Here is a 97,617-nt window from a genome sequence, read left to right on the forward strand (position 1 = left end):
AGAAATACGCGAAACGGGGTTGTTCTATCTTTAAATTTAATTACGCAACAAAGCCCATTGCGAGTACAGTTTTTACGTCCGCCATCTTGCCAGCACTGACGCTGGTGGCCAAATTGCCAAGCTGGAACTACGTGTTCCCACTCAATACGGGAAGCGCGTTTTTGCTGTTTTCTGACTTGATAACCACAGCCGTCGAGGTCGGGGATACCTTTCTTTTTGTCTTTCCAAGTGATGTCACAACCACAATAAAATGAAGTCGGGTGATCGAGATAAATCTTCACAGCTTCTTTTTTTGCTTTGGAGAAGGAACTTGGTGGAGCGGCGAAAACGCTTTGGGTTACCAGTAGGCCAAATACTATTGATAGGTAAAAGGAAACCGATAGGCCAAATACTTTTGGAGTGTTTTTTTGCATAGAGAAAGACTGATGAAAGTATGATAAACAACAGTCTAGCACTCAAATGTTAGTTCTCTCTATTACATTTATTCGCGTTACCTTGTGAGCTTAAGACTTAGCTCAATTGAAGGCCGGTAAAAGCTAAGGTTTGCTGGCATTGTTGGCAACGATACGTTGATTGGTTGCGGATGACTTTGTTGTGTCGTCTTATCGATAGGGGATAAGTGGTGCAATCACAGCGATACTCAAAAGTTTTGCCCTGCACTGAGGTGATTTCCAAGCTGTGGGTCGTTTTGGCTGGTACATTGAATACCTTTTCCATCACGTATTTCCACTCATTGCCGTGAGGCCTAACTCGTCCGAAGACCTGATGTGTGATCAGATGCGCGAGTTCATGAGGCACGACTTCGTTAATAAAGGCGTCTTCATTTTCGCTGAATAGCACTTGGTTGAGTTTTATCTCGTTTAACTGGAGGTAGGCTTTTCCCGCTGCCTTTCCTCTTAACTTGTAAGTGACGGTTGGGCATGGAAATTCACGAGAAAAATGTTGATTAGCAATAGCTAGGCATTCGCCCAGTTTTTTATTTACTCGATGTTGTTGCGGGGTGTAAGACAAGCGTTGTTAACTCCAAAAAAAAAGCCTCAGCGTTTAAGCTAAGGCCTCATCATAACATTGCTCATCGATCGTGAAACGATTTAAACGTGATGTTTCTTTTTGATGACTTCGTGGTAAGCATGCCATGTTCCGTAACCAAGTAATGGCATCGTTACAATCATACCCACACCGTAGGTCGCGAAGCCGACTAAGATACCAGTACCAATGATACCCGCCCAAACGACCATCGCAGGGATGTTTGATTTAACAGCGTTGAAGCTAGTAAAAATCGCACTCATTACATCTACACGTCTTTCCATCATCAATGGAATCGAAAATGCTGAGATACTAAATATCAGGCTAGCGATAACAAAACCAATCACAGACCCTGTAATTAAGAAGGGAGCAAATTCGGTCAATGGTGCCCCTTGCACTGAAGGGTAAAGTGCGTGCAATAATGCAGCGATACGCATCCAGAATATCATCGCAACCATTATTACAATCGCAAACGCCCATTGGTGGGTTGAGTTGCGTGTGATGGCTTTCATCGAGTGCAGTAGGCTAGCGTTGTGCCCCTTTTCTCTTTCCCAGGCTGCGTCATATAAGCCTAGGGCAAGAAACGGCCCTATTAGCATGTACACAATCAAGCTTGGCATAACGACTAAATGTGTTCCTTGCCATTGGACAAGTTGAACAATGGCGATGGCCGCACCCATAAAGCACAAACCGTAAAATGCGCTGATTAATGGCATTCTCACTAAGTCGTGCAGAGCAAGCGACAACCAATGAAAAGGCGCTGAAATGCTCACCTGATTACATGGTATTGTACGAGCGTATTCTGAGTCTTTGATTTCTTTTTGTTTATCGTCGAAGTCTTGTGTATTCAATGTACGAGGCATAGATCCTCCTTGATCGGTTTTCTACCTGCGCTGCAGTTAAATTGCAGCGAACGAAACTCGATGCCCGACTTGGCGACGTCTTTGATGTAAGCGCGCATCAGCTAAATAGTTCACGAAACAAAGTCTGATCTTGATTTGTTCGTTAACATTATTTTAACTATTGACCGTGAAGCGGCAAATATCAACTTTTGACAAACGGTTCTTAGTGAAAGCGTTCAAGGTGCGTTTTTTCAGCCATGCTTAATTAAGCGCTCCTTTAAATATTTTCACTACTAAATCAGGGTTATACGGGAAGTACCAATGTGCATAAGAAGCTATGGTGCTTTGTTTTATCCAAACAGGATCGGTTGGCCTACCATATTGAGATTCAGGTTGAGTTAGCACGGTTTCTTTACTGTCTGTTTTTGAATAATGGAAAGTATGCCCACGCAGCATTTGACCATTGAAATTAGCTTCTAGGATCCCCAGCGCGGCTAGCTTTTTCTGCATAGTCGCTTTGGCATTTAACGCGCCAACCATGTTTTCTGTTTGGCTTTCTGTATCAGTCAATGCTTTGTTGAGGTATAGCATGCCACCACATTCGGCTAGGCAAGGTTTTCCTTGTTCAATGTGTGTGATGATTTGCTGCTTCAACACATGATTGAGCGCTAGCTTATCCTTATGTAATTCAGGATAACCTCCTGGTAAATACAAAGCGTCACACACTGGTAAATCATCATGTGCAAGCGGTGAGAAAAATGACAGTTTTGCCCCCAACTCGATCAACAAATCAAGGTTAGCCTGATACAAGAAAGCAAAGCTATTATCACGAGCTACTGCAATTGTATGACCAGTTAATGATTCATGTCTGGCTGGTAGTGTTTGCTTTGGTTTTTCAAATGCTTGTGCTGTTGGTAATGGGATCTCACCATGTTTTAGTAGTAGCTTGGCTGCGTGATTAAGTCGCTCTTCTATGTCATCTAACTCTTGTGCTTGTACTAAACCTAAGTGGCGTTCTGGCAGTGACAAATCCATGTCTTTTGGTAACCAACCACAAAACTCGGTTTCAGGTTTTAGGCTTTCTTTTAGCATTTCAGCGTGACGTTCAGAACCGACGCGGTTTGCAACTACACCAAATACATCCACGTCATCACGGAATGTCGATAAGCCATTTACAATGGCTCCAAAGGTTTGTGCCATTGCGCCAGCATCGACAACAGCTAACATCGGAAGGTTAAATTTAGCGGCAATATCAGCACTTGAGCATTTGCCATCAAACATACCCATTACGCCTTCAATTAGAATCACATCCGCTTCTAGGGCTGCTTGATAAATTAAGTGTTGGCATTCCGCTTCACCACACATCCACAAATCCAATTGGTAAGTGGGTGTATCTGATGCAATAGATAGAAATTGTGGATCAATAAAATCAGGCCCAGTTTTGAATACTCGAACTTTCTTTCCTTGTTGAACCAAAGCTCTTGCTAGAGCGGCGACCACGGTTGTTTTTCCGCTTCCAGAAGAAGGTGCGCCTACCACTAGGGCAGAACAGTAAGCTGTAGACATAATTATTCCTTGAGTTGTTCGAGTGCGCGAGTGAGCGCTTGCCATTGTGATTCATTGGCGGGTAACCCGAAACGAAGTGCATCGTTTTCATCACAATGACGAGTAAAAATCCCCAACCTGGCTAGTTGATGGTGCCATGATGCCGTATCCGACATTTCAACTCGGTGAAAGAGTATCTGTGACGTTATTTTTACTGAGTCCGCCGTTTGGCCAAAATGTTGTTGTAAGAGTTGGTTCATACGCTGAGCCTCTTCATGTAGGCGTTGGCGGTTTTCTTTTTGCCAGTGAGAATTGAGCAAGGCATGTGTGGTGACATAGCGAGTTGGGCCACTGAGTGTCCAAGGTCCAAGGCGTTGTTTAAGAATATTTAAACGCAATGGCGAGGCAAAACAAAAGCCTGCGCGAATCCCTGCCAGTCCAAAAAATTTACCCACTGATCGCAGGACTATTAGATTGTCAGGTACTCCTGTTGGGAAACTTGGTAACACTGAAAGCTCAGGAGTACAGTCTACAAACGCTTCATCAATCACGAGCGTTGAATGATCTTGGATATGATCTAGCCAAGTCAGTACTTCACTTGGTGGCACATTCAGTGCGGTTGGATTATTGGGATTAATCACTACGACCACGTCTGCCGTTTTCAGCTGTTCGATTGTCGGTTTGTGTAGGTAAAAGTCGAATATGACGGCTTGTATGCTTTGTCCTGCGTACTGCTGCCACGCATGTTGATGTTCTTTGTAACCCGTATGAGGCAATAGGATGTACGTCAATGTTGGCTGTGTCTTTGCAATCATATGAGGTAGCGATTGAATGGCTGCCTGACTGCCAGCTACGGGTAACAAGGCATCACTTTGATAGTAGGTTTGCGCGGCTGTGATTAAGCCATCATCGTCTTCTGGTAGCCGATTCCATACCGATGCAGGGATTTCAGGTATAGGGTAGTGGTGCGGGCTTACTCCAGTTGAAAGGTCGACCCATTGTTCGATTGGCCTTTGATAGCGCAATGAAAACTCGATTAACTTACCACCGTGATGCGGAAGTTCGTTTGAGGTTGAGTGTTGTTTAATCGTCATTAGCGTACTTAAAGTAAAGAGTTAAAATAGACATGAAATCAAAATAAACAAAGAGTTAAAAGAGAAAGCAGTAGCATTACGATGGCCCAAAGCACACTGGTTTTTTGGACCAAAGATATGGCTCGTGGAATATCTTCTAAAGTCGCAATATTACCTTTTCCCATCGGACGTTTTTTCACAAGTTTTCCGTGGTAATAAGTATCGCCACCTATGATGATTTGTAGTGCGCCGGCACCTGATGTCATTACGGGGCCACCGTTTGGACTCGAGCAATGTTTAGCTTGTTCTTTCCAGCATTTCAGAGCCAACTTAGTGTTGCCTAAAAGGCTGTAGCTAAGTGCGGTTAAGCGCGCAGGTGCCCAGCCCATCACATCATCTACTTTTGCTGCCACATAGCCAAATTCTAGCCAGCGTTCATTTTTGTAGCCCCACATCGCATCAAGTGTGTTCACTAATCGGAACAGTAATGCCCCTGGAGCCCCAAGCAGTGCAAACCAAAATAGAGTGCCGAAGATCGCATCGTTACCATTCTCTAATACCGACTCAATCGTCGATGACGTGATCTGGCGTTGATCCATGGTTTCAGTATTACGGCTAACGATCCAACCAACTTTCTCTCGCGCTAAATCAAGATCACCTTGGCTCAGCGGCTGGTGGATCCACTGGGCGTGCTCAAGCAGGCTACGTTGACCTATCGCGATATACAGAACCACGATATTAAATAGCCAAAAGCCTAATGTGTTCCCCATGCTTAGTAGCGTATGTTGTAGCCAAAAGCTGAGTAAGCACAATGGAACAGTCGCAGCTATCCATGCGATCAAACCTGAGAATTTAGTGGCTCGGTTTAACAGCTTCTCGATTTTCTCAACCGCATAACCAAAACCGATCAAAGGGTGAAATCGTTTAGGCTCACCTAGTAAGTGATCAAGTATCAAAGCTGCGATCATCATTAGCGCGATCGCTAAACTTGAATAACCAAAATTTAAATCAAAAAAGATCATCATATCTGCCAAATAATGCTGCTGACTGGATAGTGAAAATGAATAAACGCATAAACCAATCAACAGCTAATGAGCGAGGTTAGTCTGCGCTCTTATCGTCTTCCAATGTTCCACTTTCAGCTACACCCTCTTCAACGACACGTGCTTTTCGGCAAGCGTGTGAGAAGGTCGGATCGTAGAGTTTAGAGTCAACAAAATCATTGTCGCCTAGCACTTTACTGACGATGATCATCGCGGTGGAGCGAATCCCTTCATCATGCATAACTTGGGCGATCGCACCCAATGTAGCACGGAATATTCGCTGTTCAGGGTGGCTGGCTTTTTCAACGACAGCCACTGGCCAATCTTGCGGGTAAACATCTGATAATTCACGAACCACTTTACGAATTAATGTTGCGCTAAGAAATAAACACAGTGTTGCTTCGTGAGAGGCAAGGGCGCGTAGATTCTCTTTTTCAGGAACAGGCGTTCGACCTGATGCTCGGCTAAGAATAATGGTCTGGCACTTTTCAGGTAGCGTCAGTTCTTGGCCAAGAGCTGCGGCACTCGCTTGGAAAGAGGAGACGCCCGGAACCACTTTCCAATCAATGCCAAGTTCGTTCAAGCGACGTGTTTGTTCTGCAAGCGACGAGTAAATTGAAAGATCGCCAGTTTGAACGCGTGCAACGTTTTGACCTTTTTCGTGTGCGGTTAGGTACACATTGGTTAGATCATCTAGATCCATATCAGCGGAGTTATAGACCAGTGCATCTGGGTGAGCGCGATCGATGACGGCTTTAGGGACTAAACTGCCCGCGTAAACGATCACAGGGCACTCTTCAACTAAGCGTGCGCCTTTCACTGTGATTAAATCTGGGTCACCCGGCCCTGCGCCGATAAAAAATACCGTCATACTAGTTTGCCTCTTCCGTCACTGATTCTGTTTTAGGTTCAACTTGTAATGAATGGCCACGTTTTTGACCTTCTAGTACCTTGCCGTCTTTCAGTTGATATTTATTGGTGTAGCCACGCGGTGTTACGATCCAATCACCAAATCGGTAGCTGTTGCTGTTACCTATCACGACCGCGGCGTTCATACCAAATTCCACTTTGGTAAATTCAGCCAGTGTTGTCAGTGTGACTTTTTGCTCATCACGATACGCAGCATTCACGATAGCAACGGGAGTATTTGGGTCACGATGTTCCAAAAGGATTTCACGTGCAGTTTCAATGTGCTGAGTTCGCTTTTTAGAGCGAGGGTTGTAGAAGGTAATCGCAAAATCAGCCATTGCCGCGGCTTCAATCCGCTTGGTAATCACTTCCCAAGGCGTTAATAAGTCAGACAGCGAAATGGTACAACTATCGTGGCCAAGAGGTGCACCAACTAAAGAAGCACAGGCGTTAGCCGCGGTGATGCCCGGAATAATATCCAGTTCAACTTGTGTGTTTAATTCTGCGTTTTGCTCCAATAATTCAAGCACTAAAGGCGCCATCGCGTACATGCCAGAATCCCCAGAACATACCAATACGACTTCTCGACCTTTTGCTGCTTCTTCTACTGCGGCTTGAGCGCGGTCCCATTCGCGAGTCATACCACTTTGAATGACTTCTTGAGTGTCGATTAGTGTGCTGATTGATTCTACATACGGCTTGTAGCCTGCAACGACATCTGCATTCTTTACGGCTTGTTGCGCTGCGGGGGTTACTAGATCAATAGCGCCAGGCCCTAAGCCTACCAGTGTTAGTTTTGCCATGATTATTTCTCTTCCTCTGGTGCACTTAAACGAATTAAGCCTTCTTTAATTTGCTTATCGATAATCTGTAACAGTTCTGGCATATCGAGCATGCAGAACTTGTCACCTTGGATTGGCTCTGCCACTTGAACGTCAGCGTCTTCTGCCAGCATCTCTTTAATTTCTTTAAGATCGTTGATGAAGTGGTTACCCGATACAAGCAGTAGTGGAACTAGATTAAGAAGCGGTCGGCCTTGGCCTGTATGTTGCTCTTTAATGCGGCGAACCATTTCATCTTTCACTAACTTAAATGGCCATGCTCCTTCTAGTGAACAAGTGAAGTTACGCTGCGATAGTTTGCCTAGTAGATCATCGCAGTAATGGATCGACTGGTGGCCCGGGTTATCTAACATAGGCGCACCGTGGTGAACGAACACGTTGAAATGATCTTGTGGAGCAAAACGGTCGTGTAGGGCTGAAAGCAAATTAGTCGTAAGTTGGCTGTGATGCATGATCGCCGGAGTTTGTTCGATGCGCGCAAATGAGAACTGCTTGAAGCCATCGACAATGGATGTCATGTAGCGATGCTCATCGGTAGGGAACAGGTACACCGAAACAATCAAAATACGCTCGTAACCTTGAGTGTCTAGATCCGCTAGTACCTGAGGTAGGCTAAAACATGGCGTGTCTTTACGAGCCAATTTCTTGATCACCATTTTGGAGCTGGTGGCAATGCGCACTGGCACATCTGGGTAACTTTGACGTACGCGCTCTGCGAGAGTTTCATAACGTTGTTGTTCTACAACGCTACCAAAGCAGCTCAGTACAATGGCTGTGCCTTGGTTATAATGACGAAGTCGTTTCATAATTGTCGCTGTCCTTATCAAATCTATATCACAAGATAAACGGGTTATCTCATGTTGGTAATGAGGTTAAAGTGAGCTTTGAAATATCATGTTCATAGCTTGCAAAGTATTTGGCCTACTATGTTCCTAAAGCTCAGTGATACCTAAAGTTCAGTGGTTCTTAAAACTAAGCGGTTTCTAAAGCTCAGTAGTGCCGTCTGCATTTTCAATTGGTGCGATAAACTTAGGATCTAAATAAGCTTTTAATGATTTCCGCTCGACTAGATTTGTGAACAAATCTTTCCAGTCTTGCTCGGTAAATTCTTCGATACCTCGAATCCAAAGCCCGTTGTTAACAGGTGTTTCATGTTCTAGTAAACGTTCGTAAATCACCATTGCAGCGCGGTTTCTGCAGGTGCCCGCACAGTGTGTACGGCTTATCTTGATGCGCTGTTCACCGTCGGAAAAATTGAGCGCTTTAAGTACCTGTCTAAGATCGTGTGCAAGGTTTTTACTGCCTTCTTTCGCGCAGCGGCCACCTTCACATAGCAATACGTGATGGCGGTGGTAGAGCATCGGGCGGTTTAAATCGACATGCTTAGGCTTACACTGAAAACCATCTACCACTTCATTACCGTGAAGGTTGATTTTGACGTTTTCATCTAGCCAGTTTTTCCACTTCTTCTTGGCGAGGGGGTCATCGTATTCGATGCGAGTACAAGATAAAGTCATGTTGAAACCGTCTTGTTTGAACTTCCACTTAGGTACCAATAGTTGATCTCGCTGACCGTGCTTTAGCGCGGCCGCTTCAGAAACCGATGATACGCCCGTAATTTTTTTCACGTATTCTGATGGGTTTTCAATCCCTTCAACGCCGCCGAGTTGCTCGGCTGAATAAGTGTGGAAAGGAATTTGGCTTTCAGACGAGAGTTCTAAAATACCTTTTTCATCCGCTTTTAAAGCGATACTGGCGAAAGCTGAAACACTGGCTTTTGCTAGGTTATATTCAGTCAGGAAAACATCGATACCTGCTTTCAATACATGCAAAGGAGTATTGCGGTCACAGCCTATTCCAAGCACAAGCGATTTTGGTCGCCACAGTACGGTTTTATTTTTTAAGTCGGCGTAACCTTTTGGTTGTGCTTCATCTGAAATCAGAACTAAACCATCCCAATCATCAGTACTGATTTGAGAAAGGTCTGTATCGCTTAGTGCTGGGTGGGTCATGATGTGTCTTGGCATGGAACGTTTGTTCTGCCACCAGTTCTGTTCGCCAGCGTGCTGCACTATTAGAATGCGTTTTTCATTTACAACTGCTGCGCTGGTGGCGGTGATCGCGGGTTCGCATTGTGGATCAAGTGTCCAACCAAATGGCGATCCGAGCATATCAACCGACAAACTGCCGGCAGCGTCAGAAGCGGTGGTGATTACAGGAGTCGCGTTGAGTGCTTGTGAGACTTGTAACGCGATCCCATTTGCGCCACCGCGATGACCAGATAGCATAGGGATCACGAATTGGCCGTGATCGTCAATGCAGATCACGCCGGGGTCGGTGCGTTTGTCTTCTAGCAAAGGGCCGATCATTCGGCTGACAATACCCGCAGCAAAAAAGCAGATATGGTGATCATATTGCTTAAATTGAGGAGGAAGAAAACCAGAAAGCGGCAGGGTTAACTCATCGGCTTCTGGGTATTCTTCTTGTCCAACTGGTGCAATAAAGACATCAGCAAACGGAAACATTTTAGCTAAGCGTTTGGCTTGCCTTGCTCCGTGTAGCGTGATGGCATAAATGGCTATTTTCATTACGCTTTACCGCCATTAGTTTTATCGATGTCATCTTTACCACTATCAGCTTTACCACCATCAAGAACGGCACATTTCTTTGATTCATTGGTGCCACGTAATACGCCACGACGAGCGCGAACAGAAAGCTGAACCATAGAGAAGTAACGGTTTTCATTCGGTACATCACGTAGGTCAGAGTAAAGCTCTTGTTTCTCTGTGGTGGCATGCGACACGTAGGTTGCACAATCCAACATATTCATCGACTCAAGTTGAGTGATCAGCTTAGGGATAACGCGACCTGCTTTGATTAACATGATGCTGTCAAAATCTTCGACTAGCTTTTCTAAACACTCGATACCCCATGTCGCAGGTACAACACAAAAACGCTCCTGACCGTCAGCAAGTGGAATTTTAGTTTGTGATGGAATAGCGGTAACTGAAGTGATACCCGGAATGATCACCGGATCAAGTTCAGGAAGTAGCTCTGTCAGTTCTTCTTGGATGTATGCCCATGTGCTGTAAACCGATGGATCACCTTCGGTTGCAAATGCCACGTCTTTACCTTGCTTTAATAGTTCAACAATTGTGACGGCGGCTTTACGCCATGCAGGAACGTTGATGCTTGGGTCACGCGTCATTGGGAAATGCAAAAATAGGTATTCGCCTTTCATGCTTTCAGGGCTAACAGAACCCGCGGCAATTTGTTGAGCAAAAGAGTGGTTACTGCCCGCGTCCTTTTCTGGAAACGCGACAATGTCGACGGTGCTGAGTAGTCGGTGAGCTTTAAGTGTTAATAATTCTGGGTCTCCAGTGCCGACACCAATTGCGTACATAGTTCCTAATTTCATCTGTGCTTTCTCTAATTATGTTTTTATTTAATATGTTGAGTGGCGCTTAATTAAAAAATTAAGCGCTTATTTCTGAATAAACGGCTTGGTAAAAATAAATAAGTGAATCGGATTTTCTGATTGATAACGGGTGTAGTGAGCGAGTGGTACGCCTGTTGATATAGAGACCAGTTGAACCTGTGTCGGAGCATCGCTGTCTTTACTCCATTGATGAAGTTCGCAAACTGAATCGACAGTCACTGCAGAACCGATCACGACGCCTCCCGGTTTTATTGCTGACCAACAGAAATCTAAAATGGTGTGCATGTTGCCGCGGCTTCCACCAATAAAAATACTGTCTGGCTGAGGCAAGGTGTCGAGCTGCATTGGGGCTTTATCTCGAATCAGTTGTACGTTGTCGGTACCGTGCGCTCTAAAGTTAGCCTCGACCGACTCATAGCATTCTTGGTTTGATTCAATGGTGAAGACTTGTCCTTGATAGCACTGTTTAGCGGCTTCTATCGCAATAGAACCTGAGCCTGTGCCTATATCCCACACCACAGATCTTGGTTGAATACCCATACTTGCTAACGCTAAGTGACGAACGGGCTGTTTGGTAATTAAGCCGCGCTTAGGCATGCGCTTCATGAAGTCATTATCGTTGGCGTATTGGCCCAATTCACCCCACGCATGAGGTAGCGTTCGGTGCAGTACAATTACATTGAGCGTAGAGAAGTCGTCGGAACTTTTTAGTGCGAGGTCTTCGAGAGTCCACTGGCTTATCTTTTCGTTGGTGCCACCTAAGTTCTCACATACCCAAGCCGTCCAACCTTGTTGATTAAAGTCGACTAAGTGTTTCGCAATACGAGCTGGGTTGTTTTGAACATCGGTTAGCAAGCAGTAGCTAGTTCCCCATTGCATTTGGCTTGCGATACCTTTAATGCCATCGTAATGCTGCTTTCTTCCATGTAGTGAAATTGCTTTGGTTTCTTGCCATGCAATGCCGACTCGGCTGCAAGCGAGTTGCATTGAACAAGGGGAGGGAATAAAGCGTACTTCATCATTAGGCAGTTTTTTTAACAACGATTCGCCGATGCCAAAGAACAATGGGTCGCCAGAAGCTAATACGACGACGCCGCCTTCCTCGCATTCATCAAGCAACTTAGCGAACCAAGATTGATAGCCTTCTTGCATCGATAAGCGTTGACCTTTGAATTGGGGGAACCAATCCAATAGTCGGTCGTTACCTGCAACAACGCGTGCAGATTCAACTGCATTAACAGCTCGACTGGTTAGGCTTAAACACCCATCTTCGGGTACTCCGACTACCGTGATAGCCGATTGATAGCAATCGATAAGCTGAGAGTGAGTACTTACATTATTCATTTTACTGACTCAGCAAGTAGGGCGTGAATAGTCGATACCACTAACGGGCTGCCACCTTTACGGCCTAGGCTGGCAATGTAAGGCACGGTGTTTTGTTCGGTTAATGCTTGCTTCGATTCATCTGCTTTTACGAAACCAACAGGAATGCCAATGATCAATGCAGGTTTTGTTTCGCCTGCTTCTATCATGCGCAATAGCTCAAGTAATGCGGTAGGCGCATTGCCTACACCTATGATAGAGCCGTCGAGTAGGCCGTTATCGCGGGCATAACGCATTGAGTGAATAGCACGTGTTTCGCCTGTCTCTTTGGCCGTACTAATGACGTCTGGATGACTAATGAAGCACTGTGCTTTATTGCCGTAAGCGTTGAGGCGAGTTTGATTTAAACCTGTCACGATCATGCTGACATCGGTAATGATGTTGGCACCGTTTTTTAAAGCGGTAATGGCAGACTCAATCGCGTTGTCGCTGAATTGATATAATTTAGCGTATTCAAAATCACCCGTAGTATGAATGGCACGACGAACCACATTCCATTCACCTTGATTGAAGTTATGTCCCCCATGGAGAGTTTCTATTTCTTCATCGATGATAGAGAAGGAGTCACTTTCAATTTGACGGCCTTGCTTGGTCATTTGACGCATATCGTTAGTCATGGAGTTTTCCTTGTTCATGCTTATTCATCATGAAAGTGAGTGTTGGTATCACTTCCTTTTGAGCTGAGATGTTCTGCTAATAGATCGCCGTTAAAATCGATCAATTTGAATTCAATGCTGACGTGATGTTTGACATACACAGCAGCGTGCTCTGCAGCTTGTTTGCAGAGCAAGGTAAGAAAGTCGTAATTGGGAATCTCTTGGCCCGATTGGGCTTCTTTCCATGTGTCGAGTACGTGGCGGCCTGTGTTGGCTTGGCTAACAGCTTCGGCAAATTCACTCGATGCACCTGATTGAATGGCGAGGTCGGCCAGTAATGAAAAGTCGATAGCTTTACCGGATACGTGAGTCATCATGTGCCCAGCGACCATCTTGCCGAGTTTGCCTATCATGGCGACGACGGTGATTTTGCTCACTTGATAACGTTTTGCTGCGCGCAGTCCGACCCCAACAAAATCACCCGCTTGGATAAAACACATCGAGTCATAACTTGGTAGCATGGCCATCGCTGACTTTTCGGTTCGAGATCCTGTCGTGAGAACCAAGTGGTTTTGGCCATTTTGTTTCGCTATTTGTACCGATTGACGCACTGATGCTGAAAACGCTGAAGTGGAGTAGGGTTTTACCGTTCCGCGTGTCCCGAGAATGGAAATACCACCGATTAAACCGAGTCTTGGCCCAATGGTTTCCTTGGCTCGCTCTTCTCCATCTGGGACGCAAATTTCCAGTGATATACCGACGTGTTTTTTCTGTTGACTGGTCGCTTGGTTCCATTCCAAAGTCACCATATCGAGAATGTTTTTTCGAGGAACGGGATTAATCGCCGCCTGACCGACGGGAAGTTCTAATCCGGGTAGAGTCACACGAGCTACGCCAACACCCCCATCGATGTGAAAACCGGGCTCTGAATGCCAGCGGGCAATACTCTGAATATGGGCTTCGTGGGTACAATCAGGATCGTCCCCTGCATCTTTAACAATGCTGGCGGTCACCGCATCGTTGGATGTTTGGATAAACGCAACCTTAAACGTAGCGGGCTCACCATTAGGTAGAGTGATGGAGATATAGTCAGGCTTTTGTCCGGTTAATAGTGTTTGAACTGCCGCTCTGCTTGCTGCAGCTGCGCACGCTCCGGTGGTAAACCCACTGCGGAGATCGGACTTATTTTTGGATCGTTTAACTTTTGTGACCACAGTATTCTTCATCTACGTTTTAGGTATTGACGAATACAGAGCGTTCCCTTGTTAGACAAGGTATGGATGGTGTTGAGTTTTCCCGCTCGATATTCATGTGTGTCCAGGTATTCTGACTTACGATGTTGAGGTTCTCATTGCGCTTTACTCCTTCCCAAGTCGTGTGACTCAGTGGCTTGTAAAGGGCTCATCGCTTACAGCTGCGGGTACAGTTCAGGAGTTACACCTGATTCCCTGATGTGACGTTATACTTCGATATCTATCCTGAGGATTTCTCCGTTGTTTGGTGTTTCTATTATTTGCTTTGGTGTCCCTAAACTGGCTAATGTTTTTATCCAGTCGCCATGTCCGAGCAGCAAAATAGGGTTCTCATTGTTGTGGTGACGAGAAACTCGTTGGATCCACTGAATCGCCATTGTTCTTCGTTGCTGTTCTGAATCGAACTCACTGAGCTCCATTTGAGAAATGACGGGCACTTTCAGGTAGCGTGCGATGGTTTTAGCACTGGAAATCGCACGGCCTAATTGACTGGTGTAAATAGCATTGAGGGTCAATGATTTTTGAGTTGCAAGATAACGACCGACGTTATGCATCTGTCGTTTGCCTTTCATTGTCAGAGGGCTATCCAGTTGATTCTGTGCTTTGCCTATTCGATTCCATTCGGTTTCGCCATGACGAATCGCAATGATGGTGAAGCGTTCAGCTTTCATTACTTTTCTCCATCAAAATGGAAACAATGAATAGTGCGCCAAATGCGGTGGTGACAACACCAAGAGGCAGTTCTTGAGGAGCAACTAAGGTTCTCGCCAAAATATCACTTAATAGCATAAGCAAAGCCCCAATCAGCCCTGAAGTGATGAGTAATTTTTTGTGTAATGGGCCGATGATTTTCTTCGCGATATGAGGAACCATCAAGCCAATAAATCCGACAACTCCGATGATAGAAACAAAACATGCCGTTGCAAAAGCGCAGACAATAAAGACACCGCTTTGCAGGCGTTTTGTGTCTACGCCCATGGTTTGTGCTACGTCGTCTCCTGCAAGTAAACAATCTAACTGGCGATGTTTTAATATACCTAGGGCTATCAAGGCGATAAGTCCAGCAAGCACAATTAGCACATTGTCCCAGCGTGCGTTTCCTAGGCCTCCTAGCGACCAAAATAGAATCGAATGGGCAGCGCGTTGATCACCATGGAAGACCAAGAAGTTAGTCAAGGCTGTAAATAAAAATGAAATAGCCAACCCGGCTAAAACAATTTGAGAAGACGCTTGCCCATCCACTTTTCTGACTAGAAATAGCACTGCCGAAGCCGAGATTATTCCACCGATAAAAGCGGCGAGTGGAAGTGTCCAAATGCCGATAGCGCTGCCGATGACTGTAATCACAAAGACTGCTCCAGTTGCGGCACCGGATGACAATCCAAAAATGAAAGGGTCGGCAAGATCGTTTTTTGTCACGGTTTGTAATAACGCCCCAACAATACCTAACCCAGCACCGCAAATAATAGCGATGATTGTTCTAGGTAAGCGCAGGTGCAGTACCACTTGATCTATCGGTGAGTCGATCTGTTGACTCATCGCCGCTGAAAAAATCGTAGCGACTTGTGCAAAAGATAGCTGAACGCTGCCTAAACTCAGAGAAAACATCGCTAAGAGGGCAAAAACAGAACTGAATACGCAGGTGTTCAGTGCGGTTCGGTTCAGGTTAGTACTAAGACTTGTCATGGATTTCTTGGATGCGCTGTGCCAATTTTTCAATTGCAGCTATGTTTGCTGGCCCGGGAGTAATTTCCTCATAACGCAGAGGAAGATATTGGGTGGTCTTTACCGCTGTGGTCTGCTTCATCGCTGGGTGCTGTTCCAAAAAGGCTTGCATGCCTTTAGCGCCTGTCCCATTTTGATAATCGAGAAGAATAATGACATCAGGGTTATGCATCGCAACTGACTCCCATGATGTGGTTCCCCAGCTGATATCCAGATCTTTCATTACATTGGCGCCACCTGCCGCTTCTATCATGGCGCTCACTGTCGCGTACTTTCCTGCTGTGAATGGTTTCTCTTCCCCTGAATCATACAGAAAGACTTTAAGAGGGGTTTGATTCTGGGTTTGCTGTTGAATCAATATTAATTGCTCTCTCCAAGTGGAGATAAGAGTTTGAGCTCTGTCTTGCTGACCGAATAAAGTCGCAAGGCGTGTCACGTCATCAAACATCTGTTCCATGTTAGCTGGCTGCTTATCTTTACGGATATGGCTGCAACTCTCATTAAGAATCAGAGTATTGATACCAAACTCTTTCAGAGAATCAGGCGTGACTGAGCCGCCCAACCGCATACCGTAATTCCATCCTGCAAAGAAAACATCAGGGTTGGCATTAACTAACACCTCTAAAGAAGGATATTTCGGTGCGAGCTCCGGAATGCTGCCCTGGAGGCGATTAAATTCAAGGGTCGTTTTGTAGTACCCGCTAATACCGGTCACTCCGATCATATTCTCTTCAAGCCCGAGAGAAAATGCCATCTCAGACATATTGATATCGTGAGTGATTAAGGTTTTCGGCGCTTTATCTAAGGTAAGTGTAGAGTCGCAGTTTTCTACCGTAATTTGGGCTTGTGCGGACACGGTAAGTAATAAAGTTAATGCTGATAGTTTTTTCATGAAAGCTCCTGTCCTTGGTCGAGTTCAATGTCGAAAAATTTGCTTGTTTTCTGTGTGCGCTTATTGGTCGTGCTGATTAAATCGACTTCAAAGATCGGCTTAAGTTGATTGTGAGTCAGTAGTTCTTCTACCTTTCCTTTCGCGACTACCTGGCCGTGTTCCAAAATCGCAATGTGCGTCGCGAACTTGGCCGCAAGGGAAATATCATGCAGTGAGCAAATCAGTGTTTTACCTTGCTCTTTCAATAGTGATAAAACTTCCCCTTGAGCACATGGATCTAGATGATTTAGAGGCTCATCCAATACTAGGAACTCGGTGTTCTGACATAAAGATCGTGCAATATGCGCTCGCTGCTTCTGGCCGCCTGAGAGCTGTCCCATTCTTCGTTCGAGGAAAGTATCGATCTTTAGTGCTTTACTCGTTTGGTCAAGTGAAAAGCTAGAAGTGGCTTGATTGGAAGCGGTTAGTTGAATGTACTCTCTTAGTGTTAAACGACCATCCACTTGACTGTGTTGTGGAAGGTAACTGATTTGCTTTGCTCTTTGCTGGCAAGTTAACTTACGTAGCGGCAATTGGTTTATGACGACTTCGCCTTTGAAGGGAAGCAAATTAACCAGTGCTTTTAATAACGTGGTTTTTCCGGAACCATTGCGTCCAATGACTACCCAGCGCTCACCTTGATTAATTTTCAGATCGAGTGGGTGCAGTCGTTGAGTGTTTTGTTGTTGAACTGAAAGTTTGTGACAAAGAAGCATGAGTTACTGAGAATGGTTTGTTTTTAACAAGTGCTATTACATTAAAATTTAAACGTTTGCGTAACATTGATCTCAGCACGTAAAATCCCCACTATTATCAAAATAATCTATAAGTTAACGCTTGTGCTACGTGAAAGGGTTAGGGTTTATTAGTGAAAGAATAGAAGAATAGAAGAATAGAAGAATAGAAGAATAGAAGAATAGAAGAATAGAAGAATAGAAAGAAAAAAGCCTCTGAGAACAGAGGCTTTTAAAATTACGTTTCAGCTAAGCGTGTTGCGTAATGCTTACAGGCCTGCGAAGTCCGCAAGGATAGCTGCTTTGTCAGTTGCTTCCCAAGGGAACTCTTCGCGACCGAAGTGGCCGTATGCAGCAGTCTGCTTGTAGATAGGTTGAAGAAGGTTCAGCATCTCTTGAAGACCGTATGGACGTAGGTCGAAGTTTTGACGAACTGCTTCAATGATGATTTCGTGCGCTACTTTCTCAGTACCAAACGTTTCAACCATGATAGATGTTGGATCTGCAACACCGATAGCGTAAGACAGTTGAATCTCACAACGGTCAGCCATACCAGCAGCAACGATGTTTTTCGCAACGTAACGAGCTGCGTAAGCTGCAGAACGGTCAACTTTTGATGGATCTTTACCAGAGAATGCACCACCACCGTGACGAGCTGCGCCGCCGTAGGTATCAACGATGATCTTACGACCTGTTAGACCACAGTCACCCATTGGGCCACCGATTACGAAACGGCCTGTTGGGTTGATGAAGAAGTTAGTGTCTTTGTTGATCCACTCAGCAGGAAGTACTGGCTTGATGATCTCTTCCATTACCGCTTCACGTAGGTCAGGTGTTGTTACTGAATCACAGTGTTGAGTTGAAAGAACAACAGCGTCGATACCAACGATCTTACCTTGGTCGTATTGGAACGTTACTTGAGATTTCGCATCTGGGCGAAGGAAGTCAAGCTTGCCGCTCTTACGTACTTCAGCTTGCTTCTTAACAAGAAGGTGAGAGTAAGTAATTGGAGCTGGCATTAGGATTGGTGTTTCGTTAGTCGCGTAACCAAACATGATACCTTGGTCGCCTGCGCCTTGATCTTTAGGATCGGCTTTATCAACACCTTGGTTGATGTCTGGAGACTGCTTACCAATTGTGTTTAGTACTGCACAAGAGTCAGCGTCAAAGCCCATATCAGAATGAACGTAACCAATTTCACGAACTGTTTCACGAGTGATTTCTTCGATATCAACCCATGCAGACGTGGTTACTTCACCGCCAACCATAACCATGCCGGTTTTTACGTAAGTCTCACAAGCAACACGTGCTTTTGGATCTTGTTCAATGATGGCATCAAGAACAGCATCTGAGATTTGGTCTGCAATTTTATCTGGATGGCCTTCTGAAACAGATTCAGAAGTGAATAGGTGCTTAGCCATGAGAGCTCCACTTTTAGTTTAGTTTTTAGTTGCAAATAGTTAAATGCAAATAATTTATGCCGTCGCAATCGAGGAAGCGCCGCCATTCAATACAGTATATTTTGTAGGTGTTTCTACATCTAGACGGCTATTTTAAATTCCAACGGTCGAATTACAAGCTCTTTTTTAGGATATGTCATAACTAAACGTTTGCGTGTTGGTAGGGGGAAGCCATTGTTAAGTGGTGTAAATGATCGAAAATTGCGGAAAATGACCGTTAAAGTACCAGTAAAACGTTTGCAGTCGCTATAGTCGTTTGAGAGAATACCCGCGCTAATAAAAATGAAAACTTTAGCATCTATCTCTTTTTTAAATCGCTTATGTATCCAGGAGCAGACATGCCTTCTCGTAAAGATCTAGCCAATGCAATCCGCGCACTTAGCATGGACGGTGTTCAACAAGCAAATTCAGGCCACCCAGGCGCACCTATGGGTATGGCTGACATCGCTGAAGTTCTTTGGCGTGGTCACTTGAACCATAACCCATCAAACCCAGAGTGGGCTGACCGTGACCGTTTTATCCTGTCTAACGGTCATGGTTCTATGCTGATTTACTCTCTGCTTCACTTAGCAGGTTACGAGCTTTCAATTGAAGACCTAAAAAACTTCCGTCAACTGCACTCTAAGACTCCAGGTCACCCAGAGTACGGTTACGCTCCTGGTATCGAGACAACGACTGGTCCTCTGGGTCAAGGCATCACCAACGCTGTTGGTATGGCGATGGCTGAAAAATCATTGGCTGCACAGTTCAACAAAGAAGGCCACGACATCGTCGATCACTTCACTTATGCGTTCATGGGTGATGGTTGTTTGATGGAAGGTATTTCTCACGAAGCATGTTCTCTAGCGGGTACGCTAGGTCTTGGTAAGCTGGTTGCTTTCTGGGATGACAACGGCATCTCTATCGATGGCGAAGTTGAAGGTTGGTTCTCTGACGATACACCTAAGCGTTTTGAAGCTTACGGCTGGCACGTAATCCCAGCAGTTGATGGTCACGATGCTGACGCAATCAATGCGGCTATCGAAGCGGCTAAAGCGGATCCTCGTCCAACACTTATCTGTACTAAGACTATTATCGGTTTTGGTTCACCAAATAAAGCGGGTACGCACGACTGTCACGGTGCTCCACTAGGTGCTGATGAAATCACAGCAACTAAAGCGGCACTTGGTTGGGAACACGGTCCTTTCGAAATTCCAGCTGATATCGCAGCTGAGTGGAATGCGAAAGAAGCAGGCGCAGCGAAAGAAGCAGCGTGGAATGCTAAGTTTGACGCATACGCAGCGGCTCACCCTGAGCTAGCAGCTGAATTCAAACGTCGTACTAATGGCGATCTTCCAGCTGAGTGGGAAGAGAAAGCAAACGCAATCATTGCTGATCTTCAAGCTAACCCAGCAAACATCGCATCACGTAAAGCATCTCAAAATGCTCTAGAAGCATTCGGTGCTATGCTGCCTGAATTCATGGGCGGCTCTGCTGACCTTGCGCCTTCTAACCTGACTATGTGGTCTGGTTCTAAGTCGCTTGAAGCGAACGACTTCTCAGGTAACTACATCCACTACGGTGTACGTGAATTCGGTATGACTGCAATCATGAACGGTATCGCTCTGCACGGTGGTTTCGTACCATACGGCGCAACGTTCCTAATGTTCATGGAATACGCACGTAACGCAATGCGTATGGCTGCTCTGATGAAAGTTCAGAACATTCAAGTTTACACGCATGACTCTATCGGTCTTGGCGAAGATGGTCCTACTCACCAACCGGTTGAGCAGATCGCTTCTCTACGTCTGACTCCAAACATGAGCACATGGCGCCCATGTGACCAAGTTGAGTCTGCTGTTGCTTGGAAACTAGCAATCGAACGCAAAGATGGTCCTTCTGCACTTATCTTCTCTCGTCAAAACCTTGCACAGCAAGATCGTGACGCTGAGCAAGTAGCAAACATCGCTAAGGGTGGTTACATTCTGAAAGATTGTGAAGGCAAACCAGAGCTTATCCTTATCGCTACAGGTTCTGAAGTTGAGCTAGCGGTTAGCGCTGCTGCTGAACTAACAGCTGAAGGCAAGAAAGTACGCGTAGTATCTATGCCTGCTACTGACGCGTTCGATAAGCAAGACGCCGAGTACCGTGAGTCTGTACTTCCATCTGACGTTACAGCACGTATCGCAGTAGAAGCTGGTATCGCTGACTTCTGGTACAAATACGTTGGTTTCGGTGGCAAGATCATCGGCATGACAACGTTCGGCGAATCTGCACCAGCAGGCGAGCTATTCAAGATGTTCGGTTTCACTACTGAAAACGTAGTAAACACTGCAAAAGAGCTTCTTGCTTAATCATTCGTTGTAACGCGAATAGAAAAAAACCGAGCCACTGGCTCGGTTTTTTATTTGGCTTTCAGAAACATGAGTTACTCGAATTCATTTCCCCAATTATCAAGTTCTCTAGTCCCACAGACCTTACATTCAACGTAACGATCCATGTTGTAGTAATGACCACCATTGATAATTGAATTAGCAAACAGCTTTATTCTTCCTAACAAAGTTTTGTCGGTATCATAGCTGCTTGTTTGGCGAACAAGAACTTCACTATGTGGCGTTTCTTTATTGCACGTTTTACAAAAATGAGTCGCTGGAAATCCAGACATAACCTTTTCCTTTGGTTGAGAAAACTAGGTTAGAAATAGCCGTAGAATTAGGTCAGACTCATTTAGATATCATTGCATAATAGCTATTACATTCGCTAGATTTATAAATTCATTTTGTCGAGGTATGTCGCTTAATTGATTTAGTGAGGAAATGTTACCTACTCCTGCACTCAGTACTTGTTTAGGTATTTAGCAATAGAGTTAACTGTGCACAAAGTCATTTGTAACGAACCGCTTACATTGCGGAGTTTGAGCGCATTTCGTTATTAATATTCTTGAAAGATATAACGAAGTAAGAGAATGTTGGCGCGTTGTTTTCATATGAAAGGTCTAGCATGACAAACAAAGTAATCTTGGTGGTCGATGATAGTCAGGACATTCTTGATGCTCTTAGTGAATATCTGGAACGTTCAAGCTTTACGGTTATCACAGCTCTTGAAGGCAATGAGATGTGGAAGAAGCTTGAAACTGTCACTCCAGATCTCATTATTTTAGACATCATGCTACCTGGAGATGATGGTTTGACCTTGTGCCAGAAACTACGTCTTCAATCTCAAGTTCCCATTATTATGCTCACCGCAGTAACCGACGATGCTGATCGAATCGCAGGATTAGAAATTGGAGCCGATGACTATATTACTAAGTCATTTAACCCGCGAGAGCTATTAGCCAGAATTAAAGCTTTATTGAGGCGTTCCACGTTTAGCCATAGCCAAGGTGAACGGACTCTGAAATTCATGGATTGGACTTTTGACACTCTTAAACGACAACTGAAACATGAAGATGGAGAGGTGGTATCTCTTTCTAGTGCTGACTATAACTTGCTTACGCTCATGTTGGATTCCCCCAACCAATTATTAAGCAGAAATGATATTGCTCAAGCTCTTTGGGGGAGGGATGCGGAACCACTAGAAAGAGGCATTGATGTACAAATTAGCCGGTTAAGGAAGCAATTAAGAGACGATGACCGTAACACGATTATGACGGTAAGGCATCGCGGCTATATGTTAGTGATCGATTCACATATCAATCGTATTAAATTTTGAAAAAAAACATACACCAGTCAATGGTTGCGCGTATCACCCTGTCTACGTTCACGGTTATTCTCATGGCTGAAATACTGGCAGGTGCGGTATGGTTTACGGCAACATCAGCATCAAAAAAAGAGTCAGCTAGCCACGCCATGACAGCTATATCATCAGCTGCAGCAGATACTATTAATTACTTCTCTGGCTTACCCATTAATTACCGTCACTTGGTGTTGGAACAGCTACGAAATATAGGAGGAACAAGGTTTTTCATATCCATAAATAACCATAAACTTCCTATCACTTCTTTATCTGATTACTCATTGGTTCCTCAGATGGAAGTACAAGCGTCTGAACTTCTGAATCAGCAACTTAGAGACTCCCGCAAAGTGCATGTCACTTTGACTAAGCGAGAAGATTTACGGGTGTTTAACTCTGGTATAAAGCTTCATGAACTTCCTGCATTGTGGAAAGACTACAGTTTAGTATTAGGAAAACTGGATCTCCCAATTGCTGTTATTCAGGTGGAGTTTTCAGATAATGAATGGCTCTATTTAGCCACCGTTCTACCGCTGTCTTTTGATAGTCTGACCGATAATTTCATTGATAGCAGACAAGTCATATTTCTCCTTATTGTTACCTTCATGCTTATGGGGGTTTCTTATGTTGTCTTACAGAAGGAAATTCGTCCTTTTCGTTCTTTAGCACGCTCTGCCACTCTTATGGGGTCGCAAATGCAGATTGAAGAAATCAAAGAAGAAGGCAGCTCAGAAACCAGAGCTGCTATTCATGCTTTCAACAAAATGAACCGTCGAATCAAATCGTATTTGCGGGATAGAGATATGTTTTTTAATGCGATATCCCATGATATTAAAACACCATTAGCCTGTTTAAAGTTACGAACTGAAATGATGGATGATGAGCAAACAAAGTTAAGGTTTGAAAAGCTATTGAACGAAGTCGATATGATGTTGAACGGGGCTTTGCAATATATGCGAGAGAATGACATCCACGAAGAGTTAGAGTGGATTGATATTAACGATATCCTTGAACAATGCGCGGCTGTTCATAACAAAAATGGAGTATGCGTAAGCCTGATAGATCTGCCAAGGATTGAGCTTTATGGCAAGCCACTAGCAATCAAACGTTGTTTATTCAACTTAGTTGATAATGGCGTTAAATATGGAAATACGGTCGACATCAGTATGTTTTCTCACTCTGATTCTATTCAAATCGTGCTGCGTGATGCAGGAAAAGGAATCAAAGAAGATATGTTAGAAAAAGTCTTTGAACCTTACTTTAGAGACAATGATACAGGCATTGAAGGTTCAGGTTTGGGACTAGCAATTGCTCGTAGTATCGCAAGGGCACACGGTGGGGACGTTCAGTTATCTAATTCACCAGAAGGTGGGCTTGAGGTGGACATTATTTTGGTGAATGCCCTATGAAAAAATGGTTACTGTTAAGTCTTTTGTTATCGACGAACCCCGCGTTTTCTTCCCCCTCTGTTGAAATGCTGCATTGGTGGACGGCTGCTGGAGAAGAAAAAGCGTGGTCGGTCATCGAGAAGCAATTTGAATCTCTGCCTTATACATTAAAAAGTGAACCAATCAGTGGCGGTGGTGGTGCACCTGCCAAAGCGATTCTTCAAGCCAGAGCTATTGCCGGGTATTCCCCTGATATTGCTCTTATGGAAGGTCCGGCTATTCAGTCATGGGCGGCGTTAGGTTTTTTAAATGATGTCAATGAAGTCGCAGAATCGCAGAGGTGGGATCAGTCGCTGTATCCTGATATTAAAGCCATTCACCAATATGACGGGAACTTTGTCGCCATACCTTTGAATATCCATCGATTAAATTGGATGTGGATAAATAAAAAGGTACTAAATCAGCATCAACTTTCATCACCTCAGACGTGGGACTCGTTACTGTTAGCATTAACTACGCTGAAAAGTAAGGGGGTTAATCCTTTGGCTTTGGGAGAAGACTCTTGGCAAATTGTGCAAGTTTTTGAAAATATTGCATTCGGAGTAGGTGGGGCAAATTATTATCGACAGGCATTTGTGGATTTAGACCCTGACGCATTAAATAGCGATAAAACACTTGAGGCGCTTAAGCGCTTCCGCTCTCTGGCTAATATTGTCGGTAGTGATTTACCGAGTATTAGTTGGGATCAGGGGACAAAATCTTTGCTTGAAGGGGAGTTTGCCTTTCAATTTACAGGTGATTGGGCTCTGGGAGAGATGTTTATTAGTGCAGAAGGTGAAATTCCAGATTACATAGAATGTCGAGCGTTCCCTTCTACGGAAAAAGGTTTTATCTACAATGTTGATAGCTTGGCATTTTTTACAAAAGTAACGGGTGAAGATCATAATATGGTATCGGTAATGACCTCGTTATCTTCTCCCCAATTTCTTTTAGACTTCAGTAAAAAGAAAGGTTCAATACCTGCTCAAGCAAATATACCTGTGAATGAATTATCACGATGCCAACAGCAATCTTATCAAGATTACATTCATGCGAGTTCTGAAGGTACAGCTATGCCAAGCTTGACCGATTCAATGGCTGTTAACCCTGTTCTTCAGAATGCGGTATCCAACGAGTTATATCGCTACTTTATGGACTCCTCCATTTCAGCGGAAACACTTATTGGACACCTACATGCTATTAATAATGAGGTGTTTCGTTAGCTTCTTGTTCTTCTTTTGACTTTAAATGTCTAGCTAGAAATTACTATGTACCTTCGACATTTTCCAGCCTAGGTCTATTGTAAAAAACGAGTTACAAACTACTTGCTATTTGTAACCTTGAGATTCAATTAGCTTGATAAAGTTCGTTGGTATTCTAACGATATTAAAGGACTTTATTATGCTAGATAGTTTTAAAAGCGGCTTATCTAAGCTTTCCTTAATTGGTAAAGCATTGATGTTGCCCATATCTATATTACCCGCAGCGGGGTTATTACTTGCCTTCGGTGCTAAGCTCGACATCCCCCTAATGATGCGTGCTGGTGGCGTTATATTTGATAACTTAGCCTTACTGTTTGCGGTAGGAGCCGCGGTTGGTTTGACTAAGGAGTCAGGGATTGCCGCTTTAGCCGCGATTGTCGCCATGGTCGTGATGAATGCGACAATGGGGGTGGCGCTCGGCATTACACCTGAGATGGCGATGGGAGGTGGCCGTTATGCAATGGTGATGGGTATTCCTTCATTGCAAACAGGTGTCTTTGGCGGACTCATTGCAGGTATCCTCGCAGCCGTTATGTATCAACGTTTCTATGATACTAAGCTGCCTGATTTCCTTGGTTTCTTTGCCGGTAAACGCTTTGTACCGATTGTGACTGCGTTTTCTGCATTCCTAATTGGTTTAGTTTTACCCCATATTTGGTCATATATTCAATCAGGTATTGATGCGCTATCGCATATGGCGAATGGCGGAAACATGTACGTATCAACTTTCATCTACGGATTTATGGAGCGCGCTTTAATTCCAGTTGGTCTCCATCATATTTTTTATAGCCCTTATTGGTTTTCTTTCGGTGAGTACACAACTGCCGCGGGGACCATTGTAAATGGCGATCATACCATTTGGTTTAAAATGCTTGAAGATGGAGTAAAAACGTTCTCAACCAGTGAATACCAAGAAGCAGGAAAATTCCTATCGGGTAATTTTGCTATCTACATGTTTGCTTTCCCTGCTGCATGTTTAGCTATGTATCATGAAGCGAATGATAAAAATAAAAAAATTGCAGCAGGTATTTTAGGCTCTGCTGCTCTTACTTCGTTTGTTACAGGTATAACAGAACCCGTTGAATTTGCTTTTATCTTTGTCGCACCTTTACTTTATGTTTTTTCTGCAATCATGGCAGGGGTGTCTTACGCGGTGACTTATGCGTTGGATGTTCATATTGGTAAAACCTTCTCAGCCGGCATTATTGATTTCGTGTCTTTTGGTGTTCTTCCCGCGATGGATGGGTTCAAAACTAACTGGATCAATGTGATTCTTTGGGGGCTAACTATGGCCGCTATTTATTACACGGTTTTCCGTTTTGCTATTCGAAAGTTCAATTTGAAAACAGTAGGACGTGAGGATACTCAAAGTAAGGCGATCATTTTGGACAATGAAGATTTAGCTAGTGAAATCACAATCTTGATTGGTGGTGCCGCTAACATTACTTCGATAGGAGCATGTATTACGAGATTGCGTTTACAGATTAAAGATCAGGCTCATGTGAATGAGCAAGGAATCAAAGACCTAGGTGCTATGGGGGTCATAAAAGTAGGTTCAAGTGGCCTGCAAATTATTTTGGGCTCAAGAGCTCAATTTGTGGCTGATCTTATGAGTGAAAGAACTGGTGAGTCACCAAGTGCACTATCAACTAACCCAAGTTAAAAGCACGGGCTACTTCCGATAACGCTGATGGCAACAAGCTTGTTGTCTCTTATACATAAATAGTAACGCTATCAACGTTATAGTTGGTGGCGTCTTTTTATATTTAAAGTTTTGAAGTTATGACAGCTTTAGTATTCAACTAATGCGCTTTGAGTAGGATTCAGTTATCATCTGTTGCACGAAATTTTGGTTAGATGTACGGAACTATGCTAAAAGTCGCGATAAACGGATTTGGACGAATAGGGCGTAATGTATTGCGCGCTGTCTATGAAAGTGGCAAAAGCCAACAAATCAAAGTAGTAGCGGTCAATGAGCTTGCTCAGCCTGACGCTATGGCTCACCTATTGCAGTATGACACCAGTCACGGCCGCTTCGGCAAGAAAATCTCTAATGATCAAGAGCACATTTATGTTCATCATGGCATTGGTGCTGAAGATAAAGGCGAGTTTGATACCATTCGTATCTTACACCTGGCTGATATTGAACTGTTGCCTTGGCGTGATCTTGAAGTCGATATTGTTCTCGATTGTACCGGTGTTTACGGTTGCCGAGATGATGGCCTAGCGCACATCGCTGCTGGAGCTAAAAAGGTACTGTTTTCACACCCTGGTGCTAACGACCTTGATAACACCATTATCTATGGTGTAAATCACGATACTATCGAAGCTGACCACCGAATCGTTTCCAATGGTTCATGCACCACTAACTGTATTGTCCCTATCATTAAAGTACTTGATGATGCCTTTGGTATTGAGTCAGGTACCATTACGACCATTCACTCTTCAATGAATGATCAGCAAGTTATTGATGCATACCATAGCGACTTGCGTCGTACTCGAGCAGCAAGCCAATCTATCATTCCTGTCGACACTAAATTGCATAAAGGTATTGAAAGAATCTTCCCGAAATTTTCTAACAAGTTCGAAGCGATATCTGTGCGTGTGCCGACGGTAAACGTCACTGCGATGGATTTAAGTGTCACAATTAATACAAATGTGAAAGTTAATGACGTAAATCAAACCATTGTTAATGCTTCCCAGTGTACATTACACAATATAGTTGACTATACTGAAGCGCCGCTCGTTTCCATCGACTTTAATCACGATCCCCATAGCGCAATCGTTGATGGTTCACAAACTCGAGTGAGCAATGGCACCTTAGTGAAAATGCTGGTGTGGTGTGACAATGAATGGGGCTTTGCGAACCGAATGCTGGATACGGTTCTTGCAATGCAAGCTTCAGAAGGCAAGAAGTAAGACCTAGAAGCAAATGTGTGGATTATTTATTTTTTAGCTTGAAATAAATACTAAGTGTCCACATATTATTAGCAGTTAAAGCATTACCAGTTGAATAATTTATAGGCTTAGCAGGGTTGCTGAGTTTCCAAAACTTTATTTTTATTTAAATTTGAGAGGACAAATCATGTCTGTGATCAAGATGACTGACCTGGAACTTGCAGGTAAACGCGTATTCATCCGTGCTGACCTAAACGTACCAGTAAAAGACGGTAAAGTAACTTCAGATGCACGTATCCTAGCATCTCTACCAACTATCAAACTTTGCCTAGAAGCTGGCGCAAAAGTTATGGTTACTTCTCACCTTGGTCGTCCTACTGAAGGCGAGTACAACGAAGAGTTCTCTCTAGCTCCTGTAGTTAACTACCTAAACGACGCACTAGACTGTGACGTTAAACTAGCGAAAGATTACGTAAATGGTCTTGAGCTAAACGCTGGTGAACTAACTGTTCTTGAAAACGTTCGCTTTAACAAAGGCGAGAAGAAGAACGAAGAAGCTCTTTCTAAGCAATACGCTGCACTATGTGACATCTTCGTAATGGATGCATTCGGTACAGCTCACCGTGCTCAAGCGTCTACACACGGTGTGGGTACTTACGCTCCTGTAGCATGTGCTGGTCCTCTTCTAGCTGCTGAGCTTGAAGCGCTTGGTAAAGCAATGGACAACCCAGCTCGCCCACTAGTGGCTATCGTTGGTGGTTCTAAAGTTTCTACTAAACTAACCGTTCTAGAATCTCTTTCTAAAATCGCTGACCAACTTGTTGTTGGTGGTGGTATCGCGAACACGTTCATCGCTGCTGAAGGCCACAACGTAGGTAAGTCTCTATACGAAGCTGACCTAGTTGAAACGGCTCAGAAACTAATGAAAGAGTGTGCTATCCCTGTAGCGACTGACGTTGCATGTGCTAAAGCATTCGACGAAAACGCAGAAGCTGAAATTAAGCACGTTTCTGAAGTTCAAGACGACGACATGATCTTCGACCTTGGCCCTGATTCAACTGCAGCTCTAGCTGAAATCATCGGCAACGCGAAAACTATTCTTTGGAACGGCCCTGTAGGCGTATTCGAATTCAAAAACTTCGAAGCGGGTACTGCTGGTATCTCTAAAGCAATCGCTGACTCTGAAGGTTTCTCAGTAGCAGGCGGTGGTGACACGCTAGCGGCTATCGACAAGTTCGGTATCAAAGCAGATGTTTCTTACATCTCTACTGGTGGCGGTGCTTTCCTTGAGTTTGTTGAAGGTAAAGTACTTCCTGCAGTAGCAATGCTTGAAGAGCGTGCTAAAGCGTAATTGATTTAGAAAGGCGAGATACGAATCTCGCCTTTTAACGTTTGCTGCATATCACACTTATTTGCTAGAATAGCGGAAGTTGTGAGCAAACGATTGCAAATTTTTAAACTTAAGTTTTTTATCTTAAAACGAATAGAATAAATAGGACTATTTCCATGTCTAAGATCTTCGATTTTGTAAAACCTGGTGTAATTTCTGGCGATGACGTACAGAAAGTATTTGAAGTAGCAAAAGAAAACAAATTTGCTCTTCCTGCAGTAAACGTTGTTGGTACTGACTCTATTAACGCAGTACTAGAAGCGGCTGCTAAAGTTAAGTCTCCAGTTGTTGTTCAGTTCTCTAACGGCGGCGCTGCATTCTTCGCAGGTAAAGGCGTTAAACTTGAAGGTCAAGGCGCACAAGTTCTTGGTGCTGTAGCTGGTGCAAAATACGTACACGCTGTCGCTGAGTCTTACGGTGTTCCAGTTATCCTGCATACTGACCACGCTGCTAAGAAACTTCTACCATGGATCGACGGTCTACTAGACGCTGGTGAAGAGTTCTTCGCACAAACTGGTAAGCCTCTATTCTCTTCTCACATGCTAGACCTTTCTGAAGAGTCTCTAGAAGAGAACATCGAAACATGTGCTACTTACCTAGCTCGCATGGCTAAAATGGACATGACAATCGAGATCGAACTTGGTTGTACTGGTGGTGAAGAAGACGGCGTTGATAACTCTGATATGGACGCATCTGAGCTTTACACTTCTCCAGAAGACGTAGCATACGCATACGAGAAGCTAATGGCTGTTAGCCCACGTTTCACTATCGCTGCATCTTTCGGTAACGTACACGGTGTTTACCAAGCTGGTAACGTTGTACTTACTCCAACTATCCTACGTGACTCTCAAGCATACTGTGCAGAGAAGTTCGGTATTGCACCTAACGCTCTAAACTTCGTATTCCACGGTGGTTCTGGTTCTTCTGAAGCAGAAATCCAAGAGTCTATCGGCTACGGTGTTATCAAAATGAACATCGATACTGATACACAGTGGGCAACTTGGGATGGTATCCGTCAGTACTCTGCTGATAACTTCGATTTCCTACAAGGTCAAATCGGTAACCCAACTGGCGAAGCTGCGCCAAACAAGAAGTACTACGATCCACGCGTATGGCTACGTGCTGCTCAGTCTTCAATGGTTACTCGTCTTGAGAAAGCATTCGCTGACCTTAACGCTGTAGACGTACTATAATTCTTTGAATTAAGTACTCTTTAAGTTTTAAAAACCCGCTCATTGAGCGGGTTTTTTTATGTCTGATAAAAACTTGTATTAAATATGTGAAAAACCTAGCCTACGGTGAATAAATTTCGTAGTCTTTTAGTTATCGGTATTTGCGTTTATTGGTAAGTTTTATTAATTCAAAAGCTTACATAAATATGACTTTGCAATCGGTCAAAGATAGGATATCGTGCCGAAAAACTGGACCTGGTTCAGTTTATAAAAAGGACTTGGCTTTAATTTACTTTTAACACAGTGACTTAACAGGAGTTAAACTGTTTATTATTGTAAAAGTAAGTTTGGCTTAAGACAGTTTAGCTCATAGCATATTATATAGAGGATGCACATTATGGCTGATAGTTCGACAGCGCTTGAGACTCCAATTGTGGATGGTTTATCTCAGGCCGAGCAGTGGTTAACAAATAATTCAGATCTATTTATCCAATACGGTGTAAACATTATCTCTGCACTGATAATTCTATTTATTGGTAACTTGATTGTTAAAGCAGTCGCGAATAGCGTATCTAAGGTTCTTGAGAAGAAGAAGATGGACCGAGCTGTTGTGGAATTTATCCACGGTTTAGTTCGTTACTTATTGTTTGTTATTGTTCTTATCGCTGCACTTGGTCGTTTAGGCGTTCAAACTGCATCTGTAGTTGCTGTTATTGGTGCGGCTGGTTTAGCCGTTGGTCTTGCGCTGCAAGGCTCACTATCTAACTTTGCAGCGGGTGTACTTATCGTTGCATTCCGTCCATTCAAGTCTGGTGACTACGTGGAAATTGGTGGTGTAGCGGGTTCAGTTGATTCAATTCAGATCTTCCAAACTGTTTTAACAACACCAGACAACAAAATGGTTGTAGTACCTAACGGAAGCGTTATCGGTAGCCCAATCACTAACTATTCTCGTCATGCGACGCGCCGTATTGATCTAATGATTGGTGTTTCTTACAACGCTGATCTTCAGAAGACAAAAGCGCTACTGACTAAGATCTGTGAATCTGATGAGCGCGTATTGAAAGATCCAGGTGTTCAAGTAGGTGTTCACACGCTAGCTGATTCTTCAGTTAATTTTGTTGTTCGTCCATGGGTTAGTACTGCTGACTACTGGAATGTTTATTTCGACCTTATGCAAGCTATCAAAGAAGGCTTGGATAACGAAGGTATCGAAATCCCATTCCCGCAAATGGATGTACACATGAATAAAGTTGAAGCTTAATTTCTAGTTAGTTTTTATAGCTATAAGCTTTTATAAGGAAAGGCGGATAACTTAGGTTATTCGCCTTTTTTGTTGGATGAGTAAAGTTTGTTTGATGACTAAAGAAGAATAGGTTTACCCGTATTGCTCAATGAGTCCATTGGCGAGCACAAGGGCAATAGCGAACATCATGGTTGCTACCGCGATATCGATGCCTTTCTTAACTTTGGGTTTCGATAGCGTTGGGCCTAGCTTTGCAGCGCCTAATGACAAAGAGTAAAACCACACGAATGAAGCTAAGATAGTCCCCATAGCAAAAGCTATTCTATCGTTGCCTTCAAACTGCCCGCCTATGGATCCAAGAATCACTACAGTATCTAAATAAAGATGCGGGTTTAATACGGTTACTGCCAATGCACCTAAAACAACGGTGCGCTTGCCACGAGCCAATATCTCTCCCTTTGATTCGTCACTGGTGCCCGTTCTGAACGCACTGCGCAGTGACAATAAACCATAAACGGTTAGGAATGCGATACCACCCAATGTCACAGAGGTAAGCAGCAATTCATTTTTAGACAGAATTGCTCCGCCACCAAAAATACCCAATGAGATAAACAGGGTATCGAGCAGGCTACAAATCGTTGCAGTCGTTAAATGATGATTGCGTTTTATGCCTTGATTTAGGACGTACGCATTTTGTGCGCCTATCGGGATTATCATACTTGCCCCTAGACCAAAACCTTGTAATAAAACCCAAAAACTCATTTTAACCTCCACTTAATTAACGATATTTACGTGCTATGTGGCGAAGATACTCCGACCCTTTAAATAAGTATAATTAATGATTTTAATCTATTATTAGAGTTGCTAATGTGGTGTTGGGTTAGCTTAAAAAGGAAGCAAATTGATGCGTGGATTGGATTATAAATGGATTGAAGCACTGGATGCCGTTGTGAAACAACGTAGCTTTGAGAGAGCCGCTGAGCAGTTATACATCTCCCAATCAGCGGTGTCCCAACGTATCAAGCAGCTAGAAAAGTGGTTAGCCCAGCCTGCGCTGGTGAGAGAAAACCCACCAAGACCTACACCAGCAGGAAAAAAGCTGTTGGGTTTGTATCGTCGTGTTCGCTTGTTAGAGCACGAGCTTGTGCCTGAGTTAATGAATGAAGAGGGTACTCAACCACTATCGATATCCATAGCCACCAACGCTGATAGTTTGGCGACATGGTTGTTACCTGCACTGTCGGATGTGATGAAGTCTCGTCAAGTCGAGTTGAACCTCGCGATTCATGGTGAGTCTAGAACCATTGAAAAAATTAAAAGCGGTGAGGTTGCCGGTGCGATCAGTTTGGAACCTCAAGCGATTCCTGGGTGCAGTGCAGACTACCTCGGTAGGATGGATTATGTGTGTGTGGCGAGCCCTGATTTTCATCAGCGTTACTTTTCAGAGGGCGTAAACTACGCCACCTTAAGCAAAGCGCCTGCGGTTTCTTATGATCAATACGATGATCTGCATAAGAAGTTTCTGCATGACCATTTTAACGTACCGAGAGACAGTGTGATCAATCATACGGTCGGCAGTTCAGAAGCATTTGTGCGCTTGGCATTATCGGGTGTTGCCTATTGCTTGATTCCTCGATTGCAGATTATCGAGGAACTAGAGTCTGGTGCTCTGATTGATATTACCCCTGGCTTTCTGCTGTCTTATCGCATCTATTGGCACCATTGGCAGCTTGAGAGCGGGGTGCTAAAAGAGGTATCCCAAGCGATATTAAGTTTTGCTCACAATCATTTACCTCAGTAAGTTGTCGGTTTTTTCAGCGTCAAAGTTCTGTTAGATGTGCACAATCAGGATTGGCTAAACGACAAATTACTCTATGATGGAAGGACATTTGTTTAGCATAGGTCTACCTAATGAAGTTTGTACCAAAGATGTTAGCAACGTCTCTTACTCTTACTCTTACTCTTACTGCTGCGTTGAGTGCTGTGAGCTTTCCATCACTGGCTGACTCTCCATCCTTTCCGCATATTTCAACAACAGGTTATGGTGAAGTCATCGCGACACCAGATATGGCGACATTCTCAGTGAGAGTGGTAGAGTCAACGATGACGGCTGAACAGGCTAAAAGTACTGTTGATAAAGTGGTAACGGGCTTTCTAAATAAGCTGCACCAAGCCGGCGTAGATGAGGCGAGCGTACACAGCTCTAATCTGTACCTATCTCCTCAGTACCATTATCCAAAAGATGGCAAACCAGAATTGGTTGGCTACCGCGCTTCACGCAATGTGAGCGTTCAAGTGAATGAGCTCGCTAATCTCAATGAGTACATGGATATTGCAATAGGACAGGGTATTAACCAAATCGATAATATCCAGCTGCAAGTTCGTGACCAAGCTAAGTATCAAGAGCAAGCACGCTTAGAAGCGATCAAAGATGCGACATCAAAAGCTAAATCATTAGCGAGTGGTTTTGAGCGTGAGCTAGGTGATGTTTGGCGTGTTGATTACAACGCACAATCTTCTCAGCCAGTGCTAATGCGTTCAATGGCGATGGATGCAAGAACAGAATCGAACTCTTATGAAGACTCAACGATCACCATTCGTGATCGTGTCAATGTGATCTATCAGATCGAAGAATAAGATAGCGCTATAGAGGCTTTTGGATCATGGTGATCTAATTACCTACGATAGGCCAAATACTAGAAAGGCTCTCATGATGAGAGCCTTTTTTATGCATTTTTAGTGCGATGATTAGTGAAGAAGACGAGCACGGATTGTGCCTTCGATCTCTTTCAGTTTAAGCAGTGCTTCTTCAGAGCGATCGGCTTCTACATCGATCACAACATAACCCATATCTGCTGCAGTCTGTAGGTACTGACCCGCGATGTTGATCCCTTCTTCTGCGAAGATGGTGTTGATCTGAGTTAGGATACCTGGGCGGTTTTCGTGAATGTGTAGCAAGCGAGATGTGCCCGTATGCAATGGCAGTGATACCTCTGGGAAGTTAACACTTGATAGCGTAGAGCCGTTATCAGAGTATTTCGCTAGTTTGCCAGCAACTTCAACTCCGATGTTCTCTTGTGCTTCTTGAGTTGAACCACCCACATGAGGCGTTAGAATCACGTTATCGAACTGCATTAATGGAGACTCAAACGGGTCTGCATTGGTTTTTGGTTCTGTTGGGAAAACATCAATAGCCGCACCAGACAGGTGACCAGAATCCAGAGCGCCACACAGAGCAGGGATGTCAACTACCGTGCCACGAGCTGCATTGATAAAGATAGAGCCAGGCTTCATACGCTCGAACTCTTCTTTACCCATCATGTCTTTAGTTTCATTGGTTTCAGGTACGTGTAAAGAGATCACGTCACACTTGTTCAGCAACTCGGTCATAGTATGAACTTGAGTGGCATTACCTAGAGACAGCTTGTTTTCGATATCGTAAAAGTAAACACGCATACCAAGGTTTTCAGCAATAATACCCAGCTGAGTGCCGATGTGACCGTAGCCAATAATACCTAAACGCTTACCACGAGCTTCGTAAGAGTTGTCTGCACTCTTTTTCCAGATACCACGGTGAGCAAGAGCATTCTTCTCTGGGATACCGCGAAGCAGTAATAGAACCTGACCTAGAACGAGTTCAGCAACACTTCGAGTGTTTGAGAACGGTGCATTGAAAACAGGGATACCGCGCTTTGCTGCTGCTTGAAGGTTGACTTGGTTAGTACCAATACAGAAACAACCGACTGCAACCAGCTTTTCAGCCGCATCAATAACTTCTTGGGAGATGTTGGTGCGAGAACGGATACCAATGAAGTGAGCATCTTTAACTGCTTCAAGAAGTTCATCTTCAGGTAGTGAGCCTTTGTGGTACTCAATATTTGTGTAACCAGCGGCTTGCAGTACTTCTACAGAAGAAGGGTGAAGACCTTCTAGAAGTAGAATTTTTATTTTTTCTTTTTCCAGTGAAACTTTGGCCATTGTTCTCGTCCTTAAAATGGAAAGGTTGGGCAAATGCGGCGCACGTGCTACAAAATGGCTGAAAGGGGAACAAATTCACCACTTTGTTAGGAGACAAACGTTTTCCCTGTGCGTCTTCTGAACAATAAAGTAACAAAAAAAAAATGTTTTGGGTAAGAAAATTACGGAATAAGACATAATTTTACAGCAATAAAGCAAAAAAAACGGCGCCCTAGGGCACCGTCTGTAATGAAGTAACAGAAAAACTCAATCTTCTATTATTTATTCTTCGATTTTTGCACCTTCAGGCGTGCCAGTGATAACTACATCAGCACCACGGTGAGCGAACAGACCAACCGTTACCACGCCAGCGATACCATTGATGATATCTTCTAGCTGTTTTGGGTTTTCGATCGCCATGCCGTACACATCTAGGATCACGTTGCCGTTATCGGTTGTGCAGCCTTCGCGGTAAACTGGGTCACCACCAAGTTTTACGAGTTCACGTGCTACGTATGAACGCGCCATTGGGATAACTTCAACAGGCAGTGGGAATTTACCCAACACATCAACTGCTTTGGTACCATCAACGATACAAATAAACTTATCAGAGATAGCTGCTACGATTTTTTCACGAGTCAAAGCAGCGCCGCCGCCTTTGATCATATCGCGAGAACCGTTAATCTCGTCAGCGCCATCAACATAGATGTCTAGCTTGAATACGTCGTTGCATTCGAATACTTTGATTTCTAGCGCTTCTAGTTTTTCAGTAGAGGCTACAGAGCTTGAAACCGCACCCTTGATTTTGTCTTTCATTGTGCCAAGTGCGTCGATGAAGTGATTTACTGTTGAGCCAGTACCTACACCTACAATGCTGCCTTCTTCAACATATTGAAGTGCTGCCCAGCCCGCTGCTTTTTTCATTTCATCTTGAGTCATGCCATTCTCCTGAATAAGGTCTTGCGCTTTGAATTAATCGTTTGCGTAATGATGAAGTTAACGTTTAGATATTGAGGTAACTTTTGGATATCGAGGTTAACGTTTGCGGCGCGATTATAGCGCTTTAATGGTTGTTTTCCCATTGCCAAGTTTTACTCGGAGTCACGATTTTAGGTAACGGAATGTCCCAACCTTCAATTGGTAAACGATCGACATGTTGGCAATCGTGAGCAAGGCCAATAGGTGTTGCGCCATTGCCCGTCTCGAACCATCGAGTCAAGGTGCGATCGTAATATCCACCACCCATGCCTAAGCGATGCCCCTGAGAGTCAAAGCCCACCAATGGTGTGAGAATAAGGTCGAGTTGTTGGCATGGTTTGACGAGCAATTGATTGAGCTGAGGTTCAACGATTCCGTACTTATTCAAAGCCGTCGGTGTGCTTGGCGAGTAGTGCAGAAACAGCAGATGTCCGGCAGAGAAGGGGTGCAATACTGGTAAATAAGTTTGCTTACCTTGCGCCCATAACCATTCAATTAAAGGCTGGGTATCGAGTTCGCCATCGATGGATATATAGAGTGCAATATGCTGAGCAGATTGAACTTCATCAAGCTGAGCACACTGCTGGACTAAATCTAAACCGGATTGAGTTTGTTGGTCGCCAGATAAGGCATTGCGCTTGATACGGATCTGTTTGCGAAATTCGCTGCGTGTGAGCGTCTTCATAAGAAGGGATACCCCAAAGTGCCGTTGAGAATAGATGGCCCTTGAACCAGCGAGTTCAAGGCGGATCAGCAATGATTACCGTAGGCTTCTCGGCGGACCGAGCATGCTCAATAGCACTCAAGTACTAACCCTTAGGGATTGCTTATCGGCTCGGGGACGTGAATCCTCTGACAAACACTCCAGGGTAAATTTTGTGTACGCTATTGCTGTCCGTGCTTAACTTTACTGAGGACATCTGAAAGTGATGTCGTGAGCTGTTCCATTCGCTCGGTCAGTGCGTTTTGTTCGTCGTTTGCTTCAAACTTCTTGGTTTGTAGCTCATAACAAATATTCAGAGCTGCGATTGTTAGCAGCTTCACTTCATTGGTTACCTTAGTACGTTCAGCCATCTCTTTCAATCGATTATCAAGATCGGCCGCCGCTGCAATCAATGACTCTTCTTGCCCTGGGGGACAATTCACTCGAGTCAGTTTTCCTAATATTTCAACGTCTACCGCTTGATTACTCATGATGGATGAACTCTTTAACGCACTATTTAAGGCTGTTGCTCTTTATCATTTTTTGAGAAAGAAAAAGTGCAAGTACCGATGAGGAAGCAATCTCCTCTGAGGGAGAAACTATAGGTAAACCGCTATTAAGATTCAAGCTTTTCAGAGTGACTGTTTGTAAATGAGAGCTTGAGCACACAGTAATTCAGCAAATTGAACAATTGGTAGTCAGTCGTCCTTCAATTGCTCAGGATCGACGCTTACCAGAATTGGGGTGAAGTGGTACGATTATACTATCGATATAAAGAATAACTGAGCGAGCTATCTGATGAGCGAAACTACTTTACCTGACTACCTAACGGTTGCGACTGAACTTCAATCGGCAAGCCTAGCCGTAAACCCTGCTGAGATGCATGGTTTATTAACGGGTATGTTGAGCGGAGGCTTAAACCTAGCAGATAAAAGCTGGCAACCACTTATCTTTGATTACACCAATGAAGGCATGGGGTGGCCAGATCGCGCATTAACGTTAGCGGAAGCTACATTAAAGGTGACGACCAGCGAAATCACAGGTTCAGGCATGGAACTGTCTATGTTGCTGCCTGATGAAGACGCAAGCGCAAGCTTGTTTGATTTGGCTGATGGTGTGTCAGATTGGATCAACCACTTTATTTCTGGTTTAGGCTTGGTTGGCGCTCAATTGAATAAAGCGTCTGACGGTACCAAAGAAGCATTAGCTGATCTTGAAGAGATGGCAAAGCTAGGCATTGACGAAGACGATGATATGGAAGAGCAAGCGCAGCTTCTAGAGCACGTTATTGAACACGTAAAAGCGTGTGCACTAACGATTCATGCTGAATTCGGTGCTCGCCCATCTGAAGATGCGGCTCCAACCATTCATTAATCCGCTTGTCGGTTTGAGGTTATAATGGCTCAGTATGATGTTGTAATTGCTGGTGGCGCAATGGCGGGGGCGACCTTAGCCCTTGCTCTGAATCACCTCAGTCAAGGTTCTCTATCGATTGCGGTAGTAGAGCCTTATCAGGTTGATCATCAAGCTCACCCAGGCTTTGATTCTCGTTCGATCGCTCTGTCTTATGGCACGGTGCAGATCCTCGATTCTTTGCGCCTTTGGCAATCTATCGCTCCGGTAGCGACCCCAATTAAAGATATCCATGTATCAGATCGAGGTCATGCTGGGATGACAGACATCTACAGTGAAGATCTTGCTGTTGATGCGCTCGGCTACGTGGTGGAGTTAGCGGATGTTGGGCGGATCTATCAGCAGAAATTAGAATCAGAAGCTGCAATTACGATGCTTTGCCCTGAGTCTGTTAGAACCGTTGAACGTGATGAATCGTTAACGACGATTGAGCTGACAAGTGGGCAAACCGTCACGACTAAGTTATTGGTTGCTGCTGACGGTGCAATCTCAACCTGTTGTCAGCAACTCAATATCTCATTGAGTGAGCATGACTTTGAACAAGTCGCTGTGATTGCCAATATCGTTGCTAGTGAGCCCCATCAAGGTCGAGCCTTTGAGCGTTTTACTCATCATGGGCCAGTTGCTCTGTTACCGATGAGCGACAACCGTTTATCGCTAGTTTGGTGTTTGTCACCGGAACAAGCACAAAAAGTGGTGGCCTTAAACGACAACGAATTTCTTGAGCAGTTACAGAATGACTTCGGTTGGCGACTTGGCCGACTAGAGAAAGTCGGCAAGCGTGCGAGCTACCCACTGATTCTTCGCCACCGACAGCAAAATATCTCTCATCGATTTGCCATTGTTGGCAATGCTGCTCAAACACTTCACCCTATTGCGGGGCAAGGTTTTAATCTTGGCATTCGTGATGTGGCTTCCTTGGCGGAAGAATTATGTACTCAATTGGATGATGTAGGTCGTTACACAGGTCTTGTTAACTTTAGAAAGCGCAGAGAACAAGACAGAGACACGACGATTACGTTGACTTCAAGCCTAGTTCATCTGTTCTCAAACGATTTTTTGACCGCTCGTATTGGGCGAAACCTTGGGTTAGCCGTAATTGATAACCTCCCACCACTTAAAGGTCCACTTTTGCGTCATACGCTTGGCCTAGTAGAAAGATAAGGTAATAAATAATGATGCAAAGTGTTGATATCGCGATTGTTGGCGGTGGCATGGTTGGCCTAGCGCTTGCGGCTGCACTGAAAGACAGCGATCTAAGAATTGCGGTCATTGAAGGCAGAGCGCCTAGCGAAGGGCTTAGCGAATTGCCTGATGTGCGTGTGTCGGCATTGAGCCGCTCGAGTGAAGTGATTCTTCGCAATCTAGGCGCATGGCAAGGTATCGAACAAAGACGTGCTGCGCCCTACCAAGCGATGGAAGTGTGGGAACAAGACAGCTTTGCTCGCATTGAGTTTGACTCAACACGCTTAGCACAGCCTAACCTAGGCCATATTGTAGAAAACCGCGTAATCCAATTAGCGCTGCTTGATCAGGTTAAGAAGCAAGATAATGTCAGCCTATACATGCCTGCAACGTGTAAAACGATGGCGATTGGTGAGAGCGAAGCATGGCTAACGTTAGACAACGGCCAAGCGCTGACAGCAAAGTTAGTTGTTGGAGCTGACGGTGCAAACTCTTGGGTTCGCAAGCAACAAGATATCCCATTAACTCATTGGGATTACGGCCACAGTGCGATTGTCGCGAACATCAAAACCTCAGAGCAGCACCATAGCGTTGCTCGTCAAATATTTACACCTCAAGGCCCATTGGCGTTCCTGCCAATGCAACCAACGAATATGAGCTCGATAGTTTGGTCTACGGAGCCTAATCGTGCCGAGAAGCTTGTATCAATGTCGGATGCTGATTTTAATAAGCAGCTAACGGCAGAGTTCGACTCAAAGCTTGGATTATGCGAAGTGGTTGGTGAGCGTTTTGCCTTCCCTCTGCGTATGCGATATGCGCGAGATTTCGCGGTAGAGCGTGTAGCTTTGGTGGGGGATGCTGCTCATACTATTCACCCATTAGCAGGGCAAGGCGTGAACCTTGGTCTATTAGACGCTGCAAGCTTAGCGCAAGAGCTGTTAACGCTATGGGCTTCTGGTGAGGATATTGGCACCAAGCGCAACCTTCGTGGCTATGAGCGCTGGAGAAAAGCTGAGGCGGCGAAAATGATTGCTTCAATGCAGGGCTTTAAAGATCTGTTTGAAGGCGATAATCCGGCTAAGAAGCTGATTCGTGGTATCGGTATGAAGCTTGCTGGTCAATTACCGGGTGCGAAAGATGAGATAATGAAGCGAGCGCTGGGGTTGTCGGGCAATCTTCCGGATTTAGCTAAGCGCCCCGTAGCACACCGATAGTCGCGTGAGATGGATTGCTGTTGATGGTCAGTAGCTAAAGTTGATAGCAATTGACGACATCACGGACACGAAAAAAGGGTTGGCATAATGCCAACCCTTTTTGTTTTTAATTCTTTAGACTATCAGATCATGCGTACGCGCAGCGCAGTTTCATGATTTCACTATTTATTTCTTTCACGGTTTGGAAGTGACGCTTCTCTGCTCGGTCTGGTAGTACGAGTTTACCGTTATCAAACTCAAATTTACCTACGCCGTAAATGTAGATTCGTCCTTTGAAAAGTCGACTTACATGTTTAGCAATCATACTCGGTGTATAGCGCTTAAACAGTCTCATTTTTAATTATCCTTATATTTACCTAGCCTGCATATTATAGAAAAACTCCGAGATAATTATTGTGATAAGCATGGAGTAATATGCAGTAGAGTTGACGTTAATTAGATATTTGTGCTGTTCTAAGCACTTTCTTCAGTAAATATCTATTTTTACGTGAGCTCCTCCCCAAAATAGTACTGAGTAGTGAACTGCTACGAACTTTCCTGTCCGGTATTAAGCAGTGCTAATGTTACAAGTATAAGAATAGGCGGTATTTTTTTGTTTGTGTAATCAAATTGTAAATTTTGAACAAAAAAAAGCCCGTCTAAAACGGGCGAATAGTCACAGATGCATTACACAAAAGTGGATACTGATGTTACTCAGTGGATTCACTTGTACTGATTTGCTTAAAGGCTAGTCAGTAAAATCACAATAACGCAAATTCAACCTTGTGACTACTTATGCTTTTATTTTGAGTAACTATTTAAGGTGAGTATGTTTTTCTTATGACGAAGTTCACACTAAAAATGTACTCAATGAAATATTAAAATGAAGTTTGCGAAGCATGATCTGTTCGAAACGTTCATCGACTGATGTCAGCGACGATCGGTGCACATAGTGCTATGAGATCATTGGGATCCAACGCAACGCCAGCCATTCGATCTCCCGAGCTAATGGTAACGGTCGAGTTGCTCTGAATGGAAGGATCAAAAATGATCGGCATGTATCTCTTTAGAGCAATAGGCCCAACACATCCAGCTTTAAAGCCGGTGATGGCTTCAACATCAGCGAGTGATACGCAGGTCATTCGACGGCAATTCAGTACCGAGCGTACTTTCTTTGGATCGATAGAGCGATCGCCAGGAGTACAGGCCAACGCATACTGGTTTTCCATATCCTTAAGCAGGATGCACTTGACCATTTGAGAGGCATTAATACCTCGTTCTTGCGCTGTCTCTTCGATGCTGGTGGTTGGCTTGCTTTGCACCAACAGGCGATAGTCCACCTGCTGTTGATCTAACCATTGTGTAATCAGTGTTTCCACGTGGCTACTCTTCGTCAAGGCTGTAAGGCAGTGGCAGAATATTCCATATTTGCTCAGGTTGCGCAGTCAATCGAAGCTGAACATCGTCATCAAGGTTGTTTGGCAACACCATCAAACCAATCGCCTGATTATCAGAAAATTGATAGACGTTTAATAGTCGGCCTGCACCGCGCCAGTTCTCACCTACGCTGCGCTCTAGTTCAATCGTATTCTCTAGAGACAATACATCTGAACTCGTTCCTGAAACAATGCGCATCTCACGCTTGTTCATGCCACGGTACTTGGCACGAGCAACTGTTTCTTGACCTGTGTAACAGCCTTTTGAAAAGCTGATACCGCCAATCGCTTGCAGGTTGAGTGCTTGAGGGATGTGTTCGTTTTGCTCTGCTTTCGATAGGTTCGGCTGAGCATCAAGAATTTCATGATACTGCCAAAGCGCTTCTGATACTTTTTCTGCAGTGCTGCTTGATACCAAGGCTTCTGCTGCTTCTTGCGTAACAAGTAGAGCCCAGCGGTTGTCAGAGACTTGAACAGCGGTGCCACCAGAGATTACACGCACTTTACCTTGGCTTTCTGAAATTGAGTCAATGTATTGATCAGCTGACGCGCCCATGACACCGATAACAACGTCAGACGTTTGCTCGATATCAACCTTAGAGAATACGGCGTATTTTTTAATTTCAACTAACTCGATTTCAATCGCAGACTTAGGCTGCATAAGAGCGTAGCCACCATTGTGGTGGAACAAACGAAAGATACTCCAAACCTTTCCTTTCGCATCACAATGCGCGCCTAACGTGGATTCATCATTAGGAAGAGTGACGACATCGCACGTTACTTGACCTTGCAGGTACGACTTTTTGTCATCGCCTATCATGGTAATTGCGCTCCAATCTGACACGTGTGTCATCATCAGTTCTGGAAGCGATTCATTTTGCGTATGAGCGAGCGGCTGAAATGTGTTTTTCCAATCCATTTTATCTTTCCTAAGAATTTTATTTGGCTCTATGTTAATCCGGTTCTGTTTCTTTGTCAGCTTAGGTTTTTTTGTGAGCTTAGATAGGGACTGTGACTCACATAGTAGTTGCAGAGCGTATGACTTGTTACACTCCGAGAAAGAAAAATTATAGGTGAGGATAGCCAATGTACACTGCAGAGCAGAAAGCACGAATTAAATGGGGTTGCCGTCGTGGCATGTTGGAACTTGACGTAGTTATCATGCCATTTTTCGAAGAGTGTTTTGATTCATTGCAAGAGCAGGAGCAGCGTGAGTTTGTTTCTCTATTAGAGTGTGATGACCCAGACCTGTTTACTTGGGTAATGGGACACGGACGCAGTGAAAACCTAGGCCATGCTTCAATGGTTGATAAAATTGTCGCGCATAACCTCAGCAAGGTTCGTTAAGCTTCAGCTTAACCCTTCGTATTCCGCATTATTTGCAAAAGGCACTGTTTTTGGGTGCCTTTTGTTTTTCATCGTTTTCTCTTCTATTCCACTCGCTGTTGCCCTCTATTGTTTAGCTTTAGTGTTCAGTTTGTTTAAAGCCAATCATGTAATCTTGAATACAGCACATGGGTGCTTTGACTATAAAGAAGATGGCGAGATCCGACTCAATGAACAAGCCTACACACTTAAGTCCGTTGATAATATCTGGGCGCAGTTCTTCGTTAAATTGCAGTTTGAGTGCGGATATTCAGTCTTGTTGTGGCGAGATAGTTGCAATGAACGTGAATATCGACACTTCTTGGCGCATTTACAACGAGTCCGTTTGATAAACGAAAGCATTGGATAAACAAGAACCAAAGATAAAAGAAAGGGAGCGCTAGGCTCCCTGTCGTCTTTTTCCATGACCAAAAATTAAGACTGGTTTTTCTCTGGTGTCAGAATGGTTGGGCCGCTGTCTTCAGCAAGTTCTGGGTAATCCAGCGTGTAGTGTAGGCCGCGGCTCTCTTTACGTTGCATTGCACAGCGAACCATCAACTCAGCCACTTGTAGTAAGTTACGCAGTTCTAATAGGTTATTTGAAACCTTAAAGTAGCTGTAGTACTCATGAGTTTCCTGCTGCAACATCTGAATGCGGCGCATTGCACGTTCAAGGCGTTTGTCCGTTCGAACAATACCCATGTAATCCCACATGAACAGTCTTAGCTCGTGCCAGTTGTGTTGAATGATCACTTCTTCATCACTGTTGGTGACTTGGCTTTCATCCCATGCCGGAAGTTCAGCGCACAGTTGAGATTGGTCGATGTTTTCAACGATATCTTTTGCGGCTGCCCACGCGTATACCACACACTCAAGCAGTGAGTTTGAAGCCATACGGTTTGCACCGTGCAAGCCGGTATAACTCACTTCGCCAATTGCATATAGGTTAGTTAAGTCGGTTTGACCTTGCTTATTCACCATGACACCACCACAAGTGTAGTGAGCTGCCGGTACGATTGGAATCGGTTCTTTGGTCATATCAATCCCCAAATCCATCAAGCGAGTATGGATCATTGGGAAATGCGTAGTGATGAATTCTTCAGGCTTGTGGCTGATATCAACATACATGCAGTCAGCACCTAAGCGCTTCATTTCAAAGTCAATCGCACGAGCAACCACATCGCGTGGAGCCAATTCACCGCGCTCATCGAAGTCCTTCATAAAGCGAGAGCCATCTGGGCGACGTAAATAGGCACCTTCACCACGCAATGCTTCCGTTAGTAGGAAGTTACGCGCTTCTGGGTGGAATAAGCAAGTCGGGTGGAACTGGTTGAACTCAAGGTTTGCGACACGACAACCCGCACGCCAAGCGATAGCAATACCATCACCTGAAGAGACATCTGGGTTAGAGGTGTATTGGTAAACCTTTGAAGCGCCGCCTGTTGCTAATACAACAAATTTAGCGCGCACGGTTTCAACGTGCTCTTGGTTACGGTTCCAAATGTAGGCACCGATAACCTTGTCTTTCGAACCACCTATCTTATCTTCGGTGATTAAATCCAGCGCATTATGACGCTCGAAGATCTCGATATTTGGGTGATTTTTGACGTTATCTTGCAGTGAGGTTTGCATCGCCATGCCAGTTGCATCGGCAGCGTGCAGAATTCTGCGGTGACTGTGGCCGCCCTCACGAGTGAGGTGATATTTTGGTTGGCCTTCTGTGCTGTTCTCATCTTTATCAAATGGAACACCACCATCAATCAGCCATTGCACACACTCTTTAGCATTTTCAGCAATGAATTGAACTGTATCTTCTTCGCATAACCCAGCCCCAGCAATTTGAGTATCTTCTACATGAGACTCAATACTGTCCGATTCATCGAACACCGCCGCAATACCACCTTGTGCGTAATACGTCGATCCTTCGCTGCGTGGTCCTTTGCTTAATACAATTACTTTTGCATGTTCTGCTACGCGTAAGGCTAATGACAAGCCTGCCGCACCACTTCCTACCACTAATACATCACACTGATGTTCACGGTTTGCGTTCATAAAACTTATTAAATCCCGGGCTATAGTCGAGTTGTCCATGCTCAATTGACTTCGTCTTGTTTTAGGAGTTTGGGTAAGACTGTTATAATCTTTCCCTAGTCATCCTAAAACACGACACAAAATCAATATATAGACAGCTATCTAGAAATATTTAATTGCTCAATACCATTGCTTTTGCTCAAGTTTCCCCAAATTGATAGGGATAACTATTTTTATTACATCACATTGTGAAACAATAATGGCAAATAATTTTAGGAAAGTTGGAACTTTCGGTATTTGGCTTAGTCACAATAGTGCTCTTGTAGACGGTGGTGTCAATACTACATTTCGCATAATTAGTACCCATATCTGTGAAGGTAAGGGTTATAACAATAGGAGTACCCGCTCGAATGAACGAGCAGCTAACCGATCAAGTGTTGATTGAGCGAGTTCAGAGTGGAGATAAGCAGGCATTTAACTTATTAGTGGTTAAGTATCAAAACAAAGTTTGTAATCTTATCTCTCGATACGTGAATAATTCCGGTGATGTACCTGATGTAGCACAAGAAGCTTTTATTAAAGCTTACCGCGCGATACCTAACTTTCGTGGTGAGAGTGCTTTCTATACATGGTTGTACCGAATTGCCGTGAACACCGCTAAAAATCATATTGTTGCCCAGAGCCGCAGGCCGCCAGCAACAGATGTAGATGCAGAAGATGCAGAATATTACGAAACAGGCAGCGCGTTAAAAGAAATATCGAACCCTGAGAACTTAACGCTGTCAAACGAATTGAAACAAGTTGTTTTTGGAGCGATTGAAGCGCTACCCGAAGACTTAAAAACTGCAATGACGTTGCGTGAGCTCGAAGGTTTGAGCTACGAAGAGATTGCAGAAGTAATGGATTGCCCTGTAGGAACCGTACGTTCGCGTATTTTCCGAGCTCGTGAAGCGGTAGAAAAGAAAATTAAACCTCTTTTACAACGCTAGAACTTGTAATAATTATGGTGAAAATAATGGCTGATAAAGAAAAGCTTTCGGCACTCATGGATGGTGAAACGATCGATAAAGCTCTCATAGTAGATCTCGAATCTGATCAAGAAAGCATGGATACCTGGCAGAGTTACCATTTAATTGGTGATGTTATGCGTGGGGATGCGCCAGAAACTCCAGAGTGGAACATTGCTAACAGTGTAGCGGCAGCGCTTGATGATGAGCCTGCACATGGTTCAATGTCGAACCTGCACCAAGTGAATGTTGAACCTATTGTTGCTCCGATAGAAGAGCAGCCTAAACCTCAGCAAGCGAAGCGTCAGCTTCCTGCGTGGTTACAACAGTTTGGACAAGTTGCCGTGGCAGCGTGTGTTTCATTAGCAGTTGTATTAGGTGTTCAGCAATACGGCGGCAGCGATCCCGCAGCTCCAGAGCAGTTGCCTGTACTCCAGACGATTCCATTTGCAGGTTCTGCGGAACCAGTAAGCTTAACGCGTGACTCTGTTGAGAGACCTGCATCTGAAGCTAACATGCAAGAGCAACGCAAACGCGTTCATGCATTGTTAGAAGATTATGAGCTACAACTAAGATTAAACAGTGATGCATCGCCAATGGAAGATGCACACCTAGAATCGGATATTGAATGAAGAAAATCCTGGTCAGTGCACTGACACTGTTCAGCTTGATGTCTCCAACAGCCTTTGCAGAGGAAACCACTGCAAGGGCCTTGTTACATCAAATGAACGAGGCCAGTCAGCATCTAAATTACGAACTCTCCTACATATTGATAAAGAAGAGCAGTATTGAACCTCTGCTTTATCGTCATGCAGTTAATGACGACCAACAACTTGCACACCTTGTTTATCTAAGCGGCCCTGTTCGTGAGGTTATTCGACGTGGTAATGAAGTTAGCTACATCGAACCGGGTACAGAGCCATTTACTATTCAGTCTGGCAGCATGGTTGCACCTGTCATTCCGATGATTAATCGAGATATCGATTCTCTCAACCAATACTACGATTTTGTAAAAGTTGGGCGTTCTCGTGAGGCGGGCAGTACCACGCAAGTATTACGCGTCGTGCCGAAAGACGGCCTTCGATACTCTTATGTGGTTTGGGTCGACGAGAAAACCAACCTTCCTTTGCGTGCCGATCTTTTGGATCGTGATGGCGAAGTGCTTGAGCAGTACCGCACTATCTCTTATGTCGTGAACGATAAAATTGCAGAAGCAATGGGCGGCTTGAATCAAGCTAAATTGCCGAAGGTTTTGTCATTGCCAGAAGGCTTGGTGAGTGAGACCGACTGGCAAGCCTCGTGGGTGCCAGAAGGATTTAAATCGAAAGAACTCAGCCGTTACCAAATGGCTGCGACCGAGAAAATGGTTGAAAGCCAGCTTTTCAGTGATGGATTATTTAGCTTTTCGGTTTATATCGCCGATAAAGACGAACATTCATTGAAAGGACAGCTGGTACGCCAAGGGCGAAGAACCTTGCACAGCTTAGTGATTGGCGACAAAGAAATATCTGTGGTTGGTGATATTCCGCCAGCAACGGCCAAGCGTATCGCTCAATCCGTCACGTTCAATAAACCGGCACCAGCGCAATGATGACTGCGTTGGCAACCGTTAGCTCAGTCGAACAAAAAGGTAAGCAATATTTTGTTCAACTGAGCTGCGAACAACAAACTAGTTGCAGTAGCTGCTCATCTCAAAAAAGCTGCGGAACGGGTATTGTGACCAAGGCTGTTGGCAATAAATCCTTGTTTTGGCAGCTTAAAACCCAAAGCTTAGTTAAAGCAGGCCAGATCGTAGAAATTGGCTTTCCAGAAAAAAGCCTACTTCAGTCTGCGGCTATTGTTTATCTTATCCCGCTTTTCATGTTGATGGTTGGTGCTGGTTTTGGACAACTCTTGTTACAACCCTTACTTCAAGGGGGCGAGGGCATTGTTATCTTAACTGCAGCGCTGTTTACTGCTGGTGGTATTGGTTTGGCGAAGCGCTTAGCTAAACCAATGGAAGACAAATCCAAGCAAGAAGTTGTCTTGATTAGAATCCTAGGCAAGTCTCTCATCTAATTTATGATGCTTATTGCCCTTAAATTGGGTAGAATCTGCCAACTTGATTGAAATGCCGCCACCAATGCTGACTGTAGATTGGACGCGTTGCGGCTTTCTTATTATCCCTATTCAAAGAGTTTAGTCACACCAAGCCTATGAAGCACATTCGTAATTTTTCGATTATCGCCCACATCGACCACGGTAAGTCGACCCTTTCTGACCGCTTAATCCAAGTTTGTGGAGGGTTAAGTGAACGTGAGATGGCAGCTCAAGTCCTCGATTCTATGGATATAGAACGCGAGCGTGGTATTACAATTAAAGCGCAGAGTGTGACTTTAGATTACAAAGCTAAAGATGGTGAAACTTACCAACTTAACTTTATCGATACCCCTGGACACGTAGACTTCTCTTACGAAGTATCTCGCTCTCTAGCCGCTTGTGAAGGCGCGCTTCTTGTAGTGGATGCTGGCCAAGGTGTTGAAGCTCAAACTCTAGCAAACTGTTACACCGCGATCGAAATGGAACTGGAAGTAGTGCCAATCTTGAACAAGATTGACTTACCTGCTGCTGAACCTGAACGAGTTGCTGAAGAAATCGAAGAGATCGTTGGTATCGATGCGATGGAAGCGACGCGTTGTTCTGCAAAAACCGGTATCGGTGTTGATGACGTTCTTGAAAACATCGTAACGGCTATCCCGCCACCGGAAGGTGATCCAGAAGCGCCACTACAAGCTCTGATCATTGACTCTTGGTTCGATAACTACCTAGGCGTTGTTTCTTTGGTTCGTATCAAGAACGGTAAGCTGAAGAAGAACGACAAGATTAAAGTAATGTCGACAGACCAAGTTTGGGGTGTTGACCGTCTAGGTATCTTCACACCTAAGCAAATCGACACAACTGAGCTAAATACTGGCGAAGTTGGCTGGGTTGTTTGTGGTATTAAAGACATCCTTGGCGCACCTGTTGGTGATACGTTGACGCTTGCAAAAGGCGGCAGCACAGAACGTCTACCTGGTTTCCAAAAAGTAAAGCCTCAGGTATACGCAGGTCTATTCCCTGTATCGTCTGATGACTACGAAAACTTCCGTGACGCACTAGGCAAACTAAGCCTGAACGATGCATCACTGTTTTACGAACCAGAAAGTTCAGCAGCACTTGGCTTTGGTTTCCGTTGTGGCTTCTTAGGAATGCTTCACATGGAGATCATCCAAGAGCGTTTAGAGCGTGAGTACGACCTAGACCTCATCACAACGGCACCAACCGTAGTGTACGAAGTTGTAAAAACGGATGGCACAATTCTCTATGTTGATAGCCCGGCTAAACTGCCTGCTATTAATGACTTAGAAGAAATTCGTGAACCGATTGCTCGCTGTAATATTCTGGTACCTTCGGATTACCTAGGCAACGTGATCACACTGTGTGTTGAGAAGCGTGGCGTGCAAGTCGACATGGTTTATCACGGTAACCAAGTTGCTGTGACGTACGATCTTCCTATGGCTGAGGTGGTTCTAGACTTCTTCGACCGTCTGAAGTCAACATCTCGTGGCTATGCATCATTGGATTACAACTTCCAACGTTACGAAGCATCAAACATGGTACGTGTAGATGTATTGTTGAATGGTGAAACGGTTGATGCACTGGCGATCATTACACACAAAGATATTGCCCAGTCTCGTGGTCGTCTACTGGTTGAGAAGATGAAAGAATTCATCCCTCGCCAGATGTTTGATATCGCGATTCAAGCCGCGATTGGTAACCACATTATTGCTCGTTCTACAGTGAAACAACTGCGTAAGAACGTAATCGCAAAATGTTACGGTGGTGATATCAGTCGTAAGAAGAAACTTCTTAAGAAACAAAAAGAAGGTAAGAAGCGTATGAAGCAGATCGGTAACGTTGAACTGCCTCAAGAAGCATTCTTAGCAATTCTTCATGTTGGCAAAGACTAGGTATCAATCGCACTAACTATCTGCTGAACATTACTGGTTAAAATCGTTTATTTCTTTGTTGCAAAGATTGCAATTAGGCCCACTAGTCACTGCACTTTGCGCCTCGAACTAAACGATTTTTCCTGCGTAATCTCCCCCAGCATTTAGTCAGCATGATTGATACGGATTAGAAATATTAAGCAGAGTGAAAGGGTTATACTCTTTCACTTTCGTTATTTTGTAAAGAAATGAAATTTAAGGGATATCAATGGCTAATACATTTTCGCTTATCTTAGTGATCGTAACTCTAGTGACTGGCATTGTATGGGCGTTGGAAAAGTTTGTGTGGGCGAAGAAGCGCCAACAAAAACTGGCTGACGTTGAAGCACAGTCGAATGGCCTAGACGCTGCAACCAGCGCAAAAGTTACGGCTCAGCCTTGGTGGGTTGAGAACAGTGTGTCCATTTTCCCTGTAATTGCATTTGTTTTGGTTTTGCGTTCATTTATTTATGAACCGTTTCAAATTCCATCTGGCTCGATGATGCCAACACTATTGGTTGGTGATTTCATCTTGGTAGAAAAGTACGCTTATGGTCTAAAAGATCCTGTATGGCGCACTCAATTGGTAGAAACAGGCAAACCAGAACGTGGTGATTCAATCGTATTCAAATACCCACCTCAGCCGAATATCGACTATATCAAGCGTGTTATTGGTATGCCGGGTGATACCATTCGCTACAGCAGCAATAAAGAAATCTGCATTCAAGCGAAGGGTGGCAGTAGCTGTAAACCAGTGAAGTTGAGTAACGTTGAAGAAAGCCAATTTATTCAAGATGGTGTGCCTCTAATTCAGTTGAATGAACAACTGGGTGACGTGGAGCACCAAATCTTAGTTAACCCATTACGCCGTGATCGTGTGCAAGCATATCAACCTCGCAATGGTATTAACGAGTGGATCGTTCCAGAAGGCCAATACTTTGTTATGGGTGATAACCGTGACAACAGTGCTGACAGCCGTTACTGGGGCTTTGTCCCTGAAGCAAACCTTGTTGGTAAGGCCGTTGCTATTTGGATCAGCTTCGAATTCGAACGCGGTTCAGACAGTGTACTTCCAACATGGATTCCTACTGGTGTGCGTTTTAATCGCATCGGTGGGATTCACTAATCGATCACATAACACATCGAGAGAGCATGAATTCTCCAATTGATAAACTAGAGAGAAAGATTGGCTATCAGTTTAATGATGCCGATCTTATCCATTTGGCGCTGACTCACCGCAGTGCCGCAGGTAAACATAACGAACGTCTTGAGTTTCTGGGCGATTCAATTTTAAGTTTTGTTATCGCTGATGATCTTTACCACCGTTTCCCTAAGGTAAACGAAGGTGATATGAGCCGCATGCGCGCAACATTAGTACGTGGTCATACATTGGCAGAACTAGGTCGTGAATTCGAACTAGGAGATTACTTAAAATTAGGTCCAGGTGAGTTGAAGAGTGGCGGTTTCCGTCGTGATTCTATTCTAGCGGATGCAGTTGAAGCGATCATCGGCGCTGTCTATTTAGATAGTGATACCGAGGTTGTTCGCCGTATTATTTTAAGCTGGTACCAATCTCGCCTAGAGTCTATTCAGCCTGGTGTATCTCAAAAAGATCCAAAGACTCGCTTACAAGAGTTTTTACAAGGTCGAAGAAATCCCCTACCTGTCTACACAGTGACTAATATTAAAGGTGAAGCACACAACCAAGAGTTTACGGTTGAGTGTGAAGTGGCAGGTGTGGATAAACCTGTTATCGGTAAAGGCACTAGCCGCCGCAAGGCAGAACAAGCGGCTGCTGAAACAGCATTAGAGCAACTAAGCAATGTCTGATAACAATCAAGATTTCGATATCGATGCATTCTTTTCATCTGATAGCAAAAAAACGGGCCTACCGGAAAACCAACACTGTGGCTTCATCGCTATTGTGGGTCGACCAAACGTAGGTAAATCGACGCTTCTGAACCATATTTTGGGTCAGAAAATCTCGATCACATCACGTAAACCTCAGACAACACGCCACCGTATTATGGGTGTAGAAACTGAAGGTGATTACCAAGCGATCTACGTTGATACACCTGGACTTCACATCGAAGAAAAGCGTGCAATCAACCGTTTGATGAACCGTGCGGCGAACAGTTCATTGAGCGATGTGAACCTAGTATTCTTCCTTGTTGACGGTACTCACTGGACTGACGACGATGAAATGGTACTGAACAAGCTGAGAAAAACAGATTTCCCAGTTGTCCTTTGCATTAACAAAGTAGACAACGTTCAAGACCGTACCGACGTGATGCAACACATGATGGAAGTGTCTAAGAAGATGGACTTCCTTGATGTTGTGCCAATCTCGGCGAAGCAAGGTAAGAATATCGATGTACTGCGTAAGCACGTTCGTAATTCTTTACCAAAAGCGACGCACCACTTCCCTGAAGAGTACGTAACGGATCGCTCACAGCGCTTTATGGCCTCTGAAATCATCCGTGAAAAACTGATGCGATTCACAGGCGAAGAGCTACCTTACTCAGTAACGGTTGAGATCGAGCGTTTTGATTACAACCCAGATAACGATGGTTTCCACATCAATGCTTTGATTCTTGTTGAACGTACTGGTCAGAAGAAGATGGTAATTGGTAAAGCGGGCGAGAAGATCAAAACGATTGGTCGTGAAGCTCGTATCGACATGGAAGAACTGTTCGGTCGTAAGGTTTACCTAGAGACTTGGGTTAAAGTTAAGTCTGGTTGGGCTGACGATGAGCGTGCACTTCGCTCGTTAGGCTACATCGACGATCTATAATATATTGAACGTCACTTTCTGATATTAAGAAAGTTGAATTGAATATAAATACAAGAGAGAGTGCGAACTCTCTCTTTTTGTATCTGTAAGAAGGGTAAGTGATTGAGCGAAGGGTTACAGCGATGCTTTGTGTTGCACCGTCGACCATACAGTGAGTCGAGCCTGATTCTGGACGTCTTCAGCGAAGAGTACGGCCGGGTGACGTTGATGTCTAAAGGTGCGCGGAGTAAGCGTTCTAATTTGAAAGGTGCATTGCAACCTTTTACGCCGCTACTGCTTAAGTGGTCTGGCAATGGTTCAATGAAAACGTTGCGCCAAGCTGAACCGATCAGCTTGGGGCTTCCTCTTGCCGGCATTAATCTGTATTCAGCAATGTACGTTAATGAATTAGTTGGGCGAGTGTTGATGGCCGAAGTGGCCATGCCCGCATTTTTTCATGACTATCTTCATGCCTTAACAGAACTCGCTCATAATGAGAACCCTGAGCCAGCGCTACGTCGTTTTGAATTGGCTCTACTTTCCGCTATGGGGTATGGCGTCGACTTTTTACACTGCGCGGGCACTGGCGAAGCGATTGATCCGAGCATGACTTATCGCTATCGAGAGCAGAAAGGCTTCATCGCTTCGGTGCGTCGAGATAACCTGACTTTTATGGGCGATGAACTTATCGCAATCAGTGAGCGTAGGTTTATCACTAAAGAGCAGTTAAAAGCGGCAAAACGCTTTACACGCATAGCCTTAAAGCCGTATCTTGGCGGCAAACCATTAAAAAGTAGAGAGCTATTTATGCCAACAATAGCCCTCTCTAGAGCACGGAGTATTGGAAAATGAGCTCAATCCTTTTAGGCGTTAATATCGACCATATTGCAACTCTACGTAATGCACGTGGTACTAAATATCCAGACCCAGTACACGCAGCTGAAATTGCTGAACGTGCGGGTGCTGACGGCATTACGATTCACTTGCGTGAAGATCGCCGTCATATTGTTGATCGCGATGTACGAATTCTTGCTGAGACAATCCAGACTCGCATGAACTTAGAGATGGCCGTAACGGACGAGATGGTTCAAATTGCACTCGATACTAATCCTGAGTTCGTTTGCCTGGTTCCAGAAAAGCGTGAAGAGCTGACGACGGAAGGCGGCTTGGACGTGGTTGGTCAACTTGAAAAGATCAAAGCGGCGACCGAAAAATTGTCGGCTGCTGGTATCAAAGTATCTCTGTTTATCGATGCCGATCGTGAGCAAATCGATGCTGCGAAAGCGTGTGGCGCACCGTTCATTGAACTGCACACTGGCCACTATGCTGATGCTAAAACTGAAGAAGACCAACAAGACGAGCTTAAAAAGATTGCTGCAGGTGCAAGCTACGCAGACGACCTTGGTATTACCGTCAATGCGGGTCACGGTCTGACTTACCATAACGTAGCGCCGATTGCGGCACTTCCTGAGATTTACGAGTTGAACATCGGTCACTCGATCATGGGCCGCGCAGTCTTTGATGGTTTGAATAAAGCCGTTGCAGACATGAAAGCCGTGATGGAAACAGCGCGCAACAACGCTTAGTTCTTTAACTCGGCATTCGTTTAGTTGTAAGCGTTAAGCGGTTAATCAGTAGAATCGAAAAGTTAATAGATAGAAGTTGGTAGTAGGGTAAACATGGCTGTTGTTGGATTAGGTACAGATATCGCAGAAATTGAACGTGTTGAAAAGGCATTATCACGAAGTGGTGAGGCTTTCGCTCAGCGTATTTTGACCGATTCTGAATTTGAAGTATTCCAGCAACTTAAGCAAAAAGGGCGTTACCTTGCAAAGCGTTTTGCTGCAAAAGAGGCGGCGTCTAAGGCATTAGGCACAGGCATCGCTCTTGGTGTGACCTTCCACGACTTCGAGATTTCAAACGATGAGCATGGCAAGCCAGTTCTAAGCCTGCATAAAAAAGCGCGTGAAATCGCAGATGCGAGTGGTACAAAGTCGATTCACCTGACTATCTCTGATGAGCGCCATTATGCGGTGGCGACGGTACTACTCGAGTCGTAAATAGATTACCGTTACTTTATACCAATCGTAGTAAATAACTGTTCACCCTAGCTTGTTAAAAAACTCGATAACTTCGTTAGAATTTTTGATTGTAGAATAACTACTTATCGAAAAATCCTGCCTTGTTCTCAAGCTTTTTTCCTACGCTATTTTTGATCACTTACTTACTGTTATTGGTATTATATCTGGTGCTCTAGGCACTAAACAGAAAAAAGCAGAGCTCATGAGCTCTGCTTTTTTATTGGCTGGTAAACCGTTTAATGAATATTTGTGTGTAAGAAGTATTCGCTAGTTCTTGGCTGGTTTCAAATAATGAATCGCGGTTGCTTGAACCTTATCTAATTCATCCTGAAGTTCAAAAAGCTCCGGTTCAATGTCTTCAACAGAAGTGCCTGAACGAAGTTCTTTCTCTATCGTTGCACATACCGACTTCAGCCTTGGTACACCGCTGTATGAGCTGCTGCCATGCATCTTGTGGATGATGTGTGTCAGTGCTTCAACGGGGTAGTCACTGTCTTCTATCGCTTTCTCTGCAGCCTCATAAACTTCAGGAATAAAATCTACGAGCATTTGCAGCATATCGCGTGCGAGGTCTTCTTTGTTGGCGGCTTGCTTCATAGCTGCTTGCCAATCAATGATGATATTCTTGTGCTCGCTGGCTTCAACTTCTGAAACAGAGCTATGGTCGATTTCAGCAGAGACCGCCGGGTGATCTGGGTCTATTTTATCAATGTGCTCAACCTCAGAGGTAGGGCTCCAATGAATCAGAACCTGCTGTAACACGTGCTCTTCAATCGGTTTGGTTAGGTAGTCATCCATGCCAGCTTCAAGTAGACGGTCCCGTTCGCCAACCATCGCGTGTGCAGTAACAGCAATCACAGGCGTGTTTGCATTGTTCGCCAAAGCCTTAATTTTTTGGCAAGCGGTCACGCCGTCCATCTGCGGCATTTGAATATCCATGAAAATGACATCAAATGGAGTCTCTGTCGCTTTGTCGAGAGCTTTCTGACCACTAGTACAACTGATCACTGTCTCTACGCGCTCTTTTAGCAGCGCAGTAATCAGTTTAAGGTTGGCTGGGTTGTCGTCGACCGCCAAAACCGTAAGCGGTAGTTTCTCTTCTGAATGTGTTTCAATAGCGGGTGCAATTAAGGTTGGCGCTTGATTTGATACCAAAGTTTGCAGCAACTTCTTGCGAGAGAGAGGCTTAGTAATGCATTGAACATCGACCTCTTTCATCAATTGCTCACCCAACGCTAGCTCGGTACTTGGTGTACCAATAATCACGTTCTGAGCGATCTTCTTCGCGCCAATCGCCCAACCACTCACGGTATCAAATTGATACTCTTGGTTCGCGGCTAAGTTAAGTAGAACGTAGTCATACGAGGTAGATTCGTCAGGCATAACCGAACGGTACGTTACCACCAAGCCTTCTTGGGTTAGGATCTGCTGAGTAATTGATGCCGCTTGCATGTTTGGCTCGATAAGCAGCAGTTGCTTGTCTTGCAGGCACTGAGTCTCAATTAATTCTGTCATCGGCATATCGGTAGTCGATAGTCTCAGGGTGAACCAGAAGGTGGAGCCTTGGTGAAGACGACTGGTTAGGCTGATCTCTCCGCCCATTTGGCTGACCAGTTTTTGGGTGATTACCAGACCTAAGCCTGTACCACCATAACGACGAGAGATGCTCGCATCGGCTTGGCTGAAGGCTTGGAAAAGTTGTGCTTGTTGGCGCTCTGAGATACCAATGCCCGTATCTCGAACCATAAACTGCAGCTCAATGCTGTCTTCGCTTTGTGAACGAAGTTCAACGCTGATGTCAATGTTGCCACGCTCGGTAAACTTGATCGAGTTACCCACGAGGTTAGTCAGGATCTGTTGGATACGCAGTGGATCACCAACAACGCCTGGTGGTACTTTCGGGTCGATCTTAAGCGTAAGCTCAAGACCTTTTTCATGAGCATTAGTGGCTTGAAGGTTAACCACCTCTTCTAGGCTCGCTTGGAACTCAAATGGAATGTTTTCTAGAGCGAGTTTGCCGGCTTCAAGTTTTGAGAAGTCCAAGATATCGTTGATGATGCTGAGTAGGTTGTTGGCCGAACGCTCAATGGTCTGCAGGTAATCGGTTTGGCTGTTCGATAGGTGTGTCTTGAGCATCTGACGAGTAAAGCCAATCACACCGTTAAGCGGTGTTCTCAATTCGTGAGACATGTTAGCCAAGAACTCAGATTTAACACGTGCCGCTTCTTGAGCGCGTTTTTTCGCAATGTCTAACTCAACGTTTTGAATCTCTAATTGCTCTAGGGTTTCACGCAGATCAGATGTTGCTTGGTCGATGCTGTGTTGCATCTCGACGTGATATTCTGATAGCGAGACCGCCATCGCGTTGATACCGTTTTTCAGTGAATCAAGCTCGCCATGCATTTTGCCTTCGATACGCACATCTAAGTGGCCACGACGAATTCGGTCGACCATGTTTTTCATGTGTGTGATCGGTTGGGTTACATCGTGCATCAAGCGGAAGGCAAATACCCCAGAAAGCCCAAGACCGAGGATCAGCACCAAGAAGGCAGAGAACACTTCTTGATATTGCTGCAATCGAAGTGACGACAAGTCTAACTCTATCGCAATATAACCGATCGCTTGGTTCGCTTGAGACTGGCCATTAGCTGAGTTGATGTATTGTCCCTCAGCGATGATAGGTGTCCTAAGAATCAGCGTATTATCGAGCAGGTTCGATGAGCTTAAATGCGGAATCGGTTTATCTTTCGGATAGGTCAGGCTTTCAAAATCAGGATGGAAGTTTGACGTTACAAACAACTCATGACGTTCATCAAACACCGCAATACTGCGCACCAGCTTAGAATTTTTTCGATGCGCATAGCTAATCAGCTGACGAACAGACTCTCGACTTTCGAGCTTCATGCCAGACTCACTCGCAATCGCTAGTGGTTCAATGATGCTAGTACCAGTGTTAACCACTTGACCTTCAAGGTCTTGATAGCGGTTAAATGAGAAAAATGCACTCAATAGCAGCCCAATAATTAGGGTTGGAGCTAGAGTTAAGGTAATTACACGGGCTCTTAAGCCATATCTGGTCATGTTCTTTAATTACATCGAGGTCTGGATATGGGAAAATAACGCACACAATGGCGGTTAAGTGAACGGTAAGCTTAATCAAAGCCGTGACGTTCGACAATGATTCCAAGACAGAATAGTGAGTCCTGGATACCAATTACTTATTAAAAGATACATTAGGCACAAGCAATGGCACGTTTTTTCCAACCCAAAAAGAAAACTCAACTCGAGACCAAGCATCAATCGGTTTTGGTTGAACGAATGGATCATAATGGCGCTGGCATCGCTTATCAGAAGAACAAACCAGTTTTCATTGATGGCGCATTGCCCGGTGAGAAGGTGGTTATTCAACTTACTGAGAGCAAAAGTAAGTTTTCGCGAGCAAAACTTATCAAATTACTCCAACCGAGTGAGTTGCGTTTAAAGCCATTTTGTAAGCACTTTAATCAGTGTGGTGGCTGTCATCTTCAACATCTCGGTTACTCATCTCAGGTTGAGCATAAATCACAATCTTTGACGCACCTGATGAGCAAATACCAAACGGCTAACACCGAAGTCGCCCAGCCGATTGTCGGTGATGAAACCGGTTATCGTCGTCGCGCGCGTATCAGTCTATTTGTTGATAAGAAGACACAGCAGCTTCAGTTTGGTTTCCGTAAGAAACAAAGTAAACAGATTGAAAACATCACCGACTGCGCGGTGCTTGACCCTCGCCTTAATGTATTGCTGCCAAAACTGAAAAGTTTACTGAACACTTTCAGTAGCCTTACGTCTTTAGGACATGTTGAATTGGTGTTGGGTGATACTGGCCCTGTTATGGTGCTGCGTCACCTTAAACCTTTGGTTGAAAAAGATGAGCAAGCGTTGATGACGCTCGCGAAAGAAGAAGGTGCAACGCTGTACTCGATGCCTGAAACCGATAAGTTGGTTCGTTTGGTGGGTGATACGCCAAGCTATAGTGAAACCGGTGTAACCTTACCTTTTGAGCCAAACCACTTTATACAAGTTAACCAGAAAGTGAACCAACAGATGGTTGCTCAAGCGATTGAGTGGTTAGAGCCTCAAGCGGATGAGCGTGTGCTTGACCTGTTTTGTGGTTTAGGCAACTTCAGCCTGCCTATCGCACAACAATCGGCGTTTGTCGTTGGTGTGGAAGGCGTTGATGAAATGGTTCAACAGGCAACGGCTAATGCGGCGTTAAACCAGTTAAGCAATACGGAGTTTTACCAAGCGAACCTCGAAGAAGATTTATCTTCACAGCTTTGGGCAAAAGAGAAATTCGATAAAGTACTACTTGACCCTGCACGTGCTGGAGCGAGTGGGATCGTTGATCAAATTTCAGCGTTAGGAGCGAAGCGTGTGGTTTATGTTTCGTGTAATCCTGCTACTCTAGCGAGAGATTCTGAGAGTTTAGAAAAACAAGGCTATCAATTAGCCAAACTTGGTATGTTGGATATGTTTCCCCATACCAGTCATCTAGAATCGATGGCTCTCTTTATCAAGGCTTAGAAGCCCTTAAATAAGGCTTAAAAATGAATCACAAAGGCGCAGGGAAGCCTGCGCTGATATCAATATGAGTCGAACTAACTTGGAATCAGTTAGTCATATTGAATTGGGTATAAAACATAATAACTAGGAAGGCATGATGGTTGCGGTACGAAGCGCACATTTAAACCCAAGCGAACAGTTTGAGCTAGAAAGTTGGATTGCGTCACTGAATCAAGACGTAAAAACCTCGAATAAACTGACCAAAGTTTATCGTCACTGTGAAGAGCTATTAAAAGATCACGAGCAAGCGTCGCTCCTGCTTTGGCGTGGACGTGAGATGATCGAAATCTTGGTTACGTTGTCGATGGACCGTGCCACTTTAATTGCAGCGCAACTTTTCCCCGTTGTTTCAAGCGGCGTTTTTGGACGTGAAGCGTTTGAAGAAAGCTACGGTAAAGAGACCGTAAAGTTAATTGATGGCGTTGAAGAAATGGCAGCTTTGGGCCAGCTCAACGTTACCCTTGAAGGCAGTGCTGCCTCGGGACAAGTAGATAACGTTCGTCGAATGTTACTGGCCATGGTCGATGATTTCCGCTGCGTCGTCATCAAGCTAGCAGAACGAATTTGCAACCTCATCGAGGTAAAAAAGGCCCCTGATGCTGTTCGCCGTGCGGCAGCGAAAGAGTGTGCTAACATCTATGCGCCTCTTGCAAACCGTTTGGGCATTGGTCAGCTAAAGTGGGAAATTGAAGATTACGCTTTCCGCTATCAACAACCAGATACCTATAAGCAGATTGCCAAACAGCTGTCAGAGCGTCGTATCGTGCGCGAACAATACATCACTGACTTTGTTGATGACCTAACATCAGAAATGAACCGTTCAAGCATCAATGCTGAAGTCAGCGGTCGTCCCAAACACATCTACAGCATCTGGCGTAAAATGCAGAAAAAGGGCTTAGAGTTTGATGAGCTTTTTGACGTGCGTGCGGTACGTATTATTGCCGACCAACTGCAAGACTGTTATGCCGGTCTAGGTGTGGTTCACACCAAATATAAACATCTTCCAAGTGAATTTGATGACTATGTGGCGAATCCTAAGCCCAATGGTTACCAATCGATTCATACCGTAGTGCTTGGCCCTGAAGGCAAGACCATCGAAATTCAGATCCGTACCAAGCAAATGCACGAAGACTCTGAGTTAGGTGTGGCTGCGCACTGGAAGTACAAAGAAGGTGCTTCTAGCGGTGTACGCAGTGGCTACGATGAGAAAATCACGTGGTTGCGTAAGCTTATCGACTGGCAAGAAGAGATGTCGGATTCTGGCGAAATGCTGGATGAAGTACGTAGCCAAGTCTTTGATGACCGAGTCTATGCCTTTACACCACGCGGTGATGTGGTCGATTTACCAATGGGTGCAACGCCGTTGGATTTTGCTTACCACATTCACTCGATGGTTGGACACCGTTGTATCGGTGCCAAAGTCGCAGGTCGAATCGTTCCGTTTACTCATAAGTTGGCGATGGGCGATCAAGTTGAGATCATTACTCAAAAAGAACCGAATCCATCACGTGATTGGTTAAATCCGACCACAGGTTTTGTTCATTCAAGTCGAGCTCGAGCAAAAATTAACGCTTGGTTCCGCGCTCAGAGTCGTGAGAAAAATCTCGAAGCTGGACGAGACATCCTAGAAGTCGAGCTAGGCAGAGTCGGCGCAACACTGAAAGATGCTGAGCAATATGCGCTGAAACGATTCAACGTCAATACACCTGATGAATTGTATGCAGGTATTGGTAGCGGTGATTTGCGTATTAACCAAGTGGTTAATCACATCAATGCTCTGGTCAATAAGCCGACGGCTGAAGAAGAAGATAAGAAAGCACTCGAGAAGTTGCTTGAGTCTGACAATAAGCCAGCACATCAGAGCCGTCCGAAAAAGGATGCTGTCGTTGTTGAAGGTGTTGATAACCTAATGACCCACTTGGCTCGTTGTTGTCAGCCAATCCCGGGGGATGTGATCAAAGGTTACATTACTCAAGGGCGTGGTATCTCAGTACACCGCAGCGATTGTGAGCAGTTAAGTGAACTTAACCTACATGCCCCTGAACGTATCATCGATACGGTGTGGGGAGATGGTTTTGTAGGCTCGTATATCTTAACACTGCGTGTAGAGGCGCTAGAACGTACCGGCTTGTTGAAAGACATTACATCCCTGTTCTTGAACGAAAAAGTCAGTGTGACGACAATGAAGAGCCGTATTGACTATAAACGTCAGCTGTCGGTGATGGATTTCGATTTGGAAGTGACCAACATTGAAATTCTGAGTCGAGTGACGAGCCGAGTCGAACAAATCAAAGATGTCATGAGTGTTAAACGCTTGGGCTAGTTTTTACGTCGTACTTGGCTTTCTAACTTCGTTAGTTTCACTTATTTCACTCCATCACATAGGCAAGCTATGCTCAGGAGCCTCATAAGTTTACTGCCTTGTTACAAGAGCTAATTACTTAGTAAAAACCGAACAATGCATTGAGTGACACGTTGGCTTAACAAGAAGAATAGAAAGGTGAGTGGTTTTGGCTACTCACCTTTTTTAGTTTTAGAAGACGTTATAAATTTAAAAATCAAAGACAGTGAATAGGAAGAAAACGATGAATCACCCGATTGAACAACTTGAACAGATCATGACTAAGCTGCGCGATCCTGAAGGTGGCTGTCCTTGGGATTTGAAACAAAATTTTGAAACAATTGTGCCGCATACTATCGAAGAGACGTATGAGGTGGTGGACGCGATTCACAACAAAGATTGGCCGAATCTACAAGAAGAGTTGGGCGACCTGCTGTTTCAGGTGATCTTCTACAGCCAACTGGCGAAAGAGCAGGGCTTGTTTGAGTTCTCTGATGTGGTCGACGGTATCAATGAGAAGCTAACACGCCGCCATCCGCATGTGTTCTCTGATACAGAGTTTGCCAGTGATGAAGAAATTAATGCCAACTGGGAAGTTGAAAAAGCCAAAGAAAAAGCACAGGCAGGCAAAACTCAAGAAAGTATTCTAGACTCAATACCAAACTCTCTACCTGCACTTTCGCGTGCTACAAAGATTCAAAAGCAAGTCGCGAAATTTGGCTTTGATTGGGACTCTATTGGTCCAGTCGCTGATAAGGTTTTAGAGGAAGTTGATGAGGTGCTAGAAGAAGCACTTCAAGTAACGCCAAACGAAGATTTAGTTGAAGAAGAACTGGGTGATTTGTTGTTTGCTACCGTCAATTTAGTGCGACATTTGGGTAAAAATCCAGAAACGGCTCTCAATAAAGCCAATCTAAAATTTTCACGCCGCTTTAAAGGTGTGGAACAAAAAGTTCGTCAGCAAGATAAAATTTTGACCGACTTTTCTCTACAACAGCTTGATTCCATATGGGATGAAGTCAAAGTGGCGGAGAAAAGATCATCAAAGCTTTTATCATGAATTGATTTGAAGCAAAAAATAAAAAATAGCAGTGTGATAGATTTCACGTTGTGGCGATAAGGGGCTTCTGGTATATTTTCATCCCGTCCAGAAGTAATCCATTTCCCTCATTCAACCAATTTCAGGTTAAACATGACGACAAATTACATTTTTGTTACTGGCGGGGTTGTATCCTCTCTAGGTAAAGGTATTGCAGCAGCATCTCTTGCGGCTATTTTAGAAGCTCGTGGTCTTAAAGTGACTATGATGAAGCTTGACCCTTACATCAACGTTGATCCAGGCACAATGAGCCCGACTCAACACGGTGAAGTGTTCGTTACGGAAGATGGCGCTGAAACTGACCTTGACCTTGGTCACTACGAGCGATTCATTCGCACCAAGATGACTAAGCGTAACAACTTCACTGCAGGTCGTGTTTACTCAGACGTACTCGCTAAAGAGCGTCGCGGTGATTACCTAGGTGCAACTATTCAGGTTATCCCGCACATCACTAACTCTATCAAAGAACGTGTAATTTCTGGCGCAGCTGGCCACGATATCGCGCTTGTTGAAGTTGGTGGTACGGTTGGTGATATCGAATCTCTACCATTCATGGAAGCGATTCGTCAGCTAGCAGTAGAGCTAGGCCGTGAACGCGCAATGTTCATGCACCTTACTCTAGTGCCATACCTAGCAGCTGCGGGCGAAGTGAAAACTAAGCCAACGCAACACTCTGTAAAAGAGCTGCTGTCTATTGGTATTCAGCCAGACATTCTAGTTTGTCGTTCAGACCGCAACATTCCTTCGAACGAGCGTAAGAAAATTGCTCTGTTCTGTAATGTGCAAGAAAATGCAGTTATTTCTATGCGCGATGTTGACTCTATCTACAAGATCCCTCAGCTTATTAAAGCTCAAGGCACTGATGAACTTGTATGTAAGCGTTTCGGCATCACAGCTCCAGAAGCAGACCTGTCTGAATGGGAACAAGTAATTTACGAAGAAGCTAACCCAACGGGTGAAGTGACGATTGGTATGGTTGGTAAGTACATTGAACTACCAGACGCATACAAATCAGTAAATGAAGCGCTAAAACACGCGGGCTTGAAAAATCGCCTAAGCGTTAATATTAAATACGTAGATTCACAAGACGTTGAGTCTCGTGGCGTAGAAGTTTTAGAAGGCCTAGATGCAATCCTAGTTCCTGGTGGCTTTGGTGATCGTGGTGTTGAAGGTAAGATTCTTGCTGCTCAATACGCTCGTGAAAACAAAGTACCTTACTTAGGTATCTGTCTAGGTATGCAAGTAGCACTTATCGAGTACGCTCGTAACGTTGCGAAAATGGAAGGGGCACACTCTTCTGAATTCTGTACTGAAACTAAGTACCCAGTTGTTGGTCTTATCACTGAGTGGACTGACGGCGAAGGTAAAGTTGAAGAGCGTACAGAAACATCTGACCTTGGCGGCACAATGCGTCTTGGTTCACAGCTTTGTCACCTAGCGAAAGGGACAAAAGCTTACGAATTATACGGTAGCGCGACGATCCATGAACGTCATCGTCACCGTTACGAAGTGAACAACAATCTTCGTCCACAAATTGAAAAAGCGGGCCTAAAAGTATCGGGTCTATCTGCGGACAAGAAACTGGTTGAAGTTATCGAGAACCCGAATCATCCATGGTTCGTTGCTGCTCAATTCCACCCAGAGTTCACTTCAACACCTCGCGATGGTCACCCATTGTTTGCAGGTTTCGTTAAAGCAGCTGGCGAGTTCCAGCGCGGCGAATTAGAGAAGTAAAAAGGAATACAGGTAGCTGCGTAAGTTGTGCTGCTACCTTTAAATTTGACATTTATATATTCAACGAGAAGGAAACATTCAATGTCTAAGATCGTTAAAGTTCTAGGTCGTGAAATCATCGATTCACGTGGTAACCCAACTGTAGAAGCTGAAGTACACCTAGAAGGCGGTTTCGTAGGTATGGCTGCTGCTCCATCTGGCGCATCTACTGGTTCACGCGAAGCTCTTGAGCTACGTGACGGCGACAAATCACGTTTCCTAGGTAAAGGTGTTCTTAAAGCTATTGAAGCTGTAAACGGCCCAATCGCTGAAGCTCTAGTCGGTTCTGACGCTAAAGCACAAGCTGACGTTGACCAAATCATGCTTGACCTAGACGGTACTGAAAACAAGTCTAAGTTCGGTGCGAACGCTATCCTAGCTGTATCTCTAGCTAACGCAAAAGCGGCTGCTGCTGCGAAAGGCATGCCTCTTTACGAGCACATTGCTGAGCTAAACGGTACTGCTGGTCAATTCTCTATGCCTCTACCAATGATGAACATCATCAACGGTGGTGAGCACGCAGATAACAACGTTGACATCCAAGAGTTCATGATCCAACCAGTTGGCGCTAAGACTCTTAAAGAAGGTCTACGTATCGGCGCTGAAGTATTCCACAACCTAGCTAAAGTTCTTAAGTCTAAAGGCTACAGCACTGCAGTTGGTGATGAAGGTGGTTTCGCTCCTAACCTTAAGTCTAACGCTGAAGCTCTAGAAGTTATCGCAGAAGCTGTTGCAGCTGCTGGTTACGAACTAGGTAAAGACGTTACTCTTGCTATGGACTGTGCAGCATCTGAGTTCTTCGACAAAGAAGCTGGTATCTACAACATGAAGGGCGAAGGTAAAACTTTCACTTCTGTAGAGTTCAACCACTACCTAGCTGAGCTAGCGAACAACTTCCCAATCGTTTCTATCGAAGATGGTCTTGACGAGTCTGATTGGGATGGCTTCAAGCACCAAACTGAACTTCTAGGCGACAAGCTTCAAATCGTTGGTGACGATCTGTTCGTTACAAACACTAAGATTCTTGCTGAAGGTATCGAGAAAGGCGTAGCTAACTCTATCCTTATCAAGTTCAACCAAATCGGTTCTCTAACAGAGACTCTAGCTGCTATCAAGATGGCTAAAGACGCTGGCTACACTGCAGTAATCTCTCACCGTTCTGGCGAAACTGAAGATGCAACTATCGCTGATCTAGCGGTAGGTACAGCGGCAGGTCAAATCAAAACTGGTTCTATGAGCCGTTCTGACCGTGTTGCTAAGTACAACCAACTTATCCGTATCGAAGAAGCTCTAGGTTCTAAAGCTCCTTACAACGGTCTTAAAGAAGTTAAAGGTCAATAATTCCTAGCGAATTATTAATCTAAGCTTTTTAAATGCCTCGCTTATGCGGGGCATTTTTTTGTCTGTAGAAAATGACGGGAAGAAGCTCTAGATTGTAAAGCTCCTCCTCGTTACATCTAAAGTTCGTCATTCCCTAGACTGACGAAGGAAGGAGTAGGGAATTTCATTGTTACCATATCTATCCCGACAATAATTCTCCGACTTATTGATTCCCTAACACCACATATCTCGCACCAATAAGCTCATTATGGTATATATGTGCCTTATTCTAGTTCCTTCTTTTTCAACCGGCGAAAGGTGTTATGCGAATTTTTGCTTTAGTACTGCTCATAGTGTTTGGCTGGCTACAACACACACTGTGGCTCGGTAAAAATGGTATTTCTGATTACTACGGTGTGAACAACGAAATCCAAGTTCAACAGCAAGTAAACGAAAAGCTCCATCTTCGTAACGCAGAGATGTTTGCGGAAATCGATGATCTACGCCAAGGCTTAGACGCGATAGAAGAGCGCGCACGTCATGAGCTTGGAATGGTAAAAGAAGGCGAAACGTTTTTCCGCATCATTGGTGAGGAATCCCATTAATGTCGACTCAACTTCAAAGTGTGATTGCCGTTGTACCTGCAGCGGGCATCGGTAGCCGAATGAAAGCAGACCACCCTAAGCAATATCTTAAGATTAACGGCAAAACGATTTTAGAGCACACCATTGAGAAATTACTGTCTCATCCACAAGTATCTCAAATTGTCGTTGCGATCAGCGATGATGACCCCTATTACCCGGAGTTAGCACTCAACCAGAATCCAAAAGTGGTCAGAGTGTCTGGCGGAAGCGAACGAGCGGACTCGGTACTCTCTGCGCTAAACTGTATCGCTGAGCAGCAGCTTAGCGATTGGGTAATGGTTCACGATGCGGCAAGGCCTTGTGTTCAACTCAGTGATATCGACAAGCTAATTTCCGGCGCGATGAGCCATGATGTAGGGGCTATTTTAGCGGCGCCAGTTCGTGACACGATGAAGCGAGGTGCCCAAGGGCAGATCGAACATACCGTTGAGCGAACCGATCTATGGCATGCACTTACGCCGCAAATGTTTAGAGCAAAGCCTCTGTGGAATGCATTAAGCGAGGCGTTGCAACAAGGCGTTTCGATTACCGATGAAGCCTCAGCCTTTGAATGGAAAGGTTTATCGCCCGCTTTAGTGGCAGGGCGTTCAGATAATTTTAAGATTACTCAGCCTGAAGATTTAGCACTTGCTGAGTTCTATTTAAGTCAGAATAAGGAATAATGATGATTCGTATTGGCCATGGCTTTGATGTACATAAGTTTGGTGGTGAAGGTCCGGTAATTATAGGTGGCGTTAGAGTCCCTTATGAGCAGGGTCTTATCGCACACTCAGATGGTGATGTTGCCCTTCATGCGTTGTGTGACGCTTTATTAGGTGCGATTGCTGCCGGTGATATTGGTCGTCATTTCCCCGATACTGATGATGAGTGGAAAGGCGCGGATAGCCGTGAACTTCTAAAAGATGTTTATCGTCGAGTAAAAGAACAAGGCTACGTGATTGGTAATGCCGATATTACTATCATGGCGCAAGCTCCAAAGATGGCGCCTCATATAGACTCTATGTGCCACGCTATCGCACAAGATTTAGAAACCAGCATTAGCAATGTGAATGTAAAAGCGACGACCACTGAGCGTTTAGGTTTTACAGGTCGCAAAGAGGGCATCGCATGTGAAGCGGTGGTCCTAATTACTAAAAGTGCGTAAGCACCAACATGAAAAGAACAGCATGTCAGATATTTTATCTTCATTGGCTTATCTAAACGGTAAACCAACTGCGAAAGCAAAACTAAAAGCAAAAGCCGAACACTTTGTCGTTAATGAAGACTTAGGTTTTGAGTTCACTGGTGAAGGCGAACACCTTATGGTGCGCATTCGTAAAACGGGTGAGAACACGAGCTTTGTAGCAAACGAGCTGGCTAAAGCGTGTGGTGTTAAGTCGAAAGACGTGAGTTGGGCTGGTTTGAAAGACCGTCATGCTGTGACAGAACAGTGGTTGAGCGTGCATCTACCAAAAGGTGAACCTGACTTTTCTGCTTTTCTTGCACAATACCCAAGTATTGAGATATTGGCGACAGCACGCCACAACAAAAAGTTACGTCCAGGCGATTTAGTTGGCAACCAATTCGAGCTAACTTTGTCTGAAGTAACGGACTGCGATGATGTAGTCAAACGTTTGGAAAAAGTCGCTCAAGTGGGCGTGCCAAATTACTTTGGTGCTCAGAGGTTTGGCAATGAAGGTAACAACTTATCTGAAGCTCGTCGTTGGGGGCGTGAAAACGTTCGTACGCGTAATCAAAATAAGCGCAGCTTGTACCTCTCTGCAGCTCGTTCTTGGATCTACAACTTAATTCTTTCTGACCGTATTGAGCACGATGCGTTTGCTTCGGCATTGGTCGGCGATATTGTAGTTAAAAACGATGCTCAACTTGCTGTGACAGCCGCTAATATCGAAGCTGTAAACCAAGATATCGCCAATGGTTCTGCGTTTATTACCGTTGCTTTAGCTGGAGATAATGCGTTACCGACGACGGATGCGTCTCAAGCTCTAGAGCAGAAACACCTTGATGCTGAACCGGATCTAATGGCGCTTATTTGTGGCAACCGTATGCGCCATGATCGCCGTGAAGCCTCGTTGAAGCCGATGGGTTTAGTGTGGGAAGTAAACGAAGACAATGTCACTCTTAAATTCTCTCTGGACGCAGGCTGCTTCGCAACCGCTATCGTTCGTGAGTTAGTTGAAGAAGTACACGTAGAAAGAACCTACGAGCAATAATGATTCTGCTTGGGTCTAAGTCACTTTATATTGATATTTAAGTGACTTTATATCGGTATTTAAGTGACTTGGCATTGGTACAAAAGAAAGGATACAAGATGAAGATTTTACTCAGCAACGATGATGGTGTGCATGCTCAAGGTATTCATGAGCTGGCAAATGAATTACGTGATCTTGCTGAAGTTATCATTGTGGCACCTGACCGTAATCGCTCTGGTGCTTCAAATTCATTAACTTTGGAACAGCCTTTACGTGTTCAAGAGATTGCTAGAAATACCTATTCGGTACAAGGAACACCGACCGACTGTGTACATTTCGCATTGAACGAACTCCTAAAGAGTGACATGCCTGATCTGGTTTTAACGGGTATTAATCACGGAGCTAACCTTGGTGATGACGTGCTTTATTCAGGTACAGTCGCAGCAGCAATGGAAGGCCACTTTCTAGGTGTTCAATCGGTGGCATTTTCTCTGGTTGGAAAACAACATTTTAAGACAGCAGCAGCGGTTGCTCGCCGTATTGTCGAACAACATTTAGCAAACCCAATCCCGACCAATCGCCTGTTAAACGTGAATGTCCCTGATTTAGCATTAGATCAACTATCGGGTACTCAGGTGACACGTCTAGGTGCTCGTCACCATGCTGAAGATATGATTAAGCAGAAAGACCCACGTGGTCATGATATCTATTGGCTTGGCCCTCCTGGTAAGGAGCAAGATGCTGGTGAGGGTACCGATTTTTACGCCATTGAACATGGTTTTGTGTCGGTAACACCACTACAAGTTGATCTGACGGCACATGAGTCGTTGGGTGCGATGACTACATGGTTAGGGGATAAATAAGTGAGTAATCCACAAGCTGAGCGCTTAGTTACTTTTCTGATAGAAAATGGTATTCAGGATCAAAAGGTTCTTGATGCTATTTACTTACTACCGAGAGAGAGCTTTTTATCACAGGCTATGCATCACCAGGCCTATGATAATAATGCGCTGCCTATCGGGCAGGGGCAGACAATTTCTCAGCCTTACATTGTTGCTAAAATGACCGAACTGCTTGAGTTACAACAAGACAGCCGCGTTTTGGAGATCGGAACGGGTTCTGGTTATCAAACGGCGGTTTTGGCTCAGTTGGTTGATCACGTGTATTCGGTTGAAAGAATAAAGTCGCTACAATGGGATGCTAAGCGTAGGTTGAAGCAACTTGATTTCTACAACATCTCAACCAAGCACGGTGATGGTTGGCAAGGTTGGTCTTCTAAGGCGCCTTTTGATGCGATTATTGTCACCGCTGCTGCAGAGTCGATCCCTCAAGCGCTTTTGCAGCAGTTGAAAGATGGAGGCCGCTTATTAATTCCGGTCGGAGATGATGAACAACAACTGTTGAAGATTGTTCGCCACGGTGATGAGTTCTTATCGAGTGTTATCGAGATGGTGCGATTTGTACCTCTTGTACCTGGTGAGTTAGCTTAATAAAATTATTAATGGTGTAGGTGGATAGAAAGTCGATGCGTTCGAAGGTTTTTAAAGGAAGTTCTCTACTGCTTAGCTGTGCACTTGTTGGGTGTGCTGCGAATTCGCCTGCGCCAGTTTCAAGCTTAAACAAGAATTACTCATCGATTGATCGTGGTAGTTATCGTGGTAGTTACTATGAAGTGAAAAAAGGCGATACCCTTTATTTTATTGCTTACGTAACAAATAAAGATGTTAAAGAGCTGATTCGCTATAACAATCTGTCTGCACCTTATACCATCCATCCCGGACAGAGCCTTAAGTTATGGCGTCCTAGCTACAACGCTCCAGCGTATGGTAAATCAACGGTAGCGGTTGCAGCCGTCGCTGCGCCTGTTGCCGCATCCACAACTTTGTTGGCCTCAAGCAAACCTAAAACAACACCTCAAAAGAGTAAAAGCTCTAAACCTGCGCCCGCTCAAACAACCACCAAAGTGGCGAAAAAAGATCCACAAAAGAAGGTTGTACAATCCAAATCAAAGGAGTATGTTGGTTCTAAAGGTAAACAGAATGTTACACCGCCAACAAAACCAACGAGTAACAAAGTATCCAAATGGTTATGGCCAACGAAAGGGAGAGTAATTAAGAATTTCTCTGTAGGCGAACAAGGAAATAAAGGCATAGACATAGCAGGACAGCGAGGTCAGCCAATAGTATCTACTGCAGGGGGAACGGTTGTTTATTCGGGTAATGCATTACGAGGCTACGGCAATCTAGTGATTGTGAAGCACAATGATAATTACTTAAGTGCATACGCGCATAACGACCGACTATTAGTATCTGAAGGGCAAAGTGTGAAACCAGGGCAGAAGATTGCAACAATGGGAAGCTCTGGATCCAGCAGTGTCAGGCTGCACTTTGAGATTCGTTACCAAGGTAAATCAGTTAATCCAAAACGGTATTTACCTTAAATACAATATGCAAAAATTACGTATTGTATGGAGTGACATAGTCATTTAGCGACATATGAAGTTGTAATGTCATGCTAATTTCGCCAGGGGGAGGCGTTATGAGTATAAGCAATGCAGTAACCAAAGAAGAGTTCGATCTTAACCAAGCAACCACGGAACAGGAAGCTCTTGGAAAAGCAAAACGAACAGTCACTAAGAAAACCGAAGCGAAAGAAGAGACTGAAGTTACGTCTAAAAGCTTAGATGCGACTCAACTCTACTTAGGTGAAATCGGTTTCTCACCACTATTAACCGCTGAAGAAGAAGTGCTTTATGCACGTCGAGCTCTACGCGGTGATGAAGCAGCACGCAAACGCATGATCGAAAGTAACCTGCGTTTGGTGGTAAAAATTTCTCGTCGTTATAGCAACCGTGGTCTTGCACTTCTCGATCTTATTGAAGAAGGCAACCTAGGTTTGATTCGCGCCGTAGAGAAGTTTGATCCAGAGCGTGGCTTCCGCTTCTCAACTTACGCAACATGGTGGATTCGTCAAACCATTGAACGTGCGTTAATGAATCAGACTCGCACTATCCGTTTGCCAATCCATGTTGTGAAAGAGCTGAACATCTACCTACGTACCGCAAGAGAACTTTCACAAAAACTTGACCATGAACCAACGGCAGAAGAAATTGCTTCTAAGCTAGACAAACCTGTTGGTGATGTGAGTAAGATGCTTCGTCTAAACGAACGAGTGAGCTCTGTTGATACGCCAATTGGTGGTGATGGTGAGAAAGCGCTGTTGGATATTATTCCAGACATCAACAATTCAGATCCTGAGGTTTCAACTCAAGATAGCGATATCAAGAATTCGTTGATCTTCTGGCTTGATGAGCTGAATCCTAAGCAGAAAGAGGTGCTTGCGCGTCGCTTTGGATTGCTTGGCTACGAACCGTCAACATTAGAAGAAGTAGGCCGTGAAATCAGCCTGACTCGTGAACGTGTTCGTCAAATCCAAGTTGAAGGTCTTCGTCGTCTACGTGAGATTCTAATCAAGCAAGGCTTGAACATGGAAAATCTGTTCAACGTAGAAAACGACTAAATGAACTGATGATGTTTCTTTGAATAGAAGACAAATAAAAACGCTGACTCTAAGTCAGCGTTTTTTTGTTTGTGGTTTTTGCATTTTATGCTGCTGACTTAAGCGACAGTACAAAACGACAATAGCAAGCGACAATAACAAGCTACTTGGAAAGAGACTAAAGCAACTTCTTCAAACGATAGAGTTCTTCTAACGCTTGGCGAGGAGTTAAATCATCTGGGTCAACATTCGCTAGTGCTTGTTCTACTTCACTCGGTTCAGGTATCAAGCTCAGTTGGTTAGCGATATCAACGCCGCTTGGCTTTGATGTCGGAGAGTCGATACTCAATGCTTCTAGCTGAGTCAGCTTCGCACGTGCGTTTTTGATCACTGCTTTAGGTACGCCAGCCAATCCTGCAACCGCAAGGCCGTAAGATTTACTTGCTGCACCTTCTTGAACTGCGTGCATAAAGGCAATGCTGTCGCCATGTTCAACCGCATCTAAGTGTACGTTCGCTAAGGTTGGTATTTGGTTTGGTAGCTCAGTTAGCTCAAAGTAGTGCGTTGCAAATAGTGTCATCGCATTGATTTGATTAGCTAGCCATTCCGCACTTGCCCAAGCCAGAGACAGACCATCGTAAGTACTGGTACCACGACCGATTTCATCCATTAACACAAGGCTATTTGGTGTTGCATTGTGCAGGATATTCGCGGTCTCTGTCATCTCAACCATGAAGGTTGAACGACCCGAAGCCAAGTCATCGGATGCGCCAATACGCGTAAAGATACGGTCGATAGAACCAATCGTCGCGCTTTCTGCAGGAACATAACAACCGATATGAGCCATCAATGCGATGAGTGCCGTTTGGCGCATGTAGGTCGATTTACCCCCCATGTTTGGACCTGTGATGATCAGCATCTTACGTTGATCATTGAGGTCGATAGGGTTTGCGATGAAAGGTTCGTCCATCACTTGTTCAACAACGGGGTGACGACCGGCCTGAATTTGTACGCCAGCAGACTCTGTCATGGTTGGACGACAGTAATCAAGGGTGTCTGCACGTTCAGCTAAGTTTTGTAGAACATCCAGTTGAGACACTGAAGAAGCAATGTTTTGTAGTCGCTCTAGATAAGGCAGTAACAAATCAAACAACTCATCCCACAACTTCTTCTCGATAGCTAGGGCTTTCGATTTAGAGCTAAGCACTTTGTCTTCGTGCTCTTTTAGCTCAGGAATGATGTAACGCTCTGCATTTTTCAGCGTTTGACGGCGAACATAGTGTGGTGGCACAAGGTGGCTTTGTCCGCGGCTTACTTGAATGAAGAAACCGTGTACGTTGTTGTAGCCCACTTTAAGTGTATCGATACCATGACGTTCGCGCTCTTCTTGCTCAAGTTTATCAAGAAATTCGGTTGCGCCAGCTGCAAGGTCGCGCCATTCGTCTAACTCGGCATTGTAGCCTTCTGCAATTACACCACCGTCACGGATAACCACGGGAGGGTTTTCTTTGATCGCTCGCTCAAGTAGTTCAGAAACCTCATCCACAGGCGAGGCATATTGAGCAAGTTGAGTTAGGTATGGGTGCTTTAATTGCGTCAGTGTTTCTGCAAGTTCTGGCAAATATTCCATCGCTTGGCGAAGTCGTGCCATATCACGAGGACGAGCTGAGCGAAGTGCTAGTCGAGCAAGAATACGTTCGATATCCCCGATCTGTTTCAAGGTTGGCTGTAGCTCTGTAAAGAGAGCCAAATCTTTCATTTCACCAATAGCATCTAGGCGCTGATCGAGTGCAGAGATATTGCGCATTGGTTGATGTAACCAGCGCTTAAGCATACGGCTACCCATAGCCGTCGCGGTGTGATCTAGTACTTCGGCAAGGGTGTTATCAGTACCACCACCAAGATTTTGCGTGATCTCCAAATTACGACGAGTCGCTGCATCGAGGATCACCGAGTGATCTTGCTTATCCATCGTCAGTGAACGGATATGTGGAAGGGCAGTACGTTGGGTATCTTTCACGTATTGGATCAAACAACCAGCCGCACATAAGCCTAGTTTCGCGCCTTCTACGCCAAAGCCAACCAGATCGCGAGTACCAAACTGCTTATTCAATTGCTGCTTCGCGGTATCTAATTCAAATTCCCATACCGGGCGGCGGCGATTGCCATTACGGCTTGCCATTAGATTTACAGGTTCGAAATCTTCAGGGAACAGTAGCTCACGAGGTGAGGTTCTCTGCAGTTCTGCCGCCATTGCTTCTTCGGTTTCTGGTTCGCAAAGTTGGAATCTACCAGAGGTAATATCCAGTGTCGCGTAACCAAACTTACCGTTGTGATGGTAGATGGCTGCAATCAGGTTATCAATGCGCTCAGAAAGCAAAGCCTCATCGGTCACGGTTCCGGGTGTAACGATACGCACGACAGCACGCTCAACAGGGCCTTTTGAAGTTGCTGGATTACCAATCTGTTCACAAATTGCTACGGATTCACCAAGTTGCACTAACTTTGCAAGGTACCCTTCAACGGCATGGTAAGGAACACCTGCCATAGGAATCGGCTCACCATTTGAAGAGCCACGCTTGGTCAGTGAAATATCGAGGAGTTGAGAGGCTTTTTTAGCATCATCATAGAAAAGCTCGTAGAAATCGCCCATGCGGTAGAACAGCAGAATTTCTGGATTTTCTGCTTTTAGCTTTAGGTACTGCTGCATCATGGGAGTATGTTTTTGATCGGCTTTCACAGTTAACTTCTTTCGTTTATTTCTATTGCGGCTTAGGATACGTGAAAGCGTTTCGTGCGAAAAGCGACACATGCGAAAAGATGCGAATCCGAATGATATGACAGTAGATAAAGGGAAGTTGATGATGCAGATGACTCAAGATCTTAGTGAACAGCTTGGATACTTACTCGCTAAACATAAACACGTTTTAGTGACGGCTGAATCTTGTACTGGCGGTGGGGTTGCTAGCGCGGTGACGGATATCGCAGGGAGCTCTGGTTGGTTTGATCGTGCATTTGTTACTTATAGCAATGAAGCGAAGCAAGAGATGATCGGCGTACAGCTTAAAACCTTAGTTGAGTTCGGTGCGGTGAGTGAGCCTGTCGTAATAGAAATGGCGAGCGGGGCATTGCAACATTCAAATGGGACTATCTCTGTATCGATCAGTGGCATTGCTGGCCCAGGTGGCGCGACCGAAGATAAGCCTGTTGGAACGGTATGTTTCGCTTGGAAAGCACTAAACGGTTGGGATAAAGTAGAAACGCATGTATTTACAGGCGACAGATCACAAGTACGCCAACAAGCCACGCACCATGCCCTGCAAGTTATTTATGATTACCTATCAATGGAAGGTAAGTAACATTTGTACAAATTATTTTCATACAGGTATGGACACTGTATGAATCAACAGTATAATAAAAGCCAATTAGTCACCCCTATGTGGGTTAGAAATAGATTCTAGATCGCTTGTTAAGACAACCGATTATGTGGAGATAGTAATGGACGAGAATAAACAAAAAGCGTTAGCCGCAGCCCTTGGTCAGATTGAAAAGCAATTTGGTAAAGGTTCAATCATGCGTCTTGGTGATAACCGCACAATGGACGTAGAAACTATTTCTACAGGTTCTCTATCTCTAGATATCGCACTAGGTGCTGGTGGCCTACCGATGGGACGTATCGTAGAAGTTTACGGTCCAGAATCATCAGGTAAAACAACGCTAACGCTTGAGCTTATTGCTGCAGCACAGAAAGTGGGCAAAACGTGTGCATTCGTCGATGCCGAGCACGCACTAGACCCTATCTACGCTCAAAAGTTGGGTGTTGATATCGATGCGCTTCTTGTTTCTCAACCAGATACGGGTGAGCAAGCGCTTGAAATCTGTGATGCACTGGCTCGTTCAGGTGCTATCGACGTTCTTGTTATTGACTCAGTAGCTGCACTAACACCTAAAGCAGAAATCGAAGGCGAAATGGGCGACAGCCACATGGGGCTTCAGGCTCGTATGCTTTCTCAAGCGATGCGTAAGCTGACTGGTAACCTCAAGCAGTCTAACTGTATGGCCATCTTCATTAACCAAATTCGTATGAAAATTGGTGTGATGTTTGGTAACCCTGAAACAACAACAGGTGGTAACGCACTTAAGTTCTACGCATCTGTTCGTCTTGATATTCGCCGTACTGGCGCGATTAAAGATGGTGATGAAGTTGTTGGTAACGAAACTCGTATCAAGGTTGTTAAGAACAAGATTGCTGCACCATTCAAACAAGCTGAAACTCAAATCCTTTACGGCAAGGGCTTCAACCGCGAAGGTGAGCTTATCGACTTGGGTGTGAAGAATAAGCTAGTAGAAAAAGCTGGCGCTTGGTACAGCTACAAAGGCGACAAGATCGGCCAAGGTAAAGCAAACGCTGGTAAATATCTGCGTGAAAACCCAGAAGTTGCTCTAGAAATTGATACTAAACTTCGTGAGTTACTGCTAACTCCTGCTGTGCTTGAAGAGAAAGATGCAGAGAAGGAAGAAGAAAACGAAGAGCTATAAGCTAACGTTTTGTTAAGTCATCTTCATAAGAAAGCATGACTTTGAAAGATTTTAAAGCCTCGAATTTTCGAGGCTTTATTGTTTCAGTCGTAAAAATGTAAGGTATTTGATTGTTTAGAGGAAAGTGACGGTGGTTGGCTGCTCTAGATGACTTATAGTTATGCACTCATAAATCTATTCTTTATCAAATAACCAAAGAAACCCTTTGGATTAAATAGATTCCCGTCAAAATTTCTTTCCCCGAAAGGCCTATTACTAGACCTTTGTTCGTATCTTATTATTGAATTCGATCTGCTGAGTTAGTGCTTCTTAAGCTCGTCGAGTACCATGGCATTATGCTGTTCGTGAATCGTATTTACTCTGACGTGTTGGTGCTGATTAGGAGCCAGGCGCTCGTATTCTGTTAGGTAAATATCGCTGTGAATATGCTCTGCTATCATTTTTACAATTAAGCGATTATTGGCATACAAACCTAAGGTTTCTTCACGGTGTGAGAACATGAGGGCGAGCTTCATATCGGCTACGCACATAAAGCGGTGTGAAGGGTATTCGGTTTCTTCATTTTCAGAACGCGAATGTAGTTCTATCTTTTCATGTGGGCTCGCCATTTTGTTGAATGAAAAGCCAATCACTCGTACTCCACGTTCCACGGCGTCGCATAATTCTTTGCCAAACAACTCAAGGTTAAAATCGGTATTCAGGTAAATTTCTAGATTTGCCTGATTAATGATTTCCTTGGCCTTTTGAAGTAAGTTGTCGAACCCCGATACGTTGTAAACGAACTCTTTTTCCTCTTTCAGCATCATCTTAGATAATTCTGATTTAAGGAAATTAATATTGGTGACGGTCTTTTTTTCTATCTGGCTGAAAATCAAGTCTGGTGATTTAGCTTCGTACTCTTTAGTGTCGCCATCAGACATGAAAATGTAGCCATTGGCGTAAAGGTTATCGATAGACGAGTAAACAGAAGAGCGGGAGATAGAGATCTCTTTCGCGATTTTATATCCGCTGGATTGGCCATTTTTGAGTAAATTAATATAAACAAGCGCATCGGTTTTGGTAAACCCAAAATCCATTAATTTGGTGACTAGCTCTGACACGGGTTGTCCTCTGAAACTATTCAATATCTTCTCCTTCTAAGGTTACCATTCTTGTCACGACGAGCGTAAATGATTGTTGTGATTTTTTTCAGCGATGAGAAACGCTCCGCGAGCAAAGGTGAATTCATCTTGTTTTGGGTGAATAATCACTGGAATTTCATTAACGTGAATGTAGCGAGACAATGCGACTTTTAAATCTGCCGTTAATGTAGGATAGGTCGTTGCTTCGCCTGATAATACGAGTCGTGTAGGCAGTAATTGTTGAATGGGATTAACTAAACTGCGCGCCAATTGGTCGATATAAGTACGATATATGCGCGATGCATGCGGTTCACTTAGGTCTACGCCTGAAAAAATTTGCGCTAAAGTTTGGTCTTTTAGCACGACTTGATGATATTGCCGCTCAATACTTGGTGCGGATAAAAACTGTTCAATGCAGGCCTCATTTCCACAGCGACATACAGGAGTTAAGCCATCAACGAGCCATTGAAAATTAGGCAACCTTGAATGTGCCCAATGTGAGCTTAATGGGTGGTGCACTTGCTCGTTATTTTGATAAAAACTTATGCCACAACCATCGCCCAAAAATACGCTGAGTATGGCCTCTTTGTATAAATCTCTAGCCCTCTTATTTAGACTTGAACCTGCCGAGAGTGGTTGTTCAATTGAGTCAGCGCTTTTCATGGCGTTACTAATAGCGTCGCACGCAATGGCCGCACTGTGTGAATGCATCACAAGCGAGCAGTCGACCTTGAAATGCTGATTCAGGTTTCGTGTTAATTGGTTGATTTCTGTCGAGTGAGTAGGACTTGATTTTGCAACTTCATGTACGGATTGGCGATGAGATAAAAAAAACTCAGATACACTTATGCCTATCGCGGCGATACGTCCATAGCGGTAGCTGACGCTTGATATTCGGCTTATCAAATGTTGAGTCAAGTGGGCAAGGTCGCCAGGAGTGCGCTGCACCATTCTATACACCTCTTGTCCGTTAGAGGTGCTGGCGACCGAGTAAATAGAGTGGGAATCAATCGCGATTCCCATCACTATATTTGGTTCTGCTTTAATGAGCATGATTTGATTAATGACACACTTGGATTTAGTTCGCTTGCTCAATCACGTAGCCATAAGCGCTAATGGTCAGTGATTTTCCATCGAGCATGATCTGTTTATCTTTATCGCTGTTGTTTAGAACAAACATTAAATTGCCACGGAGGTAAGCGATACACTCTTTGTCTGCCGTCCCTTTTTCATCCTCCACGTTTAACCAGTCAATGCAAGGCTGATTAAAATCGGGATTGGCTTTACGCAAAGCGATCATTTCTTGAATGAAGTTTTTGAATTCTAAGTCTTGCTCTGATTCTTCCCATATCATGCATTTTCGGTTGTCTTCGCTGCCCATGCCGCGGCCGCCATCCATACCAATTTCGCCACCATAATAAATGCATGGAGCACCGACTTGAGTGAACATAAATAAATAGGCTAATTTAGCTTTACGTTTGTCGCCCTGACATAAAGAGATAATGCGAGTGGTGTCATGGCTATCTAATAAGTTAAACATCGCTTCGTTTACGTTGCGTGGGTATGCCATGTACGATGCGTTCACTGCATTTACAAAGCTCTCTTTATCAACGTCGCCAAGACCAAAGTAGTCGGTAATGGCTTGTGTCAGCGGGTAATTCATCAACGAATCGTACTGGTCGCCACGTAACCAAGGCATACCTTCGTGCCAAATCTCACCAAGAATGTAGCAGTCTGGGTTGGCATCTTTTACGACTTTACGGAAGTCACGCCAAAACGCGTGGTCCACTTCGTTGGCTACGTCTAAACGCCATCCATCAATGTTGAACTCTTCTACCCAGTGGCGCGCTACGTCTAATAAGTATGCGCGACACTCTTCATTTTCAGTATTCAGCTTTGGCATTTCGACGACGTTGGCGAAAGTTTCGTAGTTTAAGTTCCAAAAATCCCATTCTTCTTTTGGCGTATCTGGGTATACAGGGAATTGATTGATCCAAAACCAGTCGGCGTATTTGGACTTTGCCCCGTTATTCACAACGTCTAGCCATAGTGGTGATTGAGACCCAATGTGGTTGAACACCGCGTCGAGCATAATTTTCATGCCGCGTTTATGGGCTTCATCGACGAGTGCTTTAAAAGCTTCATTGCCGCCAAAGTGCGGGTCTACATTGTAGTAGTCGACAGTGTCGTATTTATGGTTGGCGTTGGCTGTGAAAATAGGGCACAAATACAAACCATTCACGCCAAGATCTTGCAGGTAATCGAGCTTATCGATCACGCCCCATAAATCGCCACCCATAAAGTTGTCGGATACAGGTCTGGTTCCCCAAGGTTGCACGTTGGCAGGTGATGTTTCAGGGCGACCATTAGCAAAGCGCTCTGGGAATATTTGGTACCAAATAGTGTCTTTTATCCACGTCGGTGTCTTTAAAACGTCACGAGGGTTTATGTAAGGAAAACAGAAGAAATTACTTAAGTTGCTCAGCTCGATTTCTGCGTTTTCAGTCGTTGAAATGTCGGCGCAGCGTTTTTCTCCAAATAGAATCTTTTCGCCGCCTTTTCCGTACAAAATAAAGCCATAACGGCTACGACGTTTCGGTGGAGTAAACTCTGCAAACCAGTGGTCGTGGTACTCGGTTTCCCCTTCATGAATCATGGTCACTTCATTGCCACCCACCCAACCGTGTGCATCACTGCCACCTAGATTGCCACCATCGAGGCCGCCTTCTGCCCAGTGGTACGGGTCGCCGATCCAAAGTGAAACCTTGTCTAGTTCGCCTTTTGCACTGCGTAAGCGAAGGTGAAGCGTTTCATTGTTGTAAGCGTAGCTGTCTGCACTTTTTGCTGAGTGAGTCAGCGAGCTTTTTGTAATCGGTTTGTTGATAACTGAATTTGTAATAGCCATAGCGGAAATCATCCCTAATTATTATTCTTTAACTGCACCGCTGACGAGACCGGTAGTAATGTGTTTTTGAGTCGCAACAAATAGCAAAGTGATGGGCACTGCAACCAATAATGAACCCGCGGCAAACAGCGTGAAATTCTCCGCTGAGTTAGATGAAATCCAACTGAAAATACCGATGGCTAGCGTCATTTTTTCTTCGCTGCGTAAGATAAGCGTAGGTAAAATGAAGTCCATCCAAGGTGCGGTGAAAGACACTAAACCAACAAACACTAAGATAGGTTTCGCGAGAGGGAGAATGATCTCGAGGAAAATCGTCATGTGGCCTGCGCCATCAATTTTTGCTGCTTCATCTAATGAAGTGGGAATGGCATCGAAATAACCTTTCACCAACCAAATCATGAATGGTAATGAGCCCGTTACATACACAAATAACAAGCCAGCATAGGTATCAATCAATCCCATTTTTGATAGCAAGATGTAGATAGCCGTCATCGAAAGAAAGGCCGGGAACATCTGCAATACAAGAATGCTCATCATAATGTTGCGCTTACCATTGAAGCGGTAGCGAGAGAACACAAACGCTGAAATAGTCACGACAACCAGTGAGATAACCATATTCGCTGTCGCGAGAAGAAAGGTGTTTTTATACCAGTCTAAATAGGGTGTGTCCGTGAACAATGCGCGGTAGTGGTCGAGCGTAAAGTCAATACTTGTGAAAGAAGAACTGAATAAGTTATTCCCTGTTTTGAATGAAGCTAGCACTGTCCAAATCACTGGTCCAAGTACTAATAATGCGTTGGCAATGAGAAATAGGTACACGACTAGGGTGCCTATTTTGCCAATGTATTTGTCCATGTTAATTAACTTATTCGTACTATTTAAATTAGCCATGTTACATACCTACATCGTCTTTGAATGACTTCATGCGGCTGAATTGCCATATCGCAATACCAGACAAGAACAAGAAGATAATGATTGAGATAACCGAAGCGATTTGATACTGCTGGAAGTCGAGCGTGAGCTTGTAAATCCAAGTGATCAAAATGTCGGTATGTCCTGCGAATCGATATTCAGGGTTGATAGGACCCCCTTCGGTTAACAGGTAAATCGCCCCAAAGTTATTGAAGTTATGGGCAAAGGTCATGACCAACGATGGGGCCACTTGGTGCAACACCATAGGCAGGGTGATTTCTTTAAATTGCTGGAATTTGCTTGCACCATCGACTTCACTGGCTTCATAAAGTTCGCTTGAAATGTTAGTCAGTGCCCCTGCAATAAGCAGCATAAAGTAAGGTGCGCCAACCCAAACACTCACCGCGATAACGGTAATTTTTGCGGTGAAGGGGTCTGATAAGAAGGCAATCGAATCAAAGCCCCACGAGTTTAACGTTGCGTTGACTGGTCCAATACCATTCAGTAGCAAGCGGAACATCAATAAGGTTACGAAAGCCGGAATGGCATAAGGGAGAATAAAGATAAAGCGCCATGCTTTTTTTGCTTTAATGTTTCGATTTTGTAGCGCAAGCGCCAGTAAAAAACCAAACCCACAAGTACATATGGTGGCAAAAAATGCCCACAGAACCGTCCAAGAAGCGACACCGAAGAAAGTGCTCGACCATATTTTCAGTTCAAATAGTGAAACAAAGTTTTTAAACCCCACCCAATCTACGAGGTTTCTTGGTGGGATATGATGAGGTGCCGAATAGTTAGTGAAAGAGACGAGTACCGTAATTATGATTGGTAAAATAATGAATGCGATACTGGCAATAAAAGCTGGCGATAGCATGATGAACGCGAACTTTTGGTCGTAAATGTCTTTAAATTGTTCTCGAAGGTTCAGTCGTGACTTAAGGCTGACTTTTGCATCTTGGACATTAGCGATGTACAGGCAGATGAATAAGAAGCTGTAGAGTAGGGCTATGACCCCTTCGACCAACATAAAGACCGAGTTATCGCCCTGTAATATTTTAAAGCCTTCACGAACTTGAGCGACATCTCCTAAAGTGACTAAGCCTTTTAGCGAGGCCAACAGCTCCGGGAGAATCAACAATGTGATTAGCTGCATGGCTAAAAATACACCGCCTTTTATCCAATGACCTTTTACGATCTGTGTACTCCCCATAATAAGGAGTGAAGCGGGCATTCGCGATGCCGGCTGATTCTCTGTTAACAACATTGTTTATCTCTATTGTTTAGGTTGTCGTTATGTATTCGTTTTCTGGTCACGCCCTGAACTAGCGCTGTGGCTTTATGACACAGCGCATGAGCTAAGTCGCTTGTGAGTCGCGACGGGAGTTCAGAGGTTACTCTTGTAATTCTATTTGTTCTTCGATGATCGAAAGCGCACGGTCTAGAACAGAACTCGCAGGTTTATCGTTTACCCAGTAGTCTGTAATAGCACTGGCCATTGGTGACCAAATGAAGCCCATTTCAGGAATAGATGGCATTGCGTCTGAGTAGAAACCTTGCGTAATAATGGCGTAAGTTGCTTCATCGGCATCAACAATGATCTCTTCCATAACTGACTGGATAGGAGGGAGTGCTCTTGACATCTCATAGCGTTTTTTCAGCATCGCGTCGGAAGTAAGGTAGTCAGCAAATAATTGTGCGGCTTTCGGATACTCAGTGTAAGAAGACACAACCGCAAGACGAACAGTTGCAAAAGTGCGTGGTTGTTGGCCTGCTAATTTTGGCATAGGTACAACACCAAGATTTATACCTGATTCTTGATACCCTTCGATTGCCCAAGGGCCGTCGATAATAGCGGCGACTTTTCCTTCATTAAATAAGCCACGACGTACTTGCGGGTTGCGCATATCAACTGGATTTGAATTGTTGGCCACTTGCAGGGTTTTCATTGCTTCTAAGCCTTGTTGGGCTTTTTCAGAGTTGATGCCGATGTCTTTTGCATCGGTACCGTTATTACCAAATTCGTATGCGCCGTAAAGCGTGACAAACATACGAGACTCGTAATAGTTCTGTATGTCCCAAAGCAGTGCGTATTTATGCTCTTGCTTATTGTTGAAAGTTTTTGAAAATTCAATAATTTCTTCAAAAGTTTCAGGTGCTTTAGTCAGTAAATCTTTATTGTAGAACAGAGCGGTAGTGGCGAAGCTAACTGGGAAGCCATAGCTCACCCCTTCAGCTTGAGACGCATTAATCGCATTTGGCATAAAAGTATTCGAGATACGTTCGGCAGATACCAGATTCTCCATCGCCCCACCTGCCACGACTAATCGCCCCAATAAGTCATGTTCAATCTCGACTACATCTGCCACGCGAGCAGAGCTGCCATCCTGAATCAAACGAGAAGCGGCATCGATAGGCGCTAACCCACGGAATGAAAAATCAATATCGTATCCTAACTCCTTATTAAAGGACTGAGCGGCGTACTCCATGTAGTCGAGTGTTGTTTTGTCGGTCCAGATTAACAACTCAGCCCCATTTTCTGGCTGAATTGTGTCTGCGTTTGCATCGGCTGCAGCCGCTAATGTACTGGTCGTTAACGTTGCCGCCATTAAGGCTGCCGCGAATAGATTCTTTTTCATTCCTGAATTTTTCATACTGACACCGCGCTATTTAAATTCTTAGTAGTCGTTCGTTAAGTACTACTATGGTATGTCTCGCCGACAATATGTCAACATTACCTGGTTAAAATGTCAGCGTATTTGTGATGGTTATCACCTTCTGTTTGTGCTTTTTACATCTGGTAGCTATAGGGTTTTATGTCTTGTTTATTGGGGCTTTTGAACGGTGCTTTGTTCGTTTTGATACTTAGATTAATGAAAAGCCTACCGTTTGTGATGGTGATCAATAATCTCCGCAGTCAAGGGTGATTGACCTCTCATTTCTAAATTCAATAGGAAGCAAAACATTTATAATTCTAGAACAATAAATAGGCGTTCATTACGGACGACTATGTTTTTCTGGTTAAATGTTGCGAAATCAGCAAGCCTATCAAGAGACACAGTGGATAGATAAAGAGAAACAGTGAACAAAAATAACCCTACAAATAACAACAAATGATTCAGTGAAGAATCAATAAGGAATGACCGTGAAAAAAACATTATTGTCTGTAGTGATCACCAACACTTTACTTATTAGTGCTGGCGCTTCGGCTGCTGATGACCGAACTATGTCTCCAAGTGATATCTTTTTTTATGACGCTTTAAAATTTGGTGGGCATGTTGGAACATCGATTGAAGTCGAAGAGAAAAACATCACTGATTTTGCATCATGGGGTGGCGGCAAGTCTAAAGAGCGTACAACGACTCATGAAGTGTTTAACGTCTTCTATAATAACGCGGCGTGGAATGCGACCGCACTTTACGCGTTCAAACTTGAAAATCGTAAGAAAAAGAAAGGCGATTACGCAGAAACAGAAAATGGATATAAGCACTTATTATCATTAAACAAAAGTTTTCAACTAGGAAATGGCTGGGGAACGGGCTTGATCTATGAGTTGGAATATACAAAGGGTGATATTGTTACCTCTGCGAAAGTAGACGGCTTGAAAACCACGAAAGCTGAGCACAGTATTCGTCCATACCTTACGTACTGGAATAATGAATATTCAGCGGGCTTCTATTCAAACCTAGAGTACCTATACAACGATTCAGATAAGAGTGCTTGGGGTTCTCGTGAAGAGGAAGGTTACAGCTTCTTATTTAAACCTTACAAGCGCTTTGGTCAGTGGGAAGTTGCAGCTGAGCTCTACTATCAAGTTAAAGAAAATAAAGCGAAAACCGGAAACGGTTCAATCAATGAAGCCAGCGATTTCACCGAGATGTATATTGAACCAATCGTTCAGTACAGCTTTGAAGAAGCCGGCACTATGTACGTTCGTGCTCGTATTGGTGAAAACGAAACGAAACATACAGACGGTTGGGCAAAGAACGAAACTTTCTTCAAAGATATTCGTAAGGCAACTTTAGGCTATGAGCAAGCAATTGGCGACGATTGGTTGGTAAAAGGCGAACTTGAGTGGGCTAAAGACACAGAGACCTTCTCTAAGCTGAAAGGCGAAGAGAAAACTGTAGAACAAGAAACAATGTACCTACAAGCGCTTTACCGCTTCTAAGTGGTATTAATCACAACTCAAATGACAGAGTAATATTATGATCAAAGTTTCAGATATCGCCCAAATCGTTGGTGGAAAAATTGAAGGTGATAACACGGTAGAAATATCGAAGATTCGCCCAGTTTCTAGCGTAGAAGAGGGCGGCTTAGCCATTGTCTTTGCTAAAGCCGATTTAAAAGGGCTATCTGAAACTTTGGCTGATGTCATTGTTGGGCCAGAAGCCATTTTACAGACTAAAGCAAAAACAAAAATCGTGATTGAGAAGCTCGAAGCTGAGAAGCTCAATCAACTAATGCGTCATTATAAAGTTCAAAAATATCAATTATTTGATCAAGGGAATACATCAGATACTCCCGATGTTTATATCGGAAAGCATTGTCAAATAGGTGAAGGTTGCCATTTCATGCCCGGTGTTAAAATCATGAACGGTGTAACAATCGGCAATAACGTTGCAATTCATGCCAATACAGTCATCAAAGAAGGCACTGTGATTGGTAACAATGTCACCATTGACTCTAACAACTCCATTGGTAATTACAGCTTCGAATACATGACCGGGCACAACACCCGTTATGAACGCGTGGAAAGTGTGGGTCGAGTGATCATTGGTGATGAAGTTGAAATTGGCTGTAATAACACCATCGACAGAGGCACTTTAGGCGACACCGTTATTGGTCGTGGAACCAAAATAGATAACCTAGTGCAAATAGGGCATGACTGCAAAATAGGTCAGCATTGTTTACTGGTATCTCAGGCTGGTTTTGCGGGCCACACTACTTTGGAAGATCATGTCATTGTACATGGTCAAGCCGGTACCGCAGGGCATCTTACTATCGGGAAAAACTCCGTTATTAAAGCCAAATCAGGTGTGAGCCACTCTTTCCCTGCCAATAGTGATCTGTTCGGTTATCCGGCGAAAGATGCACGTTCTTATTATAAAAACTTAGCCGTATTGAACAAATTAACTCATCAAAAAAACAGTAACCCCCGTCCAAACTCTAAATCGTTAGAACTTGATACAGACAAAAGATCGGTGGTACCGAAAAAGAGCTTAATAGCGAGACTATTTCGTTTATAGGTTGCCGAAGCGAGAGCTTTAAAAAATTAAAGCCCTAACTCGCGATGACTAAAACGGAATAGAACCCTACATATATAAAAAATAATAAGGAAATGACAATGAAACGTACTCTACTTGTAGCCGCACTTTTATCTTCAGCGTTAATGGGCTGTGCGAGCACAGCTGACACGCCAGCAGCTGATCAAATGAAAGCAACAGGTCCTTTCGCCGATTGTAATCTCGCCACGGTGGAAGATCGCGGGCCAATTCGTCCTTCACTTTATGTTATAGGCACTTTCCCTGATGGTCAGTGGATCCACATGGAAAACCGTCAGATGTCGCATAAAGGCAAAGGTATTTACCAAGTGGTAAGCGAAGAAAAAGCGGGCAACGTAAGTTTGCAATTCGCAACGATGGGCTGGTCTCCACAATTTACCGCAGCTGGCATGTCGATGACGGCAGGTTATGAGAAAGCGCTAAAACGCGGTGGCTTTGCTAAAAACACAACCGTTAATATTCCAGAAGATGGCAAATATTTATGGAGTGTTGAAATTAGCGAAGATAAGAAGCCAGTTCGTGCATTGGTTAAAGCGTGTAAATAAGCGATGTAGCCAACCGACATAACCCACTCTATATCACCATTTATAACCACGCTGTATAACACCGTTTATAAACTCGTGGTTGACGCAGTGATACTGATGAAAGGTGCTCTGAATATCAGAGTACCTATGTTTTAAACATAAACCCTAAATGTTCAATGATTAACGTTTACGTCTTTTTAGCCAGTAACTTGAGAGCTCCAGTCACTGGCTAAAAAGATTTTTACCTATCAAGATTTAACCCGTATTCGGAGTTTCAAATGGCAACAGTTAGCCTGCGTAAAGTAGAAAAACAGTACGATAATGGTTTTAAAGCCGTACACGGAATTGACTTAGATATTCACGAAGGTGAGTTCATGGTATTTGTTGGGCCGTCTGGTTGCGCCAAATCTACCACATTGCGAATGATTGCTGGCTTAGAAGATATCTCAGCAGGGGAAGTGCGTATTGGCGATAGAGTGGTGAATGATTTAGCGCCTAAAGAGCGTGGTATTGCCATGGTATTCCAAAACTATGCGTTGTACCCACACAAAACGGTCTTCGATAACATGGCCTTTGGTTTGAAAATGCAAAAGCGACCAAAAGAAGAGATCAAACAACGCGTAGAAGATGCCGCTGAAAAACTAGAAATTACTGATCTCCTGTATCGTAAGCCTAAAGAAATGTCGGGTGGTCAGCGTCAGCGTGTCGCGGTGGGACGAGCCATTGTTCGTAAACCAGACGTGTTCTTATTTGATGAGCCTCTATCCAACCTTGATGCCAAACTACGTGTTTCGATGCGTGTGAAAATCGCACAACTACACAAGTCTCTTAAAGATGAAGGTAACCCTGCGACCATGATTTATGTCACGCACGATCAAACGGAAGCTTTAACTTTAGGCGACCGAATTTGTGTATTAAATCAAGGTAACATTATGCAAGTGGACACGCCGACCAACTTGTACAACGCACCACAGAACAAGTTTGTGGCGGGTTTTATCGGCTCCCCAGCCATGAATTTAGTGAACACAACCCTACGCAAGTTAGGTGATGACATTTACGTGGAACTTGCCCCTAACGCCCAAATTATTATTCCTAAACGTTTGCAAGAAAAGCTTGTGGATCATATTGATAAGCCCGTGTGTCTAGGCATTCGACCTGAACACATAAATATTGCCGCTGATGATGAGATGGTGAACGTACACCCTGGTGAGCTGACCGTGGTTGAAAACTTAGGGAATGAAAAATACCTGTATTTCAAATTGGGTGATAACGAAATTGTTGCGCGAGTGAATAACCAAAGCATAAGTACATCAGATATTGGCAGCCAAGTACGCTTTAATTTTGATTCTGCTTTTTGCCATATTTTTGATGGTGAAACCGAACAGAACCTGACGTTGTAAAATCAGGCCTTATTGGCATTAACTATCGTAGATGAATGGTTTCAATAGAACGTTCTAACACCTCACTTTAATAATATGCCCTAAGTATCTCACTTTGGCTTAAGGGCATAATAAAAATATAAATGAATCCTGAGAACTCATTCTCAAGATACTGTCACGCCTCAATTAAATAGAACTTATATAAGGAAGGTTTTATTCGTACAGCTGACTTCATCGCTTCTGACATTATTTAACGCGGCCGTAATGGTTGTATGGGAGGGAGACTATATAGCATGCTCACGAAACACGACCTGATAGTTAAATCGCGTGACAAGAATATAAAACAATAACCTACACCAACATAACGTGAATAAAGGACGACACATGAAGAATAAGCTTATTGTGCTATCAGCATTACTGGCTTCCCTACCTGCTATGGCAGATTGGAACCAGGCCTATTTCCGTGGTACCGCCAATAACTGGCAAGCTGAATCTATGGTTAAAGTGAAAGCAAACCACTGGCAAATAGTGAAAAAATTTAACACCGGTGATGGAACGAACTCTCCTAGTTTTAAGGTTGATCGCTTTGGTGATTGGTCTGAAAACTACCCTCTGTCAAATTTCTCTGTTGACCCTAATAAAACCTACGAAATTAATTTCTATGACGACTCGAATAAAGTGGTGGTCCATGAAAAGCTTCCCTTTGATATGCGTGATGAAACCATGTATTTCGTGTTTCTTGACCGATTCTATGATGGCGATTCAGCCAATAATACATCGACGGGTGCCGACATGTATTCGGCAGACAAATCGGATTTCAAAAAATACTTTGGTGGTGACTTAAAAGGTTTAACCGCAAAGCTAGATTACTTGCATGATATGGGGATCACGGCCATTTGGATAACGCCTCCAGCAGATAACATTAACATGCCTGACAGTCGAGGCGGTGCGGGTTACCACGGCTACTGGGGACGTGACTTCTTTAAAGTTGACGAGCATCTAGGTACCGTTGCCGATTTTAAAGCATTAAAGACGAAAATGGATAGCTACGGCATGAAACTCGTGCTGGACTATGCGCCTAATCACTCTAACCCTGATGATGAAGGGGAATACGGTGCACTTTATAAAAAGGGTGTCCGAGTTACCGACTACAAAAATGATAATGCAGGGTATTACCATCATAATGGAGCGATTGCTGAAAACGGTAAAGATTGGGAATGGAACGACGCATGGGCGGTTCGTAATAAAACCTTGTTTAACTTAACCGATTTTGACCAACGTAAAGATGGCCCTGCGCGTCAGTACTTGATTGATGGCGCGAAATTCTGGGTAGACTTAGGGGTGGATGCGATTCGTATTGATGCGGTGAAACATATGGATAAAGAGTTTATCCAAGATTTTACTGGCCAAATAAACGCGTACGCGAAGAAAAGCCAAGGTAAAGATTTCTATTTCTTTGGTGAGTGGATGGATTCAGGTGCTGACGCAACGGGATCAAACTTTGCCTCTATCGATTTTGCCAATACATCAGGCTCTGCATTGCTTGATTTTGGTTTGAGAAACACCATCGAAAACGCCTTGCTAAACCACAATGGCACTGGTATGTATGCCATTAATAACTACATGAAGCTGAGAGACCAGAAATTCACAAGCAGTGATTGGCAAGTGGTGTTCTTAGATAACCACGATGCGTCACGTATCTCTACGGTTTTGCGTTCCGATGCGAAGAACTTTGGCGCAGGTAAAGACAAGTGGGGTGGTCGTCAAAGTGTTGCATTTGCACAAGACAGAGTGGAGCTGGGTTTAGCGCTTATCATGACCTCTCGTGGTATCCCATGTATTTACTATGGAACAGAGCACTACGCAGCTAACTTCACTACCAACGGTTTTGGCCAGCAAGGTAACGACCCATACAACCGTGAAATGATGCCAAGTTTTGATAAAACGACCAATGCTTACAAGATGATTAAAAAGTTGAGTAAGTTACGTAAAGACAGCTATGCGGTGCAGCAAGGTGATTATATCGAGCGCTGGATAAGCAATGATGTATTGGTATATGAACGTAACGCAGGCGATGACGTAGTTGTGGTTGCAATGAACCTCGGTCAAGGTACATCGGTTAACGCGGTGAATTTAGGATTGGCAAACGGAACTTACGACAGTGTATTAGGCACAGACCAAGTGGTTGTTTCTAATGGCAGCGGCACATTTAATCTAGACCAAAATGAAGTGGTTATCTTACGCACTAAGCACTAACAGATAATACAGGCTATTGATAACGGTTTTACTGGTTTTCGATTGAGTCTCAACAGCATAAACCTCGTACATAGTGTGCGAGGTTTTTTTGTTTTTCTTCGCTTGAGCTAGTGGAATATTCTTCATTTTATCGAATTCCAACTAAAATCCTGCCCAAGGGTGTCTTTTCTACAAGAAAACTAGTCGAAGCCTTAACCATGATCTACAATACGGCAAAATTCTAACTCGACTATTTTCAGGAAGAGCTGCATGTACATGAGCACTGATGAGGTTCGCAACGCGTTCCTTAAGTTCTTTGAGAGCAAAGAACACCAAATCGTAGACAGTTCATCGTTAGTTCCACATAACGATCCAACCCTGCTATTTACTAACGCAGGTATGAACCAATTCAAAGATTGCTTCTTAGGCGCCGAAAAGCGTGCCTACACTCGAGCAACTACGGCTCAGCGTTGTGTACGTGCGGGTGGTAAACACAATGACCTTGAAAACGTAGGTTTCACGGCTCGTCACCACACGTTCTTCGAAATGCTAGGCAACTTCAGCTTTGGCGACTACTTCAAAGAAGAAGCGATTGGTTTTGCTTGGGAATTCCTGACAGAAACTCTTCAACTGCCAAAAGACCGTCTGCTGGTAACGGTATACGAGACAGATGATGAAGCATTCGATATCTGGAACAAGAAAGTAGGTGTTCCTGCTGACCGTATCGTTCGCATTGGCGACAAAAAAGGCGGTAAACAGTTCGAGTCTGATAACTTCTGGACGATGGGTGACACAGGTCCTTGTGGTCCATGTACTGAAATCTTCTACGATCACGGTGAGCACATCTGGGGCGGCCGTCCTGGCACACCTGAAGAAGATGGTGACCGTTTCATCGAGATCTGGAACAACGTATTCATGCAGTTCAACCGTCACGCTGACGGCACAATGGAACCGCTACCTAAGCCTGCTGTAGATACAGGTATGGGTATTGAGCGTATTTCTGCAATCATGCAGGGCGTTCACTCTAACTACGAAATTGATGTATTCCAAAAGCTAATCAAAGCGACTGCGGAAGTTGTTGGTCATGACGATCTATCTAACCAATCGCTACGCGTTATTGCTGACCACATCCGTTCTTGTTCATTCCTAATCGCTGACGGCGTTATGCCTTCAAACGAAGGTCGTGGTTACGTTCTACGTCGTATTATTCGTCGTGCAGTTCGTCACGGTAACAAGCTTGGCGCACAAGGCGTGTTCTTCCACAAACTTGTGGGTGTACTGGCTGAAGTAATGGGCTCTGCGGCAGATGAACTTAAGAAACAGCAAGAGCTTGTTGAAAAAGTACTTCGCATTGAAGAAGAGAACTTTGGTCGTACTCTAGAGCGCGGCATGGTTATTCTTAATGACGCACTAGATGCACTTGAAGGCAAAGAGCTTGACGGCGAAACAGTTTTCAAACTTTACGATACATACGGCTTCCCAGCTGACCTTACTAACGATGTAGCTCGTGAACGCGATTTTACTATCGATGAAGAAGGCTTTGAGAAGGCGATGGAAGCACAGCGTAAGCGTGCACGTGAAGCTGGCCAATTCGGCACGGATTACAACGCGACAATCAAAGTAGACACCAACACTGAGTTCTGTGGTTACACAGCAACTGAAGGTGCTGGTGAAATCTCTGCGCTATTCGTTGACGGCGAAGAAGTATCTTCACTATCGGCTGGCGACAAAGCAATCATCATCCTTGAAGAGACACCATTCTACGCTGAGTCAGGCGGTCAATGTGGTGATGCTGGTACACTAAAAACAGCGTCGGGTCTTTTCAAAGTACAAGACACTCAGAAGCTAGGTAACGCATTTGCGCACCACGGTGAGCTAGTTGAAGGTGTATTTGCTAAGGGCGATAAAGTAGAAGCAACGGTTGACGCTGAGCGTCGAGCTGCTATCTCACTAAACCACTCTGCAACTCACTTACTTCACTCTGCGCTGCGCGAAGTGCTAGGTGAGCACGTTGCTCAGAAAGGTTCTTTAGTTAAGCCAGACAATCTACGTTTTGACTTCTCTAACCTTGAAGCGGTAACACCGGCACAGATTAAAGAAGTAGAGCGTTTGGTTAACGCACAAGTTCGTAAGAACCACGTGATTGAAACCAACATCATGGACATCGAGTCAGCGAAAGAAAAAGGTGCAATGGCACTGTTTGGCGAGAAGTACGATGATGAAGTTCGCGTTCTATCTATGGGCGATTTCTCTACTGAGCTTTGTGGTGGTATCCACGCAAGCAACACGGGTGATATCGGTCTATTCAAGATCATTTCAGAAGGTGGTATCGCTGCTGGTATTCGTCGTATTGAAGCGGTAACGGGTGAAGCAGCTCTAGATGCAGTAGAAGCTCAGGCTAACGCTTACGAAGAGAAGCTTGCTGAATCAGCTAAGAAAGCGAAATCGCTAGAGAAAGAAATCCAACTACTTAAAGAAAAGATGGCTGCAGCTGAAGGTGCAAACATCATGGGTAAAGTAGAAGAGATCTCTGGTACTAAGGTACTGGTTGCTGCCATTGAAGGCGCAGACAACAAGAACCTACGTACTATGGTTGATAACGCTAAAAATCAAGTAGGTAGCGGCATCATCCTGATCGCGAACGTAGCAGACGGTAAAGTTGGCCTGATTGCTGGCGTAACTAAAGACCTTATCGGTAAAGTTAAAGCGGGTGACCTCGTTAAGATGGTTGCTGAGCAAGTTGGTGGTAAAGGCGGCGGTCGTCCAGATATGGCTCAAGCGGGTGGCACTGACGTTGAAGCACTACCTGAAGCGCTTAAATCAGTACGTATTTGGCTTGAAGAGCGTCTTTAAGCTTAAGTAATTGATACAAAGATGCCCAATCAACTGATTGGGCATCTTTTATTTAGCCCATTGGAAGAACGTCTGAAAAAGGTTTGATTGAGATTAACCAAGAAGGCTAATGGTAACGTTAGACTCCTTGGTTAATTTTTTATTGCTTCGCCATGACGCGGAGTATGTGTTTTTTTGTCATATATAGACATTGGTCTTGGGAAGGTGAGGACGGGTGAAAATGCCTCTTATCGTGCAGAAATTTGGTGGAACGTCGGTGGGTTCAATTAAACGAATCCATCATGTAGCAGAAAAAATCATTGAAGCGAAAAATGAAGGGAACCAGATCCTGGTTGTCGTTTCTGCTATGTCAGGTGAAACAAATCGGTTAGTTAACTTAGCTTCACAAGTTGATAGCGTACCAAACGCTAGAGAGTTGGATGTGCTGTTAACGGCCGGAGAACAAGTTTCCATGGCTTTGTTGGCGATGACGTTGCACAAGTTGGGTTATGAAGCGACATCGATGACTGGCTATCAAGCCAAAATACACACCGATTCTAATCATAATAATGCGACGATTGAGCGTATTGATACCGCTCCTATTAAAGCGCTGTTAGATGATGACCAGATTGTCATTGTTGCAGGTTTTCAAGGCGTTAATGCGAAAGGTGATATCACAACCTTAGGGCGAGGTGGTTCAGACACCACGGCCGTTGCGTTGGCAGGCGCCCTTCAAGCGAAAGAGTGTCAGATATATACCGATGTTGATGGCGTATATTCCTGCGACCCTAGAGTGGTTAAGCAATCTAAGAAATTAGATACCTTAGACTTTCCCTCTATGGAAGAAATGGCTCGCAGAGGCGCTAAGGTTTTACACCTTCCATGTGTTCAACATGCGTGGCGACACAATGTACCATTGAGAGTGCTTTCGAGCTTTGAAGAAGGCGAGGGAACTCTTATCGCGGGTAATGACTGTTTGAATGATATTGCTGGGATAGCCATTCAAAGAGATATGGTTCGCGTCGAGTGTTTGAATCAAGATTTACCGTCTCTCATGTCGCATTGCCATTTATTAGGGATTGAAGTCTGTAGTGTGATCGAGGAAGCAGAACGGGCAGCACTCATTATCAAACCGGACATAAGTGCTAAATTAAAACTAGTTTTTGACGAGAAAATCCGTAATAGTGAACAGGTTAGTTTGTTAACTGTGGTAGGAAGCCGAACACAAGAAATTGTGGTCAGTTCACATGGATTGTTGTCTGAAGGCGAAATTGATGTACAGCATCACTTATTGCAACAGCAGTCTTTAACTTTGGTGATATCACCAACGCAAGTCGATATGGCTGCTAACATATTACACAATGCATACATCGTAGCGCGTGAAACACAGGGTTATCCTAAAAAAGAAGTGCATTTTGGTTAAATAAACTCAATCGATAGTTTACGAAAATATAACTTTTGTTGGATAATGCTCGCGTAGCTAGATAAATTTAGAGATTACTCAAGGAGCAAAGAATGCTAATTTTGACTCGCCGCGTTGGCGAAACACTGATGATTGGTGACGAAGTAACAGTTACTGTACTAGGCGTTAAAGGTAACCAAGTACGTATTGGTGTTAACGCACCTAAAGAAGTATCTGTTCACCGTGAAGAGATCTACATGCGCATTCAAGCTGAAAAAGGTAATGGTAACGTTGCACCTGGCAACTACTAATACTTTTGCGTAGAGAAGAGGCTAGCATTGTTGCTAGCCTTTTTTGATCTTGGGGGAATGGAAATACGCATTTGAACATCAATGGGGTGGTAACGGGTTAGTCTTAACGCGGTGAAGTGAGAGCTTTATGACGTTATGAAATACAAATAGGATCGATCATCGCGATTACACGGTATTTTGTCTGCGCAAACTCAAGATTTGTTAGCTTCCCCTATGGCGCAAATACGCATCCCGTAGTATTGTGCAAACAGCGGTAGCACTTGCTGCTGGATAAATTAGATAATTGTTTTCTGCTGTTTATTATTGCCAATCTTTCACCTTAATTTTTAAGGGAAAAAGCGCGATTTGAAGCTTATAAGTTCAATTTGCAAGCGCTTTGATTAAATAGCAAACGGTTGAGTGTTTTTGTCCAATTTTTTTCAATAAAGTGTTTGACATATTTTCGGTAAAACGTAATATGTGCCTCCGCAAGACGGTGAGGTGGCCGAGAGGCCGAAGGCGCTCCCCTGCTAAGGGAGTATGTGGTTTGTAGCCGCATCGAGGGTTCGAATCCCTCCCTCACCGCCATTTCTTGCACGTTTGAATTTGCAAGCAAACACAGAAGTAACAATGTGCGCCCTTAGCTCAGCTGGATAGAGTACCTGGCTACGAACCAGGCGGTCGGAGG

88 protein-coding genes, 1 tRNA gene, 1 other RNA gene and 1 riboswitch are annotated in these 97,617 nt (G+C 44.3%); of the genes, 51 read left to right on the forward strand and 39 right to left on the reverse strand.

Translation table 11 applies throughout. From position 1 onward, the window contains the following. From AB6E08_RS04800 to metK, 19 genes are all read right to left on the reverse strand, one after another. On the reverse strand, positions 1-413 hold a 413-nt coding region (locus AB6E08_RS04800; RefSeq protein ID WP_372159700.1), incomplete at its 3' end, for an endonuclease. A 97-nt stretch (positions 414-510) separates the two neighbouring features. Next, positions 511-1,011, reverse strand: a complete 501-nt coding sequence (locus AB6E08_RS04805; RefSeq protein ID WP_017097525.1) for a SprT family zinc-dependent metalloprotease — start codon at positions 1,009-1,011, stop codon at positions 511-513. An 80-nt stretch (positions 1,012-1,091) separates the two neighbouring features. Next, a complete protein-coding gene (locus AB6E08_RS04810) occupies positions 1,092-1,889 on the reverse strand; it encodes a DUF2189 domain-containing protein (RefSeq protein WP_372065018.1) in 798 nt (265 codons plus the stop codon). Between the two features lie 240 nt (positions 1,890-2,129). Further along, the gene (locus AB6E08_RS04815) at positions 2,130-3,434 is read right to left on the reverse strand and encodes a cobyrinate a,c-diamide synthase (protein WP_372065021.1); all 1,305 of its coding nucleotides are present in this window, start codon (positions 3,432-3,434) and stop codon (positions 2,130-2,132) included. A gap of 2 nt (positions 3,435-3,436) precedes the next feature. After that, the gene (locus tag AB6E08_RS04820; protein WP_135384201.1) at positions 3,437-4,507 is read right to left on the reverse strand and encodes a threonine-phosphate decarboxylase; all 1,071 of its coding nucleotides are present in this window, start codon (positions 4,505-4,507) and stop codon (positions 3,437-3,439) included. 38 nt (positions 4,508-4,545) lie between these two features. After that, entirely contained in the window at positions 4,546-5,457 is a 912-nt protein-coding gene (gene cbiB / locus AB6E08_RS04825) for an adenosylcobinamide-phosphate synthase CbiB (protein ID WP_372159703.1), read from the reverse strand. A gap of 130 nt (positions 5,458-5,587) precedes the next feature. Then, a complete protein-coding gene (gene cobM / locus AB6E08_RS04830) occupies positions 5,588-6,400 on the reverse strand; it encodes a precorrin-4 C(11)-methyltransferase (RefSeq protein WP_372065025.1) in 813 nt (270 codons plus the stop codon). A 1-nt stretch (position 6,401) separates the two neighbouring features. Beyond that, complete coding sequence (gene cobJ, locus AB6E08_RS04835; protein WP_135384200.1) at positions 6,402-7,241, reverse strand: precorrin-3B C(17)-methyltransferase; 840 nt, start codon at positions 7,239-7,241, stop codon at positions 6,402-6,404. 2 nt (positions 7,242-7,243) lie between these two features. Continuing rightward, positions 7,244-8,086: a sirohydrochlorin cobaltochelatase gene (locus tag AB6E08_RS04840; protein ID WP_372065028.1), complete on the reverse strand. Its 843-nt coding sequence runs from the start codon at positions 8,084-8,086 to the stop codon at positions 7,244-7,246. 177 nt (positions 8,087-8,263) lie between these two features. Then, positions 8,264-9,868: a cobalamin biosynthesis protein gene (locus tag AB6E08_RS04845; protein WP_372065031.1), complete on the reverse strand. Its 1,605-nt coding sequence runs from the start codon at positions 9,866-9,868 to the stop codon at positions 8,264-8,266. After that, positions 9,868-10,698: a precorrin-2 C(20)-methyltransferase gene (gene cobI, locus AB6E08_RS04850; protein ID WP_372065035.1), complete on the reverse strand. Its 831-nt coding sequence runs from the start codon at positions 10,696-10,698 to the stop codon at positions 9,868-9,870. The genes AB6E08_RS04845 and cobI overlap by 1 nt, the downstream gene beginning before the upstream one ends. A gap of 66 nt (positions 10,699-10,764) precedes the next feature. Beyond that, on the reverse strand, positions 10,765-12,063 hold the full coding sequence (gene cbiE, locus AB6E08_RS04855) for a precorrin-6y C5,15-methyltransferase (decarboxylating) subunit CbiE (protein ID WP_372065038.1): 1,299 nt from the start codon (positions 12,061-12,063) through the stop codon (positions 10,765-10,767). Continuing rightward, entirely contained in the window at positions 12,060-12,719 is a 660-nt protein-coding gene (locus AB6E08_RS04860; RefSeq protein WP_102249710.1) for a precorrin-8X methylmutase, read from the reverse strand. Before AB6E08_RS04860 ends, cbiE begins: the two co-directional genes overlap by 4 nt. Positions 12,720-12,739: 20 nt before the next feature. Next, complete coding sequence (locus AB6E08_RS04865; protein ID WP_372065040.1) at positions 12,740-13,912, reverse strand: cobalt-precorrin-5B (C(1))-methyltransferase; 1,173 nt, start codon at positions 13,910-13,912, stop codon at positions 12,740-12,742. A 105-nt stretch (positions 13,913-14,017) separates the two neighbouring features. Then, a riboswitch (cobalamin riboswitch) is annotated at positions 14,018-14,148 on the reverse strand. 9 nt (positions 14,149-14,157) lie between these two features. Then, positions 14,158-14,622 carry a phosphoglycerate mutase family protein gene (locus AB6E08_RS04870; protein WP_012604813.1) on the reverse strand — a complete coding sequence of 155 codons (465 nt, stop codon included), beginning with the start codon at positions 14,620-14,622 and terminating at the stop codon, positions 14,158-14,160. Continuing rightward, positions 14,612-15,637, reverse strand: a complete 1,026-nt coding sequence (locus AB6E08_RS04875) for an iron ABC transporter permease (RefSeq protein WP_050546540.1) — start codon at positions 15,635-15,637, stop codon at positions 14,612-14,614. The genes AB6E08_RS04870 and AB6E08_RS04875 overlap by 11 nt, the downstream gene beginning before the upstream one ends. Then, positions 15,624-16,568 carry an ABC transporter substrate-binding protein gene (locus AB6E08_RS04880; RefSeq protein ID WP_372065044.1) on the reverse strand — a complete coding sequence of 315 codons (945 nt, stop codon included), beginning with the start codon at positions 16,566-16,568 and terminating at the stop codon, positions 15,624-15,626. The genes AB6E08_RS04875 and AB6E08_RS04880 overlap by 14 nt, the downstream gene beginning before the upstream one ends. Continuing rightward, positions 16,565-17,323, reverse strand: coding sequence for an ABC transporter ATP-binding protein (locus AB6E08_RS04885; RefSeq protein WP_372065047.1), 759 nt, complete (start codon positions 17,321-17,323; stop codon positions 16,565-16,567). The genes AB6E08_RS04880 and AB6E08_RS04885 overlap by 4 nt, the downstream gene beginning before the upstream one ends. Before the next feature lie 287 nt (positions 17,324-17,610). After that, positions 17,611-18,762, reverse strand: a complete 1,152-nt coding sequence (gene metK / locus AB6E08_RS04890) for a methionine adenosyltransferase (RefSeq protein WP_009847676.1) — start codon at positions 18,760-18,762, stop codon at positions 17,611-17,613. 377 nt (positions 18,763-19,139) lie between these two features. Between metK and tkt the strand changes: the two genes are divergently transcribed. After that, on the forward strand, positions 19,140-21,134 hold the full coding sequence (tkt, locus tag AB6E08_RS04895) for a transketolase (protein WP_029223847.1): 1,995 nt from the start codon (positions 19,140-19,142) through the stop codon (positions 21,132-21,134). Between the two features lie 74 nt (positions 21,135-21,208). On the opposite strand, the gene AB6E08_RS04900 is transcribed toward tkt, so the two are convergent. Beyond that, a complete protein-coding gene (locus tag AB6E08_RS04900; RefSeq protein ID WP_012604808.1) occupies positions 21,209-21,445 on the reverse strand; it encodes a hypothetical protein in 237 nt (78 codons plus the stop codon). Positions 21,446-21,780: 335 nt separating this feature from the next. Between AB6E08_RS04900 and AB6E08_RS04905 the strand changes: the two genes are divergently transcribed. From AB6E08_RS04905 to mscS, 8 genes are all read left to right on the forward strand, one after another. Next, positions 21,781-22,491 carry a response regulator gene (locus AB6E08_RS04905; protein WP_029222972.1) on the forward strand — a complete coding sequence of 237 codons (711 nt, stop codon included), beginning with the start codon at positions 21,781-21,783 and terminating at the stop codon, positions 22,489-22,491. Then, on the forward strand, positions 22,488-23,921 hold the full coding sequence (locus AB6E08_RS04910; RefSeq protein ID WP_017100737.1) for an ATP-binding protein: 1,434 nt from the start codon (positions 22,488-22,490) through the stop codon (positions 23,919-23,921). The genes AB6E08_RS04905 and AB6E08_RS04910 overlap by 4 nt, the downstream gene beginning before the upstream one ends. Next, a complete protein-coding gene (locus AB6E08_RS04915; RefSeq protein WP_012604805.1) occupies positions 23,918-25,162 on the forward strand; it encodes an ABC transporter substrate-binding protein in 1,245 nt (414 codons plus the stop codon). The genes AB6E08_RS04910 and AB6E08_RS04915 overlap by 4 nt, the downstream gene beginning before the upstream one ends. A gap of 178 nt (positions 25,163-25,340) precedes the next feature. Next, on the forward strand, positions 25,341-26,864 hold the full coding sequence (locus tag AB6E08_RS04920; protein ID WP_029225452.1) for a PTS transporter subunit EIIC: 1,524 nt from the start codon (positions 25,341-25,343) through the stop codon (positions 26,862-26,864). A gap of 206 nt (positions 26,865-27,070) precedes the next feature. Further along, the gene (gene epd / locus AB6E08_RS04925; protein WP_029222970.1) at positions 27,071-28,120 is read left to right on the forward strand and encodes an erythrose-4-phosphate dehydrogenase; all 1,050 of its coding nucleotides are present in this window, start codon (positions 27,071-27,073) and stop codon (positions 28,118-28,120) included. Between the two features lie 166 nt (positions 28,121-28,286). Beyond that, positions 28,287-29,450 carry a phosphoglycerate kinase gene (locus AB6E08_RS04930; RefSeq protein WP_009847672.1) on the forward strand — a complete coding sequence of 388 codons (1,164 nt, stop codon included), beginning with the start codon at positions 28,287-28,289 and terminating at the stop codon, positions 29,448-29,450. 155 nt (positions 29,451-29,605) lie between these two features. Next, complete coding sequence (gene fbaA, locus AB6E08_RS04935) at positions 29,606-30,682, forward strand: class II fructose-bisphosphate aldolase (RefSeq protein WP_009847671.1); 1,077 nt, start codon at positions 29,606-29,608, stop codon at positions 30,680-30,682. A 376-nt stretch (positions 30,683-31,058) separates the two neighbouring features. Then, on the forward strand, positions 31,059-31,925 hold the full coding sequence (mscS, locus tag AB6E08_RS04940; RefSeq protein ID WP_009847670.1) for a small-conductance mechanosensitive channel MscS: 867 nt from the start codon (positions 31,059-31,061) through the stop codon (positions 31,923-31,925). 114 nt (positions 31,926-32,039) lie between these two features. On the opposite strand, the gene AB6E08_RS04945 is transcribed toward mscS, so the two are convergent. Next, positions 32,040-32,669, reverse strand: a complete 630-nt coding sequence (locus AB6E08_RS04945) for a LysE/ArgO family amino acid transporter (protein WP_017100739.1) — start codon at positions 32,667-32,669, stop codon at positions 32,040-32,042. Between the two features lie 142 nt (positions 32,670-32,811). On the opposite strand from AB6E08_RS04945, the gene AB6E08_RS04950 reads away from it, so the two are divergent. Next, positions 32,812-33,708, forward strand: coding sequence for a LysR family transcriptional regulator ArgP (locus AB6E08_RS04950; protein WP_009847668.1), 897 nt, complete (start codon positions 32,812-32,814; stop codon positions 33,706-33,708). Positions 33,709-33,818: 110 nt separating this feature from the next. Next, positions 33,819-34,544 (forward strand): oxidative stress defense protein, encoded by a 726-nt coding sequence (locus AB6E08_RS04955; RefSeq protein ID WP_372065057.1) that lies wholly within the window; start codon positions 33,819-33,821, stop codon positions 34,542-34,544. Positions 34,545-34,655: 111 nt separating this feature from the next. Here AB6E08_RS04955 and serA read toward each other — a convergent pair whose 3' ends face one another. The 5 genes from serA to zapA all read right to left on the reverse strand — a co-directional run bounded on the left by serA (position 34,656) and on the right by zapA (position 38,036). Beyond that, complete coding sequence (gene serA, locus AB6E08_RS04960; protein WP_017097288.1) at positions 34,656-35,885, reverse strand: phosphoglycerate dehydrogenase; 1,230 nt, start codon at positions 35,883-35,885, stop codon at positions 34,656-34,658. Positions 35,886-36,146: 261 nt separating this feature from the next. Then, positions 36,147-36,803 (reverse strand): ribose-5-phosphate isomerase RpiA, encoded by a 657-nt coding sequence (rpiA, locus tag AB6E08_RS04965; RefSeq protein ID WP_009847664.1) that lies wholly within the window; start codon positions 36,801-36,803, stop codon positions 36,147-36,149. 124 nt (positions 36,804-36,927) lie between these two features. After that, on the reverse strand, positions 36,928-37,527 hold the full coding sequence (locus AB6E08_RS04970; RefSeq protein WP_102582627.1) for a 5-formyltetrahydrofolate cyclo-ligase: 600 nt from the start codon (positions 37,525-37,527) through the stop codon (positions 36,928-36,930). 6 nt (positions 37,528-37,533) lie between these two features. Continuing rightward, positions 37,534-37,716: non-coding RNA, 6S RNA (gene ssrS / locus AB6E08_RS04975), on the reverse strand. An 11-nt stretch (positions 37,717-37,727) separates the two neighbouring features. After that, positions 37,728-38,036, reverse strand: a complete 309-nt coding sequence (gene zapA / locus AB6E08_RS04980; protein ID WP_004735366.1) for a cell division protein ZapA — start codon at positions 38,034-38,036, stop codon at positions 37,728-37,730. Between the two features lie 307 nt (positions 38,037-38,343). Here zapA and AB6E08_RS04985 point away from each other — a divergent pair, with 307 nt between their 5' ends. The 3 genes from AB6E08_RS04985 to AB6E08_RS04995 are packed head-to-tail and all read left to right on the forward strand — an operon-like array spanning position 38,344 to position 41,357. Further along, positions 38,344-38,919, forward strand: a complete 576-nt coding sequence (locus AB6E08_RS04985) for a YecA family protein (protein ID WP_004735367.1) — start codon at positions 38,344-38,346, stop codon at positions 38,917-38,919. A gap of 24 nt (positions 38,920-38,943) precedes the next feature. Further along, positions 38,944-40,122 (forward strand): 2-octaprenyl-6-methoxyphenyl hydroxylase, encoded by a 1,179-nt coding sequence (gene ubiH, locus AB6E08_RS04990; protein WP_017097291.1) that lies wholly within the window; start codon positions 38,944-38,946, stop codon positions 40,120-40,122. Between the two features lie 11 nt (positions 40,123-40,133). Continuing rightward, on the forward strand, positions 40,134-41,357 hold the full coding sequence (locus AB6E08_RS04995; RefSeq protein ID WP_372045626.1) for an FAD-dependent 2-octaprenylphenol hydroxylase: 1,224 nt from the start codon (positions 40,134-40,136) through the stop codon (positions 41,355-41,357). 127 nt (positions 41,358-41,484) lie between these two features. Here AB6E08_RS04995 and AB6E08_RS05000 read toward each other — a convergent pair whose 3' ends face one another. From AB6E08_RS05000 to ygfZ, 3 genes are all read right to left on the reverse strand, one after another. Continuing rightward, positions 41,485-41,691 carry a DUF1107 domain-containing protein gene (locus tag AB6E08_RS05000; protein WP_009847660.1) on the reverse strand — a complete coding sequence of 69 codons (207 nt, stop codon included), beginning with the start codon at positions 41,689-41,691 and terminating at the stop codon, positions 41,485-41,487. 562 nt (positions 41,692-42,253) lie between these two features. Beyond that, positions 42,254-42,715, reverse strand: a complete 462-nt coding sequence (locus AB6E08_RS05005) for an aminoacyl-tRNA deacylase (protein ID WP_372065063.1) — start codon at positions 42,713-42,715, stop codon at positions 42,254-42,256. A 4-nt stretch (positions 42,716-42,719) separates the two neighbouring features. Further along, positions 42,720-43,691, reverse strand: a complete 972-nt coding sequence (gene ygfZ / locus AB6E08_RS05010; RefSeq protein ID WP_372065066.1) for a tRNA-modifying protein YgfZ — start codon at positions 43,689-43,691, stop codon at positions 42,720-42,722. Positions 43,692-43,858: 167 nt separating this feature from the next. On the opposite strand from ygfZ, the gene AB6E08_RS05015 reads away from it, so the two are divergent. Next, positions 43,859-44,119, forward strand: coding sequence for a succinate dehydrogenase assembly factor 2 (locus tag AB6E08_RS05015; protein WP_004735374.1), 261 nt, complete (start codon positions 43,859-43,861; stop codon positions 44,117-44,119). Next, on the forward strand, positions 44,067-44,507 hold the full coding sequence (locus AB6E08_RS05020; protein WP_372065069.1) for a protein YgfX: 441 nt from the start codon (positions 44,067-44,069) through the stop codon (positions 44,505-44,507). Before AB6E08_RS05015 ends, AB6E08_RS05020 begins: the two co-directional genes overlap by 53 nt. Positions 44,508-44,572: 65 nt before the next feature. Here the strand turns inward: AB6E08_RS05020 and nadB are convergent, their stop codons facing one another. Beyond that, the gene (nadB, locus tag AB6E08_RS05025; RefSeq protein ID WP_012604791.1) at positions 44,573-46,189 is read right to left on the reverse strand and encodes an L-aspartate oxidase; all 1,617 of its coding nucleotides are present in this window, start codon (positions 46,187-46,189) and stop codon (positions 44,573-44,575) included. Positions 46,190-46,578: 389 nt separating this feature from the next. Here nadB and rpoE point away from each other — a divergent pair, with 389 nt between their 5' ends. The 11 genes from rpoE to acpS all read left to right on the forward strand — a co-directional run bounded on the left by rpoE (position 46,579) and on the right by acpS (position 56,015). Beyond that, positions 46,579-47,157: an RNA polymerase sigma factor RpoE gene (gene rpoE / locus AB6E08_RS05030; protein WP_004735377.1), complete on the forward strand. Its 579-nt coding sequence runs from the start codon at positions 46,579-46,581 to the stop codon at positions 47,155-47,157. A gap of 26 nt (positions 47,158-47,183) precedes the next feature. Further along, positions 47,184-47,807: a sigma-E factor negative regulatory protein gene (locus tag AB6E08_RS05035; protein WP_029223850.1), complete on the forward strand. Its 624-nt coding sequence runs from the start codon at positions 47,184-47,186 to the stop codon at positions 47,805-47,807. Further along, complete coding sequence (gene rseB, locus AB6E08_RS05040; protein ID WP_017100745.1) at positions 47,804-48,766, forward strand: sigma-E factor regulatory protein RseB; 963 nt, start codon at positions 47,804-47,806, stop codon at positions 48,764-48,766. The genes AB6E08_RS05035 and rseB overlap by 4 nt, the downstream gene beginning before the upstream one ends. Then, positions 48,763-49,233, forward strand: a complete 471-nt coding sequence (locus AB6E08_RS05045) for a SoxR reducing system RseC family protein (RefSeq protein WP_009847654.1) — start codon at positions 48,763-48,765, stop codon at positions 49,231-49,233. Before rseB ends, AB6E08_RS05045 begins: the two co-directional genes overlap by 4 nt. Positions 49,234-49,370: 137 nt before the next feature. After that, complete coding sequence (gene lepA, locus AB6E08_RS05050; RefSeq protein WP_009847653.1) at positions 49,371-51,164, forward strand: translation elongation factor 4; 1,794 nt, start codon at positions 49,371-49,373, stop codon at positions 51,162-51,164. Positions 51,165-51,411: 247 nt separating this feature from the next. Continuing rightward, the gene (lepB, locus tag AB6E08_RS05055; RefSeq protein WP_372065075.1) at positions 51,412-52,308 is read left to right on the forward strand and encodes a signal peptidase I; all 897 of its coding nucleotides are present in this window, start codon (positions 51,412-51,414) and stop codon (positions 52,306-52,308) included. A 26-nt stretch (positions 52,309-52,334) separates the two neighbouring features. Then, positions 52,335-53,012: a ribonuclease III gene (gene rnc, locus AB6E08_RS05060; protein WP_004735383.1), complete on the forward strand. Its 678-nt coding sequence runs from the start codon at positions 52,335-52,337 to the stop codon at positions 53,010-53,012. Then, complete coding sequence (gene era, locus AB6E08_RS05065) at positions 53,005-53,976, forward strand: GTPase Era (RefSeq protein WP_004735384.1); 972 nt, start codon at positions 53,005-53,007, stop codon at positions 53,974-53,976. The genes rnc and era overlap by 8 nt, the downstream gene beginning before the upstream one ends. A gap of 102 nt (positions 53,977-54,078) precedes the next feature. Beyond that, positions 54,079-54,807 (forward strand): DNA repair protein RecO, encoded by a 729-nt coding sequence (gene recO, locus AB6E08_RS05070; RefSeq protein ID WP_012604785.1) that lies wholly within the window; start codon positions 54,079-54,081, stop codon positions 54,805-54,807. Next, on the forward strand, positions 54,804-55,541 hold the full coding sequence (gene pdxJ / locus AB6E08_RS05075; protein WP_009847651.1) for a pyridoxine 5'-phosphate synthase: 738 nt from the start codon (positions 54,804-54,806) through the stop codon (positions 55,539-55,541). Before recO ends, pdxJ begins: the two co-directional genes overlap by 4 nt. Before the next feature lie 93 nt (positions 55,542-55,634). Beyond that, a complete protein-coding gene (gene acpS, locus AB6E08_RS05080) occupies positions 55,635-56,015 on the forward strand; it encodes a holo-ACP synthase (protein ID WP_009847650.1) in 381 nt (126 codons plus the stop codon). Positions 56,016-56,303: 288 nt separating this feature from the next. Here the strand turns inward: acpS and barA are convergent, their stop codons facing one another. After that, on the reverse strand, positions 56,304-59,117 hold the full coding sequence (gene barA / locus AB6E08_RS05085; protein ID WP_372031575.1) for a two-component sensor histidine kinase BarA: 2,814 nt from the start codon (positions 59,115-59,117) through the stop codon (positions 56,304-56,306). Between the two features lie 165 nt (positions 59,118-59,282). Between barA and rlmD the strand changes: the two genes are divergently transcribed. The 13 genes from rlmD to rpoS all read left to right on the forward strand — a co-directional run bounded on the left by rlmD (position 59,283) and on the right by rpoS (position 73,529). Next, positions 59,283-60,602 carry a 23S rRNA (uracil(1939)-C(5))-methyltransferase RlmD gene (rlmD, locus tag AB6E08_RS05090; protein WP_372045617.1) on the forward strand — a complete coding sequence of 440 codons (1,320 nt, stop codon included), beginning with the start codon at positions 59,283-59,285 and terminating at the stop codon, positions 60,600-60,602. A 136-nt stretch (positions 60,603-60,738) separates the two neighbouring features. After that, entirely contained in the window at positions 60,739-62,964 is a 2,226-nt protein-coding gene (relA, locus tag AB6E08_RS05095; RefSeq protein ID WP_009847647.1) for a GTP diphosphokinase, read from the forward strand. A 262-nt stretch (positions 62,965-63,226) separates the two neighbouring features. Beyond that, a complete protein-coding gene (gene mazG, locus AB6E08_RS05100) occupies positions 63,227-64,042 on the forward strand; it encodes a nucleoside triphosphate pyrophosphohydrolase (RefSeq protein ID WP_372045615.1) in 816 nt (271 codons plus the stop codon). Between the two features lie 132 nt (positions 64,043-64,174). After that, positions 64,175-65,815 carry a CTP synthase gene (locus tag AB6E08_RS05105; RefSeq protein ID WP_012604779.1) on the forward strand — a complete coding sequence of 547 codons (1,641 nt, stop codon included), beginning with the start codon at positions 64,175-64,177 and terminating at the stop codon, positions 65,813-65,815. 81 nt (positions 65,816-65,896) lie between these two features. Continuing rightward, positions 65,897-67,195 (forward strand): phosphopyruvate hydratase, encoded by a 1,299-nt coding sequence (gene eno, locus AB6E08_RS05110; RefSeq protein WP_009847644.1) that lies wholly within the window; start codon positions 65,897-65,899, stop codon positions 67,193-67,195. 302 nt (positions 67,196-67,497) lie between these two features. After that, complete coding sequence (ftsB, locus tag AB6E08_RS05115) at positions 67,498-67,779, forward strand: cell division protein FtsB (RefSeq protein WP_012604777.1); 282 nt, start codon at positions 67,498-67,500, stop codon at positions 67,777-67,779. After that, positions 67,779-68,480 carry a 2-C-methyl-D-erythritol 4-phosphate cytidylyltransferase gene (gene ispD, locus AB6E08_RS05120; protein WP_372045612.1) on the forward strand — a complete coding sequence of 234 codons (702 nt, stop codon included), beginning with the start codon at positions 67,779-67,781 and terminating at the stop codon, positions 68,478-68,480. Before ftsB ends, ispD begins: the two co-directional genes overlap by 1 nt. A 2-nt stretch (positions 68,481-68,482) precedes the next feature. Then, complete coding sequence (gene ispF, locus AB6E08_RS05125; RefSeq protein ID WP_029223073.1) at positions 68,483-68,962, forward strand: 2-C-methyl-D-erythritol 2,4-cyclodiphosphate synthase; 480 nt, start codon at positions 68,483-68,485, stop codon at positions 68,960-68,962. A gap of 22 nt (positions 68,963-68,984) precedes the next feature. Then, on the forward strand, positions 68,985-70,031 hold the full coding sequence (truD, locus tag AB6E08_RS05130; RefSeq protein WP_029223074.1) for a tRNA pseudouridine(13) synthase TruD: 1,047 nt from the start codon (positions 68,985-68,987) through the stop codon (positions 70,029-70,031). Between the two features lie 98 nt (positions 70,032-70,129). Further along, positions 70,130-70,873 (forward strand): 5'/3'-nucleotidase SurE, encoded by a 744-nt coding sequence (gene surE / locus AB6E08_RS05135; protein ID WP_135384187.1) that lies wholly within the window; start codon positions 70,130-70,132, stop codon positions 70,871-70,873. Further along, entirely contained in the window at positions 70,874-71,500 is a 627-nt protein-coding gene (locus tag AB6E08_RS05140; protein ID WP_009847638.1) for a protein-L-isoaspartate(D-aspartate) O-methyltransferase, read from the forward strand. It abuts the gene before it with no gap. Positions 71,501-71,535: 35 nt separating this feature from the next. Next, a complete protein-coding gene (gene nlpD / locus AB6E08_RS05145; RefSeq protein ID WP_372065085.1) occupies positions 71,536-72,450 on the forward strand; it encodes a murein hydrolase activator NlpD in 915 nt (304 codons plus the stop codon). Between the two features lie 98 nt (positions 72,451-72,548). After that, positions 72,549-73,529, forward strand: a complete 981-nt coding sequence (rpoS, locus tag AB6E08_RS05150) for an RNA polymerase sigma factor RpoS (RefSeq protein WP_009847636.1) — start codon at positions 72,549-72,551, stop codon at positions 73,527-73,529. 157 nt (positions 73,530-73,686) lie between these two features. Here the strand turns inward: rpoS and mutS are convergent, their stop codons facing one another. Further along, positions 73,687-76,248 carry a DNA mismatch repair protein MutS gene (mutS, locus tag AB6E08_RS05155; RefSeq protein ID WP_372045608.1) on the reverse strand — a complete coding sequence of 854 codons (2,562 nt, stop codon included), beginning with the start codon at positions 76,246-76,248 and terminating at the stop codon, positions 73,687-73,689. Between the two features lie 124 nt (positions 76,249-76,372). Here mutS and AB6E08_RS05160 point away from each other — a divergent pair, with 124 nt between their 5' ends. Together AB6E08_RS05160 and recA are read left to right on the forward strand one after the other, a co-directional pair. Continuing rightward, positions 76,373-76,867 carry a CinA family protein gene (locus AB6E08_RS05160; RefSeq protein ID WP_029225457.1) on the forward strand — a complete coding sequence of 165 codons (495 nt, stop codon included), beginning with the start codon at positions 76,373-76,375 and terminating at the stop codon, positions 76,865-76,867. Between the two features lie 139 nt (positions 76,868-77,006). Continuing rightward, positions 77,007-78,047 (forward strand): recombinase RecA, encoded by a 1,041-nt coding sequence (gene recA, locus AB6E08_RS05165; RefSeq protein WP_029225458.1) that lies wholly within the window; start codon positions 77,007-77,009, stop codon positions 78,045-78,047. 299 nt (positions 78,048-78,346) lie between these two features. Here the strand turns inward: recA and AB6E08_RS05170 are convergent, their stop codons facing one another. The 6 genes from AB6E08_RS05170 to AB6E08_RS05195 all read right to left on the reverse strand — a co-directional run bounded on the left by AB6E08_RS05170 (position 78,347) and on the right by AB6E08_RS05195 (position 85,621). After that, positions 78,347-79,147, reverse strand: a complete 801-nt coding sequence (locus AB6E08_RS05170) for a TrmB family transcriptional regulator (RefSeq protein WP_009847632.1) — start codon at positions 79,145-79,147, stop codon at positions 78,347-78,349. A 54-nt stretch (positions 79,148-79,201) separates the two neighbouring features. Continuing rightward, complete coding sequence (locus AB6E08_RS05175; RefSeq protein ID WP_241816857.1) at positions 79,202-80,263, reverse strand: ROK family protein; 1,062 nt, start codon at positions 80,261-80,263, stop codon at positions 79,202-79,204. After that, entirely contained in the window at positions 80,247-82,085 is a 1,839-nt protein-coding gene (locus tag AB6E08_RS05180) for a glycoside hydrolase family 13 protein (protein ID WP_371996431.1), read from the reverse strand. The genes AB6E08_RS05175 and AB6E08_RS05180 overlap by 17 nt, the downstream gene beginning before the upstream one ends. Positions 82,086-82,094: 9 nt before the next feature. After that, on the reverse strand, positions 82,095-82,928 hold the full coding sequence (locus AB6E08_RS05185; RefSeq protein WP_029223077.1) for a sugar ABC transporter permease: 834 nt from the start codon (positions 82,926-82,928) through the stop codon (positions 82,095-82,097). A gap of 37 nt (positions 82,929-82,965) precedes the next feature. Next, complete coding sequence (locus AB6E08_RS05190) at positions 82,966-84,249, reverse strand: carbohydrate ABC transporter permease (protein ID WP_009847628.1); 1,284 nt, start codon at positions 84,247-84,249, stop codon at positions 82,966-82,968. Between the two features lie 127 nt (positions 84,250-84,376). After that, positions 84,377-85,621 carry a maltose ABC transporter substrate-binding protein gene (locus tag AB6E08_RS05195; RefSeq protein ID WP_371707734.1) on the reverse strand — a complete coding sequence of 415 codons (1,245 nt, stop codon included), beginning with the start codon at positions 85,619-85,621 and terminating at the stop codon, positions 84,377-84,379. 500 nt (positions 85,622-86,121) lie between these two features. Here AB6E08_RS05195 and AB6E08_RS05200 point away from each other — a divergent pair, with 500 nt between their 5' ends. The 5 genes from AB6E08_RS05200 (at position 86,122) to AB6E08_RS05220 (ending at position 92,426) form a co-directional block, all read left to right on the forward strand. Then, the gene (locus AB6E08_RS05200) at positions 86,122-87,153 is read left to right on the forward strand and encodes a porin (RefSeq protein ID WP_371702953.1); all 1,032 of its coding nucleotides are present in this window, start codon (positions 86,122-86,124) and stop codon (positions 87,151-87,153) included. Positions 87,154-87,190: 37 nt separating this feature from the next. After that, positions 87,191-88,231, forward strand: coding sequence for a UDP-3-O-(3-hydroxymyristoyl)glucosamine N-acyltransferase (lpxD, locus tag AB6E08_RS05205; protein ID WP_017097678.1), 1,041 nt, complete (start codon positions 87,191-87,193; stop codon positions 88,229-88,231). A 98-nt stretch (positions 88,232-88,329) separates the two neighbouring features. Then, positions 88,330-88,812: a glycosidase gene (locus tag AB6E08_RS05210; RefSeq protein ID WP_167851856.1), complete on the forward strand. Its 483-nt coding sequence runs from the start codon at positions 88,330-88,332 to the stop codon at positions 88,810-88,812. A 257-nt stretch (positions 88,813-89,069) separates the two neighbouring features. Continuing rightward, positions 89,070-90,191: an ABC transporter ATP-binding protein gene (locus tag AB6E08_RS05215; RefSeq protein WP_012604763.1), complete on the forward strand. Its 1,122-nt coding sequence runs from the start codon at positions 89,070-89,072 to the stop codon at positions 90,189-90,191. Between the two features lie 363 nt (positions 90,192-90,554). Beyond that, positions 90,555-92,426, forward strand: coding sequence for an alpha-amylase family glycosyl hydrolase (locus AB6E08_RS05220; protein ID WP_372065093.1), 1,872 nt, complete (start codon positions 90,555-90,557; stop codon positions 92,424-92,426). Here the strand turns inward: AB6E08_RS05220 and AB6E08_RS05225 are convergent. Beyond that, positions 92,409-92,552 (reverse strand): hypothetical protein, encoded by a 144-nt coding sequence (locus tag AB6E08_RS05225; RefSeq protein WP_372065095.1) that lies wholly within the window; start codon positions 92,550-92,552, stop codon positions 92,409-92,411. The genes AB6E08_RS05220 and AB6E08_RS05225 overlap by 18 nt on opposite strands. Positions 92,553-92,675: 123 nt before the next feature. On the opposite strand from AB6E08_RS05225, the gene alaS reads away from it, so the two are divergent. The 4 genes from alaS (at position 92,676) to AB6E08_RS05245 (ending at position 97,517) form a co-directional block, all read left to right on the forward strand. After that, positions 92,676-95,258 carry an alanine--tRNA ligase gene (gene alaS / locus AB6E08_RS05230; RefSeq protein ID WP_372065098.1) on the forward strand — a complete coding sequence of 861 codons (2,583 nt, stop codon included), beginning with the start codon at positions 92,676-92,678 and terminating at the stop codon, positions 95,256-95,258. A gap of 220 nt (positions 95,259-95,478) precedes the next feature. After that, complete coding sequence (locus tag AB6E08_RS05235; protein ID WP_371710406.1) at positions 95,479-96,660, forward strand: aspartate kinase; 1,182 nt, start codon at positions 95,479-95,481, stop codon at positions 96,658-96,660. A 92-nt stretch (positions 96,661-96,752) separates the two neighbouring features. After that, positions 96,753-96,950 carry a carbon storage regulator CsrA gene (gene csrA, locus AB6E08_RS05240; RefSeq protein ID WP_009847619.1) on the forward strand — a complete coding sequence of 66 codons (198 nt, stop codon included), beginning with the start codon at positions 96,753-96,755 and terminating at the stop codon, positions 96,948-96,950. Positions 96,951-97,424: 474 nt separating this feature from the next. Continuing rightward, positions 97,425-97,517, forward strand: a tRNA-Ser gene (locus tag AB6E08_RS05245). Positions 97,518-97,617 lie beyond the last annotated feature (100 nt).

Source organism: Vibrio sp. 10N.247.310.24 (assembly GCF_041467175.1).
Taxonomy (GTDB): domain Bacteria; phylum Pseudomonadota; class Gammaproteobacteria; order Enterobacterales; family Vibrionaceae; genus Vibrio; species Vibrio tasmaniensis_A.

Bases quoted from the DNA above. Each gene is read 5' to 3' on its own strand.
- AB6E08_RS04810 (WP_372065018.1), bottom strand. From the start codon at position 1,889: ATGCCTCGTACATTGAATACACAAGACTTCGACGATAAACAAAAAGAA.
- AB6E08_RS04815 (WP_372065021.1), bottom strand. From the start codon at position 3,434: ATGTCTACAGCTTACTGTTCTGCCCTAGTGGTAGGCGCACCTTCTTCT.
- AB6E08_RS04820 (WP_135384201.1), bottom strand. From the start codon at position 4,507: ATGACGATTAAACAACACTCAACCTCAAACGAACTTCCGCATCACGGT.
- cbiB (WP_372159703.1), bottom strand. From the start codon at position 5,457: ATGATGATCGCAGCTTTGATACTTGATCACTTACTAGGTGAGCCTAAA.
- cobM (WP_372065025.1), bottom strand. From the start codon at position 6,400: ATGACGGTATTTTTTATCGGCGCAGGGCCGGGTGACCCAGATTTAATC.
- cobJ (WP_135384200.1), bottom strand. From the start codon at position 7,241: ATGGCAAAACTAACACTGGTAGGCTTAGGGCCTGGCGCTATTGATCTA.
- AB6E08_RS04840 (WP_372065028.1), bottom strand. From the start codon at position 8,086: ATGAAACGACTTCGTCATTATAACCAAGGCACAGCCATTGTACTGAGC.
- AB6E08_RS04845 (WP_372065031.1), bottom strand. From the start codon at position 9,868: ATGAAAATAGCCATTTATGCCATCACGCTACACGGAGCAAGGCAAGCC.
- cobI (WP_372065035.1), bottom strand. From the start codon at position 10,698: ATGAAATTAGGAACTATGTACGCAATTGGTGTCGGCACTGGAGACCCA.
- cbiE (WP_372065038.1), bottom strand. From the start codon at position 12,063: ATGAATAATGTAAGTACTCACTCTCAGCTTATCGATTGCTATCAATCG.
- AB6E08_RS04860 (WP_102249710.1), bottom strand. From the start codon at position 12,719: ATGACTAACGATATGCGTCAAATGACCAAGCAAGGCCGTCAAATTGAA.
- AB6E08_RS04870 (WP_012604813.1), bottom strand. From the start codon at position 14,622: ATGAAAGCTGAACGCTTCACCATCATTGCGATTCGTCATGGCGAAACC.
- AB6E08_RS04875 (WP_050546540.1), bottom strand. From the start codon at position 15,637: ATGACAAGTCTTAGTACTAACCTGAACCGAACCGCACTGAACACCTGC.
- AB6E08_RS04880 (WP_372065044.1), bottom strand. From the start codon at position 16,568: ATGAAAAAACTATCAGCATTAACTTTATTACTTACCGTGTCCGCACAA.
- AB6E08_RS04885 (WP_372065047.1), bottom strand. From the start codon at position 17,323: ATGCTTCTTTGTCACAAACTTTCAGTTCAACAACAAAACACTCAACGA.
- metK (WP_009847676.1), bottom strand. From the start codon at position 18,762: ATGGCTAAGCACCTATTCACTTCTGAATCTGTTTCAGAAGGCCATCCA.
- tkt (WP_029223847.1), top strand. From the start codon at position 19,140: ATGCCTTCTCGTAAAGATCTAGCCAATGCAATCCGCGCACTTAGCATG.
- AB6E08_RS04900 (WP_012604808.1), bottom strand. From the start codon at position 21,445: ATGTCTGGATTTCCAGCGACTCATTTTTGTAAAACGTGCAATAAAGAA.
- AB6E08_RS04905 (WP_029222972.1), top strand. From the start codon at position 21,781: ATGACAAACAAAGTAATCTTGGTGGTCGATGATAGTCAGGACATTCTT.
- AB6E08_RS04915 (WP_012604805.1), top strand. From the start codon at position 23,918: ATGAAAAAATGGTTACTGTTAAGTCTTTTGTTATCGACGAACCCCGCG.
- AB6E08_RS04920 (WP_029225452.1), top strand. From the start codon at position 25,341: ATGCTAGATAGTTTTAAAAGCGGCTTATCTAAGCTTTCCTTAATTGGT.
- epd (WP_029222970.1), top strand. From the start codon at position 27,071: ATGCTAAAAGTCGCGATAAACGGATTTGGACGAATAGGGCGTAATGTA.
- AB6E08_RS04930 (WP_009847672.1), top strand. From the start codon at position 28,287: ATGTCTGTGATCAAGATGACTGACCTGGAACTTGCAGGTAAACGCGTA.
- fbaA (WP_009847671.1), top strand. From the start codon at position 29,606: ATGTCTAAGATCTTCGATTTTGTAAAACCTGGTGTAATTTCTGGCGAT.
- mscS (WP_009847670.1), top strand. From the start codon at position 31,059: ATGGCTGATAGTTCGACAGCGCTTGAGACTCCAATTGTGGATGGTTTA.
- AB6E08_RS04945 (WP_017100739.1), bottom strand. From the start codon at position 32,669: ATGAGTTTTTGGGTTTTATTACAAGGTTTTGGTCTAGGGGCAAGTATG.
- AB6E08_RS04950 (WP_009847668.1), top strand. From the start codon at position 32,812: ATGCGTGGATTGGATTATAAATGGATTGAAGCACTGGATGCCGTTGTG.
- AB6E08_RS04955 (WP_372065057.1), top strand. From the start codon at position 33,819: ATGAAGTTTGTACCAAAGATGTTAGCAACGTCTCTTACTCTTACTCTT.
- serA (WP_017097288.1), bottom strand. From the start codon at position 35,885: ATGGCCAAAGTTTCACTGGAAAAAGAAAAAATAAAAATTCTACTTCTA.
- rpiA (WP_009847664.1), bottom strand. From the start codon at position 36,803: ATGACTCAAGATGAAATGAAAAAAGCAGCGGGCTGGGCAGCACTTCAA.
- AB6E08_RS04970 (WP_102582627.1), bottom strand. From the start codon at position 37,527: ATGAAGACGCTCACACGCAGCGAATTTCGCAAACAGATCCGTATCAAG.
- zapA (WP_004735366.1), bottom strand. From the start codon at position 38,036: ATGAGTAATCAAGCGGTAGACGTTGAAATATTAGGAAAACTGACTCGA.
- AB6E08_RS04985 (WP_004735367.1), top strand. From the start codon at position 38,344: ATGAGCGAAACTACTTTACCTGACTACCTAACGGTTGCGACTGAACTT.
- ubiH (WP_017097291.1), top strand. From the start codon at position 38,944: ATGGCTCAGTATGATGTTGTAATTGCTGGTGGCGCAATGGCGGGGGCG.
- AB6E08_RS04995 (WP_372045626.1), top strand. From the start codon at position 40,134: ATGATGCAAAGTGTTGATATCGCGATTGTTGGCGGTGGCATGGTTGGC.
- AB6E08_RS05000 (WP_009847660.1), bottom strand. From the start codon at position 41,691: ATGAGACTGTTTAAGCGCTATACACCGAGTATGATTGCTAAACATGTA.
- ygfZ (WP_372065066.1), bottom strand. From the start codon at position 43,691: ATGGATTGGAAAAACACATTTCAGCCGCTCGCTCATACGCAAAATGAA.
- AB6E08_RS05015 (WP_004735374.1), top strand. From the start codon at position 43,859: ATGTACACTGCAGAGCAGAAAGCACGAATTAAATGGGGTTGCCGTCGT.
- AB6E08_RS05020 (WP_372065069.1), top strand. From the start codon at position 44,067: ATGCTTCAATGGTTGATAAAATTGTCGCGCATAACCTCAGCAAGGTTC.
- nadB (WP_012604791.1), bottom strand. From the start codon at position 46,189: ATGAACGCAAACCGTGAACATCAGTGTGATGTATTAGTGGTAGGAAGT.
- rpoE (WP_004735377.1), top strand. From the start codon at position 46,579: ATGAACGAGCAGCTAACCGATCAAGTGTTGATTGAGCGAGTTCAGAGT.
- AB6E08_RS05035 (WP_029223850.1), top strand. From the start codon at position 47,184: ATGGCTGATAAAGAAAAGCTTTCGGCACTCATGGATGGTGAAACGATC.
- rseB (WP_017100745.1), top strand. From the start codon at position 47,804: ATGAAGAAAATCCTGGTCAGTGCACTGACACTGTTCAGCTTGATGTCT.
- AB6E08_RS05045 (WP_009847654.1), top strand. From the start codon at position 48,763: ATGATGACTGCGTTGGCAACCGTTAGCTCAGTCGAACAAAAAGGTAAG.
- lepA (WP_009847653.1), top strand. From the start codon at position 49,371: ATGAAGCACATTCGTAATTTTTCGATTATCGCCCACATCGACCACGGT.
- lepB (WP_372065075.1), top strand. From the start codon at position 51,412: ATGGCTAATACATTTTCGCTTATCTTAGTGATCGTAACTCTAGTGACT.
- rnc (WP_004735383.1), top strand. From the start codon at position 52,335: ATGAATTCTCCAATTGATAAACTAGAGAGAAAGATTGGCTATCAGTTT.
- era (WP_004735384.1), top strand. From the start codon at position 53,005: ATGTCTGATAACAATCAAGATTTCGATATCGATGCATTCTTTTCATCT.
- pdxJ (WP_009847651.1), top strand. From the start codon at position 54,804: ATGAGCTCAATCCTTTTAGGCGTTAATATCGACCATATTGCAACTCTA.
- acpS (WP_009847650.1), top strand. From the start codon at position 55,635: ATGGCTGTTGTTGGATTAGGTACAGATATCGCAGAAATTGAACGTGTT.
- barA (WP_372031575.1), bottom strand. From the start codon at position 59,117: ATGACCAGATATGGCTTAAGAGCCCGTGTAATTACCTTAACTCTAGCT.
- rlmD (WP_372045617.1), top strand. From the start codon at position 59,283: ATGGCACGTTTTTTCCAACCCAAAAAGAAAACTCAACTCGAGACCAAG.
- relA (WP_009847647.1), top strand. From the start codon at position 60,739: ATGGTTGCGGTACGAAGCGCACATTTAAACCCAAGCGAACAGTTTGAG.
- mazG (WP_372045615.1), top strand. From the start codon at position 63,227: ATGAATCACCCGATTGAACAACTTGAACAGATCATGACTAAGCTGCGC.
- AB6E08_RS05105 (WP_012604779.1), top strand. From the start codon at position 64,175: ATGACGACAAATTACATTTTTGTTACTGGCGGGGTTGTATCCTCTCTA.
- eno (WP_009847644.1), top strand. From the start codon at position 65,897: ATGTCTAAGATCGTTAAAGTTCTAGGTCGTGAAATCATCGATTCACGT.
- ftsB (WP_012604777.1), top strand. From the start codon at position 67,498: ATGCGAATTTTTGCTTTAGTACTGCTCATAGTGTTTGGCTGGCTACAA.
- ispD (WP_372045612.1), top strand. From the start codon at position 67,779: ATGTCGACTCAACTTCAAAGTGTGATTGCCGTTGTACCTGCAGCGGGC.
- ispF (WP_029223073.1), top strand. From the start codon at position 68,483: ATGATTCGTATTGGCCATGGCTTTGATGTACATAAGTTTGGTGGTGAA.
- truD (WP_029223074.1), top strand. From the start codon at position 68,985: ATGTCAGATATTTTATCTTCATTGGCTTATCTAAACGGTAAACCAACT.
- surE (WP_135384187.1), top strand. From the start codon at position 70,130: ATGAAGATTTTACTCAGCAACGATGATGGTGTGCATGCTCAAGGTATT.
- nlpD (WP_372065085.1), top strand. From the start codon at position 71,536: ATGCGTTCGAAGGTTTTTAAAGGAAGTTCTCTACTGCTTAGCTGTGCA.
- rpoS (WP_009847636.1), top strand. From the start codon at position 72,549: ATGAGTATAAGCAATGCAGTAACCAAAGAAGAGTTCGATCTTAACCAA.
- AB6E08_RS05160 (WP_029225457.1), top strand. From the start codon at position 76,373: ATGCAGATGACTCAAGATCTTAGTGAACAGCTTGGATACTTACTCGCT.
- recA (WP_029225458.1), top strand. From the start codon at position 77,007: ATGGACGAGAATAAACAAAAAGCGTTAGCCGCAGCCCTTGGTCAGATT.
- AB6E08_RS05180 (WP_371996431.1), bottom strand. From the start codon at position 82,085: ATGATTTCCGCTATGGCTATTACAAATTCAGTTATCAACAAACCGATT.
- AB6E08_RS05185 (WP_029223077.1), bottom strand. From the start codon at position 82,928: ATGGACAAATACATTGGCAAAATAGGCACCCTAGTCGTGTACCTATTT.
- AB6E08_RS05190 (WP_009847628.1), bottom strand. From the start codon at position 84,249: ATGTTGTTAACAGAGAATCAGCCGGCATCGCGAATGCCCGCTTCACTC.
- AB6E08_RS05195 (WP_371707734.1), bottom strand. From the start codon at position 85,621: ATGAAAAAGAATCTATTCGCGGCAGCCTTAATGGCGGCAACGTTAACG.
- AB6E08_RS05200 (WP_371702953.1), top strand. From the start codon at position 86,122: ATGACCGTGAAAAAAACATTATTGTCTGTAGTGATCACCAACACTTTA.
- lpxD (WP_017097678.1), top strand. From the start codon at position 87,191: ATGATCAAAGTTTCAGATATCGCCCAAATCGTTGGTGGAAAAATTGAA.
- AB6E08_RS05210 (WP_167851856.1), top strand. From the start codon at position 88,330: ATGAAACGTACTCTACTTGTAGCCGCACTTTTATCTTCAGCGTTAATG.
- AB6E08_RS05215 (WP_012604763.1), top strand. From the start codon at position 89,070: ATGGCAACAGTTAGCCTGCGTAAAGTAGAAAAACAGTACGATAATGGT.
- AB6E08_RS05220 (WP_372065093.1), top strand. From the start codon at position 90,555: ATGAAGAATAAGCTTATTGTGCTATCAGCATTACTGGCTTCCCTACCT.
- AB6E08_RS05225 (WP_372065095.1), bottom strand. From the start codon at position 92,552: ATGAAGAATATTCCACTAGCTCAAGCGAAGAAAAACAAAAAAACCTCG.
- alaS (WP_372065098.1), top strand. From the start codon at position 92,676: ATGTACATGAGCACTGATGAGGTTCGCAACGCGTTCCTTAAGTTCTTT.
- AB6E08_RS05235 (WP_371710406.1), top strand. From the start codon at position 95,479: ATGCCTCTTATCGTGCAGAAATTTGGTGGAACGTCGGTGGGTTCAATT.
- csrA (WP_009847619.1), top strand. From the start codon at position 96,753: ATGCTAATTTTGACTCGCCGCGTTGGCGAAACACTGATGATTGGTGAC.